The organism is Paenimyroides baculatum, from assembly GCF_008629655.1.
GTDB classification, from domain to species: Bacteria; Bacteroidota; Bacteroidia; order Flavobacteriales; family Flavobacteriaceae; genus Flavobacterium; species Flavobacterium baculatum.
This window is the reverse complement of sequence record NZ_VWSG01000001.1, coordinates 57,672-173,014: the sequence shown is the minus strand read 5'-3', so window position 1 is coordinate 173,014 and position 115,343 is coordinate 57,672. Positions and strand designations below refer to the sequence as shown.

The 115,343-nt window shown below is 34.9% G+C and carries 115 protein-coding genes and 3 tRNA genes (2 of these 118 cut by a window edge); 77 read left to right on the top strand and 41 right to left on the bottom strand.

What is annotated here, in order from left to right:
- From F0460_RS00870 to F0460_RS00840, 7 genes are all read left to right on the top strand, one after another.
- A protein-coding gene (locus tag F0460_RS00870) for a fumarate hydratase (RefSeq protein ID WP_150009914.1) crosses the window boundary here: on the top strand, positions 1 to 1,547 show its 3' portion. Its footprint begins 55 nt before the window's first position; 1,547 of the gene's 1,602 nt are visible here — the last part of the coding sequence; the start codon falls outside the window, past its left edge; its stop codon occupies positions 1,545 to 1,547.
- A gap of 266 nt (positions 1,548 to 1,813) precedes the next feature.
- Positions 1,814 to 2,302, top strand: a complete 489-nt coding sequence (locus F0460_RS00865) for a hypothetical protein (protein WP_150009427.1) — start codon at positions 1,814 to 1,816, stop codon at positions 2,300 to 2,302.
- Complete coding sequence (locus tag F0460_RS00860; RefSeq protein ID WP_091517635.1) at positions 2,286 to 2,483, top strand: helix-turn-helix transcriptional regulator; 198 nt, start codon at positions 2,286 to 2,288, stop codon at positions 2,481 to 2,483. Before F0460_RS00865 ends, F0460_RS00860 begins: the two co-directional genes overlap by 17 nt.
- A 35-nt stretch (positions 2,484 to 2,518) precedes the next feature.
- Positions 2,519 to 3,676 (top strand): serine hydrolase domain-containing protein, encoded by a 1,158-nt coding sequence (locus F0460_RS00855; protein ID WP_150009426.1) that lies wholly within the window; start codon positions 2,519 to 2,521, stop codon positions 3,674 to 3,676.
- Complete coding sequence (locus tag F0460_RS00850; RefSeq protein ID WP_150009425.1) at positions 3,673 to 4,386, top strand: 3'-5' exonuclease; 714 nt, start codon at positions 3,673 to 3,675, stop codon at positions 4,384 to 4,386. The genes F0460_RS00855 and F0460_RS00850 overlap by 4 nt, the downstream gene beginning before the upstream one ends.
- Positions 4,387 to 4,654: 268 nt before the next feature.
- Positions 4,655 to 5,101, top strand: coding sequence for an OsmC family protein (locus tag F0460_RS00845; RefSeq protein ID WP_150009424.1), 447 nt, complete (start codon positions 4,655 to 4,657; stop codon positions 5,099 to 5,101).
- Between the two features lie 96 nt (positions 5,102 to 5,197).
- Positions 5,198 to 6,886 carry an ABC transporter ATP-binding protein gene (locus F0460_RS00840; protein ID WP_150009423.1) on the top strand — a complete coding sequence of 563 codons (1,689 nt, stop codon included), beginning with the start codon at positions 5,198 to 5,200 and terminating at the stop codon, positions 6,884 to 6,886.
- 448 nt (positions 6,887 to 7,334) lie between these two features.
- Here the strand turns inward: F0460_RS00840 and F0460_RS00835 are convergent, their stop codons facing one another.
- Complete coding sequence (locus tag F0460_RS00835) at positions 7,335 to 8,693, bottom strand: saccharopine dehydrogenase family protein (protein ID WP_150009422.1); 1,359 nt, start codon at positions 8,691 to 8,693, stop codon at positions 7,335 to 7,337.
- A gap of 102 nt (positions 8,694 to 8,795) precedes the next feature.
- On the opposite strand from F0460_RS00835, the gene F0460_RS00830 reads away from it, so the two are divergent.
- The 12 genes from F0460_RS00830 (at position 8,796) to F0460_RS00775 (ending at position 19,696) form a co-directional block, all read left to right on the top strand.
- A complete protein-coding gene (locus F0460_RS00830; RefSeq protein WP_150009421.1) occupies positions 8,796 to 9,185 on the top strand; it encodes a DUF423 domain-containing protein in 390 nt (129 codons plus the stop codon).
- 63 nt (positions 9,186 to 9,248) lie between these two features.
- Positions 9,249 to 10,862 (top strand): phosphoenolpyruvate carboxykinase (ATP), encoded by a 1,614-nt coding sequence (gene pckA, locus F0460_RS00825; RefSeq protein ID WP_150009420.1) that lies wholly within the window; start codon positions 9,249 to 9,251, stop codon positions 10,860 to 10,862.
- A 93-nt stretch (positions 10,863 to 10,955) separates the two neighbouring features.
- Positions 10,956 to 11,327, top strand: a complete 372-nt coding sequence (locus tag F0460_RS00820) for an S-adenosylmethionine decarboxylase family protein (RefSeq protein WP_150009419.1) — start codon at positions 10,956 to 10,958, stop codon at positions 11,325 to 11,327.
- Positions 11,327 to 12,730: a DUF4178 domain-containing protein gene (locus F0460_RS00815; RefSeq protein ID WP_150009418.1), complete on the top strand. Its 1,404-nt coding sequence runs from the start codon at positions 11,327 to 11,329 to the stop codon at positions 12,728 to 12,730. The genes F0460_RS00820 and F0460_RS00815 overlap by 1 nt, the downstream gene beginning before the upstream one ends.
- Positions 12,731 to 12,736: 6 nt before the next feature.
- Positions 12,737 to 12,949, top strand: a complete 213-nt coding sequence (locus F0460_RS00810; protein ID WP_129756691.1) for a DUF350 domain-containing protein — start codon at positions 12,737 to 12,739, stop codon at positions 12,947 to 12,949.
- On the top strand, positions 12,942 to 14,456 hold the full coding sequence (locus F0460_RS00805; RefSeq protein WP_150009417.1) for a polyamine aminopropyltransferase: 1,515 nt from the start codon (positions 12,942 to 12,944) through the stop codon (positions 14,454 to 14,456). The genes F0460_RS00810 and F0460_RS00805 overlap by 8 nt, the downstream gene beginning before the upstream one ends.
- Entirely contained in the window at positions 14,434 to 16,047 is a 1,614-nt protein-coding gene (locus tag F0460_RS00800; RefSeq protein ID WP_150009416.1) for an NAD(P)-binding protein, read from the top strand. Before F0460_RS00805 ends, F0460_RS00800 begins: the two co-directional genes overlap by 23 nt.
- On the top strand, positions 16,025 to 17,044 hold the full coding sequence (locus F0460_RS00795) for a hypothetical protein (protein ID WP_150009415.1): 1,020 nt from the start codon (positions 16,025 to 16,027) through the stop codon (positions 17,042 to 17,044). Before F0460_RS00800 ends, F0460_RS00795 begins: the two co-directional genes overlap by 23 nt.
- A 74-nt stretch (positions 17,045 to 17,118) precedes the next feature.
- On the top strand, positions 17,119 to 17,691 hold the full coding sequence (locus F0460_RS00790; protein WP_150009414.1) for a YceI family protein: 573 nt from the start codon (positions 17,119 to 17,121) through the stop codon (positions 17,689 to 17,691).
- 134 nt (positions 17,692 to 17,825) lie between these two features.
- Entirely contained in the window at positions 17,826 to 18,446 is a 621-nt protein-coding gene (locus F0460_RS00785; protein ID WP_150009413.1) for a bacteriocin fulvocin C-related protein, read from the top strand.
- Between the two features lie 21 nt (positions 18,447 to 18,467).
- Positions 18,468 to 18,845 carry a DUF1573 domain-containing protein gene (locus F0460_RS00780; RefSeq protein WP_150009412.1) on the top strand — a complete coding sequence of 126 codons (378 nt, stop codon included), beginning with the start codon at positions 18,468 to 18,470 and terminating at the stop codon, positions 18,843 to 18,845.
- Positions 18,842 to 19,696, top strand: a complete 855-nt coding sequence (locus F0460_RS00775; protein ID WP_150009411.1) for a TlpA family protein disulfide reductase — start codon at positions 18,842 to 18,844, stop codon at positions 19,694 to 19,696. The genes F0460_RS00780 and F0460_RS00775 overlap by 4 nt, the downstream gene beginning before the upstream one ends.
- A 56-nt stretch (positions 19,697 to 19,752) precedes the next feature.
- On the opposite strand, the gene lepA is transcribed toward F0460_RS00775, so the two are convergent.
- The 3 genes from lepA to F0460_RS00760 all read right to left on the bottom strand — a co-directional run bounded on the left by lepA (position 19,753) and on the right by F0460_RS00760 (position 23,031).
- Positions 19,753 to 21,549, bottom strand: a complete 1,797-nt coding sequence (lepA, locus tag F0460_RS00770; protein ID WP_150009410.1) for a translation elongation factor 4 — start codon at positions 21,547 to 21,549, stop codon at positions 19,753 to 19,755.
- A gap of 208 nt (positions 21,550 to 21,757) precedes the next feature.
- Positions 21,758 to 22,141 (bottom strand): OsmC family protein, encoded by a 384-nt coding sequence (locus tag F0460_RS00765; RefSeq protein WP_150009409.1) that lies wholly within the window; start codon positions 22,139 to 22,141, stop codon positions 21,758 to 21,760.
- A 2-nt stretch (positions 22,142 to 22,143) separates the two neighbouring features.
- Positions 22,144 to 23,031: a pirin family protein gene (locus tag F0460_RS00760; protein WP_150009408.1), complete on the bottom strand. Its 888-nt coding sequence runs from the start codon at positions 23,029 to 23,031 to the stop codon at positions 22,144 to 22,146.
- A gap of 83 nt (positions 23,032 to 23,114) precedes the next feature.
- Here F0460_RS00760 and F0460_RS00755 point away from each other — a divergent pair, with 83 nt between their 5' ends.
- From F0460_RS00755 to F0460_RS00745, 3 genes are all read left to right on the top strand, one after another.
- The gene (locus F0460_RS00755) at positions 23,115 to 23,624 is read left to right on the top strand and encodes a DinB family protein (RefSeq protein ID WP_150009407.1); all 510 of its coding nucleotides are present in this window, start codon (positions 23,115 to 23,117) and stop codon (positions 23,622 to 23,624) included.
- A gap of 65 nt (positions 23,625 to 23,689) precedes the next feature.
- Positions 23,690 to 24,688, top strand: coding sequence for a tRNA dihydrouridine synthase DusB (dusB, locus tag F0460_RS00750; RefSeq protein ID WP_150009406.1), 999 nt, complete (start codon positions 23,690 to 23,692; stop codon positions 24,686 to 24,688).
- Positions 24,689 to 24,749: 61 nt separating this feature from the next.
- Positions 24,750 to 26,096 (top strand): DEAD/DEAH box helicase, encoded by a 1,347-nt coding sequence (locus F0460_RS00745; RefSeq protein WP_150009405.1) that lies wholly within the window; start codon positions 24,750 to 24,752, stop codon positions 26,094 to 26,096.
- 29 nt (positions 26,097 to 26,125) lie between these two features.
- Here the strand turns inward: F0460_RS00745 and F0460_RS00740 are convergent, their stop codons facing one another.
- From F0460_RS00740 to hemA, 10 genes are all read right to left on the bottom strand, one after another.
- Positions 26,126 to 26,530, bottom strand: coding sequence for a c-type cytochrome (locus F0460_RS00740; protein ID WP_150009404.1), 405 nt, complete (start codon positions 26,528 to 26,530; stop codon positions 26,126 to 26,128).
- Positions 26,531 to 26,607: 77 nt separating this feature from the next.
- Positions 26,608 to 27,627 (bottom strand): porphobilinogen synthase, encoded by a 1,020-nt coding sequence (hemB, locus tag F0460_RS00735; protein WP_150009403.1) that lies wholly within the window; start codon positions 27,625 to 27,627, stop codon positions 26,608 to 26,610.
- A gap of 12 nt (positions 27,628 to 27,639) precedes the next feature.
- Complete coding sequence (locus tag F0460_RS00730) at positions 27,640 to 28,497, bottom strand: DUF4421 family protein (RefSeq protein WP_190304055.1); 858 nt, start codon at positions 28,495 to 28,497, stop codon at positions 27,640 to 27,642.
- Positions 28,498 to 28,565: 68 nt separating this feature from the next.
- On the bottom strand, positions 28,566 to 29,492 hold the full coding sequence (gene hemF, locus F0460_RS00725) for an oxygen-dependent coproporphyrinogen oxidase (RefSeq protein ID WP_150009401.1): 927 nt from the start codon (positions 29,490 to 29,492) through the stop codon (positions 28,566 to 28,568).
- Positions 29,493 to 29,856: 364 nt separating this feature from the next.
- Positions 29,857 to 30,216 (bottom strand): DUF2226 domain-containing protein, encoded by a 360-nt coding sequence (locus tag F0460_RS00720; protein ID WP_150009400.1) that lies wholly within the window; start codon positions 30,214 to 30,216, stop codon positions 29,857 to 29,859.
- Positions 30,217 to 30,241: 25 nt separating this feature from the next.
- Complete coding sequence (locus tag F0460_RS00715; RefSeq protein WP_317132122.1) at positions 30,242 to 30,583, bottom strand: four helix bundle protein; 342 nt, start codon at positions 30,581 to 30,583, stop codon at positions 30,242 to 30,244.
- A 51-nt stretch (positions 30,584 to 30,634) separates the two neighbouring features.
- A complete protein-coding gene (gene hemE, locus F0460_RS00710; RefSeq protein WP_150009398.1) occupies positions 30,635 to 31,660 on the bottom strand; it encodes a uroporphyrinogen decarboxylase in 1,026 nt (341 codons plus the stop codon).
- Positions 31,661 to 31,696: 36 nt separating this feature from the next.
- Entirely contained in the window at positions 31,697 to 32,365 is a 669-nt protein-coding gene (locus F0460_RS00705) for a uroporphyrinogen-III synthase (protein ID WP_150009397.1), read from the bottom strand.
- 249 nt (positions 32,366 to 32,614) lie between these two features.
- On the bottom strand, positions 32,615 to 33,538 hold the full coding sequence (hemC, locus tag F0460_RS00700; RefSeq protein WP_150009396.1) for a hydroxymethylbilane synthase: 924 nt from the start codon (positions 33,536 to 33,538) through the stop codon (positions 32,615 to 32,617).
- Positions 33,531 to 34,790 carry a glutamyl-tRNA reductase gene (gene hemA / locus F0460_RS00695; protein WP_150009395.1) on the bottom strand — a complete coding sequence of 420 codons (1,260 nt, stop codon included), beginning with the start codon at positions 34,788 to 34,790 and terminating at the stop codon, positions 33,531 to 33,533. Before hemA ends, hemC begins: the two co-directional genes overlap by 8 nt.
- Positions 34,791 to 35,022: 232 nt before the next feature.
- On the opposite strand from hemA, the gene F0460_RS00690 reads away from it, so the two are divergent.
- The 5 genes from F0460_RS00690 to F0460_RS00670 are packed head-to-tail and all read left to right on the top strand — an operon-like array spanning position 35,023 to position 39,733.
- Positions 35,023 to 35,892, top strand: coding sequence for a helix-turn-helix domain-containing protein (locus F0460_RS00690; RefSeq protein WP_150009394.1), 870 nt, complete (start codon positions 35,023 to 35,025; stop codon positions 35,890 to 35,892).
- A 14-nt stretch (positions 35,893 to 35,906) separates the two neighbouring features.
- On the top strand, positions 35,907 to 36,923 hold the full coding sequence (hemH, locus tag F0460_RS00685; RefSeq protein ID WP_150009393.1) for a ferrochelatase: 1,017 nt from the start codon (positions 35,907 to 35,909) through the stop codon (positions 36,921 to 36,923).
- A 3-nt stretch (positions 36,924 to 36,926) separates the two neighbouring features.
- Positions 36,927 to 37,460: a CopD family protein gene (locus tag F0460_RS00680; RefSeq protein ID WP_150009392.1), complete on the top strand. Its 534-nt coding sequence runs from the start codon at positions 36,927 to 36,929 to the stop codon at positions 37,458 to 37,460.
- A 6-nt stretch (positions 37,461 to 37,466) separates the two neighbouring features.
- Positions 37,467 to 38,939 carry an ATP-binding protein gene (locus F0460_RS00675; protein ID WP_223810739.1) on the top strand — a complete coding sequence of 491 codons (1,473 nt, stop codon included), beginning with the start codon at positions 37,467 to 37,469 and terminating at the stop codon, positions 38,937 to 38,939.
- Between the two features lie 11 nt (positions 38,940 to 38,950).
- The gene (locus F0460_RS00670; RefSeq protein ID WP_150009391.1) at positions 38,951 to 39,733 is read left to right on the top strand and encodes an enoyl-CoA hydratase/isomerase family protein; all 783 of its coding nucleotides are present in this window, start codon (positions 38,951 to 38,953) and stop codon (positions 39,731 to 39,733) included.
- Positions 39,734 to 39,937: 204 nt separating this feature from the next.
- Here the strand turns inward: F0460_RS00670 and F0460_RS00665 are convergent, their stop codons facing one another.
- Genes F0460_RS00665 through F0460_RS00655 form a run of 3 tightly spaced genes read right to left on the bottom strand, consistent with a single transcriptional unit; the run spans position 39,938 to position 41,871 of the window.
- Positions 39,938 to 40,405: a hypothetical protein gene (locus tag F0460_RS00665; RefSeq protein WP_150009390.1), complete on the bottom strand. Its 468-nt coding sequence runs from the start codon at positions 40,403 to 40,405 to the stop codon at positions 39,938 to 39,940.
- A gap of 60 nt (positions 40,406 to 40,465) precedes the next feature.
- Complete coding sequence (gene mtgA, locus F0460_RS00660; protein WP_150009389.1) at positions 40,466 to 41,152, bottom strand: monofunctional biosynthetic peptidoglycan transglycosylase; 687 nt, start codon at positions 41,150 to 41,152, stop codon at positions 40,466 to 40,468.
- A gap of 32 nt (positions 41,153 to 41,184) precedes the next feature.
- On the bottom strand, positions 41,185 to 41,871 hold the full coding sequence (locus F0460_RS00655; protein WP_150009388.1) for a DedA family protein: 687 nt from the start codon (positions 41,869 to 41,871) through the stop codon (positions 41,185 to 41,187).
- Between the two features lie 150 nt (positions 41,872 to 42,021).
- Here F0460_RS00655 and F0460_RS00650 point away from each other — a divergent pair, with 150 nt between their 5' ends.
- On the top strand, positions 42,022 to 43,926 hold the full coding sequence (locus tag F0460_RS00650; RefSeq protein WP_150009387.1) for a S9 family peptidase: 1,905 nt from the start codon (positions 42,022 to 42,024) through the stop codon (positions 43,924 to 43,926).
- Between the two features lie 45 nt (positions 43,927 to 43,971).
- On the opposite strand, the gene F0460_RS00645 is transcribed toward F0460_RS00650, so the two are convergent.
- Positions 43,972 to 45,186 (bottom strand): MFS transporter, encoded by a 1,215-nt coding sequence (locus F0460_RS00645; RefSeq protein WP_150009386.1) that lies wholly within the window; start codon positions 45,184 to 45,186, stop codon positions 43,972 to 43,974.
- Positions 45,187 to 45,321: 135 nt separating this feature from the next.
- Here F0460_RS00645 and F0460_RS00640 point away from each other — a divergent pair, with 135 nt between their 5' ends.
- Both F0460_RS00640 and F0460_RS00635 read left to right on the top strand, forming a co-directional pair.
- Positions 45,322 to 46,515 carry a C1 family peptidase gene (locus F0460_RS00640; protein WP_150009385.1) on the top strand — a complete coding sequence of 398 codons (1,194 nt, stop codon included), beginning with the start codon at positions 45,322 to 45,324 and terminating at the stop codon, positions 46,513 to 46,515.
- A 71-nt stretch (positions 46,516 to 46,586) separates the two neighbouring features.
- The gene (locus F0460_RS00635) at positions 46,587 to 47,537 is read left to right on the top strand and encodes a mechanosensitive ion channel family protein (RefSeq protein WP_150009384.1); all 951 of its coding nucleotides are present in this window, start codon (positions 46,587 to 46,589) and stop codon (positions 47,535 to 47,537) included.
- A 281-nt stretch (positions 47,538 to 47,818) separates the two neighbouring features.
- On the opposite strand, the gene F0460_RS00630 is transcribed toward F0460_RS00635, so the two are convergent.
- Both F0460_RS00630 and F0460_RS00625 read right to left on the bottom strand, forming a co-directional pair.
- Positions 47,819 to 48,916 carry an IS200/IS605 family element transposase accessory protein TnpB gene (locus F0460_RS00630; RefSeq protein WP_150009383.1) on the bottom strand — a complete coding sequence of 366 codons (1,098 nt, stop codon included), beginning with the start codon at positions 48,914 to 48,916 and terminating at the stop codon, positions 47,819 to 47,821.
- A gap of 28 nt (positions 48,917 to 48,944) precedes the next feature.
- Positions 48,945 to 49,706, bottom strand: a complete 762-nt coding sequence (locus F0460_RS00625) for an RNA polymerase sigma factor (protein ID WP_150009382.1) — start codon at positions 49,704 to 49,706, stop codon at positions 48,945 to 48,947.
- Between the two features lie 1,594 nt (positions 49,707 to 51,300).
- On the opposite strand from F0460_RS00625, the gene F0460_RS00620 reads away from it, so the two are divergent.
- From F0460_RS00620 to F0460_RS00600, 5 genes are all read left to right on the top strand, one after another.
- Entirely contained in the window at positions 51,301 to 51,810 is a 510-nt protein-coding gene (locus tag F0460_RS00620) for a helix-turn-helix domain-containing protein (RefSeq protein ID WP_150009381.1), read from the top strand.
- Positions 51,811 to 51,917: 107 nt separating this feature from the next.
- Positions 51,918 to 52,811, top strand: coding sequence for a hypothetical protein (locus F0460_RS00615; RefSeq protein ID WP_150009380.1), 894 nt, complete (start codon positions 51,918 to 51,920; stop codon positions 52,809 to 52,811).
- Positions 52,812 to 52,975: 164 nt separating this feature from the next.
- Positions 52,976 to 53,827, top strand: a complete 852-nt coding sequence (locus F0460_RS00610) for a hypothetical protein (protein ID WP_150009379.1) — start codon at positions 52,976 to 52,978, stop codon at positions 53,825 to 53,827.
- 123 nt (positions 53,828 to 53,950) lie between these two features.
- Entirely contained in the window at positions 53,951 to 54,256 is a 306-nt protein-coding gene (locus tag F0460_RS00605; RefSeq protein ID WP_150009378.1) for a hypothetical protein, read from the top strand.
- A 76-nt stretch (positions 54,257 to 54,332) separates the two neighbouring features.
- Positions 54,333 to 54,752 (top strand): hypothetical protein, encoded by a 420-nt coding sequence (locus tag F0460_RS00600; protein WP_150009377.1) that lies wholly within the window; start codon positions 54,333 to 54,335, stop codon positions 54,750 to 54,752.
- 206 nt (positions 54,753 to 54,958) lie between these two features.
- On the opposite strand, the gene F0460_RS00595 is transcribed toward F0460_RS00600, so the two are convergent.
- The 5 genes from F0460_RS00595 to F0460_RS00575 form a co-directional block, all read right to left on the bottom strand.
- The gene (locus F0460_RS00595) at positions 54,959 to 55,675 is read right to left on the bottom strand and encodes a hypothetical protein (protein ID WP_150009376.1); all 717 of its coding nucleotides are present in this window, start codon (positions 55,673 to 55,675) and stop codon (positions 54,959 to 54,961) included.
- Positions 55,676 to 56,359: 684 nt separating this feature from the next.
- On the bottom strand, positions 56,360 to 57,004 hold the full coding sequence (locus F0460_RS00590; protein ID WP_150009375.1) for an HD domain-containing protein: 645 nt from the start codon (positions 57,002 to 57,004) through the stop codon (positions 56,360 to 56,362).
- 131 nt (positions 57,005 to 57,135) lie between these two features.
- On the bottom strand, positions 57,136 to 58,140 hold the full coding sequence (locus F0460_RS00585; RefSeq protein ID WP_150009374.1) for an acyl-ACP desaturase: 1,005 nt from the start codon (positions 58,138 to 58,140) through the stop codon (positions 57,136 to 57,138).
- A gap of 30 nt (positions 58,141 to 58,170) precedes the next feature.
- On the bottom strand, positions 58,171 to 58,902 hold the full coding sequence (locus F0460_RS00580; RefSeq protein WP_150009373.1) for a lysophospholipid acyltransferase family protein: 732 nt from the start codon (positions 58,900 to 58,902) through the stop codon (positions 58,171 to 58,173).
- Positions 58,903 to 58,988: 86 nt separating this feature from the next.
- A complete protein-coding gene (locus F0460_RS00575) occupies positions 58,989 to 59,399 on the bottom strand; it encodes a BrxA/BrxB family bacilliredoxin (protein ID WP_150009372.1) in 411 nt (136 codons plus the stop codon).
- Between the two features lie 160 nt (positions 59,400 to 59,559).
- On the opposite strand from F0460_RS00575, the gene F0460_RS00570 reads away from it, so the two are divergent.
- From F0460_RS00570 to aspA, 3 genes are all read left to right on the top strand, one after another.
- Positions 59,560 to 60,456, top strand: a complete 897-nt coding sequence (locus F0460_RS00570) for a S66 peptidase family protein (RefSeq protein ID WP_150009371.1) — start codon at positions 59,560 to 59,562, stop codon at positions 60,454 to 60,456.
- A gap of 1 nt (position 60,457) precedes the next feature.
- Complete coding sequence (locus F0460_RS00565; protein ID WP_150009370.1) at positions 60,458 to 60,814, top strand: YraN family protein; 357 nt, start codon at positions 60,458 to 60,460, stop codon at positions 60,812 to 60,814.
- A gap of 80 nt (positions 60,815 to 60,894) precedes the next feature.
- On the top strand, positions 60,895 to 62,289 hold the full coding sequence (aspA, locus tag F0460_RS00560) for an aspartate ammonia-lyase (protein ID WP_150009369.1): 1,395 nt from the start codon (positions 60,895 to 60,897) through the stop codon (positions 62,287 to 62,289).
- A 38-nt stretch (positions 62,290 to 62,327) separates the two neighbouring features.
- Here the strand turns inward: aspA and F0460_RS00555 are convergent, their stop codons facing one another.
- The 3 genes from F0460_RS00555 to F0460_RS00545 are packed head-to-tail and all read right to left on the bottom strand — an operon-like array spanning position 62,328 to position 67,935.
- A complete protein-coding gene (locus tag F0460_RS00555) occupies positions 62,328 to 63,488 on the bottom strand; it encodes a hypothetical protein (RefSeq protein ID WP_150009368.1) in 1,161 nt (386 codons plus the stop codon).
- Positions 63,489 to 63,504: 16 nt separating this feature from the next.
- A complete protein-coding gene (gene thiL, locus F0460_RS00550) occupies positions 63,505 to 64,557 on the bottom strand; it encodes a thiamine-phosphate kinase (RefSeq protein WP_150009367.1) in 1,053 nt (350 codons plus the stop codon).
- A gap of 54 nt (positions 64,558 to 64,611) precedes the next feature.
- Complete coding sequence (locus F0460_RS00545) at positions 64,612 to 67,935, bottom strand: DUF2723 domain-containing protein (RefSeq protein WP_150009366.1); 3,324 nt, start codon at positions 67,933 to 67,935, stop codon at positions 64,612 to 64,614.
- Between the two features lie 178 nt (positions 67,936 to 68,113).
- Here F0460_RS00545 and F0460_RS00540 point away from each other — a divergent pair.
- From F0460_RS00540 to F0460_RS00510, 7 genes are all read left to right on the top strand, one after another.
- Positions 68,114 to 68,184: transfer RNA gene (locus tag F0460_RS00540), tRNA-Gln, on the top strand.
- 30 nt (positions 68,185 to 68,214) lie between these two features.
- Positions 68,215 to 68,285: transfer RNA gene (locus tag F0460_RS00535), tRNA-Gln, on the top strand.
- A 28-nt stretch (positions 68,286 to 68,313) separates the two neighbouring features.
- A tRNA-Gln gene (locus F0460_RS00530) sits at positions 68,314 to 68,384 on the top strand.
- 116 nt (positions 68,385 to 68,500) lie between these two features.
- Complete coding sequence (locus tag F0460_RS00525) at positions 68,501 to 68,833, top strand: hypothetical protein (RefSeq protein WP_150009365.1); 333 nt, start codon at positions 68,501 to 68,503, stop codon at positions 68,831 to 68,833.
- A 68-nt stretch (positions 68,834 to 68,901) separates the two neighbouring features.
- Complete coding sequence (locus tag F0460_RS00520; protein ID WP_150009364.1) at positions 68,902 to 70,491, top strand: SulP family inorganic anion transporter; 1,590 nt, start codon at positions 68,902 to 68,904, stop codon at positions 70,489 to 70,491.
- 32 nt (positions 70,492 to 70,523) lie between these two features.
- The gene (locus F0460_RS00515) at positions 70,524 to 71,159 is read left to right on the top strand and encodes a carbonic anhydrase family protein (protein ID WP_150009363.1); all 636 of its coding nucleotides are present in this window, start codon (positions 70,524 to 70,526) and stop codon (positions 71,157 to 71,159) included.
- A 134-nt stretch (positions 71,160 to 71,293) separates the two neighbouring features.
- Complete coding sequence (locus F0460_RS00510; RefSeq protein WP_150009362.1) at positions 71,294 to 71,938, top strand: carbonic anhydrase; 645 nt, start codon at positions 71,294 to 71,296, stop codon at positions 71,936 to 71,938.
- A 24-nt stretch (positions 71,939 to 71,962) separates the two neighbouring features.
- Here F0460_RS00510 and F0460_RS00505 read toward each other — a convergent pair whose 3' ends face one another.
- On the bottom strand, positions 71,963 to 72,556 hold the full coding sequence (locus F0460_RS00505) for a riboflavin synthase (protein ID WP_150009361.1): 594 nt from the start codon (positions 72,554 to 72,556) through the stop codon (positions 71,963 to 71,965).
- Positions 72,557 to 72,611: 55 nt separating this feature from the next.
- Between F0460_RS00505 and pdxA the strand changes: the two genes are divergently transcribed.
- From pdxA to F0460_RS00375, 26 genes are all read left to right on the top strand, one after another.
- Positions 72,612 to 73,655, top strand: coding sequence for a 4-hydroxythreonine-4-phosphate dehydrogenase PdxA (gene pdxA, locus F0460_RS00500; protein WP_150009360.1), 1,044 nt, complete (start codon positions 72,612 to 72,614; stop codon positions 73,653 to 73,655).
- Between the two features lie 71 nt (positions 73,656 to 73,726).
- On the top strand, positions 73,727 to 74,320 hold the full coding sequence (locus F0460_RS00495; protein ID WP_150009359.1) for a YceD family protein: 594 nt from the start codon (positions 73,727 to 73,729) through the stop codon (positions 74,318 to 74,320).
- A gap of 9 nt (positions 74,321 to 74,329) precedes the next feature.
- A complete protein-coding gene (gene rpmF, locus F0460_RS00490) occupies positions 74,330 to 74,524 on the top strand; it encodes a 50S ribosomal protein L32 (protein ID WP_150009358.1) in 195 nt (64 codons plus the stop codon).
- Between the two features lie 166 nt (positions 74,525 to 74,690).
- Positions 74,691 to 75,689, top strand: coding sequence for a beta-ketoacyl-ACP synthase III (locus tag F0460_RS00485; protein ID WP_150009357.1), 999 nt, complete (start codon positions 74,691 to 74,693; stop codon positions 75,687 to 75,689).
- A gap of 36 nt (positions 75,690 to 75,725) precedes the next feature.
- The gene (gene accB, locus F0460_RS00480) at positions 75,726 to 76,211 is read left to right on the top strand and encodes an acetyl-CoA carboxylase biotin carboxyl carrier protein (protein WP_150009356.1); all 486 of its coding nucleotides are present in this window, start codon (positions 75,726 to 75,728) and stop codon (positions 76,209 to 76,211) included.
- 92 nt (positions 76,212 to 76,303) lie between these two features.
- Positions 76,304 to 77,656 carry an acetyl-CoA carboxylase biotin carboxylase subunit gene (gene accC / locus F0460_RS00475; RefSeq protein WP_150009355.1) on the top strand — a complete coding sequence of 451 codons (1,353 nt, stop codon included), beginning with the start codon at positions 76,304 to 76,306 and terminating at the stop codon, positions 77,654 to 77,656.
- A 120-nt stretch (positions 77,657 to 77,776) separates the two neighbouring features.
- Positions 77,777 to 77,971 (top strand): cold-shock protein, encoded by a 195-nt coding sequence (locus F0460_RS00470; RefSeq protein ID WP_091517786.1) that lies wholly within the window; start codon positions 77,777 to 77,779, stop codon positions 77,969 to 77,971.
- 135 nt (positions 77,972 to 78,106) lie between these two features.
- Positions 78,107 to 79,396: a porin gene (locus F0460_RS00465; RefSeq protein ID WP_150009354.1), complete on the top strand. Its 1,290-nt coding sequence runs from the start codon at positions 78,107 to 78,109 to the stop codon at positions 79,394 to 79,396.
- A gap of 24 nt (positions 79,397 to 79,420) precedes the next feature.
- The gene (locus tag F0460_RS00460; RefSeq protein WP_150009353.1) at positions 79,421 to 80,503 is read left to right on the top strand and encodes an imelysin family protein; all 1,083 of its coding nucleotides are present in this window, start codon (positions 79,421 to 79,423) and stop codon (positions 80,501 to 80,503) included.
- Positions 80,504 to 80,538: 35 nt separating this feature from the next.
- Positions 80,539 to 81,930, top strand: a complete 1,392-nt coding sequence (locus tag F0460_RS00455) for a di-heme oxidoreductase family protein (RefSeq protein WP_150009352.1) — start codon at positions 80,539 to 80,541, stop codon at positions 81,928 to 81,930.
- A gap of 175 nt (positions 81,931 to 82,105) precedes the next feature.
- Positions 82,106 to 82,471, top strand: a complete 366-nt coding sequence (locus F0460_RS00450; RefSeq protein WP_150009351.1) for an NADH-quinone oxidoreductase subunit A — start codon at positions 82,106 to 82,108, stop codon at positions 82,469 to 82,471.
- 14 nt (positions 82,472 to 82,485) lie between these two features.
- Positions 82,486 to 83,037, top strand: coding sequence for an NADH-quinone oxidoreductase subunit B (locus tag F0460_RS00445; RefSeq protein ID WP_150009350.1), 552 nt, complete (start codon positions 82,486 to 82,488; stop codon positions 83,035 to 83,037).
- Position 83,038: 1 nt separating this feature from the next.
- The gene (locus tag F0460_RS00440; protein ID WP_150009349.1) at positions 83,039 to 83,560 is read left to right on the top strand and encodes an NADH-quinone oxidoreductase subunit C; all 522 of its coding nucleotides are present in this window, start codon (positions 83,039 to 83,041) and stop codon (positions 83,558 to 83,560) included.
- Positions 83,561 to 83,570: 10 nt separating this feature from the next.
- Positions 83,571 to 84,809, top strand: a complete 1,239-nt coding sequence (locus F0460_RS00435; RefSeq protein ID WP_150009348.1) for an NADH-quinone oxidoreductase subunit D — start codon at positions 83,571 to 83,573, stop codon at positions 84,807 to 84,809.
- Positions 84,810 to 84,812: 3 nt separating this feature from the next.
- On the top strand, positions 84,813 to 85,346 hold the full coding sequence (locus tag F0460_RS00430; protein ID WP_150009347.1) for an NADH-quinone oxidoreductase subunit NuoE family protein: 534 nt from the start codon (positions 84,813 to 84,815) through the stop codon (positions 85,344 to 85,346).
- Positions 85,347 to 85,367: 21 nt separating this feature from the next.
- The gene (locus tag F0460_RS00425) at positions 85,368 to 85,715 is read left to right on the top strand and encodes a VOC family protein (RefSeq protein WP_150009346.1); all 348 of its coding nucleotides are present in this window, start codon (positions 85,368 to 85,370) and stop codon (positions 85,713 to 85,715) included.
- Between the two features lie 18 nt (positions 85,716 to 85,733).
- Positions 85,734 to 87,098: an NADH-quinone oxidoreductase subunit NuoF gene (gene nuoF, locus F0460_RS00420; RefSeq protein ID WP_150009345.1), complete on the top strand. Its 1,365-nt coding sequence runs from the start codon at positions 85,734 to 85,736 to the stop codon at positions 87,096 to 87,098.
- 10 nt (positions 87,099 to 87,108) lie between these two features.
- Positions 87,109 to 88,131 (top strand): 2Fe-2S iron-sulfur cluster-binding protein, encoded by a 1,023-nt coding sequence (locus tag F0460_RS00415; RefSeq protein WP_150009344.1) that lies wholly within the window; start codon positions 87,109 to 87,111, stop codon positions 88,129 to 88,131.
- A gap of 2 nt (positions 88,132 to 88,133) precedes the next feature.
- Positions 88,134 to 89,165: an NADH-quinone oxidoreductase subunit NuoH gene (nuoH, locus tag F0460_RS00410; RefSeq protein WP_150009343.1), complete on the top strand. Its 1,032-nt coding sequence runs from the start codon at positions 88,134 to 88,136 to the stop codon at positions 89,163 to 89,165.
- Between the two features lie 12 nt (positions 89,166 to 89,177).
- Complete coding sequence (locus F0460_RS00405) at positions 89,178 to 89,717, top strand: NuoI/complex I 23 kDa subunit family protein (RefSeq protein ID WP_150009342.1); 540 nt, start codon at positions 89,178 to 89,180, stop codon at positions 89,715 to 89,717.
- 2 nt (positions 89,718 to 89,719) lie between these two features.
- A complete protein-coding gene (locus tag F0460_RS00400) occupies positions 89,720 to 90,226 on the top strand; it encodes an NADH-quinone oxidoreductase subunit J family protein (RefSeq protein WP_150009341.1) in 507 nt (168 codons plus the stop codon).
- Position 90,227: 1 nt separating this feature from the next.
- A complete protein-coding gene (nuoK, locus tag F0460_RS00395; RefSeq protein ID WP_150009340.1) occupies positions 90,228 to 90,548 on the top strand; it encodes an NADH-quinone oxidoreductase subunit NuoK in 321 nt (106 codons plus the stop codon).
- A gap of 1 nt (position 90,549) precedes the next feature.
- Entirely contained in the window at positions 90,550 to 92,421 is a 1,872-nt protein-coding gene (nuoL, locus tag F0460_RS00390; RefSeq protein WP_150009339.1) for an NADH-quinone oxidoreductase subunit L, read from the top strand.
- Between the two features lie 10 nt (positions 92,422 to 92,431).
- Positions 92,432 to 93,835: a complex I subunit 4 family protein gene (locus F0460_RS00385; RefSeq protein ID WP_150009338.1), complete on the top strand. Its 1,404-nt coding sequence runs from the start codon at positions 92,432 to 92,434 to the stop codon at positions 93,833 to 93,835.
- Positions 93,836 to 93,854: 19 nt separating this feature from the next.
- Entirely contained in the window at positions 93,855 to 95,228 is a 1,374-nt protein-coding gene (locus F0460_RS00380; protein WP_150009337.1) for an NADH-quinone oxidoreductase subunit N, read from the top strand.
- 72 nt (positions 95,229 to 95,300) lie between these two features.
- Positions 95,301 to 96,488, top strand: a complete 1,188-nt coding sequence (locus F0460_RS00375) for an oxygenase MpaB family protein (RefSeq protein ID WP_150009336.1) — start codon at positions 95,301 to 95,303, stop codon at positions 96,486 to 96,488.
- Positions 96,489 to 96,507: 19 nt separating this feature from the next.
- Here the strand turns inward: F0460_RS00375 and F0460_RS00370 are convergent, their stop codons facing one another.
- Both F0460_RS00370 and F0460_RS00365 read right to left on the bottom strand, forming a co-directional pair.
- On the bottom strand, positions 96,508 to 97,089 hold the full coding sequence (locus F0460_RS00370) for a porin family protein (protein WP_150009335.1): 582 nt from the start codon (positions 97,087 to 97,089) through the stop codon (positions 96,508 to 96,510).
- Between the two features lie 6 nt (positions 97,090 to 97,095).
- Entirely contained in the window at positions 97,096 to 97,728 is a 633-nt protein-coding gene (locus F0460_RS00365) for an outer membrane beta-barrel protein (RefSeq protein WP_150009334.1), read from the bottom strand.
- A gap of 142 nt (positions 97,729 to 97,870) precedes the next feature.
- Here F0460_RS00365 and F0460_RS00360 point away from each other — a divergent pair, with 142 nt between their 5' ends.
- The gene (locus F0460_RS00360; RefSeq protein WP_150009333.1) at positions 97,871 to 98,905 is read left to right on the top strand and encodes an LLM class flavin-dependent oxidoreductase; all 1,035 of its coding nucleotides are present in this window, start codon (positions 97,871 to 97,873) and stop codon (positions 98,903 to 98,905) included.
- A gap of 115 nt (positions 98,906 to 99,020) precedes the next feature.
- On the opposite strand, the gene F0460_RS00355 is transcribed toward F0460_RS00360, so the two are convergent.
- The 9 genes from F0460_RS00355 to F0460_RS00315 form a co-directional block, all read right to left on the bottom strand.
- Positions 99,021 to 99,371 carry a hypothetical protein gene (locus tag F0460_RS00355; protein WP_150009332.1) on the bottom strand — a complete coding sequence of 117 codons (351 nt, stop codon included), beginning with the start codon at positions 99,369 to 99,371 and terminating at the stop codon, positions 99,021 to 99,023.
- A 3-nt stretch (positions 99,372 to 99,374) separates the two neighbouring features.
- Positions 99,375 to 99,743, bottom strand: a complete 369-nt coding sequence (locus tag F0460_RS00350) for a hypothetical protein (RefSeq protein WP_150009331.1) — start codon at positions 99,741 to 99,743, stop codon at positions 99,375 to 99,377.
- Between the two features lie 4 nt (positions 99,744 to 99,747).
- Entirely contained in the window at positions 99,748 to 100,308 is a 561-nt protein-coding gene (locus F0460_RS00345; RefSeq protein WP_150009330.1) for a LemA family protein, read from the bottom strand.
- Positions 100,309 to 100,320: 12 nt separating this feature from the next.
- Complete coding sequence (locus tag F0460_RS00340) at positions 100,321 to 101,532, bottom strand: hypothetical protein (RefSeq protein WP_150009329.1); 1,212 nt, start codon at positions 101,530 to 101,532, stop codon at positions 100,321 to 100,323.
- A gap of 5 nt (positions 101,533 to 101,537) precedes the next feature.
- On the bottom strand, positions 101,538 to 102,263 hold the full coding sequence (locus F0460_RS00335; RefSeq protein ID WP_150009328.1) for a YqjF family protein: 726 nt from the start codon (positions 102,261 to 102,263) through the stop codon (positions 101,538 to 101,540).
- 1 nt (position 102,264) lies between these two features.
- Positions 102,265 to 102,840, bottom strand: coding sequence for a DUF1572 family protein (locus F0460_RS00330; protein ID WP_150009327.1), 576 nt, complete (start codon positions 102,838 to 102,840; stop codon positions 102,265 to 102,267).
- An 11-nt stretch (positions 102,841 to 102,851) separates the two neighbouring features.
- Positions 102,852 to 103,733, bottom strand: a complete 882-nt coding sequence (locus tag F0460_RS00325) for a DUF72 domain-containing protein (protein ID WP_150009326.1) — start codon at positions 103,731 to 103,733, stop codon at positions 102,852 to 102,854.
- An 80-nt stretch (positions 103,734 to 103,813) separates the two neighbouring features.
- Positions 103,814 to 104,500 carry a response regulator transcription factor gene (locus tag F0460_RS00320; protein ID WP_150009325.1) on the bottom strand — a complete coding sequence of 229 codons (687 nt, stop codon included), beginning with the start codon at positions 104,498 to 104,500 and terminating at the stop codon, positions 103,814 to 103,816.
- A complete protein-coding gene (locus F0460_RS00315; protein ID WP_150009324.1) occupies positions 104,497 to 105,861 on the bottom strand; it encodes a sensor histidine kinase in 1,365 nt (454 codons plus the stop codon). The genes F0460_RS00320 and F0460_RS00315 overlap by 4 nt, the downstream gene beginning before the upstream one ends.
- Before the next feature lie 111 nt (positions 105,862 to 105,972).
- Between F0460_RS00315 and F0460_RS00310 the strand changes: the two genes are divergently transcribed.
- Positions 105,973 to 108,330: an outer membrane beta-barrel family protein gene (locus F0460_RS00310; RefSeq protein WP_150009323.1), complete on the top strand. Its 2,358-nt coding sequence runs from the start codon at positions 105,973 to 105,975 to the stop codon at positions 108,328 to 108,330.
- Positions 108,331 to 108,386: 56 nt separating this feature from the next.
- Here F0460_RS00310 and F0460_RS00305 read toward each other — a convergent pair whose 3' ends face one another.
- Positions 108,387 to 109,040 (bottom strand): DUF6891 domain-containing protein, encoded by a 654-nt coding sequence (locus tag F0460_RS00305; RefSeq protein ID WP_223810738.1) that lies wholly within the window; start codon positions 109,038 to 109,040, stop codon positions 108,387 to 108,389.
- Between the two features lie 220 nt (positions 109,041 to 109,260).
- Here F0460_RS00305 and F0460_RS00300 point away from each other — a divergent pair, with 220 nt between their 5' ends.
- From F0460_RS00300 to F0460_RS00285, 4 genes are all read left to right on the top strand, one after another.
- Positions 109,261 to 110,409, top strand: coding sequence for an MFS transporter (locus tag F0460_RS00300; RefSeq protein ID WP_150009908.1), 1,149 nt, complete (start codon positions 109,261 to 109,263; stop codon positions 110,407 to 110,409).
- Between the two features lie 131 nt (positions 110,410 to 110,540).
- Positions 110,541 to 110,915, top strand: coding sequence for a hypothetical protein (locus F0460_RS00295; protein WP_150009322.1), 375 nt, complete (start codon positions 110,541 to 110,543; stop codon positions 110,913 to 110,915).
- Positions 110,916 to 111,023: 108 nt separating this feature from the next.
- Entirely contained in the window at positions 111,024 to 114,227 is a 3,204-nt protein-coding gene (locus tag F0460_RS00290) for a toxin-antitoxin system YwqK family antitoxin (RefSeq protein WP_150009321.1), read from the top strand.
- Positions 114,166 to 115,343: the 5' portion of a transglutaminase domain-containing protein gene (locus F0460_RS00285; protein WP_190304054.1), read on the top strand. 787 nt of this gene lie beyond the right edge of the window; 1,178 of the gene's 1,965 nt are visible here — the first part of the coding sequence; its start codon is at positions 114,166 to 114,168; its stop codon lies off the right edge, out of view. Before F0460_RS00290 ends, F0460_RS00285 begins: the two co-directional genes overlap by 62 nt.

Here is a 115,343-nt window from a genome sequence, read left to right as displayed (position 1 = left end):
GTAAAATTTCTTCAGATTACGTAAAAATTGAAAAATTAGGAGATCGCGAAATTTTAACGGTTGACCCGAAAGGATTGGAATTATTGGCAGAAACAGCAATGACCGATGTTTCGTTTATGCTGCGTACGTCGCATTTAGAAAAATTACGTGCAATTATCGATGATCCCGAAGCTACCGATAACGACCGTTTTGTTGCTTACAACTTATTGCAAAATGCTGCAGTGGCTGTTGGCGGCGAATTACCATCGTGCCAAGATACGGGAACAGCAATTGTAATGGCAAAAAAAGGCGAAAATGTTTATACCGGAATTGATGATGCAGAAGCGTTGTCAAAAGGTATTTTCAACACGTATATCAATAAAAATTTACGTTATTCTCAAATCGTTCCAATTTCAATGTTCGAAGAGAAAAACTCGGGATCTAACCTTCCGGCGCAAATAGATATCTATTCTAAAAAAGGAAATTCGTACGAATTCCTGTTCCTTGCAAAAGGCGGCGGATCGGCTAATAAAACCTTTTTATATCAACAGACAAAATCGTTATTAAACGATAAATCGTTAGAAGCTTTCATTAAAGCAAAAATTATGGATTTGGGAACGGCTGCATGTCCTCCTTATCATTTAGCTTTAGTTATTGGCGGAACTTCTGCCGAAGCAACACTGGCAACAGTTAAAAAAGCATCTGCAGGATATTACGACCATTTACCAACAACCGGAAACATGGCGGGACAAGCGTTTCGCGATTTGGAATGGGAAAAACGCATTCAGCAAATTTGTCAGGAATCTGGCGTAGGTGCACAATTTGGCGGTAAATATTTGGTGCACGACGTTCGCGTGATTCGTTTACCACGTCACGCAGCTTCTTGTCCGGTTGGTTTGGGCGTTTCGTGTTCTGCCGATAGAAATATCAAAGGAAAAATCACAACCGACGGTATTTTTGTGGAGCAGTTAGAAACAAATCCTGCAAGATTATTACCAGAAACTGCTCCGCATTTAGAAGCTCCGGTTTCTATTGATTTGGATCAGCCAATGGATCAGATTTTGGCAGAATTAAGCAAACACCCGATCAAAACCAGATTAATGTTGAACGGAACCGTTATTGTTGCCCGCGATATTGCCCACGCAAAAATCAAGGAAATGTTAGATAACGGCGAACCAATGCCGGAATATTTCAAGAATCACCCGGTTTATTACGCAGGACCTGCAAAAACTCCGGAAGGAATGGCTTCAGGATCTTTCGGACCAACAACTGCGGGACGTATGGACAGTTATGTTGATTTATTCCAGGAAAACCGCGGATCGATGATTATGTTAGCAAAAGGAAATCGCTCACAACAAGTTACCGATGCTTGTGCGAAACACGGAGGTTTTTATTTAGGATCGATCGGCGGACCGGCAGCTATTTTGGCTCAAGACAATATTTTAAAAGTTGAAGTAGTTGATTTCCCTGAATTGGGAATGGAAGCAGTTCGAAAAATTACCGTAAAAGATTTCCCTGCATTCATTATTACCGATGATAAAGGAAACGATTTCTTTCAGAATTTGTAAATAATTATTCGTCTTTAGTTGTTAGTTATAAGCTCAAAGCTCTATAAGGTGTGAAAACTTTATAGAGCTTTTTTTATTATAAGGTAGCAATGCGACTCTGAAAACAAGTTCAGGATGACCCAGTATTTGTCACTCTGAACTTGTTTTCAGAGTCGGATTAAACCTACCAAAAAGTATTTTTATTTTTACTATTTGTAAAATATTTTTTACATAATATAAAATTTTTATTACATTTGATTCAATCAATAATTTTAAAACTATCTATTATGAAAAGTATTTATTTATTCCCGAACAAATTAAAAATTCCTGCTTTAGTGGTTTTTATAATATCCTTTATTTTAATTCTCTTGCAGGCTACTCATACTTTCGACATAGAAATAAATACAAAAGTATTTGCGATCGCCAATGATTATATTTTGGAAGGAGAAAATTTAGACAAGTATTCAGTCATTATAACAGATAACATTTACAATGAAATTCTGGATATTACGTTCTTCCTTTCGGGTGTAATTCTCGCATTCTCTAAAGAAAAAACCGAAGACGAAATGATAGGATTAATTCGCTATAAATCTTTAACGTATTCTACAGACTTTACATTTTCTATGCTTATTTTAAGTGAAATTTTTATTTATGGTGCTTCATTTATACCAGTAATTATGTTTTTCTTTTATGGTTTTATCTTATTTTTAAACATCTTCTACTACACCAAATTATTCATCTATAAAAAACAGTTTAGTTATGAAAACGAAGATTAAAGTATTCCGTGCCATTCATAACATCACACAGGCAGAATTGGCAGAAAAACTAGGTGTTACAAGACAAACAATTAATGCAATCGAAGCCGGAAAATATGCCCCTTCGGTAGAATTGGCTTTGCGTATGTCTAAAATGTTCAATGTAACTGTAAACGAAATTTTTCAGTTAGACGATGAATAATTTTGTTATCTTTAATTTATCCAACAAATAAAATCATGAAAATTCTTATAAAAATCCTTAAATGGTTTGCTATTATTTTTATATCGATCATTGCTCTTATGTACATTTTCGATTACGGTTATCTGATTCGTGCGGTTCGCGTAACGTATTTAACCGGTCATAAAACGGCTTTTTTAGAAGATTACAGTTATTTTAATAATCGTGAAATTAAAAAAGGAACGGCACAACCTTGGAACATATCAAAAAATTACAATAAAATTCCTGCTACCGAAAAGCTGAATCAAACACATAAAGACCTTCAAACTACATCGTTCTTAATCATTAAAAACGACAGTATTTTTCATGAAAGTTATTTCGATGTTGGCAAAGAAGACAGTAAAACCAACTCGTTTTCTATGGCGAAAAGCATTGTAACATCGGCATTAGGAAAAGCGATCGATTTAGGAATGATTCAAAGTTTATACACTAAAGTAATTGATTTTTTACCCGAATTAACAGGCAAATTCGCGAAAGAAGTAACGGTTGGCGATTTGGCAAGTATGGCATCGGGACAAAAATGGGACGAAAATTATTACGGACCAACATCGATTACCACGCAGGCATATTTTAAAACCGATTTGCGATCACTGATGTTAAGTTTACCGATTGATAAAAAACCTGGTCAGGAATTTATCTATCAAAGTGGCGATACGCAATTACTAGCAATGGTTTTAGAAAAAGCTACAAAAATGAGTCTGGCTGATTTTGTTTCGAAATATTTCTGGCAACCTATGGGAATGGAACATGATGCACTTTGGCAGATCGACCATAAAGACAACGGAATTGAAAAAGCGTATTGTTGTGTTGCAAGCAATGCTCGTGATTTTGCCAGATTTGGAAAACTATATCTGCAAAACGGTATGTGGAATGGCGAACAAATTTTATCAACCGGATTTGTATTCAAATCAATCAATCCGCGTTTTAAAGAAAGTCCGCAATATGGTTACGGCTGGTGGTTATCAAACTACAAAAACAAGCATATCTACTACATGCGCGGTCATTTGGGGCAGTTTACCATTGTAATTCCCGAAGACAATTTAATCATTGTTCGTTTGGGCCATGTCAAAGGCTTGCAAACCACAACCGATGCGCACAGCAATGATTTATATGTTTATATCGACGAAACCTATAATATGTTAAGCAAACAGTTATGATTGATAAAATAGTTTTACCAAATATTCTGTTTTTGGATATTGAAACCGTGCCACAATCAGAATTTTTTAATGATTTACCTGAAGATGCACAGCAATTATTCGCCGATAAAACACAATATCAGCGAAAAGATGATTTAACGCCCGAAGAATTTTACGATCGTGCAGGAATTTGGGCTGAATTCGGAAAGATCATTTGTATTTCGGTTGGATATTTCACCATTAAAAATGCCGAGCGACAGTTTAGAACAAAATCAATCATTGGCGAAGAAAAGCAATTGTTAGAGGAATTTAACGACTTAGTAAAAACCCATTTTTCAAATCCGGCATTTGTATTTTGCGGACACAATATTAAAGAATTCGATATTCCGTACATGTGTCGCCGTATGCTGATTAATGGGATAAATATTCCTGAAAAACTGCAGCTTTTCGGCAGAAAACCTTGGGAAATTCCGCATCTCGACACCTTGGAATTATGGAAATTCGGCGATTATAAACATTATACGTCTTTAAAATTACTAACGTATGTCTTAAACATTCCGTCGCCAAAAGAAGATATTGATGGAAGTGAAGTCCGTAACGTATATTACAACGAGAAAAACATAGAACGAATTGCGAAATACTGCGAACGAGATGTGGTTGCCGTAGCACAGATTTTCTTAAGAATGCGCAACGAACCTATTTTAAGTGATTCTGAAATATTTTCTGTTTAAAACATTTAAATGTTAAATATTAAAAATAATTTTCTTTTTAAAAAATAAATTTAGACTTTTGTTCCGAAATAAAAATCAACAGAAAAATTAAAATGCAACAATTTATTAAACATACACGCAACTGTAGAATGTGGAAATTTTCCCGCAGAGGTTTTGTATGCACTAAATTGTAACCATTTTACAATATAATTTAAGTGAATCCTCTGCAAAACCGCAGGGGATTTTTTTATGCCCAATAATTTAATATTAATCCATAAAACCAGTAATCATGAGCCTAGAACAAATTTCATTATTAAGTTTTGCCAACCAAAGCCAGTTAAACATTAAAAGCAGCGAATTACAATTTTCAATCACTCAAAACGATATGAGAAAAAATTCAAATGCCCATTTAGAATATCTTTTAGCAGGATTTGCAGCATGTATTAATATGGTTGGACATCAGGTTGCAGATGATCTGGATATGGATTTAAAATCGATACAGATTGAAATTAAAGGAACCATAAATACTGCCAAAACACAAGGCTTAAACGTAAAAGACCGGAGCGGCTTTGAACGAATTGAACTGGTTGTAAAACCCGTTACCAATGCCGATTTAAGTACCCTGAAGTTTTGGATGGATGAAATTAAAGAACGTTGCCCTATTTACGATAATCTTTTAAACAGCACCCCGATTAATTTGGTTGTTACAAAAGATTATACACAGAATGTAGCTTGATCTAATTACTAAAAGCTAAAAACTAATAGCTTAAAAAAATTGTTTAGTTTGTTTTTACTACCTTTAATTTTTATAATTATTGGTAGTATTTTTTTTATGAAAGAACCGATTTTAAGGGTAGAAAATTTAAGCATTTCTTTTTTACAGGAAAAAAAATGGAACGAAGTAATCCATTCTATTTCGTTTGAAGTTTATCCTAACGAAATTGTTGGTATTGTAGGTGAATCGGGTTCAGGAAAATCGGTTTCAAGTCTGGCTGTAATGGGTTTGCTCCCTAAAAATGTATCCGATTTAAACACAGGTTCTATTCACTTTAAAAACGAAGATATCACCAATTATTCCGAGAAAGCTTTTCAGAAAATACGAGGCAAAAAAGTATCGATGATCTTTCAGGAACCAATGAGTTCTTTAAACCCGTCGATAAATTGTGGCGAACAAGTTGCAGAGATTTTAGAAACACATACCAATTTATCTGAAAAAGAAATTAAAGCAGAAGTGTTGCGATTGTTCGATCAGGTAAAACTACCCGACCCAATTACATTCTATAACAAATACCCACATCAAATTTCGGGCGGACAAAAACAACGCGTGATGATTGCCATGGCAATTGCCTGCAAACCTGAAATTCTGATTGCCGATGAACCAACTACTGCTTTAGATGTTACGGTTCAACAGGAAATTATTTTGTTGTTAAAAAATCTGCAACAAGAAACCGGCATGAGCATTTTGTTTATTTCGCACGATTTATCATTAATATCAGAAATTTGCGATCGTATTTTGGTGATGTACAAAGGCGAAATTGTAGAACAAAATTCGGCTTTAAAGATCTTTAAACATCCCGAACACATTTATACAAAAGCATTGATTGCTTCTCGCCCAGCGTTAAATGTCCGTTTAAAACGTTTGCCAACCATTCAAGATTATTTAAGCGGAACAGAAAATGCGGCGGCAATTTCACAAGAAGAACGCAAAGAACATTTAGATAAATTGTATGATAAAAAACCTTTGTTACGCGTTGAAAACGTTGAGAAAGAATACCTTTTAAAAACGCAATTATTTAAACCGAATGATTATTTTAAGGCAGTAGACAATGTAAGTTTTAAAATGTACGAAGGCGAAACGTTGGGTTTGGTTGGCGAAAGTGGTTGTGGAAAATCGACATTAGGAAATGCTATTTTACAGTTAGATCCTGCTACAAAAGGTCAGATTTTTTACAGAGATAAAGATATTACCAAATTATCGAAAAACGAATTAAAAGAACTGCGTAAAGAAATTCAGATTATTTTTCAGGATCCGTTTGCATCGTTAAATCCAAAAATAACCGTTGGCGAAGCTATTTTAGAACCAATGAAAGTTCATAAACTGTACGCAAACGATAAAGAACGTAAAGAAAAAGTATTGGATTTGTTGAACAAAGTAGGATTATTACCTGAACATTACGATCGATATCCGCATGAATTTTCTGGAGGTCAACGTCAACGTATAGGCATTGCTCGAACCATTGCGGTGAATCCTAAATTAATTATTTGCGATGAATCGGTTTCGGCATTGGATATTTCTGTCCAAGCCCAAGTGTTGAATTTACTGAATGATTTAAAAGATAATTTCGGATTTACCTATTTGTTTATATCACACGATTTGGCGGTTGTAAAATACATTTCGGATCAGATTATCGTAATGAATAAAGGAAAAATCGAAGAACAAAACGAAGCTGATGCTTTAATTGAACATCCGAAAAAACCATATACTCAAAAATTAATTAACGCAATTCCGAAAGGAATTTAAAAGCGTGCGTTATAATGATGATGTTTCAATAGTAATTTTTATAAATTACTAATATACAGATATTATATTAACATCATTACACTATCAACGTTTAAAACATAGATTAACAAAATAAAAAGATTCGCTTTTGTTAAATTTAATTACTATCTTTATAAAATATTTAAAGAAGAAGAATTATTTCTGATTCGAGAATGTTTGATGCGACAAGTAAATGAAGATTTTAAAAAAAATCGCAAACACAGCGAAAACAATATGAAAATTTTACTTGTAGTAAAAAAAAATGATTTATTTATGGGTATTAAAGTAAGTTAATATACTATCTCACAGAACAAACCATCTTATTAAATAAGGTGGTTATTTTTTTGATTTATTTGCCGCATACAATTACTACCAATATTAGCTAAAAAACTACAACCCCGATTCAATATTGAATCGGGGTTGTAGTTTTTTAAATTCCACCATCGTAAGGAACTTCTTTTTCTTGGAAGATAATTCCAAAAGTTTCCAGTTCTTTTAAAACAGGCTCGTAAACCTCTTTTGTAAGTGGCATTTGTATTCCAGGTGTAGTAATTTCACCATTTAATATTTTAAGGGTAATGATACCAACTGGCAAACCAACTGTTTTTGCCATTCCGGTTAATACAGCATCTTCTCCCAAACAAACCATTGTAGAATCTATCTGAAAAGTTTCAGTACTTCCCTGCATGGTGTACCCAAATTTATGATACATTACAATCATGTCTTTATCATTTGGTTGCAACGTCCATTTTTCAGAAAGAATTTTTTCCATTACCTGAGCTGGCGTTGCATTTTTCAAGCCGACTTTTTTATCGTTATTGAAAAGATCCAAAGCTAAAAACTTGTCCCAAACAGTATCGTCTTGTTCCACATTTAAAGTCAAACGGAATTTTACCTCTACAGAATCGGTTGGGTGATAATATAAAAACGAATTGATAAATTCGCGATACGTCATGTTTTCAGAATCTTCAATCGTGTACGTATCATCAGTCACACCCAATTGCACCAACATATTCCAAGCACGCGAATAACCCACTCTACGCATGGTTCCACGGTAAATAGTATGGGCATTTTGCAAACCATACGCTTCGCGATATCCTAACGAATCTCGGTTTGCATACGCTTCAAATCTTCCAAAACCTTCAATTTCTAAAAATTCGGTACGTTTAAAGATACGCTGATACGGAATATATTTATAAGTTCCTTGCTGCAAAAACTTCGCAGCACCGCCTTGCCCGGCAACAACCACGTTACGAGGATTCCATGAGAATTTATATTTCCAGATGTTATCATCAGATTCGGGAGCAACCAAACCACCACAGAAACTTTCAAAATGAACCGGATTTCCGCCTTTTTCTCTAATCTCGTCTAAAACTTTCATGGCACTCATGTGATCAATCCCCGGATCTAATCCACATTCGTTCATAAAAATCAAACCTTTAGCTTTCACTTCGCCATCCATTTCTTTTAATTCGTTCGAAATGTACGATGCGGTCACTAAATGCTTACTAAATTTAAGACAATCGGCAGCAATAATCGGGTGTAAAAAAGCAGGCATCATAGAAATTACTACATCGGCTTTTTCTATTAATTTGGTTCGTTCTGCATCGTTATGAATATCTAAAGCAATGGCAAATGCGTTGGGGTTATCGGCGATTTTTTCTTGGATTGATGTGATCGACTGATCGACAATATGAAGTTTGAACTGATGTGTTTCTGTACGTTCCAACAAATATTTGATTAAAGAAGAAGTTGATCTTCCTGAACCAAACAACAATATATTTTTCATTAATTTCTGGTTTTGAATGTGCTAAAAGTACTAAAAAAATAGCGCATGAAAAAAAACACTTATCGAAAAATAAAAAAGTGTACATTTGACAAAAATTTTCCCATGACTAGAAAGTTAGTAACATTGGCAGCTTTTTTTGGATTTGTTGCAATAATTTTAGGTGCTTTTGGCGCACATGCACTAAAAGAAGTTTTAACAGCAGAGCAGCTTGTAAGCTTTGAAACCGGCGTAAGATACCAAATATATCACGCATTGTTTTTACTGCTTGTTTCGCAATTAAATGTACTAACAGAAAAAAACAAGCGAACCATTGGTATTTTAACTACCATAGGCGTTTTTTTATTTTCGGGGTCTATTTTTTTACTGGCAACCCAAGGTTTATCGGGCATAAACTTTAAATTTTTAGGACCAGTAACACCCGTTGGCGGATTATTTTTAATAGTAAGCTGGTTTTTAACGGCTTTTTATTCAATGAAACAAAAAAACAATTAATAAAAAAAATACTAAATTTATTAGTAAGTTTGTATGCAAATTAACACAACACAAGATTTAAAAATGAAGGTTTCAAAATCAATATCTTTAGATAAGTACGGAATTAACAATGTAACAGAAATTATTTACAATCCGTCGTACGATGAGTTATTTAAAGCTGAAACAGATGATAACTTGCAAGGTTTTGAGCGCGGACAAGTATCGGAACTTGGAGCAGTAAACGTTATGACGGGTGATTTCACCGGACGTTCTCCTAAAGATAAATACATTGTAAAAGATGCAGTTACAGAAAACACTATCTGGTGGACTTCTGAAAACGCTAAAAACGATAACAAACCTATTTCTCAAGATACTTGGGAAGCTTTAAAGCAAAACGCAACTTCTGAATTATCAGGTAAAAAATTATATGTTGTTGATGCTTTTTGCGGTGCTAACGAAGATACTCGTTTGAAAGTACGTTTTATAATGGAAGTTGCTTGGCAGGCACATTTTGTAAAAAATATGTTTATCCGCCCAACAGACGCTGAATTAGAAAACTTTGGCGAGCCAGATTTCGTGGTAATCAACGCATCTAAAACTTCATTTAAAGATTACAAATCACACAACTTAAATTCTGAAGTTTACATTGCATTCAACTTAACAGAAAAAATGCAGTTAATTGGCGGTACTTGGTACGGTGGCGAAATGAAAAAAGGTATGTTCTCTATGATGAACTACTACTTGCCATTACAAGGAATTGCTTCAATGCACTGTTCTGCAAACAAAGGTAAAGAAGGCGATGTTGCTGTTTTCTTTGGTTTATCGGGAACAGGAAAAACAACTTTATCAACAGATCCAAAACGTGAATTGATTGGCGATGATGAGCACGGATGGGATAAAGATGGTGTTTTCAATTTTGAAGGCGGATGTTATGCTAAAACAATTGATTTAAGTAAAGAACACGAACCAGAAATTTTTGCAGCTATTAAACGTGATGCATTGTTAGAAAATGTAACACTTGATGCTGAAGGAAAAATTGATTTTAAAGATGGATCTGTAACACAAAACACTCGTGTTTCGTATCCTATTGAACATATTGAGAATATTGTAAAACCGGTTTCTAAAGCAGGTCACGCTAAAAAAGTAATCTTCTTAACTGCAGATGCTTTTGGTGTTATGCCTCCGGTTTCTAAATTAACTCCAGAACAAACAAAATACTATTTCTTATCAGGATTTACAGCAAAATTAGCAGGAACAGAGCGTGGTGTTACACAACCAGAACCTACTTTTTCGGCTTGTTTTGGTAAAGCATTCTTAAGCTTGCACCCAACTAAATACGGTGAAGAATTAGTTAAGAAAATGGAAGAGCACAATGCTACCGCTTACATGGTTAACACTGGTTGGAATGGTACCGGAAAACGTATTTCTATTAAAGATACCCGTGCAATTATCGACCGTATTTTAGATGGATCTATCGAAAATGCTGAAACTACAATTGTTCCAATTTTCAATTTAGCAGTTCCTACAGGTTTAGAAGGTGTTGATACCAACATTTTAGATCCTAGAAACACGTATGCAACTGCAAGTGAATGGGAAACAAAAGCTACAGATTTAGCGAAGTTATTCGTAACAAATTTCGAAAACTACACAGATAACGAAGAAGGAAAATCATTAGTTGCGGCGGGTCCACAATTATAATCTTCTTGAAATATTAAATTAAAGTCCAACAGTTGTTGGGCTTTTGTTTTTTATGGTTCTTTTTATATATTTGTTAACACTTTTGAAAGAAAAATGAATCAATCAGAAAAAAGCTTATACAATCCCGGATTACACAAACTGCTTACTCTACAGGTTAAAGACGAAATGCTTTTAACTTCGCTTGAAAACTTTCAGGAATTTTCTAAAAATCTTATTAACGATTTTAATTTGGAAATTGTAGGTATATCGCATCACTCATTTGATTCAAGCGGATACACAATGGCTTTTTGCTTAAAAGAATCGCACATCTGCATACATACCTGGCCGGAATTTGAGCAATTAACGCTTGACATCTATCTATGCAATTACTTAAAAGACAATACACAAAAAGTAGAAGCTTTAAGTACTGCCTACAAACAATTTTTTAATGCCGAAGTGTTAAATGAAACAAATGTGTACCGCTAATGAATGCAAAATATCAATGTGCAAACTGCCACAGTGTTACCGAAATTGCTTACACTAAATTAAAGCCGCAAACTTTTGCGTGCCCAGTTTGTTCGTCCATATCTAAAATCAACGAAACCTCAACGGAATATGCTGGTAAAATAACGGGCTCTTTTAAAGATGTATACGCGTCGTTAAATGAAACGGTTACTTATAACGGACGAACGTATTACATTGTAGGTATATCGACCAAACAAGAAAAAGGAAGTTATGTTTCGTGGAACGAATATATTTTAGCCGACAAAAACGGTGATCTAATATTTTTATCGCACGGAAGCGATTTTAATTCGTTCTTAACAGAGATTCCTATTACCACAGAACTGACAGAGCAAGCAAAATTAGGCGGAACCATAAAGTATAAAGGATCTGGATATGATTTTGAATTTGCACAGTACGCATTACCTGTTGCGGCACACGGTGTTTTCTTTAATAACATTTTAGAAGAATCGTACAACAGAACGTTTCAGCACAATTATAATCAAAGTCAGTTTTTATCGGTTGAAAAATATGGCGATGTTACCGAAGTTTTTTTTGGCGAATATTTAAACAAAACAAGTTTTAGAAAACTATTTATAAAAGAACGCGAAAGCATCTACAAAAACAACAATGTATTAAAAAATCTGGTGTTGTTTTTTGCTTTGATTTCTTTAGTGATCGGTGGTTTGCATTATGCTTTAAATTACAACAATGTAGATATGGTTACTTATACCAACAGTATTATTAAGGCAAATTCTACAAGTAATCAGTTTATAAGTCCGCCTTTTGATGTTAAGGGTCATGATAAAAAGATTAAACTTTCATTTGTATCAGAAGTTACAGATCCGGACATTGCTTTAAATGTATCATTGGTTAACGAAAAAACAAACGCTACGCATTTAACCGAAACTTTTAAACATTTCAATAATTCACAAAATTACGCATCGGGTAACGAAGTAACTTTTTGCGGTGTAGATAAAGGCTCGTATCATTTGGCTTTTCATTATACTGCAAACATTAATAAGCCAGAAAATTCGTATGATGTTGATTACAAAATAACTGTTGGTGGCGTTAGTCAGGTTTGGCTGTATATTTCTATTATAATTACTTTAACCGCTGCCTTTTTTTACTATTACACGATTATTAACAGAAACCATACAAACGAATTACAAGATTTTAAAAACGTTTACAAATACAAAAATTACGAACCTTTAAAATATGCAGGAATAATTTTAGGATTATACATTTTTGGAAATTATATGTTTATATCGAACTTAACCTGCAATTCATCAAAAGTTAATACCGAATTAGAAAATGCCAACTACACGGGCAACAGAGTACATTATATAGCCAGAACCTATTCATCATCGGGAGCTTCCCATAAATAAACTATTATGCAACAAATTTTAAACGGAATAACAAATTCGGCAATCTATTCAATATTGGGAATAATAATTTTACTGATTGCTTATTTAATTGTTGAAAAACTAACTCCGGAAAATTCTTGGAAAGAAATAGTAGAAAATAAAAACATTGCACTTGCCATTGTTTTTGCAGGATTTATCATTGGAATATCTATGATAATTAGCGCTGCGCTACATGGATAAAAACAAACGTTTTCAACTTTTTCTACTGGTCGCAGTTTTTATAGTATCAACCTGCGGTTTGGTTTATGAATTGGTTGCGGGTGCTTTAGCCAGTTATTTACTGGGCGATTCGGTAAAACAGTTTTCTTTTATTATTGGCACCTATTTGTTTTCAATGGGTGTAGGATCTTTTTTGGCAAAATACATCAAAAGAAATTTAATTGATCGTTTTATAGAAATTGAACTTTTAATAGGTATAATCGGCGGATTAAGTTCTGTTGTATTGTTTGTGCTTTTCCAAAGAATATCGCATTTTCAGTTTATACTTTACTTCAGTGTGTTTTTAACCGGATGTTTATCGGGAATGGAAATTCCTATTTTAATGAATATATTAAAAAACCGCGTAACCTTTCGCGAACTGGTTTCAGACGTTTTTACGTTTGATTATATCGGTGCGCTGATTGCTTCGGTTTTATTTCCAACTTTATTGATTCCTTATCTAGGTGTTATGGGAACATCATTAGTCTTCGGAATTATCAATATTTTGGTGGGAATATCGCTCTGTATCTTTTTAAGAAAAGAAATTTTCAACTTGCGAAGCCTGCAAATAAAGGCTTTTTTAAGTTTGGCTTTACTGGTTACTGCTTTTGTATATTCAAACGATTTGCTGAAATATACCGAAAACAACCTGTATCAAAACAATATTATCTACAAACAAAGTACACCTTACCAACGAATTATTTTAACCGAAAGTGCGGGCGAATATCAGTTGTTTTTGAACAACAATTTACAGTTTAATACCAAAGACGAGTATCGTTACCACGAAGTGTTGGTGCATCCGGCAATGGCTGCGGCACCAGCAATATCAAACGTTTTGGTATTAGGCGGTGGCGATGGTTTGGCTGTTCGCGAAATTTTAAAGTATAAAGACGTTAAAAAAATAACGCTAGTTGATTTAGATGAAGGAATGACCAATCTATTCAAAACAAACGAAATACTGCGCAAGCACAACCACAATTCGTTAAACAGCCCAAAAGTTACCATTCATAATACCGATGCGTTTATCTGGTTACAGCAAAACAAAGAGAAGTACGATGTTGTGATTATCGATTTTCCAGATCCGTCTAATTACAGTTTAGGTAAATTATACACCACCTATTTTTATAAAACGCTGTATGAAAGTATGCAGCCCAACGCGGTAGTTACCGTTCAAACCACTTCGCCTTATTATGCGCCAAAATCGTATTGGTGTGTACATGAAACAATAGGTTCGGTGTATCCGAATATTAACGGATATCACACCTATGTACCGTCTTTTGGTGAATGGGGCTTTGCTATTTTTTCTCCGAATAATCTGGTTCGATTGAATAAAGTGTACCGCAAGCTGAACAATTTAAAGTTTTACAATTATAATTTAGACGAGTTTAGTAAGTTTTCTGAAGATATGAAAGCAGAAAATATTGAAATTAATCGTTTAGATAACCAATCTTTAGTTCGATATTTTGATGAAGAGTGGAGCAAAATTTAATTGGACACGTCGTAATTTTTTAAAAACAGGATTACTGGCATTGGTTGCAATTCCTTTAGTGCAATCGTGCAAAAAAACGGTCGAGAAACTGATTTTCAAGATCACGGGAACCAATCACATTCTGGGGCATCGTTTGCGTACCGGTGATTTTCCAAAACCTTCAAAAACAATCAATGAAAATATCGTGATTATTGGCGGTGGAATCTCCGGATTATCTGCTGCACGCTGGCTTTCTAAAAACAATATTACCGATTTTAAACTTATTGAAATGGAAACCGAATTAGGCGGAAATTCATTAGGTAAACAAAATCAATACAGCAAATATCCTGTTGCGGCACATTATCTGCCACTGCCCAATCATTCAAACAAAAATTTGATTGATTTTTTACATGAAAGCGACATCATTACCAATTTTTCAGAAGATGGAATTCCTGTTTATGATGAATCGCAATTATGTTTTACTCCGCATGATCGCTTGTTCATTCATAATTATTGGCAGGAAGGAATCATTCAGAATTACGGACTTTCGGAAGAAGATCACCAATCTTTTAAAATGTTCGATGAAAAAATGCAGTTTTATAAAGATACTAAAGGAAAAGACGGCGCATTTGCGTTTGATATTCCGTTGAATTTATCATCAAAAGATGAAGAATTCACAAAATTGGATCAGTTAACATTTAAAGATTGGCTACTTGCGAACAATTTGAACAATGCTGAACTTTTTACTTATCTGAATTATTGCTGTAAAGACGATTACGGAATTGGCATTGATAAAGTTTCGGCTTGGGCAGGTATTCATTATTTTTGTTCAAGAAAAAACACGCAAAACGAAGTGTTAACCTGGCCAGAAGGAAACTATTTCATTGCAAAGAAATTTCTTCCCTACACAGAAAATAAAACACATAAAAACGTGTTGGTATATTCTGTAAAGACTACTGAAAACAAAGTCGAATTATTTGTTTATGACGATCGATTAAAAACATCAACCAAAATAATTGCCAATAAAGTTATTTTGGCAACACCGCAGTTTGTAAACAAATATATTTTAGAAAACAGAAACGAAATTTCTAAAAAGTTTGAATACGCGCCGTGGATTACTGCAACACTAGCCTTAAACAAGTTTCCTATTGGCGAAGGAGCTCCGCTTTCTTGGGACAACGTTATACACAACGGTTTTGGCTTGGGTTATATTTACAACCAGCACCAAATGCTTAACCAATATCAAACGCCTTTTTCAATAACATATTATGCTGCTTTGTGTACCGATGATTTAAAATCAGAACGAAAAAGATTACTTTCTAATACCGATGATTATTGGAAAAAAGTTGTTTTAAGCGATTTAGAAAAAGCACATTACAATATATCAACCGAAGTAATTTCGTTGGAACTCCACAAAAAAGGACACGGAATGATTAGTCCGTTTCCAAATTTTATTTTTTCAGAAGAAATAAAAAAGGCAGCACATCCAATTGAAAACAAAATCTACTTTGCTCATTCAGATTTAAGCGGAATATCTATTTTTGAAGAAGCTTTTTACCAAGGCATTAAAGCCGCTAAAGAACTAATGCATGATACAGCCCTGGATTCATAAAAAACAAACCGATATTGTTTTTATTTTACTGCCTCCGTTTTTCATTGCATTAATTGTATTGCTTTTTAATGAGAAATTAGCAGTAATTCAAGACAATTATTCGTTCTTAACATGGCTTGTATTCATTGTTTTTATTGATGTTGCACACGTTTACGCATCGTTTTTTAAAACGTATCTTAACAAAACCGAAGTATCCAAACACATGAAACTTTTTACAATTACGCCTTGTATTTGCCTTTTGTTAAGCATGGCTGCTTTTATTGTTAGTAAAGAATTTTTCTGGAGTGTTCTGGCTTATATTGCCGTGTTTCATTTTATACGACAACAGTATGGTTTTATGAGATTGTACAGTAAAAATGAACCTAAAAACAAATTTAAACTGCTGTTTGATAAAATTGTTATTTATAATGCAACCGTTTTCCCCATGTTGTTTTGGTTTTTAAATCCCGATCGAAATTTTAACTGGTTTGTAAGCAATGAATTTTTGCAGAGCAATCAACCGCAGATAATCAACATATTGTTCATTTGTTTTGTAATTATTTTTATTGCTTATTTGGTTTCGTTGATATATGATTTCGTTAAAACAAAACAACTTAACATTCCCAAAAACCTACTTATTTTAGGCACTTACATTTCTTGGTATTTAGGAATTGTGCATTACAACAACGAACTTATTTTTACTGCTTTTAATGTGGTTTCACACGGCATTCCTTATATGGCTTTGGTTTATTTTAAAGAAATCAAACCCAATAAAAAGGGAAGTTTCTACCTGCCTCTTTTTCAAACAAAATATTTAGTGGTTATATTTCTGCTGATTTTATTAGGGTTGGCATTTTTAGAAGAATTAATTTGGGAACTAACTGTTTGGGAAGAACATTTTCACTTTCCGAAATTCTACATATCGGATAACTTGCATTTTATATGGATTCCTCTTTTAACACTACCTCAATTAACCCATTATGTTTTAGACGGATTCATCTGGAAATCCAAAAAATAATTTCTTAATCTAGGTTAACGGTTATCTGTATTTACTACTCTAAATTTGTATTATCAAACTTAAAAAAGTAAATAATGAAAAAGATAGCCCTATTTTTTGTTGCAACGTTATTCTCTGTAGCATCATTTGCACAGACAAAATATAATGTAGATTCGTACCATTCGTTCTTAAACTTTTCGGTTGGTCACATGGGAATCTCGTTTGTAGATGGTAAAATGGACAAGTACCAAGGTTCGTTAGAATTAACGAATGAAGATATTACTTCTGCAAAATTTAACTTTACTATTGATGCAAATTCAATAAATACAGGAATCGATGCGCGTGACAACCATTTACGCTCAGCTGATTTTTTTGACACTGCAAAGTATAACGACATTAAATTTGTTTCTACATCTATTAAAAAAGATGGTAAAAACTACAAGTTAAACGGAAACTTAACGATTAAAGATGTTACCAAACCGGTTACTTTTACATTGGTTTACGGAGGTTTATTGAAAGACGACGGACAAGGTAATCAAAAAGTAGGTTTTCAGGCTACTACAACAATCGACAGAACAGCATTTAACATAAACTATGACCCAACTGGTATGGGTATTGCAAAAGACGTAAAATTCATTGTTAATTTAGAATTTACAAAAGCAAAATAATTTTTTCATAATAAGTAAGTTAACAACAAACAACCGAAAAACGCATCAATTTCTTGATGCGTTTTTTATTTGGATATTATATTATATTATATTATATTATACTTGTTAAATATTAACTTAAATATTTAACAAGTATGAAAAAATCATTTTTAATTATGTGCAGTTTATTACTGTCTAACTTCTTTATTTCTTGTTCAAATGAAGACAACGCTTCAAATATTGATGAAGAAAAAGTTCAATTTGTATTACAATCAAAAAGTACAGAGGTTACAAAAGCTGCTTATCAATTATTAACCCCTGAAGAAAAATATTTTATGTGGGATGAGAGAATAGATTATATTTTAGCACATGAAGATTTAACCGTTCAACAAGTAAATTTCATAAATGAACTTAAATCAGATTTAAACAGCTCTTCTTTTCAAGAAAACTCTTCCGAAAATCAAGTTTTGAAAACTAAGTATGATAATACTAAAATTTCTGTTTTTGAGCCAATTCAAGCATATTATTATTTTGGAACATTAACCAACATGGCTGCAAAAGGAACTTGGTCGTCTATAGCAGATGGGGGACAACAAGGTAAATTAGATTTTTATTATAGTTCTATAGGTTTGGTATCTGGCTCTTTGAAAAGTTGTAATTGTAACGGTGACTCTATGTTTGATGTTGATTGTTCAGTAACATGTTCGTCAAGTACTAGTACAAATAGTGGTTGCGGTTTTTTATGGTGGTGGCCTTGTGAATACAGAGAAAAATAGTAAATAAATTAAATAATTCACATGACTTTTTTTAAAATCATTTTAATATCGTTTGCAATTATTAGTATTTTTAGTTGTACTAAAAACAAAGAAAGTGTTTTATTGCTAAAAGAAGTTGATTTAGGAACTGTATCATCAAATGATACAGTTCATTCTAATATAGAAATTACAAATTTGATGAAAGAAAACTTAATTATAAAAAAAGCTTCATCAAGTTGTGGATGTACTTCAATTACTATTAAGGACAGTATTGTTAAACCAAATAGTAAAACACGTTTAGATTTTGATTTTATTGCAGACTTTAATGGAGATAAAGGACATACATCAAAAGCAATTGTTTTAGAAACAAATAGTCCACAACGTTTTCATGAGATTATTATTAATGCTAAAGTTGAATGAAGAAATTCTCAAAAATCCAATTTATACTATTAAATATCATTGTATTAACTATGATGATTGTTTCTGGAGCATTTTTAATTAAAATAATACAGTTATTTTTAACAAATTTGTTTCTCTTATTTTCATCACTTTATTTATTAAGTAAATCACCATTTTCAAAACAAATAACTCTATTAATTATCTTCGTACCCATATTATTGTTATATGGTGGAGGATATATTTACGACCTAATTTACGATGAAGGATTTACTGGAGAGCCATTTTTTTGGGGTTATCTATTAATTGCGATATTAATTTATTTAATTTCAATTAACCGCATTTCCAAAAAGAACGCAATTTATTTCTTTATACCTTTTTGTTTCGTCTTAACGGCATATGTATGGTATAATTCAGTTGAAAATGAAAAAGAGAAAATCGAATTAACTCAAATGGTAAATGCTAGATTCATTGATAAAATAGGAAATAAATATTCTTTAAACTCATTTAAAGGGAAATTAATTTTATTTGAATTTTGGACAACCTCTTGTGCTAATTGTCCTGAAAGCATTGCTAAATTCCATGAGCTAGCAGAGCAGTATAGATCAGATAAAAATGTTGATTTTAGAGTGGTTAATATTAATTTAGGTAAGCGACACAATGAAAATATATTTGAGCAGATAGAATCAGAAATTAAGTTGAAAAGATTATATACGAATGAAGAAATTTTCAAACAACTAAACTTTAATGCAGCACCTACAATTTTAGTTTTAGATCAGCAAGGTAAAATTGTCTACTTTGGTTATCCAAATTTTAACAGACTAACTCAAAATTACTTACCAAATATTATTGAAAAAGAGTTAGCTAAAATGTAATAAAAAACGCTTTCGAATTGAAAGCGTTTTTTTATTAGCTAAAAATCAAAATCTTTTTAATCATTCAATTTTAAAACAGCCATAAATGCTTCTTGAGGAATCTCAACATTACCTACCTGACGCATGCGTTTTTTACCTTTTTTCTGTTTCTCTAATAACTTACGTTTACGAGAAATATCTCCACCGTAACATTTTGCAGTAACGTCTTTACGCAACGCTTTAATGGTTTCACGCGCAATTACCTTTGCACCAATTGCTGCCTGAATAGGAATATCGAACTGTTGTCTTGGTATTAATTCTTTTAACTTTTCGCACATTTTTTTACCAATGTGGTACGCACTGCTTTCGTGAATTAACGCCGAAAGCGCATCAACCGGTTGTGCGTTCAATAAAACATCTAAACGAACCAATTTTGACGCTCGTAAACCAATTGGATGGTAATCAAAAGAAGCATATCCTTTAGAAACGGTTTTTAAACGATCGTAAAAATCAAAAACGATTTCTGCCAAAGGCATATCAAAATTTAATTCAACACGACTTTCAGTTAAATATGTTTGATTGGTAATAACTCCACGTTTCTCAATACAAAGACTCATTACGTTTCCAACAAAATCTGATTTTGTAATAATGGTTGCTTTAATATAAGGTTCTTCTACACGGTCTAATTTCGATGGTTCCGGTAAATCAGAAGGGTTATTAACAACTAAAGGCGTATCAGGTTCTTTTTTAGTATAAGCCAAGTACGAAACGTTGGGAACCGTTGTAATTACGGTCATATTAAACTCCCGTTCTAAACGTTCCTGGATAATTTCCATGTGCAGCATTCCCAAGAATCCACAACGGAAACCAAAACCTAAAGCCGCCGAACTTTCTGCCTGAAAAACCAACGAAGCATCGTTCAACTGTAATTTTTCCATCGATGCACGTAGATCTTCATAATCTTCCGTGTCAACTGGATAAATTCCGGCAAAAACCATTGGTTTTACATCTTCGAAACCAGAAATCATGTTGGTTGTAGGAACAGCAGCATCGGTAATTGTATCACCTACTTTTACTTCTTTTGCTTCTTTAATTCCCGAAATCAAATAACCAACATCACCTGCCGAAATCACGTTTTTAGGCACTTGATTTAATTTCAAAGTACCAACCTCATCCGCATAATATTCATTCCCGGTAGCCATAAATTTGATCTTCTGACCTTTTTTAATTTGTCCGTTCAATACACGGAAAATAACTTCAATTCCACGGAAAGGATTGTAGTGCGAATCAAAAATCAAGGCCTGTAAAGGCTCTTCTACATTACCTTTTGGTGCAGGAATTTTATCTATAATGGCAGCCAAAATATTTTCGACACCAAAGCCAGTTTTACCAGATGCGTGAATAATGTCTTCTAACTTGCAACCCAATAAATCAATGATGTCATCGCTTACTTCTTCAGGATTTGCAGAAGGTAAATCAACTTTATTCAACACCGGAATAATCTCTAAATCATTCTCTAACGCCAAATAAAGGTTCGAAATTGTCTGTGCCTGAATACTTTGTGCCGCATCAACAATCAACAAAGCACCTTCACAGGCAGCGATTGATCGAGAAACTTCGTACGAAAAATCTACGTGTCCCGGAGTATCAATCAAATTCAAGATATAATCTTCGCCTTTGTATTTATATTCCATTTGAATGGCGTGACTTTTAATTGTGATACCACGTTCTCTTTCAAGATCCATATTATCAAGCAATTGCGCTTTTTCTTCGCGAGCTGTCACAGTTTGTGTGGCACCCAATAATCGATCCGCCAAGGTACTTTTACCGTGGTCAATATGGGCTATAATACAGAAGTTTCTAATATTTTTCATTGATGTAAATTGTAAAAAATAAATTGTTCTTTGGGCGTGCCTCTCGTCGTTCCTCCTTCGTCGGGCTATGCGCTTCAAGTCCTCATTCTTGCGGGCTTTTCGCTTCTATCCCTCACGCAGTTTCCAAAGGCTACAAAGTGCAAATATAGTTTATTTTTTTGGTAGATTTTTAAAAATAAAAACGCCCCGAAAAATCGGAGCGTTTTTGTTATGATTTCACCACTATGGGATTCTGGAGTATCTTATTTATCGGACATTTCTGCGCAATTACGTGTAATCGTTGCGTTAGTTCTTCGGTTAAATTACCTGTAAACGAAACCTTCTTTGTAAAAATGGTGGTTCCCGGAGTTGTTTCGGTATCAATTTCTACATCTACAAAAACATCTTCTAACGACCATTTGCTTCGGTTAGCGTACATTTTCACGGTCATTGCAACACAACCTGCCAAAGCTGCGGCAAGTAATTCTTTTGGTTTCGGACCCAGATTTTGACCACCTTCGTCGATTGGCATATCGGTTATAAATTCTGAAGTTGCTGAAGTAACAACCGTTTTATAATTTTCTGCGCCAATCTTTGCTGTAACTTTTTCCATTGTTAACTTTTCTTAAACGAATCTACAGGTAACGGAACAAAATCGGTTTCGCCAGGAACTTTCGGAAATTCATGTGCCTGCCATTTTAGTTTGGCTTCTTCAATTGTTTCACGAGACGATGATACAAAATTCCAATAAATAAAGCGTTCTTCAGGAAAAGGTTCTCCCCCGAACAAATAAACGGTTGAACCTGCCGATATTTCAAATTCGCACAAATGGGCATCTTTTGTAATTAAAATCTGCTTTTCTCCAAATTCTGTATCTTGGTGCTTAATGCTTCCTTCTAAAATATACAATCCACTTTCGCCATACAGTCGGTCTTTCAAATGAACAGTTTGGGTTTCGTTAGCTTTAATTTCAATCATATACAGCCTACTGTACACAGGAACTCCCGATTTTTTATCTTCAAACTCGCCCGCAATCAGTTTAAAATCTAAATTATCTTCTTGCCAAACCGGTAAATCCTTTGCTTCAATATGTACAAAATTCGGTTCCATATTTTCCAAATGCTTAGGCAAAGCAATCCAAATTTGTAAACCATGCATGGTTTTATCAACCGTTCTTAAATAATCGGGCGTTCTTTCAGAATGAACCACACCTTTTCCGGCAGTCATCCAATTTACAGCTCCAGGTTTAATAACAATATCGTTACCCAAACTGTCTTTATGTGCTACGGCACCTTCAAACAAAAAAGTCAAAGTTGATAAACCAATGTGCGGATGCGGGCTCACATCTAAATTTTCGTCTGCTGTCATGTGTGCCGGTCCCATGTGATCGATAAAAACAAACGGGCCGATATTGCGTTTCTGTCTAAAAGGCAACAACCTACCTACCAAAAAATTACCGATATCGGCAGCTTTTTCCTCAAAAATAAAATCTATATTCGACATAAGTTTCACTAATTAATGTTTCTAAAGATATAAAAAACATCAGGAAACATCGTTAATTTACATTAAGTTTAAAATTACGAAATATGACTGAATTTGAAAAATATATACAGCGATACTTAAATTTGATTCCTTCTGAAAACTGGTTAGAAGAAATGAAAATCGTGTGTAACCAAACATTAGAAATTTATCAATCATTAACCGAAGAACAAAGCAATTTTGCTTATGCGGAAGGAAAATGGACATTGAAAACTTTATTGGAGCATTTAACCGATGTAGAGAAAATATTTCATTACAGAGCATTACGTTTTGCAAGGAAAGATCAAACTGAACTCGTTGGTTTTGATGAAGAAAATTATGCTGAAAACGGGACAGCAAATCAACAAGAATTATCTACACTTATTGAGGAATTTCATTTAAACAGATTGCTTTCTCTTGTCTTTTTTAGTAAGCTGACTTCAGAACAATTAGCACAAAAAGGAAAAGCAAATAGCAATGAATTATCGGTAGAAACCATTGGAAAGCTCATTGTAGGTCACAATATTCATCATTTAAACATTATTAAAGAACGCTATTTGCCCCATTTAAAGTTTTAGTTTGGAAGAAAATCGAATTTCTCTCTTTAAAAATAATAGATTAATTTTGCATAAAATTTCATTGAATGATTAAAATAGGAAAAATAGAATTACCCGAACATCCGCTTTTACTGGCACCTATGGAAGATGTGAGTGATCCGCCATTTCGCCGTTTGTGCAAAATGCACGGTGCCGATATGATGTATTCTGAATTTATTTCGTCGGAAGGGTTGATTCGCGATGCAATGAAAAGCAAAATGAAATTGGATATTTTTGATTACGAACGTCCGGTTGGTATTCAGATTTTTGGTGGCGATGAGGAAGCCATGCAGCTTTCGGCAAAAATTGTGGAAACTGTTCAGCCCGATTTGGTTGATATTAATTTTGGATGTCCCGTTAAAAAAGTGGTCTGTAAAGGTGCCGGTGCCGGAGTTTTAAAAGATGTTGATTTAATGATTCGTTTGACAAAAGCGGTTATCAGCGGAACAAGTTTACCCGTGACGGTAAAAACGCGTTTGGGTTGGGACGATGAATCGATTAATATTGATGAAGTTGCCGAACGTTTACAGGATGTCGGTGTACAGGCACTGACCATTCATGCACGTACGCGTGCACAGATGTACAAAGGGCACAGCGATTGGACGCACATAGAACGTATTCATAACAATCCGCGTATTAAAATTCCAATTTTCGGAAATGGAGATATCGATTCACCTCAAAAAGCAAAAGAATACAAGGAACGTTTTGGTTTAGACGGAATGATGATTGGGCGCGCTGCGATTGGTTACCCTTGGATTTTTAATGAAATTAAACATTACCTAAATACGGGTGAAATTTTGGCTCCGCCTACAATGAAAGATCGATTGGAAGCTGCAAAAAATCATTTGATCTGGTCTATGGAATGGAAAGGCGAACGTTTGGGAATTGTAGAAATGCGCAGACATTATACCAATTATTTCAAAGGAATTCACGGTTTTAAGGCACATCGTCAGCGATTGGTTACAGAAGATGATCCCAACCAACTTTTACGTATCTTTGATGAAATCGAAGATTTTTATAAAGATTACGTGATTGAACAATTATAAAAGGAACTTGAACCTTAAAGGTTCAAGTTTTTATTTTCCCACATTTTAATATTATTTCCACATGAATTATCATTCAAAATCAACCAATATATTACTGAATTTAGGCATAGATGAGTTAAACGAAATGCAGCTTGCAGCGAACGAAACGATCTTAAATAAAAACGAAACTTTATTATTATCGCCTACAGGTTCGGGAAAAACACTGGCGTTTTTGTACCCGCTTTATCAGTTGATCGATCCGGATGCTAAAGGAATTCAAGCATTGATTTTAGTTCCATCAAGAGAATTAGGCTTGCAGATTGAACAGGTTTGGAAAAAAATGGGCACTAATTATAAAGTCAACATTTGTTATGGCGGACATAATATTGATACCGAAATAAAAAATCTGTCATCGCCACCTAGTGTTTTAATTGGAACTCCCGGAAGAATCATGGATCACATGGAAAGAGAGTCAATTGATCCTGAAACTATTAAAACATTGATTTTAGATGAATTCGACAAATCGCTACAATTGGGCTTTCACGAACAAATGTCGTTCATTATTTCTCGTTTAAAGAATGTTGACAAACGCGTTTTGGTATCGGCAACCAATGCCATCGAAATTCCAAAATACACCAAAATATCAAAACCAACTACTTTAAATTTCATTTCTAAAACCGAAGAAAATTTCTCTTTATTAGAAGTTAAAAAAGTAATTTCCGAAGAAAAAGATAAGTTAAACACACTCTTTCACCTGATTTGTAATTTAAATTCCGCAGCTGGAATTATTTTCTGTAATCACAGAGATGCCGTTGAACGTATATCGAACACTTTAAACGACCGAGGAATTGTTGCAACGTATTACCACGGAGGAATGGATCAGGACGAACGTGAGCGTGGATTGATTCAGTTTAGAAACGGTAGTGTACCTTATTTAATCACGACCGATTTGGCTGCACGCGGATTGGATATTCCGGATATTAAACACGTAATTCACTATCATTTACCGTTTAAAGAAGAAGAATTTACCCACAGAAACGGTAGAACTGCTCGTATGAAAAGCGAAGGAACGGCGTATTTGATCATCCATGAGGACGAAAAAAAGATGGATTATATTGATTATGGAATGCCTGTTTTTAAATTGGATAAATCAGCTCCTACTCCAAAACAACCGATGTTTGAAACTTTATATATCAGTGGTGGCAAGAAAAACAAACTGAATAAAATTGATATTGTCGGATTTCTATCTCAAAAAGGAAATTTAGAAAAAGGTGATTTAGGATTGATTGAAGTAAAAGATTTTATATCATTCGCAGCTGTAAAACGATCTAAAATCCAACAATTATTAAAAGATATACAAGATCAGAAAATGAAGGGTAAAAAATATAAAATTGCCATAGCAAGATCTGTTCAAAGTAAAGAAGAATAAAAAAAGCATCTCAATTGAGATGCTTTTTGTTATTTAATAGTGCTCATCATGTAAGCTTCCAATGATTTTATTTCTTCATCGCTCATGGTTTTAAGAATGGCAAAATTGGTTTCCATAACGTTGTATTGTGAAGGATCTACAATAGGATCGGCTTTTTTACGTAAAAATGCCACCATGTCGCCGTTTTGTTCTTTGTAAATTTTGGCAATATCTTTTACACTTGGACCAATTACTTTTTTATCTACTTTATGACATGAAAAACAAGCTGCCTTGTTACTTTCAAACAACTCTTTTCCATCTGCAACCAACTGATCTTCGGGACTTAATTTTTCTGCAACATTTTCAGGATACAGTGCTTCTTTTTTATCTTCTTTCTTTCCGCAGGAAACAAACGTAGCAACAGATAACACCCCAATAAATAAAAGATTTTTCATGATTGAAATTTTATGCAAAAATACGGCATCGCCAAAAAGTGTGAACATTTTATTTGTTACAATTTTGTGAAAAGATGCTATTTAGAACTGTTCAATAAAATAGCAGCTTCTTTAGCAAAATACGTCGATATTAAACTTGCTCCGGCACGTTTAATACACATTAATTGTTCCATCATAATTTTATCGTGATCCAGCCAACCTTTTTCGGCAGCGGCTTTAATCATGGCATATTCGCCGGAAACATGAAAAACAGTTACGGGAATATTTACAGCATTTTTAACTTCGCGAACAATATCCAAGTAAGCAATTCCGGGTTTAACCATAACCATATCGGCACCTTCTTCGGCATCCCAAACAGCTTCCTTAATAGCTTCAATTCGGTTTGCGTAATCCATTTGATATGTTTTTTTATCTTTTGGTACTTCGACTGGCTCAGCAACCACTCTTTCATTTTCTTTTGGAGCTGAATCTAAAGCATCTCGAAACGGTCCGTAAAATGCCGATGCATATTTAGCCGAATAGCTCATAATTCCCACATTTGTAAATCCGGCAGCGTCTAATCCTTGACGCAAACGCAACACACGACCATCCATCATATCGCTTGGTGCAACAAAATCGGCTCCGGCTTCTGCATGCGAAACCGCCATTTTTACTAAAGCTTCAACAGTTGAATCGTTTTCTATATCGCCGTTTTTTATAATCCCATCGTGACCATAAATTGAATACGGATCTAAAGCTACATCTGGCATTACAATCATTTCTGGACACGCATTTTTAATAGCTTTAATTGCCTGCTGCATTAATCCGTTTGGGTTCCATGCTTCTTTGCCGGTATTGTCTTTCAAAGATTCATCGACCTTTACATAAATATTCACGGCACGAATTCCCAATGTAAAAAGTTCTTTTACTTCTTCTACCGTTAAATCGATTGATCTGCGGAAAATTCCAGGCATCGACGGTATTTCAACATTTACATTTTCGCCTTCGGCAATGAACATCGGAAACATAAAATCGCTCGGACTTAATGTTGTTTCGCTTACTAAACTTCTTATAGATTGGTTTTTTCTTAATCGTCTACCTCTGTGTAATGGAAACATAATTTATTCTTTTTAAAACCCAATTCTGCGGGTTACTTCATTATATAATTTTTTAAACTTTTTTGGCGGATCAAACCTGTAACCTACTGCCAGTTTAACATCGGCAAACGAATCGTAGAACTCATTTTTTCCTTCCTCTTGAAAAAAGCTGTTGCTGTTAACGCCCAAATAGGTAAAAAACGAATCGGCATTGTATCCCAACTTAATGTTTGTAGAAACTTCGTACAAGGGCGTTACGTCTTTATCTGCAATGTTTATCCCCGCACCCACCAGCAAACCTGCCGAAACCAAAAACTTTTGACTGATGACCCAATTGTAATGATACGACGGAGCTAACGAAAAAGTGTACATGTCGACATGCACATGATCTGGTGTGTCTTTAGACGTTAAATTGGTGTAGTAAACCGAAAAATTGGGTACAAAACTACCGGCACTTTTTAGCTGCCACTGATTTTGGTTGAATATGGTTTTGTACGAAAATTTATCGTTGAATACATACGATGTGGTTCCGCCCAGTTTTGTGGATCGAAATCTTGGAAGATAAAATCGTTGCAAATGATCAAAATCGATAAAAAAACCTTTTTGATTGATAAATGTTACCGATTGATACCATTTTTTGTAATTGAACCTAAAACCTAGATTAAAATTATTCGATTCTAATTTTGATCCATCGTTTTTTAGGAAATTCGGCGTAAATCCGACCGAAACATCGATCATTTTATAACTTAAACCGGCAACCAGCCGTTGTTGTGTGTTGGGAATAAATTCGGCTTTGTATGAATCTGCACCGTCTTCATAAGTCATAAAAAAAGTGTTGGAACTGTTTTGATAGGTAATGCTTCCAACCATTTTTTCATTGTACGAAACCATGTAAGGTTGCAAAGTGTCTTGTTGAGCACAAACACGATTACAACAAAGGCAGATGACACAAAACAGAATTAGTTTACCCATTGGCGCGGTTTGGTTAACACGTTGATTAATTTTTCTTCTTCTGAACCAACTTCGGGCTTATGATCGTAAACCCATTGAACATGTGGTGGCAAACTCATTAAAATACTTTCTATTCTGCCGTTGGTTTTTAGTCCGAACAATGTTCCTTTATCGTGCACCAAATTAAATTCCACGTAACGTCCTCGACGAATTTCCTGCCAAGTTCTGTTCTCATCGGTGTAAGGTAATTCTTTTCTTTTATTTACAATTGGCACATACGCCTGCGTAAAACTGTTGCCGACTTCGGTTACGAAATTATACCAATCTTCCATTGATTGATTTTCGGTTGCCTTGCAATAATCAAAAAACAACCCACCAATTCCGCGTGCTTCATTTCGGTGCGAATTCCAAAAATAATCATCACACTGTTGTTTGTATTTAGTATAAAATTCGGGATTATGCTTATCACAAGCCGTTTTACAGGTTTGATGAAAATGTTCGGCATCTTCCTCAAACAAGTAATAGGGCGTTAAATCTTGTCCGCCACCAAACCAACTGTTAATTACTTTCCGTGAACCTGTACTGAGCTCTGTCGAAGTATCGTACATTTCAAAATAGCGCCAGTTTGCATGAACCGTAGGAACCATAGGACTTTTAGGATGAATGACCATACTTAATCCGCAGGCAAAAAAATCGGCTTCGCCTACATTGAACATTTTTTGCATACTTTCTGGCAATTTGCCGTGAACCGCCGAAATATTTACACCGCCTTTTTCAAAAACAGTTCCGTTTTCTATTACTCTGGTTCTTCCGCCACCGCCTTCAGGTCGTTCCCAAAGGTCTTCACGAAATTTTGCAATACCATCGGCATCCTCTAAAGCTTTACAAATTTGATCTTGCAGATTTTGAATGTAGGTATAAAATTTATCTTTCATGGTTTGTAGTGTTTAGTTTTTTGTTGTTGGTTTTTAGCTAAAGTTTCCAATCTTATTCATAATTTCATTTAGGGAAATAATAAAAAAACCAAGTAAACAAGCATTAAAAGACCTATTATTAAACATGGTATAGTTATAAAATCTGTATCGGTATCATATTTCACTTTACAAACTTTATTAGTTATGACCATTATTAAAAAAGAAATTGGTAATAATAATACTGTGATAAGTATTACTCCCATGTAAACAATCATTGAACCGCAATTGTCAGGGTTAATATTAAACCAATAGTATATTGCAAAACAAATCCATAACAACAAAATTGTTAAAATAGGGTAATTATATTTATTACGAACTTTAAGCATTATAACTTTCCAATCTTATTCATAATTTCAAACGAGAACATTTTACTTTCGTTTTGTATGAATTGATACAAATGTTTTGCACGTTCTTTTATCAGTTGATTCGGCTGTTTTGTATCTAAACCAACTAAAATATCAGCCAATTTTTCCATGTGTTCCCAAGGAAACTGCAAATCGATCAATTGCTGAAAAAACAAGTTTTCTTCTTTTTCTAAAATATCACTTTTAGAAAATCCTGTTTCTTCTAAAGTAGTCCAAAATACGGCTTCGTTCCAATTTTCTGGCACAAACGTAATACCCGAAAGCTTTTGCAGTATGGAATTTAAACGTTGTTCAGTTTCGTCTTTTTTACTTGTAAGCATTATTATAGTTTTTAGATTTGAGTTTTTAGTTTAAAGTTGACGCTATTTTCTGAATTAAAGCAAATAACATCTTTCTAATTTCCGTTAGTTCTTCATTTAAATTCAAATAATCTTCCTCTGAAATAAAATTTAAGTCTTTAGATAATAAAAAAAGATAATCTAGCTCTGTAGCAGATCCAGAAGAAATATTTAAGAACCTAATAAATTCTTTCTGTCCGTTTCTGCCGCACCCTTCTGCAATATTTGTAGGAATTGATAAGGCTGCACGATTGATTTGAGAAGTTAAATTATATTGTTCGTTATTTGGAAAATTATTTGTAAAAGCATACGTTTTTAAAACCAACTTATGTGATTTTTGCCAAACCATATATTTTTTATAATCATACATAACTAAAAACTTACAACTATTAACTAAAAACTATTTGTTATATTCCTTAACCGCATCAATAAATGCTTTAGCGTGATCTACCGGAATATTTGGCAAAATACCGTGACCTAAATTTACAATGTATTTGTCTTTACCGAATTCATCAATCATTTCATGAACCATTTTTTTGATAGTCGGAATTGGAGAAAGCAATCTTGACGGATCAAAATTTCCTTGCAACGTAATGTTTCCGCCTGATAAATAACGTGCATTTGTAGCTGAACACGTCCAATCTACACCTAAAGCAGATGCTTTACTTTTCCCCATTTGATTCAAAGCAAACCAACATCCTTTTCCAAAAACAATTACTTTCGCCATTTCTGCTAAAGCTTCAACAATCTGGTTGATGTATTGCCAAGAAAATTCGTTATAATCTGTCGGAGAAAGCATTCCGCCCCACGAATCAAAAATTTGGATAGCGTTACAACCTGCTTTCACTTTTTCCTTTAAATAAAGAATGGTTGTATCGGTAATTTTTTGTAGTAAAGTGTGTGCTGCAACCGGATTTGAGAAGCAGAAACCTTTTGCGGTATCAAAACTTTTAGATCCTTTTCCTTCCACCACATAACAGAAAATCGTCCACGGAGAGCCCGCAAAACCAATCAAAGGAACCTCATCGTTCAACATTTCTTTGGTCAGTTTAATGGCGTTCATCACGTAGCCCAATGTTTCTTCGATGTTTGGAACGATCACCTGATTTACCTGTTCCATTGTTCGGATTGGATTTGGAATCTGCGGACCTAAATTGTCTTTTAATTCCACATGAATTCCCATTGCGCGCGGAATCACCAAAATATCCGAAAATAAAATGGCTGCATCGGGTTTTACAATTCTAATTGGTTGAACTGTAATTTCGGCTGCTAGTTCTGGAGTTTCACAACGGGTAAAAAAGTCGTATTTGTCGCGTAATGCTCTAAATTCCGGCAAATATCTTCCTGCCTGACGCATCATCCAAACTGGTGGACGTTCAACTGATTCTCCGTTTAATGCTTTTAAAAATAAATCGTTTTTTATCATTTTATTAGTTTTTAGTTTGTGCTGAAATCGCAAAACTTATTTTTTATAATAGTTGATGCACTGAATAATTACATTTTCTACCGTTTGCTTATTTGCAATTACAATATTATTCGTAATTCCTTTTAAAGCCGCAGCAGTCGTAGTACCAATACAGAAACAGGTTTGATTTTCTATTGAATTTTGTTGCAGATAACTTTGAATTCCCGATGGACTAAAAAACAACAATGCATCGGTTTCTGTTTTAATTTCTATTGAATTTGATGCGTTTTGATACACCGTGTATTCTTCAAAAGAAATATTTGCTTTCTTTATAGCATCGGGCAAAACATTTCGTCTTAAATTTCCAGCGAAAAAAGTTATTTGTTCCGATTGATATTTCTGTTGAATTATCGGAGCTAAATCGTCTGCATATTCTTGAACTTCTAGGACCTTAAAACCATTTTCCTGCAACAATTGTTTGGTTTTTGATCCTACACAAACTGCGGGAATTTGTTTTAAAGTTTCGATATTCTCATTCAGCATCAGGCTTTTCACAGCATTTTGAGATGTAAACAGTAATAAAGTCGGAATATTTTTTAACTGAAAAGGAACGAATGTAATTTTGATAAAATCTGCTTCAATAACCGAAAAACCTGCATTTAGCAAAAATTGTTTTTGATTGCTATTAAGTTTTTTCGTTGATAAAACACAGATTCTGGTTTTCATTTTTTGTTTGTTATTTGATATCATTCCGAGGAACGAGGAATCTTTAACAGAGATTCTTCACTACATTTCATTTCGTTCAGAATGACAAACTTTTAAGTACAAATATACTTTATAGTCAAAATCGCGACATTCAAAATTTATCACCACAGATTTAATTATTTTTAGGATTAAGAAAATCGGTGTGAATTCTTTAATCCGTGGTTTCTTTATATTAAATTTCTCCTTCGTCGGAATGACAAACGCTATACATTACTTTTTTAATTGCGAACGAAGTTCTTTCATCAATTGCTCTCCCCCGTTTTCTAAAATTTCTTTTGCTGCGAAAAACCCTAGTTTTTTCCATTCGTTAATTGGAACATTCTTTTCAATTTCAAACTTCTGTTTTCCGTCTATAGAAAGTAAATTCCCTTTAAAAACAATGGTATCTTCTTCTTCATTATAAATTGCCAAAGCACCAATTGGCGCTGTACAACCACCTTCTAAGGTACGTAAAAACTGTCGTTCAATATGCGTACAAATTTCTGTTTCAATATCGTTCAACTGTGCAACGGCATCTAACACATAATTATCGTTTTCCATTGCAACAATCATCATCGCACCTTGTGCAGGAGCGGGAATCATCCAATCTAAATTAATAAATTCGGTTGGTTTTAAATTAATTCGCTCTAAACCAGCAGCGGCAAAAATGGCTGCATTCCAAGAATTATCTTTTAGTTTTTGCAGGCGTGTATTCACGTTTCCACGTAAATCTTCCACTTTATGATTCGGATATTTATTTAACCACTGCGCTTTTCTGCGTAACGATCCGCTGGCAATGGTTCCGTTGGTTTCCAAAAAATCGGTCGATCCTTTGTGAACCAAAATATCATGCACATTTCCGCGTTTTAAAACAGCTGCCTGCACAATACTTTGCGGCAACGCAGTAGGTACGTCTTTCATGGAATGCACGGCAATATCAACTTTGCCCGCAATCATAGCAACATCGAGCGTTTTTGTAAATATTCCGGTAATTCCTAACTCGTATAAAGGTTTGTCTAAAATAATATCCCCATCAGCCTTTACAGCTATAATTTCTGTTTTATAACCTAATTTATTCAGTTGTTTTGATACGGTATTGGCTTGCCACAACGCTAATTCGCTGTCGCGCGTGCCAATTCTGATTATTTTATTCATTTGTAAGTGTTTCTATTTGGAAAACTTTTTCGATCCATTCAATACTTTCGTCAACTTCGGTATTTTCATTTTTTAGATGATTGGCAAAATGCGACGTGATTTTCTGAATAAGGCGCGTTGTGATTAAATTCGCATGATCTTCGTCAAAGTTCTCTATTTTCTTTTTGTGGTATTTTAATTCGGTTTCTTTAATTTCTTCCAACTTCGCTTTTAGTGCATGGATCGTCGGTGCAAACTTTCTGGCTTGTGTCCAAGTAATGAATTCATACTTTACCTCATCGATAATCGCCATTGCCTGCGGTACATATTCTTTGCGTTTTGCCAAGGTATCATCGGTCATTTGCGACAATTGATCTAAATGCACCAACGTAACATCGGTAACATCCAACACATTTTCGTTTACGTTTTTAGGGATCGATAAATCTAAAATCAACAACGGCTTTTTAAGATTCAGCAGTTCTTTGTCAATTGTAGGATTTTGCGCACCGGTTGCTACAATCAGCACATCGGCATTTTGAAGTTCAGCTTGTAAATCGGCATAATCTTTTACGATTAAATTGAATTTACCTGCAATTTTACGCGCTTTGTCTTTTGTACGATTTATTAAAGTAATGTGATTGTTTTTTGTATGTTTTACAAGATTTTCACAGGTATTTCTACCGATTTTCCCTGTACCGAAAAGCAGAATATTCTTCTCTTTAATATCTTTTACATTATGAAGGATGTAATGAACCGAAGCAAACGATACCGAAGTAGCACCGGTGCTGATCTCGGTTTCGTTTTTGATGCGCTTGCTTGCCTGAATAACCGAATTTACCAATCGTTCAAAATAACTGTTGGTCAATCCTTTTTCACGAGCCGCAATAAATCCGGTTTTAACCTGACTTATAATTTCGAAATCGCCCAAAATTTGGCTATCCATTCCTGTTCCTACTTTAAAAAGGTGCGAAATAGCTTCGTTATTTTTATGAATGTAAGCTACCCGCTGAAAATCTTCTACAGTTCCGTTACTGTGCTTACAAAGTAAGGAAATCAATTGAAAAGGATGTTCTGCAAAACCATACAATTCGGTTCTGTTACAGGTAGAAATAGCAATTAAAGAAGAAATTCCTTCCAAACGTGCCTCGTCCAATAAATTCGATTTTGCCTGATCGCTCAAACTGAATTTACCACGGGTTTCCGCATCGGCTTTCTTGTAATTTAATCCCACTACATAAAAATGCGATGGTTTTGTATTGTTGTTGTTCTTCATTATTTAGTTTTACTAATAAAGCTTCACAAATTTAAAAGCAATAGTTTAATTAAAATAACGCTGTAAGGACTAATTATATCGCCAAGTTACATTTTACATTTTCTTTGCGTTGTTTTTTCAAAAAATCCTTATATTTGCTGACGTTAATGATTTTTATTGAATTGATATTTAGAACAATTCTAAATAGATTGATTGTTAAATTTTGATTCATTCAAAAAATAAAAACAACGCTATGAGAACTCAAGAAGATGTAATTTTAGAAGATGATTTTATTTGTATTCGCTTAAAAAACGAATCTGATATGGCGCAGGTTATCACTAAAGATTTAAGTAACGATGTTATGCAGTTTCACTTTGTTTTAAAGGGAAAAGGCAATTTTGTTTTTAACGGTGGCGCATATTCTATACCGGTTAACGAAGAAAGCAGTTTAACGCTTTACAATCCGCAGCGTGGCTTACCTATTCATTTGGAAGTTCAACCGACTTCATGGATTATTTCTGTGATTATATCTATTAAAAAGTTTCATAATTTATTTTCTACCGAAGCCGAGTTTATTCCTTTTTTAAACAAAGATGCAATTGACAGGAAACATTACGCGCAAACAAACATCACACCTTCCATGTCGGTTGTTTTATATCAGATAATGAATTTCAATCTGCATTCATCGGTTAAAAAACTATATTACAAAGCTAAAGTTTACGAATTATTAAGTCTGCTTTTTAATAAACCCGAAGGAACCGACGATGAAAGTTGTCCGTTTAAGACTGATGAAGAGGAAACCATGAAAATTAAACATGCCAAAGATATTTTGTTGAAAAATATGGCAGAACCTCCTACCCTACAAGAACTGGCAGATGAAATTGGTTTGAACATTAAAAAACTTAAACAAGGCTTTAAACAGGTTTATGGGGATACGGTTTACGGATTTTTGTTCGATTATAAAATGGAATATGCCCGTAAATTGTTAGACAGCGGAACTTATAATGTAAACGAAGTGGGCAACCGCATTGGTTACAGCACTGCAAGCCACTTTATTGCAGCATTTAAAAAGAAATTCGGCACAACGCCTAAAAAATATTTAATGTCGTTAGCGGCAAATTAATACCACACAAAAACATGAAAGGAGTTTTATTAGTTAATTTAGGATCGCCCGAAAGTCCAACACCAAAAGATGTAAAGCCGTATTTAGATGAATTTTTAATGGATAAATATGTGATAGATGTTCCGTATCTTTTACGTGCTTTATTAGTTCGCGGAATCATTTTAAGAAAACGTCCTGAACAATCGGCTCACGCTTATGCACAAATTTGGACAGACGAAGGTTCGCCTTTAATTGTTTTCTCGAAAAGAATGCACAAAAAAGTAAAAAACCAAGTGGATATTCCTGTTGCTTTGGCAATGCGTTATGGAACAATGACTATTGAAAAAGGTTTGCAGGAATTAAAAGATCAAGGCGTTACAGATGTGATGCTTTTAGCTTTGTATCCACAGTATGCTATGGCATCAACCACTACAATCTGGGCATTGGCAGACGAATTGGTTGCTAGTAAATTTCCTGAAATGAAATTAACCAAAGTTCCTGCATTTTACAATAAACCCGATTTTATTCAGGCATTGGCAAATTCCATAAAGAAACATTTGGAAGGATTTGATTACGATCATTTGCTATTTTCGTATCACGGAATTCCAAAACGCCATATTCGTAAAACCGATGTAACCAAATCGCATTGTAAAATCGATGGTTCGTGTTGTAATACACCATCGCCTGCGCACGAATTTTGTTACCGTCATCAATGTTTCGAAACTACAAAACAAGTAGTTAAATTATTGGAAATTCCCGAAGGAAAATACAGCCAAACCTTTCAATCAAGATTGGCTGGCGACAAATGGCTGACTCCTTATACCGACGTTGAAATTAACAAAATGCCCGCCAAAGGAATTAAGAAATTAGCCGTTGTAACGCCTGCTTTCGTTGCAGATTGTTTGGAAACTTTAGAAGAAATTGCTATGCGTGCCAATGACGATTTTAAATCGCATGGCGGTGAAGAGTTTTTTGCCGTTCCGTGTTTGAACGATGAAGACGAATGGTGCAACGTGGTAGCAAATTGGGTAAAAGATTGGTCTAAAAACTAATTTATGTATTTATACTTAAAGGCATTACATATTATTTTTGTTGTTTGCTGGTTTGCCGGACTTTTTTACATTGTGCGACTGTTTGTTTATTATGCCGAAGCACAGTTAAAATCGGATATTGAGAAAGAAATTCTTTCTAACCAATACCAGATAATGACCAGCAGATTGTGGTACATTATTACTTTTCCGGCTGCCGTACTGGCAACTATTTTTGGCGTGTGGATGTTGGTGGAAAATCCTGCATTGCTGCAAATGCCGTGGATGCACGTAAAACTGCTTTTTGTAGTACTTTTATGGCTGTATCATTTTAAATGTCAGCAGTTTGTAAAACAGATCAAACATAAAAACCTTACAAAAACCAGTTCTTTTTTCAGAATTTGGAACGAAGGTGCCACAATAATACTTTTCTCTGTAGTATTTTTAGTAATTTTAAAAAGTGCCATCAACTGGATTTTTGGCGTAGCCGGTATTTTTGTATTGGCACTATTGTTAACTTTAGGCTTTAAATTCTATAAAAAAATGCGCGAAAAAAATTAGGCATTTATGGCAAAACCATTCAACATACAAAGCACATCGTTACGTGTAAGAATTTTCATTGCCATGATTTTTCTTACCATAACATCATCGGTTTTAATTGCCATGGTTACCATTTATCAGTTTAAAAAAGAAGCGCGTAATTACCATCAGGATCGATTGATTAGAAAGGAAGATGCCGTTAACGAGCATTTAAACTTTGTTTTACAAACAACCGATATTCCTGTTACAACAGAAAATTTACCATTGATTTTTAAGGATAAAATTTTCGAACTTTCCAGCATTCACAACATACAGATCAATATTTACGATTTAAAGGGAAATCTTTTAATAACATCGAAAGGGAATTTTATTGTCGATAAAATAAACAACGAGGTTATATCGCCCAATATTCTGAAAATAATCGAAACCACAAGCACCAAACGTTTCATTGATTTACGAATTATCGACGGCATAACGTATCGATCTGCTTACAATTATATTAAAGACAACCAATTTAAACCGCTTGGAATCATTAGTATGCCGGTTGCCGAAGAAACATCGTATTACGATGCACAGGTAAACAGTTTTTTTATTCTTTTTGCACAGATTTATCTTTTTATCATTATTCTGGCAATCATTTTAGCGTTCATTTTATCGAGCTATATCACCAAAACATTACAGTTTATAAGTGAACGAATCCAAAAGACAAGCATCAACCGGAGAAATGAAAAAATTAAGGTTGAAAATGCTTCTTATGAAATTGAAACACTGATAAATTCGTATAACCAAATGGTTGACAAGCTGGAAGAATCGGCAGATAAACTGGCTCAAAGTCACCGGGAATTAGCTTGGCGTGAAATGGCAAAACAAGTGGCCCATGAGATTAAAAATCCGTTAACGCCAATGAAATTGACTGTTCAAAGTTTCCAACGAAAATTCAATCCCGAAGATCCAAAAGTAAACGAAAAAATAAAGGATTTCTGTGAAACCATGGTACAGCAAATTGACACTATGAGTGCAGTTGCATCAGCATTTTCAAACTTTGCATCGATGCCTGCCCAACAAAACACTACGTTGAACGTAGTTAAAGTGGTTCAGTTGGCTTTGGATATTTTTAACGAAGATTTCATAAATTTTGAATCAACCGAAGAAGAAATCATTGCTATATTTGATCAATCGCAAATTATTCGGATCATAAACAATCTGGTTAAAAATGCTATTGAAGGAATTCCGAATTATGAACCTTTTCCAAGAATTTCGGTTAAAGTAAAAAGAGAAAGTCAATCGGTATTAATCACTGTTTCCGACAATGGATCCGGGATTCCCGAAGATATTAAAGAGAAGATATTCGAACCAAAATTCACAACAAAAACAAGCGGAATGGGACTTGGTTTGGCAATGATTAAAAACATGATTGAAAGCTACGGCGGGAACATCCGTTTTGAATCGGTTTTAAATAAAGGAACAACGTTTTACGTAAAACTACCAATTAGTAACTAAAAAATAAAAATATGTCGTTTGAAAACATTTTAGTAGAAAAAAACAACGCAGTAGCTACTATTACAATTAACCGCCCAACAAAATTAAACGCTTTAAACAAAGCAACAATTGAGGAATTACACAATGCTTTTAAAGAATGTGAAACCGATAACGAAGTGCGTGCTATTATTATAACAGGATCGGGCGAAAAAGCGTTTGTTGCCGGTGCAGATATTTCGGAATTTGCAAGTTTTAGTGTATCAGAAGGATCTGAATTAGCAAGAAAAGGGCAAGAATTATTGTTTGATTTTGTAGAGAATTTACAAACACCGGTAATTGCTGCAGTAAACGGATTTGCTTTAGGCGGCGGATTGGAACTGGCAATGGCTGCACATATTAGAATTGCATCAGACAACGCTAAAATGGGCTTACCAGAAGTTACTTTGGGTGTTATTCCTGGTTATGGCGGCACACAGCGTTTACCTCAATTGATTGGAAAAGGAAGAGCAAACGAATTAATTATGACCGCACAAATGATTGATGCACCAACAGCATTATCTTTTGGTTTGATAAATCACATGGTGGCGCAACCTGAATTGTTAGACAAAGCAAACGAATTGGCATTGAAAATTGCTAAAAACTCTCCGGTTGCAATTACACAGGCTATTAAAGCGGTGAATGCTAATTTTAAAGATGGAATCAACGGATTTAATACAGAAATTGATCGTTTTGGATATTGCTTTGGAACTGCCGATTTTAAAGAAGGAACAACTGCATTTTTAGAAAAACGCAAAGCCGATTTTAAAGGGAATTAAATTTGATTATTGCATGAAACAACACGTCACTTCGAGTAGCGTAATGTAATGAAGCGTATCGAGAAGTCAATAATTTAGAAGTTCTCGACAAGCTCGAACTGACGAGAATTTAAAATATTATCAAACTGATCAATTTTAAAAGATCACATTAAAACAAAAATCCTGTATTTTGCAATACAGGATTTTTTTATCAAACTAAACTAATTAGTTATTGGTTTTCATTTTATCCAAGGTTTTGTTGTAACCTTCTTCAACCTCTTTACCTACTTTTTTAGCTTTTTCGCCAACTTTATCAGCACCTTCTTCAACTTTTTCTGCGGCATTGTTAATACCGTCTTTAACATCGGTAGCTGCGTTGTTAACTCCAGTTTTTAACTTCTCCCAAGAAGTTTTAGCTTCGTCACGAACTTTTACAGCAGCTGCTTCGGCTTTCTTGTCGCCTTTTTCTACTGCAGCTTTCACATCAGCTTCGGCTTTTTCGTATTTCACTTTCGCTTCGTCGATATTCGCTTGAACAGCAGGATCAACAGTAGTTTCTTCTGTAGTAACCGTTGTAGATTCTGTGGTTAATGTATCAACCGTAGTTTCTGTTGTTGTGGTTGTTTCTTTTTTACAAGCTGTTACCGATAATAATCCGGCAGCAACAGCCATTAATAACATGTTCTTTTTCATAGTTCTAAATTTTAATTTATTAGTAAAGTTACAAAAAATATTGAAAACACTTATTATGTCTTATTTTTCGTAATCGGGATTTGCATAGAAATTCATCTGACGTTTAATAGCATTCTTTCTTCTTTCGATATAACGTGAACTGTTCTTTGCCTTGTAAACTCTCGGATTTGGAAGAATTGCCGCAATTGCAGCTGCTTCTGCCTTTGTCAGGTTTTTTGCCGATTTATTAAACCAATGTTGCGATGCAGCTTCTATACCGTAAATTCCGTTACCCATTTCAATCGAGTTCAAATAAACTTCCATAATACGTTCTTTTCCCCAGACAACTTCAATCAAAACCGTAAAATAAGCTTCCAATCCTTTTCGTAAGTAACTTCTGCCCGGCCAAAGAAAAACATTCTTGGCAGTTTGCTGGCTAATGGTACTTCCGCCCTTAACCTTTCTTCCTTTTTGATTATTTTTATAGGCTTTTTCGATCGCTTTCACATCAAAACCATTATGTGTTGTAAACTTTCCGTCTTCGCTGGCAATAACCGCTTTTTGTATCGACGTTCCCATTTCATCAATTGAAACCCAGTCGCGCTTCCACACAACTTTATCGTTACTGCCGATCTGTTCAAACGTGCGGATAAACATCAACGGCGTAAACGGCACGGGTATAAACTTAAAAAGGATAACCAAACCAATGCTTATCCCCAAAAAATAGAGGATTACTTTACCTATGAATTTTAAAATTTTCTTCACCATAATGCATAAAAAAAGGGATGTAAATATACTCCCTATTTTTTATTTTTTGCTCTTTTATTATTTATCAGTTTAACAACAAATGGTACCGTTGTTATGATGATGATTACCAGAATGATGTATTCAATGTAATGGGTAAGATCAAATCCGTAGCTGTCCAGTAAAAATCGATACAGATAATGCCCTGAGAAGATCAACGAAAACGCCCATGCAATAGAACTTATAATGTTATAGAACAAAAACTTTTTGAATTCCATATTTGCCACTCCTGCGATAATCGGCGTAAACGTACGAACAACTGGTAAAAAACGGGCAAAGATTATGGCACGACCACCGTGTTTTTCAAAAAAAGCTTTCGATTCTAACAGATATTTCTTTTTAAACAAAAATCCGTCTTCTTTCTGATATAAGTAATTTCCACTTTTAGATCCAAACCAGTATCCGAACAAATTACCTATGATTCCTGCCACAGCAACTAATGATGCCACGCCTAAAACGTTTAAAAAATCGCTTTCAATTACAACAATTTCGCTCATTAAAGCCTTGCTGTAAATTCCCGATAAAAACAATAAACTATCGCCCGGTAAAAAGAAGCCTGCCAATAAGCCTGTTTCGGCAAATACGATGAACAAAACAACGTATAATCCAATTTTATGTCCGGCAATTTCTAAATTTATGTAGAATTCAGGATTGATTAAGTCGCCCCAGTTAAAATCTTCCATTCTAAATTAATTGTGTAGTATTTTTTCGTTCGTGAAATTAGTCATAATTTTTCATTTTTCGATCCTTCAAAAAACATAAAACAAAACTTTAAGGAATTTTTATCATTTAATATTTCGTAATTTTAACCGCAACTAAAAATAGGTGTAAAAATGAAACGTATTTTATTAGCTACTTTATCGGTAATTGCGCTACAGGCAAGTGCACAAGATAAGGTAATGACAAAAGAATTACTTTGGCAGTTAGGGCGTGTAAACCCGGTTGGCATAACAGAAAAAGGCGATTTTTTAATTTATAAGGTTGGAATTCCGAATGTGGATAAAAACACGGTGGAATATAAGACATATCAGGTAACTGTTGACGGAAAACGCATCAAAGAACTTGAAAATACCGATGGTTTGATTAAAGACCGAAACCTTTCGCCCGACGGAAAATTTAAATTATCTGCCGAAGAAGTTAAGGTAAATATGGTTTTAGGAAAAGACAGATATCCTGAATTGAAAGAATCTAATGTGTATGTGTACGATGGTCTGGATTACCGCCATTGGGATAAAGATAACGACGGATCTTTCAGCCATGTTTTTGTTACGAATCTAGAAAACAAAGAAAAAACCGATTTGTTGAAAGATGAACCTTACTACAGTCCGCAGGCTCCGTTTGGTGGTGAAGAAGACTATACTTGGCATCCCAATGGAAAATCGGTTATTTATGTATCAAAAAAGAAAGCAGGAACAGCTTATGCTACAAGCACAAATACCGATTTGTACGAGTATAATTTAGATACAAAACAGACCGTTAATTTAACCGAAAAAAATTTAGGTTACGATACACACCCTACTTTTTCACCAAACGGCGATTTAACGTGGCTGCAAATGAAAAACGATGGTTATGAAGCCGATAAAAACGATATTATTGTGCATCATAAAGGTATCGATATCAACTTAACCGGTGGTTGGGACGGCACTGTCAATAGTTATGTTTGGAGTAACGACGGTAAAAAAGTCTATTTTATTGCTCCGATCGATGGAACTACGCAGTTGTTTGAAGTGAACTTTCCGGGTGTAACCAGAATTGCTGTGCAGGTAAAACAATTAACCAATGGTGTTTTTGATGTGGCTGATATTGTAGGCTTTGTAAAAGACAAGGTTTTGGTTACCCGTACCGATTTTAACACGGCTTCTGAAGTTTATTCGTACGATTTAAAGAAGAAAACGTGGAACCAGATTACGCATGTAAACGATGCTGCGTATAGTAGAATTGCAAAAAGCAAGGTTGAAAAACGTTATGTAACTACAACCGATGGTAAAAAAATGTTGGTTTGGGTAATTCTTCCGCCAAATTTTGATCCTAATAAAAAATATCCAACGTTGTTGTATTGCCAAGGCGGACCACAGTCTATTGTATCGCCTTTTTATTCTTTCCGTTGGAATTTTCAGTTAATGGCAGCAGAAGGTTATGTAATTGTAGCGCCAAACCGTAGAGGTTTACCAGGTTTTGGAGTGGAATGGAACGAAGCTATTTCTAAAGACTGGGGCGGACAGGCAATGAACGATTACCTTTCGGCTATCGATGATGTTTCTAAAGAAAAATATGTAGATACCGCTCGTCGTGGTGCTGTTGGTGCTAGTTATGGCGGATATTCGGTTTATTACTTGGCAGGAATTCATCAAAACCGTTTTAAAAGTTTTATTGCACATTGCGGTGTTTTTAACCTACACAGCATGTACGGAACTACCGAAGAAACCTTTTTCCCAAATTGGGATGCAGGTGGTGCATATTGGGATGCCGAAACAAATAAAGATGTTGCAAAAACCTACTACCAGCACAACCCAATTTTATTGGTTAAAAATTGGAACACGCCTATTTTGATTTTCCACGGTGGTAAAGATTACCGTGTACCGATTGGTCAAGGTCAGGAAGCATTTGCAGCAGCGCAGTTGCAAGGTATTAAAAGTAGATTTGTTTATTTACCCGATGAAAACCACTGGGTACTTAAACCACAAAACGCACTAGTTTGGCAAACCGAATTTTTTAAATGGTTAAAAGAAACTTTGTAAGTTTAAACAAAAACTTTGACAAAGTTGCTTACTAATACAAATCCTTCAGGTTAAACTTGAAGGTTTTTTTTGTTCAAACTTCCTTTCAAATTTTTTAGACAACAAAATATGAGCCAACAATGCCAAGAAAGTGAATAAAACACCTATACTGCATACACCTGTCCATCCGTAATATTGCCAAGCTATAGAGCCTAAAAGTGTCCCTAATGATCCACCTACAAAATATGATACCATATAAACTGTATTTAGGCGGTTTGTTGCTTTAATATTTATTGCAAAAAATACACTTTGGTTCATAATGTGAGTTGATTGTAATCCAAAATCAATTAATATAAAACCTACTACCAATCCCCAATAAGTATAGCCTGCAAAATACGTAAACGTCCAACTTAGCAATATAATCAATAGAGACAGACTTATAATTGTGTTTTTAGAAACAAAACGCGTAAACCTACCCACTAAAGCTGCTGCAACAGCTCCTACTGCACCAATCAAACCAAACATTCCCGCAACACTTGCATCTGCTAAAAAAGGAGCTTCTTCTAAATGAAAAACCAAAGTGGTAAAAAGTGCTGATAAAGCTCCAAAACCCAGTGCTCCACGAAGAGATGCCAGCTGAAGTAAAGGTTCTGTTTTAGCAAAATGAGCGACCGATTTCAATAGTGAAACATAACTTCCTTTAAAGTGAGGATATGTTTGTGGTAACAATAAATAAATAAGAACCGTAGTAAGTATCATTAAACCAAACGCAATGTAAAACATAAACCTCCAACCAAAATAATCGCCAACTATACCACTAATCATTCTTGAAGCTAAAATACCTATTAGCAAACCAGACATAACCATACCTATATTTTGTGTACGGCTATTTTCGGCGGAAAGCTCAGCAACCATAGGGATAAAAAGTTGCGGAACAACTGAAACTATTCCTAAAGCAAAACTAACCGCATATAATAGCATCAAGTTAGTAACTGTAGCTATAGTTATCAAAAAGAGAATTGTAAGAAACATGCTGAATAAAATCAACTTTTTACGTGCTATTTTATCCCCCAAAGGAATTATTAAAAACAACCCTATAGCATAGCCCATCTGTGTAAGCATAGCAATTTTACTTGCTTTACTTTCTGTAATATTAAAATCTTTTGCAATTAAACCCAACAATGGCTGGTTGTAATAAATATTTGCAACAATTAAACCTGTACTAATCGTTAAAAACCACAATATGGGTTTTGTTAATATACTTTGTTCTTTAGTTTCCATAAAAAATCCAAAAAGTAAAGTTAGTGCAAAACGAAAACTACTACTGCGTTTTTTAAAATTATATTAAAGATTTGATTAGTTATGTAACAAATTCCATAAATTCGTACTTACTATTAAAAATATTCAAATAACAATATGTTTCGTTTAAAATTAAAACCATTATTTGCGGCGGTATTAATTGCTTTAGCTGCAACTTCAAATGTATCGGCACAAGACGATTTAATGAATAAGGTAAAGGCAAATCAAAGTGCCAACAGTAAAGATCATTTTACGTTTACCGATGTAATTAATCTAGAAAACACTTCTATTAAAGATCAAGGTTCGTCTGGAACTTGCTGGAGTTATTCAGGAAATTCGTTCATTGAATCTGAAATGATCCGTATGGGTAAAAAACCTGTCGAACTGGCTCAAATCTTTACCGCGCGTAACGCGTATGTAGAAAAAGGTAAAATGTATGTAAAAATGCATGGTGCCGTTACGTTGGGCGAAGGCGGTGCTTTCCACGATGTTATGAATATGTACAAAAAATACGGTACGGTTCCAAGATCTGCTTACACAGGTTTACAGGAAGGACAAACACGCAACAATTTTTCTGAAATGAGTAAAATGAGCGAATCTGTTTTGGCATCGGTTATCAAAAACGATAAATTATCAGAAAACTGGGTAAAAGCTTATACTTCGGTTATTGATACGTATTTAGGTGAAGCTCCGACAGAATTCACGTACGAAGGTAAAAAATACACGCCTAAAACGTTTGCTGACCAAGTTGTTGGTGTGAAAGCTGAAGATTATGTTGAAATTTCTTCTTTAAAAGAATATCCTTATTACACTAAATTCACTTTATTGGTACCGGATAACTGGTCGTTTGATCAGGTTTACAACGTAAAAATGGACGAATTAGTTGAAACGGTTGACAATGCGTTGAAAAACGGATACACGGTTGCTTGGGCTGGAGATGTTTCTGAAAAAGGATTCAGCTGGAAAAACGGTGTAGCTTTTGTTCCTGAAATTGATTTCGCTCAAATGACAACTGAACAAAAAGCGGAAATGTTCAACGGACCAAAAGCAGAGAAAAAAGTTACAGAAGACGAGCGTCAAAAAGCGTTTGACAATTACGAAACTACCGATGATCACGGAATGCACATTACTGGTGTTGCGAAAGATCAAAACGGAAAAGAGTATTATATCGTGAAAAATTCTTGGGGATTGTCTAACGATTACAAAGGATACATGTACATGACCAAAGAATTCATGAAATACAAAGCAACAGGAATTATGCTACATAAAAACGCGGTTCCAAAAGCAATTGCTAAAAAATTAGCAATCTAAAAAACCATAAATATTTTATAAAGAGAGATGTGATAAGCATCTCTTTTTTATTTTTGTAAAAAATTTAGAACATGAAAAAAGATTCTCTAGTCACCGTTACAAAAGAAGTACCATCTTTAGCTAAAGAAAAAGAAGAGCTGATAAATGCCGTTAACCCAGAAAATATGAAGGAAGGGATTTCTTCTGTTGTAACAGATGTTTCCACGCACATGGAACGATTCATTGCAATGCTTATAGATGCAATTCCGGCTGTTGTAAAAGCTATCCTTTTTCTTATAGTAGGTTTATTTATTATAAGAACCGTTTTAAGAATAGTTAAAAATCGATTCGAAAAACGAAACGTAGATATGTCGTTAAGAGGTTTCTTAATGTCTATTATCAAATTTGTTTTGTATGCTTTATTGATTTTATCGGTAGCAGGAAATCTTGGTTTTCAAACAACAGCGATTTTAGGAGCATTATCAGGTTTGGTATTAGCAGCTGGTTTGGCATTACAAGGATCATTATCAAACTTTGCAGGCGGCGTGTTGATTTTATTATTCCGTCCGTTTGAAGTAGGCGATTATATAGAAAATTCTGCAGGAACCGATGGAACAGTTGAAAAAATCGATTTATTGTACACCACTTTAAACAACGCACAAGGAATAAAAGTATTTAGTCCGAATGGTGCTTTAGCAAATTCTGTGATCAGAAATTTCTCGAAAATATCAAAACGTAGAATAGAATTTGCTTTAACCGTAAGCTATGCAGATAACATACAAAAAGTACAGCAGGCAATAGAAAGTAAATTAGTTGCTGACAGCCGAGTTTTACAAGATCCCAAACCAGAGATTTTTGTAAAAGAATTAGCTGCAAGTGGTGTTGTTTTAACCGTTCGTGCATGGGCAACTAAAACAGATTTTGGTTCGTTAAACTTTGAAATACAAGACGAAATTAAAAAAACCATTTACGAAGGCGGATTCAGTAATCCCTTTGCTGCATCACCTATCCGTGTTATTAACGAAACACCTGAAAAGAAATAGAAATAAACAAAACCGCTTTCATTTCAGAGCGGTTTTGTTTATTTTGCAATCATTCAGTGAGTGTTTCCAACTGATCTCACCTTTAACAGATAAACCACCATTCTATCTTATTCATCCAATTACAGTCCGTTTGCTCTGTTATAAGTTGTAACGATGTACAGGTTTCAAAACATTCGTTAATAAAAACGGACTTTTGTCATGATTGTATATGCTTTTCGCATTCAGTGAGTGTATGCAACCTCACCTTACGGGTGTACAGGCACCCTCTAAATATTATTTTACTATGTAGTAATAAGTTCAATACCTGCCTTTTCTGCTTTGTATTTAATTTTTGTTATTAGTTCGTAGTAACTCCAGTTACGCAGTAAGAACTGCTCCTCTTTTGCAATATCAATATTTTCCTGCATATCCAGCAGCACAAGTGTAGCAGCCTGATTACTTACACAGAAATCAATAAGCCTTCTGCTGTACTCGTGCAGGCGGTTCGTTACATAATTACTTTCCATATTTTTGAATCTGTTCAAAGCCTTTAATTTTCTATCCCTGCCATTCCCACCTCTGCAATAAGCTACCGCTTTTCTGGTTCGGGTATATGCAGCCTGAATCGCCAGCCTGCGGTGCAAAAACTCTTCTTTATTGCCAATCTGTAACCTGTTTTTTCCTATTTTAACAGAGATCGGATACTCAAGTGAAAGTGAAGCTTCTGCAACGATTTCGGGTTTCAGAGAGTGCTTTTCCATAGCAATCTCAAAAACCGGCAGCCAGAAAATTTTTCCGTTATCCATTTTAATCCTCGAAGTACAAAGTTTTACCTCACCAGACAGTACCTGCTGTAAAAGTAGGTATTTATCGGTAAAATCTTTACCCAGATAAACTCTGAAAGGAATTTTAAACAGAACAAATCCGAAGTACTTTTTCTCCTCGTTGTATTGCAGTTGCCTTACGCCTTCCTTTCCAAAAATAAATCCCTTATTTGTTTTAAAATTATCTATAGAACGGGTACCGTTCAAATATTCCTTATAGTTTTTTCTAAACTTTCCTATCAGCTCATGGTTAAGATATGCGAGCATATTGGTTGGAATCTCCTCTTTAAAACGGTCGCTTAGCATGCGGTAGGTGCAGTTTATGTGCGAGCGCTGCAGTATACCGTCAATGTCTTTCTTTTCATCGGTCAGTTTGTATTTTACTCCTTCAGACAGGTAAAAAAAATCTGTGATCATCAGCTGCACGTACAAATGGCTCACGATAAGGTTTGCTGCACGGCAGCATATATCCTGCCACTTGTACATTTTACTCCATACCTTTTTTCGTTGCTCTCCGGCTGGCAGATCAATTGTTATCTGCATTCTTCGGGTTAATGTCATTGTTGCTTTTTTCATAATAACCGTTTTTAGATTGATTACTTAGCTATCGCTGGGTGAATCTGTAGGCTGTCATAAAGTCCTTATGTATTTCTTTTGTGGGAAGGTTCAATTCTTTTGCGATGGATTCAAAGGACAGGTTCATTTCACATCGCATTCTCAGTATTTTTAACTGTAGGTCGCTAAGTTCCTTATCTACATACTCAGGTCTGATCTTGTTTTTTCTAGATTCAGCACTGCTTCCAACATTTACAATTTTCTTTATATCGTCAATTGCCCGTTGTACCTCGTTAACGGTTTCCATAGTACCTTTTCCCATAGCACGTGCAATAGCTTTATATCGAAAACCGTATTTCAGACACAGATTTAGAAGATGCCTTCTCTCCGGATTGATCAGAGGTAGTGCATTGTTCATAAGATCGAAAAGCATTTGTTGTGATTCCTGATCCTTCAGATTTTGTAACTCATCCGCAGGATCATAACCTGTTACAGAGTTCTCATAATTTTCATAACTCTCAAACGAGCTCACGTTGGTTTTAAAAAACTTGTTTCGGGGTTTTGCATGGTGCGAATAACAACTTCTTTTCATGACAACCTTCAAAAAAAAAAGTATATGCAAAGGGTTTTCGATCTTTTCACGATAATCCCATAATTTTAAAAAAGTATCCTGTACCAAATTTTCCACCACAAAATCATCGTCAAGATACTGTCTGCCCACCCAAAAAATAAGTCTTTTGTATTGGGCATGAATCTTTTCTAAAGCAGCAGGGTCGCTGTTTTTTAATAATTCAAAATTTCTTTCTGGCATAATGGGGTGATTATTAATTATACTTTTCTGTGATGGTGTAGTCTATAGTTTGTTACCTCGAACTTAGTGAGATGAAAGACCTCTTTCGATTTTCAATCAAAAATCCAATGCTACTATATACTACAATCCAAAACTGAGCATTCACAACGCAGTGAGCGTCGATTCGATGAAAATAGTGCAAAATCAAATGCTGTTTGAGCTTTGAAAAAGCGAGTTTGATTTGATTTAACTATTAAATCGTTAATCGACCACGAGTAGTGACGCTCAGGAGTTTTGTTTCTTTTGCGACCAAAAGAAAAATCTTATCAATCTTCACTTGAATATACATTCGGTCATGCTGCACTCCGATGCAGCATCGCATCTAGTTTTCCGCAAAGTTTGTCATCTTGAACAAAGTGAAAGATCTCTTTCGATTCTCAAACATTCTGCTTAATTGATTCCTTGCGGTTTTTTCTCTTCTTTGATGCACCAAAGAAGCAAAGTGCTTTTTTTCTTTGTCTTGCCTCAGTCCAAAACGGTTGAACTTTTCCTCGTTCACTATCTGATCGAAACGTCGCTCCGCTTCTCGATCATCTTACACTCTCTTCGTCGGTTCAACTATCGTTTTATGAACTAATGGCGCTTTAATACTCCTAAGTACTCTATTTCATTTTCAATCAAAATCCTATTGTTGAATAAATCCGGATTTAATAGCGACATTATTTTTTCAGCGAGTGTCAAATAGGCAAAATTTCCGTGAAAAGAAATGCTGTTTGAGCGTAGCGAGTTTATTTCTTTTAGGAAATAAGACTTCATTTGACCGTTGAAAAAATAAAGTCTTGATCTTTTGTAACTTTTACATCAAGGTAAAAGTTAAAGAAAAATTACAAAGCTCTATGTTCTCTCATCTTTCAATGAGCATTAAAAAAACTCAAAGCTTATAAACAACCCTTTTCAAAGCCCCTAAACCTTACCCCAATTATTTTAACCTCCAATTTGGAAAATACAAATAAAGGCAATACTTTTAAAGTGCGAGTTTATAAGTTAAAATGCCCTAATTATATAGTGCCAAAGTAATAAGGTACGTTATATGCGGTGCTGACATTTGTGTATAGCAGATTATCACACTGCTACCGCACCGTATGCCTGTTGCTATTATATAACTTTTGGTGCAGGGGCAGCAAAAAAGGAAAAGCTTCGGCACTGTATTAAGGCGGATGCGTTATGGCGGTATGTACAAATTTCGTTCTCATAAATAAGATTTTAGGTGGTTATGGAACGATGTTTCCTGAGTGTAAAGAATTCTTTGCAGAAAAAGCAAGGAGCGGTTTCACACTTTAGAGTCATGGGCGACCAAACCCTCTTTAATAACTGGAAGTCTTAAAGTTTCCCACTAAAGCATATGTGAAAACCGCCCATGCCGTATACGAAAGTACAAAACTTTTTAGACATGGAGCGATTTCACGATACACTCGAGGGAAATTTGGTCGTTCTGACTCGAGATAACATCGTTTTAATTTGTCTTTGCAGACTCATTATCAATTCGCTAAAACAAATATAAGCATTTTTTTAATAAATGCAAATTAGTTTTAAAATAAAAACTAAAAAACATTAAATGAGCACTAAATCTGACATCACAGATCCGTCCTTTTATAGAGAAAATATTGGATCTAAACTAAAATATTATCGTTTAAAAAAACTCTTTTCAATTGATGACATAGCTTATATGACAGGTGTTTCAAGAAGCTCTGTAATAAAAGTTGAAGCAGGAACTGCTAAAGATATTGATTCTTATATTAACTATGGAAAAGCGGTTGAATATCCTTTAGAAACCTTAAACGATTTTAATATTCCGCTTAAACCTATAAACAATTTACCAGAGGATCGATTAAAATCATTAAATCTTACTGCAAAGATTAGAAAACATATAGTTAATACTAACTTTTTATCTAAAGGTAAAGTAGTTTCAGAGATAAAGGAAGAATTATTAAGATTAAATTTAATTCCAGAAGAATTAAGATCTGTAGATATTGGTGGAGTTATGCGAAATCTTAAAGATGACGGAATAGTAACAACTGGAGAGAAGCTTGCAAGGAAATTAGTCTATTTTAAATCAAAAAAATAAATAAGATATAAAACTCAAATTTTAAAATGGATTTGATGATATATTTAAAATATTAATCATTCAAGAACTTTAATATATTTGGATACAACCTTAAAGACAGAAAGTAAATGGCAACAGATGGTGTTAAAATAATTGATGGTGATACGGCTCACGACACCTATTGGGGTATAATGGACTTATATGACAGCGGAGCGGACTTCGACACAGTGAACAAACAATATCCTCTAATTCAAATTGACTATTTTGACGATTTCGACAATGAAATTTATGTTACTTCTTGCGCTCTGGCTCTTTGGGAAATGGGACTAATGACAGATGAAAAGTTAACTTATGTAAAATCAGTTATTGAAAAAGGAGCTTGCGTAAAAGTATGGATGGAGGAACATGACCAGAAAGCAGGAAAAGCAAGACAAAAGGAACTTGACAAGTTTTGGAAGAAAATAAGCCAGACAAATACAAAAATAAGAGCAAGAAAAAAATTTAGAAAAATAACTACCTTCTATTTCCAGCCTGACGACTTGTTATCTTTTCAACTGAAAGACGGCAATTACAGAGCCGTTATCTGTGCATCAATAGACCAATATAGAGGACAATGCAATTATATTTTAGTTCCGACAACTTACAATTCAAATAAAAAACCGACAGTTGAAGACTTGAAAGACAAGGAAATATTAGGAAGACAAATTGGAAGTGGTTATGACCAAAAAATAACCAAGGAACGTCAACCAGGAATTGAAAAGATTTGGGCTTTGAGTGGCGGAAATTGTAATTTCTTTTTTGGTGTCATCAAATTAGCCGTTGACCACAAAGACTTTATCAATTTCAAAGATAAATTTGAAAAAGTTGGAACTTTGAAAATAATCGAAGGATTTAAAGAAACTGGTTCGCTTGGCTACGAAGGGAGTTTTGAAAGGTTCGAGAAAATTTTTGGCGACTTAGAAAATCATATTAAAATATTTCAGCAAAAAAAGTATCCCATAGCAACACTATGTGATTTATGATGAAGAAGGTCTACCAGCAACACGATTTTTACTTAAGTAAGCGCGAAAATGTGAGCAGAAACATTCAGCAATATGAACTTTTGTGTTAGCAGACAGTTTACGGTTTCGCAAGCACAACAACGTAAAGCTATAAACCACTATTTGTAATTTTAAGACTAGTGAAGATGAATACATTCAAAGAGTTTAAGTTCGAAAGAAGAAAAGGTATTGTTTGGGTTTGCGATGTAATAAAATCATCAAGCTATTTAAATTCAAATGATACTGTTGAAGATATTGAAGAATATCTACCACGTCTTTATTGGACAGCCAATAACCTAGTAAACTCATTTGGAGGAAAATTTATTAAATGGACAGGAGATGTTTTTTTAGCTTGGTTTGACATAGATTTAGACAGAAATAAAAAGAGAATTGCCGAAAAAGTATTTAAAGCAGCTTGGCATTTAACCTTCTTAAATAATGTTACTCAATTAGGTGTAAAACCTCAAACTAAGTTTGGAGTAAGGCACGGAATAACTTACGAAAAAGACGGATTGTTATTTGAAATCCAAGAACAAGGAGGTCATCATTCTCTCGATCTTATTGGAAGAGCTGTTGTATTAGCATTTAGGCTTTCCGGAATACAAGCAAAATTCCCAAGTATCGTAACTGAAAAAGAAATCGTTTCGGAAAATTCTACTTATTCTAAGTTTGATAAGTGGAATCCGAATGAAAGCGACATTTTAAAATTCTTCAAGGGTGAAACATTTGGTATAGAGGGAATAATGATTTCAACTGAAAAAGCGCCAGAAAATTATTCCGAAAAAATAGAAGATTCAAAAAAGAAATTAAATAAGTTAATTCACGAAGTAGATAATAATATTTCAATTGATGAAGAAATAGAAGAATGTCTTTTTAAATTTTTAGAGCTAATGAAAAGCGGACCTCACTGGTGTAATGATGTTGTAAAGTTAGAATTAGAGTTTAATAGAAAGATGTTAGAGGCATTAAAGGAAACAAAAAGAATTTTAAAAGATTAAAAAGTCCCATAACACAGATTGGCGAATTAAGCGAGAATTCAAAATCTCCTTTATATTATCCAAACACAACCCTCTTTTTCTAAACAATATAAATAACTTATTAAGCAATAATACTATCAAGATTTGGAACAAAAAACTCAACAAATAAAGAAACTTATAAGCTATCTAATAAAGAAATATGGTTCAGCAAATATTATAGTTACAGATTATTGGGATGCAGATAATACGGCAATTGGAATTGCTGACAAAACAAAAGAATATACCGTTTATATTTCTGACAATGGAAGAACTGAAAACAGGTTTTATGTTTCGCTAGAAAATCCTCCAACAACGAATAACTTTCCATACACACCCGCTGGAGATTTTGATAATTTATCTGCAGAAGAAGTTGAAAAAATTGTCATAGAACATTTAAAAATTATAAAATAAAAGCTCCCTTGTCGTCGCTAAACTGAAACATTCGGCATACACTTACAACAACATTGCATTAATAATTTCTATATAAATGATCCAACTAAAAGCACTTATAAAGTATTTATCGTCTTTCTTTAAAAGTACCTGGAATTTCGAAGATTATCCTTTAGAAACGTGGATTAATTCAGAGGCTTCTCAAAATGATATTAAATTCGGAGCAAAATTTACAAATTGGCACACTCTAATTGCGCATGGAAATTCAAATTATGAAGCTATAGAAAATCTTAGAACAACTTTTAAAGAATATTCCAAAGAAAACAAACTCCCAAGACCTGGTAGTAAAGTATCATTTCAATTTGCTGAAAGTTCAAAAATAGAACTGTATGAAGAAATTGCTATTGATTTTTTTGATAAAATTATTGGGATAAGTTATTATGAATGTTTCGTTTCAGATTATAGCACTTTATTCGATTTTGGTTTAGACGACAATGACACAATTAAAAAAAATTGAAACTATGTATGGGATCAAACCAGATTCTGATTTAGTTCTTGCTGATATCTTGGAACTTATTAATAAAGCTAGAAACTAACGACGGTAAATGTTCCGCTATTGCGGGCAATTGAACAACTCTAACCTTCGTAGTATAAATATAAATTTTGTGAAAGGCAAACCTTGTAAAACTATACTTTTTTAAGGAGGTTTCCTTTTTTGCTATACTAAATATTTCGCATCTTAACAAAACAAGCCATAACCGTATGCACTAAGTGTGGTGACTCACTACCTTTATCATCGGTATAAACCACGGCTAATGCTACAAAAGGTAATTGTGTCTGGCTTTCTTCCGCAGGGGTAATATCCACAATAACATCTTCATTTTTGGTTTGCTTATCAAGCTTTATGTACTGTATATTGGGTTTCGATAGTAAAATATCCTCTCCATCTACACCATACCATCCGGTCGCTACCTCCAGATACATGTCTTTGTATTTTACTGCCAGCTCGTATGGGATTATGCCTAAATTGAGTTTGTTAGTTTTGGCATCATACAACAAAGTGCTTGGGTCGATTTTTGAATTCTTATTAAGTGATTTGTTGCTGAGGCTGCTGTAGCTGTCCAATTCGTGTATAAGCTCGTTAAAAGTTTTTTCCGTTTCGTTTTTGGCAATTTGCAGAAAAAGAGCCATCAGCTGGTTGTGGAAAGTACCGTCTTTCTGCCGCCACAAATAGGGTTGTAATTGTTGTTTTAGGCTTTTAACATATCGGGATACTTGCGCAAACCGCTCCTGACCCACTTTGATATTCGGGTGGTTCTGTGTGGCTGCCTTGGTAAACCCGCCCGAATAACGCTTTACGTATGTTTTACCGTTACGCTGACAGAAAATAAAATCTCCCAAACGTCCCCGTATGTTAAAAATATTGTCTGCCTTAGCCATACTCTTGTGTTTTAAACATATTTTGTAGTAGTTACCTAAAATACGAAAAAATTTACTACCTTTCAGTTCCTCCCTAATTCCCTGCTTCCCTATTCACCATTCAATACCGCCTTAGTGCCGCATCAGTGCCGTGGTTACTTCGTAATAAAGGCATACTTAATTCACATCATCGCCCTTTTAAGTGCTACTTGCACAAAACTCCTTAACTGAAAAGTTACCAACAACTGGTTTTGTATAGCGTGAAGAATGTCGTTAAAATATTCGGTTCCTTTTGATTTTTGATTTTCTAAATACAAATAATTACCTACCGTTTTGGTTTTTGTAAAACCGCTACAGTATCAAAGGCTTCCATAATACGGTCGAAATAAAGATCGTTTTCGTCATTAACAATTTCGTAGTGATTTTCACGTTTGTTAAAAGCTATTTTAACACCTCACAATTTGAGCATGTCATTACAATCTCTTTGAAAAGTACGCTGACTTATTATCAAATCGTAATCAATTTCATTTTTTTTCTTTAGTAAGAAATCATTTATTTGACGAAAAGTTGCAGGTTTTTCCGTAGGAATTCTACAATTAAAAATTGTCTTTTTATTGAATGTTGTTTTGCCATATTGCCTTAATTTATTCAAAAATAAACAGAGCGGTGGACAAAACGTGTCGTAAAATAAAAAAGCATAATTTCTTACGCTTTTCCTTCCCATTCGTTATAAAACTGTTCTAAAAAACCTTCCATATATTGGTGGCGGTTTTCTGCGATTTTTTTACCGGTTTCGGTGTTCATTAAATCTTTAAGCAGCAATAATTTTTCATAAAAATGATTAATGGTTGTGCCTTTATGATTTTTGTACTCTTCTTTCGTCATTTTTAATTTTGGCTGAATTTCCGGATCATATAACCCATTGTTTTTGTATCCGCCGTAATTAAAAGTTCGGGCGATACCAATGGCTCCAATCGCATCTAAACGATCGGCATCTTGAACAATTTCTAATTCTTTAGAATGAAACGTTTTGTTGAAATTGCCGCCTTTAAACGAAATATTTTCAATAATTTTTACAACATGTTCTTTAACATGATCGTTTATATCAATAGATGTCATAAAATCCATCGCTTTTTTAGGACCAATTGTTTCATCGCCGTTATGGAATTTACTATCGGCAATATCATGCAGTAAAGCTCCTAAAATAACGACCTGTTCATTTGCTTGTTCGTTTTTTAAAAGATTCAGCGCATTTTTGTACACTCTCTGAATGTGAAACCAGTCGTGACCAGCTTCGGTTCCTTCTAATTCTTTCTTAACAAAAGTTATGGTTTGATCTATGTAATTCATTTATGGATTTAATTGTATTATGGATTTTGCTTAAGAGTTCTCGACTTCGCTCGAACTGACGAATTGTGCTTTAACAAGTGACACACAATTTACTAAAGATTAAAAAAGCCGATATTTCTATCGGCTTTATATTATTTTATAATTGCTGGTGTTACCCATTTAAAAATGTGCGACTCATCTGAAATCTTCATACGGTCGGCTAATTTTGCCATACGGTCTGGTAATTTCATCAGGTAATCTCTCGCTTTTTCAGCTTCATCCGTCAGGTTGTTAATCTTGTCGATTTCCCAGCGTTTAATCAGCTTATTTAAAATATCAACATAATCCATAGCAGTATAAACGCCGATACGCTGTGCCGATTCTGAAAAATTGTGAAACGCATCGCCAATTGCTCCACCTGATTCACGAATTAGATTCGCCGGCATGGTAATCTTTTTCTTCATCATATAATGAAAAGCTTTCATCATTTCCGAAGGATCTACCTGAAAAATACGCTCAACAAACTCTGAATATGCATGGTGGTGACGCATTTCATCGCCTGCAATTAACTTACATATTTTTGATAATTTATGATCGCCGTGTTTTTTAGCCAATTGTGCCACGCGGTTGTGCGATACATAAGTTGCTAATTCCTGAAAACTTGTAAAAACAAAGTTTTTGTACGGATCGCGGTCTGTTCCCGGATCAAAACCATCGTTAATTAAATATTGTGTGGTAATTTCAACCTCGCGCATATTTACACGTCCAGATAAGTACAAGTATTTGTTTAATAAATCGCCGTGACGGTTTTCTTCACCTGTCCAGTGACGTAACCATTTTGCCCATCCGTTTCCACCGCCATCTTCGCCACCTTTTTGATCAACACCTTCTACATCCATTAACCAAGACTCATAAGTTGGTAATGCTTCTTCGGTAATGGTATCGCCTACTAAAACCACCCAGAAATCGTAAGGTAATTCTTTGGCATAAGCTTGTAGTTCACGAACTTCTTCAAAAAAGTTTTCGTTTCGCGAATCGGGTAACATATCTGAAGGCTGCCAGATCTTTTCTACAGGAATCAAGTAATTCTCTACAAAAGTATCTATGTTCTTCTCCAAGAACTGCATCACTTCTAATCGAACATTTTGAATTGACATTTTTTATCTTTTTTTACAACTTGCGTTGTGTTATTTTATAGAAGAAGTAATGGCTTCTTCTGTTTTTTCGAACAAAGTTTTAAAATCGTAATCAGAAACTTTCATGGCATCATGAACTTCTAATGTTACCGCACTTCCCAAACCCATTGGAAACATTCCGAAACGAAACATTTTCCATGAATTATTTATTGTTAAAGGCACTAAATAGGCATCGGGTGCAAATTTGCAAAGCATTTTTACGCCGTTTTCTGAAAAACGTTTTGGTGATCCGTTTTTAGATCGAGTTCCTTCTGGGAAAATCACTGCAGAACGGTTGTGTTTCTGTATGTATTCGCCCAAACCTTTAATAGCTGGCAGTGCTTGTTTTGGATCGTTACGGTCTATTAAAACCGATCCGCCGTGTTTTAAATTGTACGATACGCTTGGTATGCCTTTGCCTAATTCTTTTTTACTGACAAATTTTGGATGTGTTTTTCGTAAAAACCAAATCATTGAAATAATATCAAACATTGACTGGTGGTTAGACACATATATAATTGGCTGGTTTACAGGCAATTTTTCACTACCGTTTACCGTAAAGGTTGTTCCTAAAACATTTGCACTGCGCATTAAAAACCATTGCAAAACAACTACACTGTTTGTATGTGCCTGATATCCAAACAAATTAAAACAAACCCACTGTATCGGATGAAAAATTAATAAACTTAAGCTTAATAAAAAATAATATACAATACTTAACGGATACGATAATATTTTGTGCACTTTTAATAATTTATGTTCAAATATACGACAAATAAAAAAATCTACCGAAATTCAGTAGATTTTTATGTATTTTTTACGTTAAAGAATTAACAATGTTCGTTGTAAGCTTCTTTAAGATTTTCAGCAATGATTTCAGCCGGATTTCCTTCAATGTGATGACGTTCTAACATATGCACCAATTCCCCGTTTTTAAACAATGCCATAGATGGCGATGATGGTGGAAATGGAAACATTTTCTCACGCGCTGTATCAACCGCTTCTTTGTTTACACCTGCAAAAACCGTTACAATATTTTCTGGTTTTTTTCCGTTTATTAAGCTCATAACTGCTCCTGGACGTGCATTTCTTGCTGCACAACCACAAACCGAATTTACTACAACTAATGTTGTTCCTTGTTTAGATAAAGCGCTTTCAACTTCTTCTGATGTATATAATGCTTCAAAACCTGCCGAAGTTAATTCAGCCTGCATTGGTTTTACTATTTCTTCTGGATACATGATCTCTTAAATTAAAATTGTTTACAAATTTAATCATTTTTTGAATACGTTTAAATACATCAAAACTTAAAGAAATGTTATTTAATTCAATCATCAGAAAAAGTATCCCAAACGTTTTCTAGATATCAATTAAAAACTATTTTTGTTTAAAATTATCATCATGAAGATTCCCACATATTTACAAAAAGGCGATACCGTTGCAATGGTTTGTACCGCAAGAAGTTTTACAAGAGATGAAGCTCAAGAAGCTGTTTCGCTTTTTGAATCGTGGGGATTGAACATTGCTTTTGGATCAACAATCGACATTAACGCGAATCAGTTAGGCGGAACCGACGAACAACGCACAGATGATTTACAGCGCATGATGGACGATGACACTATTAAAGCCATTTGGATTGCACGTGGTGGTTACGGAACGGTTCGAATTATTGATAAACTCGATTTTTCTAAATTCATACAAAATCCAAAATGGGTGATTGGGTTTAGCGACATTACCGTTTTACACAGCCATATTCACAATTTAGGTATTGCCACTTTGCACGCCATTATGCCGTATTCTGTTCCAAAAGCGTTGACCGAAGCTAAAGAAACATTGCGCCAGGCTTTGTTTAATGAAGATTACACGATAGAAATTCCATCGAACTCAAGTAATAAAACAGGTTCTACAGAAGGTTTAATTGTTGGCGGAAATTTATCAATTATTTATAGTTTGTTAGGATCGAAATCATCTGTCAACACCAAAAATAAAATATTGTATTTGGAAGATTTAGACGAATATCTGTATCATATCGACCGAATGTTTTATAACCTAAAACGCAACGGATATTTTGATGATTTAAACGGATTGATCATTGGTGGAATGACCGATATGCACGACAATCAGATTCCATTTGGATACGATGTTAAACAGATTATTCTGGATCTCTGCAAAGAATACGATTTTCCAATTTGTTTTAATTTTCCTGCGGGTCACATTCCTGATAATCGCACATTAAAACTAGGAACAAAAGTTTCTTTGAACATCAATAACGAATCAACCTCTTTAAAATATATTTAAAATGGCAACGCATAACGATATTGGTAAACGAGGCGAACAATTGGCTAAAGAATTTTTAGAAACCAACAATTATGTTATTCTTGAAACGAATTATCGTTACAAAAAAGCCGAAATTGATATTATTGCTACCAAAGAAAATATATTGGCAATTGTTGAAGTCAAAACCAGAACATCAACCCATTTTGGCGAGCCCGAAAGTTTTGTGAACAATAAAAAAATCAAACTTATTTTAGAAGCCACCAATGCGTACATCATGGAAAAAGATTTGGATTTAGAAGTAAGTCTTGATATTATTTCGGTTGTTATAGGCAAAGAAAACGAGATAAATCACATTCCAAACGCTTATTATTTCTTTTAGCTTCTAAATTATTTATTTGTTAATATTCCGTTTAAATTAAAAGTCCATTGAAAGATTTTTTGTAATTTTAAACAAAAAGCATGAACTCTTTTCGGACAGAAACTGATTTATTAGGCGATTTACAGATACCCGAAAATGCCTACTACGGCGTGCAAACTCAACGCGCTATTAACAACTTTAAAATATCGAACCATAAATTATATCAGTATCCCATTTTTATAAAATCGTTAGCGGTTGTGAAATTAGCAGCTGTTGAAACGAATTTTGAATTAGGATTAATCAACGAAACACTGAAAGATGCTATTTCGCAGGCTTGTTTAGATCTTTTAAAAGACCAGTATTTTGAACAATTTCCTATTGATATGATTCAGGGAGGTGCGGGAACTTCGGTAAACATGAATGCCAACGAAGTGATTGCAAATATAGCTTTGGAAAAATTAGGACATAAAAAAGGTGATTATCAACATTGTTCCCCGAACGATCATGTTAATTTATCGCAATCTACCAACGATGCATATCCTTCGGCTTTAAAACTGGCATTATTTCAATCATCGAAACAAGTTACCAATGCGTTAGAAAAATTGTTTTTTGCTTTGGACAGAAAAGCGAAAGAGTTTGAAAACGTCATTAAAATGGGACGAACCCAATTGCAAGATGCCGTTCCAATGACTTTAGGCCAAGAATTTGAAGCATTTGCTTTTACCTTGAAGAAAGAAATCCCGTATTTGCAAGATCAGGCTTTTCAGTTTTTAGAAGTGAATATGGGCGCAACCGCAATTGGCACAGGACTGAACGCTCCAAAAGGTTACGCGCAACTATGTGCAGATAAATTAGCCACACTTTTAAACGAACCGGTTAAACTGGCTGAAAATTTGGTGGAAGCAACATCAGATACCAGCAGTTTTGTAGCTTACGCAGGCGCTTTGAAAAAATTAGCTATAAAATTGTCTAAAATTTGTAACGATTTGCGATTATTGGCATCGGGTCCGCGTACTGGTTTATATGAGATCAACTTGCCCCCAAAACAACCGGGATCGTCAATTATGCCGGGTAAAGTAAATCCGGTAATTCCCGAAGTTGTAAATCAGGTTTGTTTTAAAATAATCGGAAATGAATTGACCGTGAGCTTGGCTGCCGAAGCCGGACAATTGCAATTAAACGTTATGGAACCAATTATTGCGTTGACTTTATTTGATTCTATTGAAATACTAACAAACGCTATTGACACCTTACGTGTTGAATGTGTAGAAGGAATTACCGCAAACACTGATCATTTAAGAAACGAAGTTTACAACAGCATAGGAATTGTTACCGCATTAAACCCGATAATCGGCTATAAAAACAGCACCAAAATTGCCAAACAGGCTTTGGAAGAAAACCGAAGTGTCTACGACCTAATTTTAGAACACAATATTTTAACAAAAGAACAATTGGATACTTATTTAGATCCAAAAAACATGTTGAGTTCACATTAAATAAATAAACCCCGGAATAAAAATTCCGGGGTTTATTTTTAGAAACTATAACCTGCTTTAAAGTTTATAGAAGTGTTTTTTCTCATGAAAAGAGTATTAAAGATATAATCATAATCAATCTCGACTAAAAAAGAATCGTATAATTTGATTCCCAATCCTGTATTAATTCCTCCTTTAATATGATCAAGAAAGATAGGATTTAATCTCCAAGATTCACTCGGAGAAAGAATTTCTGACTTAAGCGGCATATCCACTCCAAAACCAAGTTTTCCATAAAACTTAACATTGTTGGATGATAGGAAATATTTCTTTGCTCCTAATGAAAACAACAACGATTGGTAATCTACCTGATGTTGCCAGTTTTCTCTTACATAAACCTCTTCATAATCGGCTTTTACCGAACGATATTTTAAATTGAAATAAAAACTTGTCGGGTTCATAATATTATTATTAAGAACATATTCTATTTCTGGCATAACTGTAATATGTGAGTAACTTTTAGCAGGCAAATCCTGTAAAAAATTAATATCCATAGAACTGATAGAATATCCCGCGAAAACATTGAAAAACACCTTTGATTTTTTATCAACTTTTATGCTTTTTCCGTTAAGTTTTGTGAAATAATCAACTAAATCTGCGTCATTATATTTAACAGCATTGTAATACCCTTCGTTACCACTAACTTTTTCGTTTTTAACTTCTTGCAACTGACTTAAAAATTCTTTATTTTCATTGATATCAGTTCCATTTTCCAAATACTTTTTATATTTTAAAGTAGTAAGTTGGTTATTCACTGTTTCATAGAAAAATGTAGGAACTCCGCTTTCTGTGTATTTATAAAGTTTTATATCTCCATTAACCATTAACTGAACAAAAGCAGTTTTATTTACTAACCGAAACTCTTTTTGTTTAGACATATTGGCAATATCCATTCGCGTGGATGGATCGTACTGAAACGATTTCTTTTCAAAAACAATAGATCCATACTTAATCAAAGTAGCAGTGCTTGTTTCTACTGTTTCCTCTTTTCCTTTTTTACGAATTATGAAATTAGAAGGAAAACTATTCAGTGTGATTTCCGAAATTTCACCTTCAATTTTATTTCCAGATTGATCAATGTAATAGCCTAATTCAAATTTATTTTGGGCAAATAAATTAGTACATAAAAAGATCAGTAAAAATGTAAAAAATTTATTCATATATTGTTTATTAAGTTTATTCTTCATCATTTAAAGCATTCCAACCACGAGCTTTTAGAGGAAGTTTCGTGTTTTCGCGGGTTATTAAATGAATACCCTCTTTTTCGATAGTCATGTGACCAATGATTGATAAATTCGGATTCCCTTTAATTTTTTCGAAATCGTTCATTGATACAGTAAACAATAATTCATAGTCTTCACCGCCGTTAATAGCAATGGTTGTGCTATCTAAATTAAATTCTTCGCAAACATTTATCAACTGTGGATCTAAAGGCAATTTGTCTTCATACAAATTACAACCTACGTTTGATGCTTTACAGATGTGCATAATTTCAGAAGAAATTCCATCTGAAACGTCGATCATCGAAGTTGGTTTTACATCTAATTTCTGTAAAAGATCTTTTATATCGTTACGAGCTTCCGGCTTTAACTGTCGTTCAATAATGTAAGAATAATCTTCTAAATTGGGTTGATTCTGTGGATTTACCAAAAACACCTGTTTTTCGCGTTCTAAAACCTGCAAGCCCATATAAGCTGAACCAATATCGCCACTCACAACCAGTAAATCGTTTTCTTGCGCACCCGAACGGTACGTGATTTCTTCTTCTGTGGCTTCGCCCAATGCAGTAACACTAATCAGTAATCCGGTGGTGCTTGATGTGGTGTCGCCTCCAATTAAATCAACCTTATAAAAATCACATGCCAAACGAATACCTTCGTACAATTCTTCGATTGCTTCTAAAGGAAATCTGTTGGAAACCGCAATAGAAACCGTGACCTGTGTTGGTGTTGCGTTCATCGCACAAATGTCGGACACATTAACTACAACCGCTTTGTACCCCAAATGTTTCAACGGCATATAACTTAAGTCGAAATGAACACCTTCAACCAATAAATCGGTAGAAACAATGGCTTTTTTCGACTTAAAATCTAAAACAGCTGCATCGTCTCCTATTGCTTTTATAGTTGATTCCTGCTGAATTGAAAAGTTTTTTGTGATATGGTTGATTAAACCGAATTCGCCTAATTGTGCCAATGAGGTTTTGCTTTGATCTTTATCTTCTAACATACTTATTGTTTTATTTAATAGGCAAAGACGGCAAAAATACCGTCTTTACTAAATTTATTGGTTTACAGAATCTTTTGTTTGCGAAGTAGAATCTTGTAACATTTGTTCTTCCTTCTGCATCATTTCTGCTTGTTCTTCTTGTTGTTGTTTATAAGCATTCAAGTAACGTTGGAAATACTTTTCAAACGGTGCTATTCGTTTGTTTAAAGCCGCTACGGTAGCTGCGTCTTTATGCATTTTAGAATTATCAATAATGCGGTAAGCGGTATTAAAATTATCTATAATATCATAAACAAACTCGCGCTGTTCTGTAACCTTCATTCCTTTATAAAAATTCAGATTCTCTTCTGCTTTTATAAATAATTTGGTTGCAAGTTCTGCTGCTTTTTTGTTATCGCCAACCATATAGTACAAATCTGCATAAGGCTCAAAAAACTCGTACTTTAAATGATTATCATGCGGAATATAATAATCTATCGGAAAATTTTTCATAGTTAAATCAAGTACGCTCTTGGCTTTTTCCTTGTTTCCGTCTGTAATAAACTGTTCTGCCAAACGTGCAAAGTTTATCAGGTACATTCTTGATTCTTTTCTTGTTTGTTGGTCGTGATAAATGTTCGGACTTCCAAAATTACCCCAATACCAGCTGTTCACTGTTTTATACATTTTATCAGCATCGATCGAACCAATATAATAAGGATGATTGGCGTTAACTCTATCAACTTTCGCTTTTACGGGAACCAACTTGTACACTAAACCATTCAACTGTAAATAGTCTTTTAGCCACAACAATGCTTCGTCTGAAATATCGCCGGCTGTAAAATATATTGGTCGATCCCAATTATTGTTCGCAATAATATCGAACATAATAATTCGCATACGGTATAAGGCATTCGCTTTAACATCAATAGGAATTTCAGAAACAATATCATTTGCAAATTTCTGTGATACCGTTCCGTTTTTCAACACTTTTTCTTTGTTAACCGGTATACTGAATTTATTGGTTGGAATACGAGTTAAAGACATTCCGCTTTCGGTTTCCATTTTAGATTCCGGACGATCTGATGCTATGAATTCCAAAATGGTGTTTATATCGAAACGTTCGTCAACTGTTGGAGCCATTGCAGCATAATACAGATTTTCGCCAGAATATTGCTTATGATTAAAACGTATTTTTAATGGATCTGATTCATACGATTTCACTTTCATTTGGTCGATATACCATTCTGCCTGCAATAATGTGGTACAAACCACACGGACATCGGTACGGTAACCTTCAACTTCTTGCAAATACCAAAGCGGGAAGGTATCATTATCGCCAATTGTGAAAATAATCGCATTTGGTTCTAACGAATCCAAATAGGCTCTGCCTAATGCCAAAGCCGTATATTTTTCTGAACGGTCGTGATCGTCCCAGTTTTCTTTTGCTAATAACACCGGCGATGCTAAAAACGTAACACCCAACACCAATGGCAAGGCTATTTTCGCATTTACTTTGCTCGATAAAAATTCGTAGATCGCATACACACCATAACCAACCCACATGGCAAAAACCATGAACGAACCAACTACTGCATAATCACGCTCGCGAGGTTCAAACGGACGTTCGTTTAAGAAGATTTTTAATGCGAAACTTGTAAATAAGAACAACGCCAACAGCACATAGAATGTTTTTGGATCTTTGCGGTAATGAAAGATAAATCCAACCAAGCCCAAAATAAACGGAAGCATAAAATATACATTTCGCCCTTTATTGTTCAGCATATCACTGGTTAGATTTTCTTGCGATCCCAAACGAATTTCGTCTAAAAATTTGATACCCGAAATCCAGTTTCCGTTCATACGATCGTTTTCACCTTGAATATCGCTTTGTCTTCCAGCGAAATTCCATAGTAAATAACGCGTATACATGTAACCAAACTGGTAGTTGAACATAAACCCGATATTGTCTGAAAAACTTGGTTTTTCTACTTCGATATACTCGCCCATTTGTCGTAAAACACCATCATATTCGCGCATAGACATTCTACCCGACTGCACCTGCGCTTTTAATTGCGTAGCCATTTCAATAGCTTCAGGCTCTGATGCGTAATCAGGTTTTAGTTTAAAATCGACAGGTTTTGTAAAACTCATGTAATTTGCAGCCATATCAGGCTCCCACAAACGCGGTAAAAATCCTTTAAAGCGATTTGCATAATTAGGTTCAGAATTTTTTCCGTCGTTAATAATGCTGTATTTTCCAGTAGCATAATCTCTTTCGTAATCAACTTTACCATCTTTATAAGGCTGTGACGGATCTAAAGCACTACCATACTTAACCGTAAAAAATGTATCATAAAATAACGAGCGCGAACCATACTGTTTACGGTTGTAATAATCTAATAATTCGGCAGCATCAGACGGTTTGTTTTCATTGATCGGAATCTGCGTATTTGAACGAATTGGCAACATTAACCAACAAGAAAATCCAATAAAAATGAATAATACCGAAAGAATCAGGGTATTAGCAAACTGTTTTTTCTTTTCGCGCGTAAATTTTAATCCAAATACAAAGAACGAAACCAACAATGCAAAAGCGATGATGGTTCCTGAATTAAACGGCAAACCAATTGAATTGACAAAGAAAATTTCAGACTTTCCGAAGAAAATCATGGTATATGGAAGTAAAAATCCGAAAACAACCAATAAAACCGCTACTACTGCAACATTTGCAATAATGAAGTTTTTAACGGTAACTTTTGGATATTTTTTAAAGAAATACAAATAACCAATTGACGGAATTGCCAGTAATGCCATGAAATGTACTCCGAAAGACATTCCGACAACTAATGAAATCAGCAATAACCATTTGTTTCCTCGTGGTTCGTCGATAGCATCAATCCATCGTAAACCAAGCCACAACAGTAATGCCAACATAAAAGTTGCCATTGCATAAACCTCGGTTTCTACTGCACTGAACCAAAAAGTATCAGAAAAAGTAAAGGTTAACGCACCAATTAAACAGCTTCCTAAAACAGCAATTACAGTATGGTTTGATAATTTTTCGGTTCCTATTTTAACAACTTTCATTAAAATATTGGTTGCCGACCAAAACATGAACAACACGGCGAATGCGCTTGAAAGTGCCGAAACCCAGTTTACCATTGCCGCAATTTTATCGGGCGATGTAGCAAACATGGCAGCAAATGCACCTAACATTTGGAAAAGCGGTGCGCCTGGTGGGTGACCAACTTCTAACTTTGCCGATGTAGCAATGTATTCACCTGCGTCCCAAAAACTAACGGTAGGTTCTAAAGTTAAAGTATAAACTGTAAGAGAAATTAAAAATGCAAGCCACCCGGTGATGGTATTCCATTTTTTAAAATTGATTGTCAACATAATAGCTATTTTTGATCTTTTTACGAAAGAACTACAAAGAAAGCGTTTTTTTTTTACTGATAAAATCTTTTAGATTTTTTTTAAAAATTTTAGCTGAATTTCTTGCGATATTATTTTTTTGTTCTACATTTGCACTCGCAATATTTAAGCAAACACGTTTTATTATTGCAGGTTTTATTGGTCCATGGTGTAATGGTAACACTACTGTTTTTGGTGCAGTCATTCAAGGTTCGAGTCCTTGTGGACCAACAAATAAAACTAAACAAAATAAGCTAATAATGGTCCATGGTGTAATGGTAACACTACTGTTTTTGGTGCAGTCATTCAAGGTTCGAGTCCTTGTGGACCAACAAAAAGCTTATTAAAAATCAAACCAATTGGTCCATGGTGTAATGGTAACACTACTGTTTTTGGTGCAGTCATTCAAGGTTCGAGTCCTTGTGGACCAACAAACATTCCTTATTCAGGAATGTTTTTTTTTGCACTGAATTCAAATTCTTTAACATTTATTTGACAAGCTTTAGTGCGCATTTAAAAAAGTTTCGATTAAATTTGCGGTTATACGATGCTAAAGATTTTTAACATAACTACGCTTTTATTGTTTGTGTGCTTTTTATTTGCGCCAACAATAACGTATGCATTAAATAAAGACGTCGTTAATTCTTCATTAATAATAAACGAAGAAGAGGAAGTTCCTACCAAAACAAAATCGAAAGCAAGCAATAACAACATTAACGAAGAAGAAGAAAAAGAAGTGCAATATCATTTCTTTATCAACTGTCATAAAATCGTATCTAATACTGCTATTGCTAATTCAAACCGTATTTTTTTAAATCACAGCATTAAAGACGATCTCGTTTTTAAAATCCCTTTACCACCTCCCGAACAAAACCTATAATAACAAACTATTGTAGCATTTATTTATAAACTGCTATAAACTTACATGTTTATTAATTATAGATTTTTATGAAAAAAAATATTAAAGCAGAGTTGTCTCAGAACTTTGCATCTGGTTTGGTGGTGTTTTTAGTAGCATTACCGCTATGTTTGGGTATCGCATTAGCATCGGGTGCACCGCCCTTATCGGGAGTTATCGCAGGAATCATCGGAGGAATTGTTGTTGGTACATTAAGTAACTCCAATATTTCTGTATCGGGTCCGGCAGCAGGATTAACCGCAATTGTTTTAACCGCAATTACCGATTTAGGTGCTTTTGAACTATTTCTATGTGCCGGATTAATTGCCGGAATTTTACAGTTGGTTTTAGGATTCATCCGCGCAGGTAGTATCTCAAATTACTTCCCCAACAACGTAATCGAAGGAATGCTTGCTGGTATCGGTATCATCATTATATTAAAACAGATTCCGCACGCATTAGGTTTTGACAGTGACAATATGAGCAGTGAAACTTTGTTTGAAAACGGCATCAACTTTAATTATTTTAATGAAGTTTTTGGTGCGATTCATCCGGGAGCCATTATTGTAACTATTGTTTCAGTAGTTATTTTATTAACATGGGAAAATGTTCCGGCATTACGAAAAATAAAAATGTTACCGGGTGCATTAGTTGCGGTAATTGCAGGTATTTTACTAAATCAACTGTTTGTTTCAAGCGGTAGCTCGTTAGCTATTACTACTGACCATTTGGTTACACTACCTGTTCCACAAAGCGCCGAAGATTTTAAAAACCTAATCACCATGCCAAATTTCGAAGGCTTTTTAAACACAAAAGTCTGGATTGTTGGTGCAACCATTGCAATTGTAGCATCTATTGAAACATTATTATGTATAGAAGCATCGGATCGTTTGGATACTAAACGTCGTATTACCGACACCAATTTAGAGCTTAAAGCACAAGGAATTGGTAATTTATTCAGTTCGCTAATTGGAGGATTACCAATGACATCGGTAGTTGTTCGTAGTTCTGCAAACGCAAATGCAGGCGCAACATCAAAATCATCGGCAATTATTCACGGAGTTTTATTGTTGGTTTGCGTATTGTCAATTCCGTTCATTTTAAATTTAATTCCGTTGGCAACATTGGCTGCCGTTTTAATTTTAGTTGGATACAAACTGGCAAAACCTGCAACATTCAAGCATTTCTGGCATAACGGAAAATATCAGTTTATACCATTCGTAGCAACCGTTTTAGCAGTTGTTTTTACCGATCTATTAAAAGGTGTAGGTATTGGTTTGGCAATTTCTATTTTCTATATTTTACAAGGAAACATGAAAAGAGCCTACTATTTAAGTCGTGAAAAATTGAACGATGCCGACGAGCTTACGATTAAACTAGCAGAAGAAGTTTCGTTTTTAAACAAAGCTGCCATTAAAAAAACACTTAAAAACATTCAACCGGGATCAAAAGTAATTATCGATGCCCGCACAACATCTTACATCACAACCGACGTTTTGGAAATGATCCAAGATTTCGCCAATGTAAGAGCCAAAGAAGAAAACATCGACGTAGAATTAATCGGATTCAAAACATCGTACCGCGATTACGAAAACGATCAGGATTCTCACGTATCAATCACCCACAAAAGGGCAATGTAATAATATCAACAATTAAATAAACAAAGACTATCATGAAAGCACATACATCAGAAACACAGGCGACCATTTCACCGGAAAGAGCATTAGAAATTCTAAAAGAAGGAAACCAACGTTTTGTAAACAACTTAAAAGCAAACCGCGATTTATTGGCACAAGTTAACGATACACGTGCAGGTCAGTGGCCGTTTGCCGTAATTTTAAGCTGTATAGACAGCCGTACATCTGCAGAATTAATTTTTGATCAAGGTTTGGGCGATGTATTCAGCGTTAGAATTGCAGGAAATTTCGTAAATCAGGATATTTTAGGATCTATGGAATTTGGCTGTAACGTTGCAGGTTCAAAATTGGTTGTTGTATTAGGACACACAAAATGCGGCGCTTTAAAAGGTGGATTAGATTCAGCGTCAATTGAGCCGCTTGGAATGGATAACCTGAACCATTTGGTTGGTCATTTTGATCCGATCATTAAAAACATTATTAAAGAAGGCGAAGAAAGATCTTCTAACAACACTGATCTTTTAGAGCGTTTAAATCATCACAACGTTTTAGATTCAATAGAAAACATTCGCAAAGAAAGTTCTACTTTAAGAAAAATGGAAGAAGAAGGAAAAATCAAAATCGTTGGTGCAAACTACGATGTTGAAACCGGAGTTGTTGATTTTTTATAGAAATTAATATTATCAGATTACATTTAAATAGTTGGAAAGGAAAATCGGCAAAGTTATTTTGTCGATTTTTTTTGATCTGAATTTAATTCCAAAAACAAGAAAATTGTAATTTAGCTTAAATAAAACAGATTAAAATGTGTAACGATTTAAAGAAAAGTTTCGATAAAATTATAGACGGCAACAAAGAATGGATGGATTTTGTTAAAAACGATACTTCAGGTCGATTTCAACAACTTTCAAAAGGTCAAAATCCTGAAATATTATGGATTGGCTGTGCCGACAGTCGCGTACCTGCAAACGAACTAACCGGAACAAAACCTGGCGAAGTTTTTGTCCACAGAAACATTGCCAACGTTTGTGTGCATTCAGACATGAACATGCTTTCGGTTTTAGATTATGCCGTAAACGTTTTAAAAGTAAAACACATTATTGTTGCCGGACATTACGGTTGTGGTGGTGTAGCAGCATCGTTAAGCAGTTCACAGTTCGGAATTATTGACAACTGGCTACAACATATTAAAGATGTTTACCGCCTAAACGCTGCAGAAATCGATGCTATTACAGACAAAAATCAGAAAGAAGACCGTTTGGTTGAACTTAATGTGCAAGAGCAGGTTTCTAATTTAAGCAGAACATCTATCGTGCAAAACGCATGGAAAAATGGTCAGCAATTAGCAGTACACGGTATGGTTATTAATATTGGTTCGGGCGAATTAATCAACCAAAACTGTACATACACAAACAACGACAATTTAAGCGATGTTTTTTCTTACAAATAAAAAATCAGGTTAAAACCTGATTTTTTATTTTAAATGCACCTGCATTAGTTTGGTTACGTATTTTCCAATAACATCAAATTCCAGATTCACTTTAGTACCAACTTTATAGGTTTTAAAAAGCGTGTGTTCCAACGTATAAGGAATAATAGCTACGCTAAAAGTATTAATTCCCGAATTTACAACAGTTAAACTTGTTCCATCAACCGTAATCGATCCTTTATCAATGGTAACATGTTTCGATTTTTCGCTGTATTCAAAACTAAAATACGTGCTTCCTCCAACTTCATCAACTTTTGTAATAACAGCCGTTTCATCAACATGTCCCTGAACAATATGTCCGTCCAAACGATCGTTCAAAGGCATTCCGCGTTCCAAATTCACAATATCGCCCACGTTCCACAAACCAATCGTAGTAACATCAATCGTTTCTTTTATGGCAGTAACCTTGTAAAAACCGTCGTTAATTTCAACCACAGTTAAACATACACCATTATGCGCCACACTTTGATCGATCTTTAATAAAGAGGCGAACGAACTTTCTATAAACAGGTGTACGTTTGTTTGATCGTGCGCTATTTTTCGTATAACTCCAAGAGTTTCAACAATACCAGTAAACATAAGTAGAATAATTTTACTAAATTTGTAACAAAATTAGCAATAATTAGCGCAACGCATGTTTAAAAAAGGTGAAAATATTATATTAGGTATTTCAATAGGTGACATGAACGGCGTTGGTCCGGAGGTTATTTTAAAGACCTTTGAGGATCAGCGAATGATGGAATTATGCACACCGGTGGTTTTTGGAAATGCCAAGTTGTTATCGTTTATTAAAAAGATTATCAACTGTACAACCAATATACACGGAATTGATTCGTTAGATCAAATCCAGAAAGGTAAATTCAATGTTTTAAATCTTTGGAAAGAAGGTGTTAATGTAGATTTTGGCACTTTGAACGATGCTGTTGGGCAATACGCCATAAAATCGTTCGTAGCTGCAACACAGGCTTTAAAAAACAACGAGATTGATGCTTTGGTAACTGCACCAATAAACAAATACAATATCCAGTCCGAAGAATTTCAATTTCCGGGTCATACCGATTATTTGGATAAAGAACTAGACGGAAATGCATTGATGTTCATGATTAGCGAAGATCTTAAAATTGGTTTGGTTACCGATCACGTTCCGTTGCAACAAGTATCACAAAGTTTAACGCCCGAATTAATCAAACAAAAAGTACGCACAATAAACAAATCGCTTGTACAAGATTTTAACGTAGTAAAACCTCGTATTGCCTTGTTAGGATTAAATCCGCACAGTGGCGATAACGGAATTATCGGCAACGAAGAACAAACTTTTATTAATAACACGGTAAAAGAATTGTTTGATGAGAACATTATTATTTACGGACCTTATTCTGCCGATGCTTTTTTTGGTTCGGAACAATACAAAAATTTCGATGCCGTTGTAGCATGTTACCACGATCAGGGATTAATTCCGTTTAAAACCTTAAGTTTTGGCAATGGCGTGAACTATACCGCAGGGTTAGACAAAATCCGCACATCGCCCGATCACGGTACCGCGTACGATATTGCAGGTAAAGGCATTGCCGATTTTACCTCATTTAAAAATGCAGTTTACGCAGCTTTAGATATTTATAAAAATAAAAACGAGTATTTGCAAAGCACAGCAGACCCTTTAAAGGTTTCAAATGTTTAACAACAAAAAAATAGTGATAACTATTTGTAATTAAATAATTTTTATATCTTTGCACGCTCAAATAGATGGTTATGGTAAGTGAAAAAGATTTTTTAATCCAGTTCACCGGATTAAAGTTAGGCGAACATCAATTTGAATATCATATCGAAAATGATTTTTTTGATATATTTGATTACAGTGAATTTAACAGTGCTAACATACAGGTAAGTATTTCAATGCTAAAAAAAACCACCATGTTAGAATTGCAACTTTCACACAAAGGCACAATTAATGTACCCTGCGATGTAACTAATGATGATTTTGATTTACCTATAGAAGGAAATTTAAATTTGTTAGTAAAATTCGGTGATGAATTTAATAATGACAGTGATGAATTATTAATTTTGCCGCACGGAGAATTTCAGTTGAATGTAATTCAGTACATTTACGAAATGATTGCCTTATCGGTTCCTTACAAAAGGATTCATCCCGATATAGCAGCAGATTATGAAGAGGAAGAATCAGACGGTGAGTTGGATTTTCTAGACAGTGATGACTTGGAAATGATTAACGAAGAAGATGACGACGACGAATTAAATGACAATGAAACCGACGAAAATTCGGACGAAAATAATGATACAGACCCACGTTGGGACAAATTAAAACAACTATTAACGGATAAATAATATTTTAAGATGGCACATCCTAAAAGAAAAATCTCGAAAACAAGAAGAGATAAAAGAAGAACACATTATAAAGCTGTAGCTCCAACAATCGGAACTTGCGCAATAACTGGTGAAGCACACTTAATGCACAGAGCTTATTGGCATGAAGGTAAATTATATTACAGAGGACAAGTTTTAGTAGACAAAACAGAAGCTGTAGCTTAATTCTTAAAGAATAAAAAAAGCTCTCGCATTGCGAGAGTTTTTTAGTTTAGCGTAAATTCAAACAAACGGCAAAACTGCTTTTTTTAAATAAAAATAGCTGCTATTTGCTATTTTTTTTGTAATTTTCACCACTTTTTCAACTTTTTTGAACATAAAGTAGTCCCTTATGACAAAAATTACAGCAGCCATAACAGCGGTTGGTAAATACGTACCCGATTTTGTGTTATCTAATCAAGTATTAGAAACAATGGTTGATACAAACGATGAATGGATTACCTCGCGTACAGGTATCAAAGAACGCCGAATTTTAAAAGACAAAGATAAAGGCACTTCTTTTATGGCAATTAAAGCCGCGCAAGATCTTATTTCTAAAACAGGTTTAGACCCTAAAGAAATAGATTTGGTTTTAATGGCAACTACCACACCAGACATGCCCGTTGCGGCAACAGGTGTATTTGTAGCTACGCAAATTGGTGCAACAAATGCTTTTGCTTACGATTTGCAGGCAGCCTGTTCAAGCTTTTTATACGGCTTGTCTACAGCAACTTCTTATGTAGAATCGGGCAGATACAAAAAAGTACTTTTAATAGGTGCAGACAAAATGTCTTCGATTATTGATTACACCGATCGTGCTACCTGTATTATTTTTGGCGATGGTGCCGGTGCGGTACTTGTAGAAGCTAATACAGAAGGTTTAGGTTTTCAAGACGAAATTTTAAAAAGCGACGGTATTGGTCGTGAATTTTTAAAGATTGAAGCAGGCGGATCTTTACTTCCTCCATCTGAAGAAACCGTTAAAAACAAACAACACTACGTGCATCAAGACGGAAAAACGGTTTTTAAATACGCCGTTTCTGGTATGGCAGACGTTAGCGAACAAATTATGAAACGCAATAATTTAACGCACGACGATATTAACTGGCTGGTTCCTCATCAGGCAAACAAACGAATTATCGATGCTACCGCAAACCGTATGGATCTTAACGAAGAAAAAGTTATGGTAAACATACACAGATACGGTAACACTACATCGGCAACCCTACCTTTACTTTTAGCCGATTTTGAAGATCAATTAAAAAAAGGCGACAATTTAATTCTGGCTTCTTTTGGAGGCGGATTTACATGGGGTGCCATTTACCTTAAATGGGCTTACACAAAAAAATAAAAAATTAACATAAACGAACAATAAATTTAGCTTGATATGGATATCAGAGAAATTCAAAATTTAATCAAATTTGTAGCAAAATCTGGAGCTACCGAAGTAAAATTAGAAATGGACGATATTAAAATCACCATTAAAACAACTTCAGAAAACGCTACGGTAGAAAACGGAACTTTTGTTCAGCATATTCCTGCTACAATGCCTCAAATGCAGGCTGCTGCTCCTGTTGCACAAGCTGTAGAAACTGCTGTTGCACCAGCCGCTGCTGCAAATGACGATGCTAAATACATCACGGTAAAATCTCCGATCATTGGAACATTCTACCGCAAACCATCACCAGACAAGCCAATGTTTGTAGAAGTTGGTACAACTATAAAAACAGGCGATGTTTTATGTGTGATCGAAGCAATGAAATTATTCAACGAAATTGAATCTGAAGTATCAGGAAAAATCGTTAAGGTTTTAGTAGACGATTCTTCTCCGGTAGAATTTGATCAACCATTATTTTTAGTAGATCCATCTTAATTTGATTATTTGAAGAGGTGTTGATTTGAAAAAGATTGGCACACTTTAAAAATTTTCAGATTTTCAAATTGTTTAATTTTCAAATTAAAAAGATGTTTAAAAAAATATTAATTGCAAATCGTGGTGAAATTGCTTTACGAGTTATAAGAACTTGTAGAGAAATGGGTATTAAAACCGTTGCCGTATATTCTACTGCCGATGCAGACAGTTTACACGTTCGCTTTGCAGACGAAGCAGTTTGTATTGGTCCGGCTCCAAGTGCACAATCATACTTAAAAATGCAGAATATTATTGCTGCTGCCGAAATTACAAATGCCGATGCTATTCACCCTGGGTATGGTTTCTTGTCAGAAAATTCAAAGTTTTCAGAATTATGTCAGAAACACGGTATTAAATTTATTGGCGCATCTCCGGATATGATCGATAAAATGGGAGATAAAGCTACTGCTAAAGAAACCATGAAAGCTGCGGGTGTACCTTGTGTACCGGGTTCAGACGGATTATTGGAATCTTTAGAACACGCACGTAAAGTTGCCAAAGAAATCGGTTATCCGGTTATGATGAAAGCAACTGCAGGTGGTGGTGGTAAAGGTATGCGCGAAATCTTTAAAGAAGACGAACTAGAAAAAGCTTGGGAAAGCGCACGTCAAGAAGCTGCTGCATCATTTGGAAACGACGGTATGTACATGGAAAAACTGATTGTTGATCCACGCCATATCGAAATCCAAGTTGTAGGTGATTCTTACGGAAAAGCATGCCACTTATCAGAACGCGATTGTTCTATTCAACGTCGTCACCAAAAACTGACAGAGGAAACTCCGTCACCGTTTATGACTGATGAATTGCGTTTAAAAATGGGTGAAGCTGCTGTTAAAGCTGCCGAGTATATTAAATACGAAGGTGCGGGAACTATTGAATTTTTAGTTGATAAAGACCGTAATTTCTATTTTATGGAAATGAACACCCGTATTCAGGTAGAGCACCCGATTACAGAACAAGTAATTGATTACGATTTAATCCGCGAGCAGATATTAGTAGCTGCAGGTGTGCCAATTTCAGGTAAAAACTATTTACCGCAATTACACTCTATTGAATGCCGTATCAATGCCGAAGATCCATTTAACGATTTTCGTCCGTCGCCAGGTAAAATCACAACCTTGCACGCACCAGGTGGTCACGGTGTTCGTTTAGACACGCACGTTTATTCGGGTTACACCATTCCACCAAACTACGATTCAATGATTGCCAAGTTAATAACAACGGCTCAAACCCGCGAAGAAGCAATCAGTAAAATGAAACGCGCTTTAGACGAGTTTGTTATTGAAGGTATTAAAACTACAATTCCTTTCCACCGCCAGTTAATGGACAATCCGGATTATGTTGCCGGAAACTACACAACAGCGTTTATGGAAACATTTAAAATACAAAAACCTGTAGAGGAATAATTGATAAAGTCGAGTTTTTAGCTCGACTTTATTTTTTTATAAAATTAAACCTCAAAAACTTTGAAAACAGAATAAAAAGTTTATCTTTGACCATTATTAATTTATTTTATTATTATTACAATGAGAACAGGTACAGTAAAGTTCTTCAATGAATCAAAAGGATTTGGATTTATTACAGACGAAACAACAGGTCAAGACATTTTCGTTCACATCTCTGGACTTAAATCAAGAGAGTTAAAAGATGGAGATGTAGTAAACTACGTTGAATCTGATGGAAAAAAAGGGAAAATCGCAACTGACGTTGTTGTTTTATAATATACGTTAGTTAACAACATATATTTAATTCCAAGTAAAAACACCTGCATAATGTAGGTGTTTTTTTGTTAAAATATTTTATCTATTTTTAACCAATCTAAATAAATATTATTTACATTTGCTGAAAATTTTAAGATGAAATTAAGATTATGGCATTTAATCTTTTTCTGTATTCCGCTGTTAGGGACAGCACAGGAAAAAACACCGGAACAACAAAAAACCGAGCAGTCACTTTTAAGCTGGTCTCGTTTTTCACTTTCTGGTTACGGTGTAATCAACTACTACAGTTTCCCAAAATACGATACCGATTTAAACATAAAAGACAAGTTTGACGCGGAACGTTTGAATTTATATTTAGGGTACGAATTTACAGACAAAATTAAACTGAAAACCGAAATTGAGTTCGAACACGGCGGTACGGGATCAACCATAGATCTTGACACGCAGGAAGAATTTGGTGAATACGAACAGGAAATAGAATCGGGCGGCGAGGTAAAATTGGAACAGGTCTATATTGATTTCAGTATAAAATCGTACTTTAATGTTCGTGCCGGAAGAATGAAGATTCATTTTGGATTGGCGCAGAATTTAGACCGACCAACCAGTTATTTTACTACCCACAGACAAGAAATGGAAAATGAAATTTTACCTTTAGGCTGGTACGAAAACGGTGTGCAGTTTTATGGTAAATTTTTAAAAGAACGTTTCTTATACGAAGTTTCTGTAACAAACGGATTAGACGCTACCGGTTTCAGCTCGCGCGGTTGGATCAGAGACGGACACCAAACTCGTTTTGATATGACTGTAGGTGAATCTTTTGCCTATACTTTAAGACTTGACTACAAATTCGGATCCCATAAAAACACTTTTGCGGGTGCTGCATTATATGTGAACGATGCAGCTGCGAACCGTCCTAAAAACGACATGCAGACATCGTCTTACGTAAAAATCGTGGAGGGTCATGTTACTTATAACGAAAACCACTTACGTTTTAACTCCATTGGTTTGTATGGCGATTTAGAAAACTCTGATATCGTTACACGTAAAAATGCTACATTATCTAACAATTTGGGCGTTAAACGTACACCTGTCGGCAAAAAAGCTCTTGGTGCATCAGCAGAAATAGGTTACGAAATTCTACATCTTCTAAAACCAGAATCAAAACAAAAAATCTATCCTTTTGTACGCTACGACTACTACGACACCATGTTTAAAACCGAAGGTGCTGTTGTAAGAAAACCTCGTTGGGAACGTAAATCTGTTACCGGCGGTTTCAACTATTTCGTCAGTGAAAATGTAGTAGCAAAAATTCAATATCAGAGCAGAACATTGGGATCAGACCATATCGATCCTGTTACCTTAATAAATTCGGGCAAAAAACAAAAAGAAAATACCTTTTCTATGGGTATTGCTTTTTCATTCTAAAATTAAAATCTTACAGTAAAAATTATGAAAAATTATCTAGTAAAATCGGTTGCTTTGGCAATGACGGCATTCACAATTGCATCTTGTAGTGATAACGACGAACCTACGGTTGATCCAGTAGAAACAGCAACGCTGAAAGAAGCTGTTACCAACACATCCAACAACATTATTATTAATACGTACAGCAACTTAAACCAGAAAGCTGCTGCTTTACACACTGCGGTTACTCAATTATCAACATCGTTGACTGCCGAAAATTTAACCAAAGCTAAAAATGCATGGATGGAAACCCGTGTTTATTGGGAACAATCGGAAGGTTTTTTATACGGACCTGTTGATACCGAAGGAATTGATCCTGCAATGGATACTTGGCCGGTTGATGTTACTGCAATGAACGACATTTTAAACAGTTCATCGCCAATTACAGTCGCAACTTTGGAAAATAACAACGAAGCTCGCGGATTTCACCTTATCGAATTTTTACTTTGGGGCGAAAATGGTACAAAAAAAGTAGATCAGTTAACACCAAGACAGCTTGAACTATTAAAGGCTGCTACACAAGATTTACACAACAATACCCAGAAATTACACAACGGTTGGATTGCATCTGCAGGAAACTTTGTAGATAATTTTATAAATCCATCGCCAAACGCCTACCCTTCTTACACAGTGGTTTTAGAAGAAATAACCGAAGGTTTGATTATTATTGCTGATGAAGTTGCAAACGGAAAAATAGAAGATCCCTTGAATTCAGAAGGATCTACTCCAAATGCAGAATTAGAAGAATCTCGTTTCAGCAACAATTCAAAAACAGATTTTATTGATAACATGCGAAGCATTCAGAATATCTATTTAGGTACTGCAAACGGTGTTGGTAACGGTAAAGGTTTAAGTACTTTGGTTAATGCTAAAGACCCGGCGTTAGATGCTAAAATTAAAAATGCTATTAATGAAGCAATTATGGGGTTAGATGCTATTCCGGGTACATTCTCAAATGCGATCTTCAATAACAGAAATCAGGTTAAGGCAGCACAGGTAAAAGTAAACGCTTTACACACTGTTTTACAGGCAGATTTGAAACCGTTCGTGGTTAATAATTTAAAGTAATTTAACCTTTAAAGTTTAAAAGGTTGTTGTTGAATATGTTTAAAAAAGTAGTTTTTTCGTTTTTATTGATTTTTCTGTTTCAAAGTTGTGGCGACGATAACGAATATGTTGACGTTACAGGTAAGGATTTTCCGGATTTGACAGAAAGATTATATGCAGGCGGAAAAACTACTATTTTTTCAAATACAAGTAACGGGTACAGTACGCCTGCACCCAATTTATCGGGCAGTGAATTAAGTAGGCATTTAGAAGGCGACATTGATTTTGAATCGGTTTTTGTTACCGCACCGGCAAACATTAATTCGGGTTTAGGACCAATTTTCAACAATTCGTCTTGTATCAGTTGTCATCCAAGAGATGGTCGTGCAGCACATCCGCAAAATATTCAAGCTCGTAGCGGTTTACTTTTGCGTACCAGTTTACCCGGAAGTGGTTCAAACGGAAATCCTATTGCTGTAAATGGTTTCGGACTTCAAATTCAAAATCAGGCAATCTTTAATTTTCAACCCGAAGCAGAATACACGGTTCAGTACGAAGAAATTGCAGAAAAACTGGCAGACGGAACCATTTTTTACTTAAGAAAACCTATTTTTAACGTAACTAATCCCTATATATCATTTCCTGACAATGCGCTTTTATCACCCCGAATTGCACCGCCGGTTTTTGGGTTGGGTTTGTTAGAATTGATTTCTGATAACGATTTGATCAACTCACAAGATATTAACGACAGCAATGGCGATGGTATTTCAGGAAGATTGAATTACGTGTGGAATCCGCTGACACAACAAACCGAAATTGGTAAATTTGGATGGAAGGCAAACGCACCCAATTTATTGATACAATGTGCAGCGGCTTATGTAGAAGACATGGGCATTACCAATTATGTTTTTCCGCAAGAAACCGGTCACGACCAATCAAACGGAAACGATCATTTAAACGATGATGCCGAATTGTCTGATAAAATTTTGCACAACGCGGTTTTCTACACAAGAACATTGGCCGTTCCCGCTCCAAGAAATATTGCAGATTTAGATGTTAGAAAAGGCGCAAAACTTTTCGCCGATTTGCAATGTGCAACCTGTCACACGCCAAAACAGCAAACAGGTTTCAGTGAAATTTCAGCTTTGTCTTTTCAAACTTTTTACCCCTACACCGACCAGCTGTTACATGATATGGGCGAAGGTTTGGCAGATAACAGACCCGATTTTCTGGCAAACGGACGCGAATGGAAAACAAGACCTTTATGGGGAATTGGTTTAACTTTCGTTGTAAATAATCATACACATTTTTTACACGATGGTCGCGCCAGAAACATTACCGAAGCGATACTTTGGCACGGAGGCGAAGCAGAAAACGCAAAACAGAATTTCAAGAAACTTTCTAAAGAAGATCGCGAAGCACTGCTTAAATTTATCAATTCTTTATAAAAAAGCACAGATTACCTAAAAAAGAGAAAAACAAAAGTTTTTCTCTTTTTTTATTTAAAACCATTATAAATTAACCTTAAACCGTGAAAATGCCTAACAATTAAAAACAATTGGGTTTTTTATACGAGCCGAAAAAATTATATTTGAGGTTTGAAAATTTAATGCACCAAACAACATGCAATCAAATCAGTTAGATTTAATTCCGATCCTTATGCAGCTTGGTCTGGCAGCGGGTTTTGTTTTTGTTACCATTATTGTTTCAGGTTTTTTAGGCCCTAAAAAAGCATCTAAAAATAAAGATATAAACTTTGAATGTGGTATAGAATCGTTCGGTAATGCCCGCGTTCCTTTCAACGTTCGCTACTTTTTAGTGGCAATTCTCTTTGTTTTGTTCGATGTGGAAGTGATTTTCATGTATCCTTGGGCAGTAAATTTCATGGAACTAGGTTGGGAAGGCTTATACAAAATGGGCATTTTTATGTTCCTTTTAATTGTAGGCTTACTTTATGAGTTTAAGAAAAAGGGATTAGAGTTTGAATAAATGCAGAATTAATTATGAGTAATCCATCAAATATAAAACAAGTTGCTCCGCCCGATGGTTTTTCTGGCGAAGGTTTTTTTGCAACAAAATTAAGTGAAGTTGTAGGTTTGGCTCGTGCCAATTCTATGTGGCCGTTACCTTTTGCAACATCTTGCTGCGGTATCGAATACATGGCAACAATGGCTGCTACTTACGATATAGGCAGGTTCGGATCAGAACGTATGAGTTTCTCACCTCGCCAGGCAGATATGCTTTTAGTAATGGGAACCATCGCTAAAAAAATGGCTCCGATCTTACGTCAGGTGTACGAACAAATGGCAGAACCTAAATGGGTTATCGCCGTTGGTGCTTGCGCAAGTACAGGTGGTGTTTTTGATACGTATTCGGTTTTACAGGGTATTGATAAAGTAATTCCTGTTGATGTTTACGTACCTGGTTGTCCACCACGTCCGGAGCAGATTTTAGACGGAATCATTGAACTGCAAAACATCGTTAAAAACGAATCGGTTCGCCGTAGAAGCAGCGATGAATACAAAGATTTATTAAACTCATATAACATTAAATAACATGAGCTTAACAAACGAAATCATTCAGCAAACCTTAAGCCAGCAGTTTACTCCAAAAGTAGAAAACTTTCATATTTTACACGATATGTTGGCGTTTGAAGTTAAAAAAGAAGCATCGTTCGAAGTGATTAAATTCTTAAAAGAAGATCCTTCTATGAACTTTAACTTTTTAACCGATGTTTGCGGAGTTCATTACCCAGATTACGAAGAAGACCGTCAGTTTTGTGTAGTGTATCATTTACACAATTGGTTCGATAATATACGTGTTCGTGTAAAAGTATTTTTACCGGCAAACAATCCCGAAGTAGAAAGTATTGTTCCATTGTATCCTGCTGCAAACTGGCAAGAACGTGAAACATACGATTTTTACGGAATTATATTTAAAAATCATCCGCAGTTAAAACGTATTTTAAATATGGATGAAATGGAATCTTTCCCACTTAGAAAAGAATTTCCTTTAGAAGATCAAGGTAGAACCGATAAAGACGACCGTTTCTTTGGTAGAACTGGTCCTAATTGTTAATACGAAAACTATGTCAGATTTATTATTAGTTCCGGAAAAGCGATTTGAGAAACAAATCCTGGAAACAAAAGAAAAAGATGGTGTAGAATTATCTATTTTAAATTTAGGTCCTACACACCCGGCAACCCACGGAATTTTTCAGAACATCCTTTTAATGGATGGTGAAAAAATCATCGATGGCGAAGGAACCGTTGGATACATTCATCGCGCCTTTGAAAAAATTGCAGAAAACCGTCCGTTTTATCAAATCAACGTTTTAACCGATCGTCTAAACTACTGTTCATCGCCAATTAACAATACAGGTTGGTGGATGACGGTTGAAAAAATGTTGGGTATCGAAATTCCAAAACGCGTACAATACATGCGTGTTATTATCATGGAATTAGCCCGTATTGCCGATCATATCATTTGTAGTTCTGTAATGGGTGTTGATACCGGTGCATTAACTGGTTTCTTATACGTAATGCAGTACCGTGAAAAAATCTACGAAATCTACGAAGAAATCTGTGGTGCACGTTTAACGACAAACATGGGAAGAATCGGTGGTTTTGAACGTGATTGGAGCGAAACTGCATGGAGAAAAATCGATGAATTTTTAGCTGAATTCCCAGCCGTTTGGACAGAGTTTGAAAACATGCTTTCGCGTAACCGTATCTTTATGGATCGTACCATTGGTGCAGGTGCAATAGATGCAGACAAAGCAGTTGCTTACGGATTTACTGGTCCTAATTTACGCGCTGCCGGAGTTGATTACGATATTCGTGTGGCAAGTCCTTACTGTTCTTACGAAGATTTTGAATTTGATATTCCTGTAGGACAAAATGGCGATTGTTACGATCGTTTTTGTGTTCGTAATGCAGAAATCTGGGAAAGTATGAAAATTATCCGTCAGGCTTTGGATAAAATGCCGGCAGAAGGAGGTTTCCATGCCGATGTTCCTGATTATTACCTTCCACCAAAAGAAGATGTTTACAACAATATGGAAGCCTTAATTTACCATTTCAAAATTGTTATGGGCGAAATTCCGGTTCCAAACACAGAAGTTTATCATTCTGTAGAAGGCGGAAACGGAGAATTAGGTTTTTACCTGATTACCAACGGTAGCCGCGTGCCTTACCGTTTACACTTCCGCAGACCTTGTTTTATATATTACCAGGCATATAACGAAATTGTTAAAGGGCGCAGCTTGTCTGATGCTATTATTACCCTTTCAAGTATGAACGTTATTGCAGGCGAATTAGATTGTTAACCTATGGAAACATTACAAAGATACCATCAAGATATTAATATAACTCCGGCGTTAACAGAACGTATCAACGAGTTAATTAGTCATTATCCCGAAGGAAGACAAAAATCGGCATTACTTCCGGTATTGCACGAATTGCAAGATGCACACGACAATTGGTTAAGTGTAGAATTGCAAAACAAAGCTGCCGAATTTTTAAACATTACGCCTATCGAAGTTTACGAAGTGGTTACATTTTATACCATGTTCAACCAAAAACCGGTAGGAAAGTACATGTTAGAATTCTGTGTAACATCATGTTGTGCTATTAATAAAGCCGAAGATGTTATGGATTATGCCTGCGAAAAATTAGGCGTAAAACCAGGTCAGGTAACAGCAGACGGATTATTTTCTGTTGTTGGTGTACAATGTTTAGGTGCTTGTGGTTATGCTCCAATGTTACAGTTGGGCGATTTTTACCACGAACATTTAACCACACAAAAAGTAGATCAGCTAATTGCCGATTGTAAAGAAGGAAAAATAACTTTACACGATAAATAACATTTTAAAAGTAAAGTTAGTATGGATACAAAGCTAAAACACGAGCAAATACAATACATTGAATTCCTTTCAAAGGATATTGTTAAAGCCAAGAATTTTTACACAGAATGTTTTGGCTGGAAATTCACAGATTATGGAGAACATTATACAGCCTTTGAAGGAGATTATGTCGATGGTGGATTTACCACAGGCAAACCGGTAAAAGGAACTGTTTTAATCGTTCTTTATTCAAAAGATATTGAAGCAAGTAAAAATAAAGTGATAAGTGCCGGCGGTACTATCGTAAAAGATATTTTCAGTTTTCCGGGAGGTAAACGTTTTCAATTTACAGATTTAGACGGCTATGAAATTGCCGTTTGGACGGAATAACTGACAGACTGAAAAACTATGGGACAAAAAATATTATTTGAAAAAATCCATATTCCGGGTATTAAAACTTACGATGTTTATCGTGAAAATGGCGGATATGCTTCTGTAGAAAAAGCATTAAAAATGAACCCCGACGATATTACCGAAGAAGTAAAAACTTCTGGTCTGCGTGGTCGTGGTGGTGCAGGTTTCCCTGTTGGTTTAAAGTGGAGCTTTATCGACAAAAAATCAGGAAATCCACGCCATTTGGTTTGTAATGCCGATGAATCTGAACCAGGTACATTTAAAGATCGATATTTAATGGAATACATTCCGCATTTATTGATCGAAGGAATGATTACCTCGTCATTTGCTTTAGGTGCAAACCTTTCATATATCTACATTCGTGGCGAATACATGTGGGTTTACAAAACCTTGGAACGCGCAATAAAAGAAGCTTACGCAGCCGGTTGGTTGGGTAAAAATATAAAAGGATCAGGTTTCGATTTGGATCTTCACGTTCATTGTGGAGGAGGTGCCTATATCTGCGGAGAAGAAACCGCTTTAATAGAATCGTTAGAAGGCAAGCGTGGAAACCCGCGTATTAAACCGCCTTTCCCTGCTGTTAAAGGTTTATGGCAAAACCCAACGGTTGTAAACAATGTGGAATCGATCGCGTCGGTGCCTTGGATTTTATTGAATTCGGGCGAAGACTATTCTAAAATTGGTTTAGGTAGATCTACTGGAACAAAATTATTTTCTGTTTCTGGTCACGTTAAAAAACCGGGAGTTTATGAAATCGAAATGGGTATGACCGTTGATGAATTCATGAATTCTGATGAATATTGTGGTGGAATGATTGATGATCGTCCGTTAAAAGGATTAATTCCTGGCGGATCGTCGGTTCCTATTCTTCCTAATCACCTAATTTTTAAAACAGCTAACGGCGAAGATCGTTTAATGACCTACGAATCGTTAGCAGATGGTGGTTTTGCAACAGGATCATCTTTAGGTTCTGGCGGATTTATCGTTTATAACGATACCGCTTGTATCGTTCGAAACACTTGGAATTTCTCAAGATTCTATCACCATGAAAGTTGCGGACAATGTTCACCTTGTCGTGAAGGAACCGGTTGGATGGAAAAAATCTTGTGGAGAATAGAAAACGGTCAGGGTACAGAAGAAGATATCGATGTATTGTGGAGCATTCAGGCTAAAATTGAAGGAAACACGATTTGTCCGTTAGGTGACGCTGCTGCTTGGCCGGTTGCTGCCGCTATTCGTCATTTCAGAGACGAGTTTGAATATCATATTCGTTTCCCTGAAAAAATTAAAAACAGAGATCATTTTGTAAATGAGCCTTTCGAAAAAGTGAAACATTTAATGCAAAATACCACCGTTTAATAGAAAGATTATGAAAGTTACAATAGACGGAATAGAAATAGAAGTAGAACCAGGTACAACCGTACTACAGGCTGCCCGTATGATTGGTGGCGATGTGGTACCGCCTGCAATGTGCTACTATTCAAAATTAAAAGACACCGGTGGTAACTGCCGTGCCTGTTTGGTAGAAGTATCAAAAGGTAGCGAAGCAGATCCGCGTCCAATGCCTAAAATGATGCCATCGTGTAAAACGGGCGTTATGGACGGAATGGAGATTAAAGTGAAAACTTCAGACAGAGCATTAGATGCCCGTAAAGCGGTTACAGAATTTTTATTGATCAACCACCCGTTAGATTGCCCTGTTTGTGATCAGGCTGGTGAGTGTGATCTACAAAACTTATCTTTTAAACACGGTTTGGGTAAAACACGTTTTAAAGAAGAAAAAAGAACATTCGAACCTGAAAATATCGGCGATAAAATACAGCTTCACATGAACCGTTGTATCTTGTGTTATCGTTGTGTACATACGGCAGAGCAAGTTTGTGGCAGTAGAAATCATGGGGTTATGAATCGTGGTGATCACGCACAGATTTCAACTTACATTTCGGCTTCTATTGATCATGAAATGTCTGGAAACATGATTGATGTTTGTCCGGTTGGTGCGTTAACAGATAAAACTTTCCGTTTTAAATCGCGTGTTTGGTTTAACAAACCATTTAATGCACACAGAAACTGCGATAAATGTTGCGGAAAAACTACCGTTTGGATGTTCGGTAACGAAATTCAACGTGTTACGGCTCGTAAAGATGAGTATCATGAAGTAGAAGAATTCATTTGCAACGAATGTCGTTTCGATCATAAAGAAGTATCAGACTGGGTTATTGAAGGTCCAAGAAAATTCGAAAAATTCTCGGTTATCAATCAAAACAACTATACCCGTAAAATGGATAATGTTACCATCCATACCGAAAAGCAAATTTTAGAAGGTCGAGATCAAGATCGTAAGAAAATTAGTATGACAGAAGTTCCATATAAAAACGCAGAAAACAGTTAATTATGGAAGAAGCAATTATTATAGAAAAAGGTGTAATCATTGTAGCCGTTTTCGCAATTACTATGCTTTTTGCCATGTACTGTACACTAGCAGAGCGTAAAATTGCAGCTTGGATTCAAGACCGTAGAGGTCCAAACCGTGCAGGTCCGGGTGGAATTTTACAACCTTTGGCAGACGGTTTAAAACTTTTTGCGAAAGAAGAATTCATGCCGAACACCCCTAATACGTTCTTATTCGTATTTGGTCCGTTCATATCTATGACTATGGCATTAATGACGTCGGCGGTAATTCCGTGGGGAGATACATTAGAAATTGGCGGTAGAAAAGTAGTATTACAGGCAGCTGATATCAACGTAGCAATGCTTTATGTATTTGCGGTATTATCAGTAAGTGTGTACGGAGTTATGATTGGTGGTTGGGCATCTAACAACAAATATTCGCTGATCAGTGCTATGCGTGTGGCATCTCAAATGATTTCGTATGAAATCGCCATGGGATTGTCTATCGTTGCTATTTTAATGATGCACAGCTCTATGAGTTTGCGCGATATTGCAGCAGGTCAACACGAAATGCATTGGAATATCTTTTATCAACCATTAGGCTTTTTCATATTTTTGATTTGTTCGTTTGCAGAAACAAACAGAACACCTTTTGATTTGGCTGAATGTGAACAAGAGTTAATTGGTGGATACCACACAGAATATTCGTCTATGAGAATGGGATTCTTCCTGTTTGCAGAGTATGCGGCAATGTTTATCTCTTCTACCCTATTGGCGGTTCTTTATTTAGGAGCTTACAATTATCCGGGTATGACGTGGGCAGCCGAAAACTGGGGCGAAAACATCGCCAACATTATTGGTATTGCTGTACTGTTTGGTAAAATCTGTTTCTTTATATTCTTGTACATGTGGGTACGTTGGACCATTCCACGTTTCCGTTACGACCAGTTAATGAATTTAGGTTGGAAAACGTTAATTCCGTTAGCAATATTAAACATTGTGGTTACTGCGGTTGTATTATTATTAAATCGCTAAAAAACAGAAATTATGTCAATTCAAAATACATCCTTATCGGGAAGAAAAAAGCAAGTTTCTAATAAAGAAATGACACTTGGCGAACGTTTGTATATTGGTGCAATTGCAGGCGGTATGGCAACTACTTTTAAGCACTTGTTTAAAAAGAAAGTTACCATTAGTTACCCGGAAGAAACACGTCCGTTCAGTCCGGTTTATCGCGGTCAGCACATGCTAATGCGCGATGAAGAAGGTAGAGAACGTTGTACAGCTTGTGGTTTGTGTGCGCTATCGTGCCCTGCCGAAGCTATTACCATGAAAGCTGGTGAACGTACTGCTGACGAACTGCACTTATACCGCGAAGAAAAATACGCCGAGATATACGAGATTAATATGTTGCGTTGTATTTACTGTGGTTTGTGCGAAGAAGCTTGCCCTAAACAGGCGATTTACCTTACAACCTCTAAAAAAATTGTAAAGGCTGATACTAATCGCGAGCATTTTATTTTTGGTAAAGAACAATTGGTTATGCCTTTAGATCAAGCTATTAACAACACAGCAAAATCAGAATAAAAATGATAGAGATTTTATTTTACATTCTTTCGGCTGTTACTTTAGGAAGCGCGTTTTTAACCATTCTTTCTAAAAACCCTATACACAGTGCCATTTGGTTGGTTATCTGTTTTTTCAGTATTGCAGGTCATTATGCCTTATTAAACTCACAGTTTTTGGCAATGGTTCATATCATTGTATATTCTGGAGCCATTATGATTTTAATGTTGTTCACCATTATGTTAATGAATTTGAACATAAGCGATGAAATTGCAAAACCTATCGTAACAAAAATCGTTGCTACGGTTTGTTTCTGTTTGATCGGTTTCTTTTTGGTAAGTTCATTAGCACAAACGGCTCCGGCATTAGAAACATACACAAATACAGGTGTAGATTTCCAAACCATTCAGGTTTTAGGAAAAGTGTTATTGAACGAATTTGTAGTGCCGTTTGAAATGGCTGCAATTTTATTGTTAATGGCGATGATTGGTGCCGTATTAATTTCTAAAAAAGAGAAAAAAACAGCATAATATGGAACAAGTTTTACAACAAATTGGGATAGACCAATACATTTACCTAGCCATATTACTGTTTTGTATTGGTGCATTTGGTATTTTATATCGCAGAAATGCAATTGTTATGTTCATGTCGATCGAAATTATGCTGAACGCCGCAAACCTGCTTTTAGTTGCTTTTTCTACTTATCACGAAGATGCAAACGGACAGGTATTCGTATTCTTTACAATGGCTGTTGCTGCTGCCGAAGTAGCGATTGGATTGGCAATTTTGGTTGCGATTTATAGAAATATAGGATCGATTGATATTGATAAACTTAAAAAATTAAAAGGATAGCATGAGTACAACTATATTACTACTTACATTGATTTTCCCTTTGGTTGGTACATTAATCAACGGATTTTGGGGCAAACATTTAAGCAAAAAAGTATCGGGTACTATTGCAACAATGGCTATTGCAGCTTCATTTGTAACTTCATGCTTATTTTTCGCTTACATTCAAGGATCGCAAGAACCTGTAAAGATTGTTTTGTTCGAATGGATGAAATTCAATTATTTTTCAATTGATTTCGGATTTTATTTTGATCAGTTAGCCGCTTTATGGCTGCTATTTATTACAGGTATCGGAACATTGATCCATCTGTATTCAACAAGCTATATGAGCCATGACGAGAATTTTTCTAAATTCTTTACTTACCTAAACTTTTTTGTTTTCTTCATGTTGATTTTAGTGACAGGAAGTAACTTGGCAATGATGTTCATTGGTTGGGAAGGTGTTGGTTTATGCTCGTACCTATTGATTGGTTTCTGGTATAAAAACCAAGATTACAACAACGCTGCTAAAAAAGCATTCATAATGAACCGTATTGGTGATTTAGGCTTTTTAGTCGGAATTTTCGTAACAGGCTATTTATTTCACACATTAGACTTTATCGAATTAAAAGAACAAAGTTTCCTTGCACCTACTTTAGGCATTGCAACTATGGCATTCTTTATTGCAGCAACAGGTAAAAGTGCTCAGTTACCGCTTTACACTTGGTTACCAGATGCAATGGCGGGTCCAACACCTGTATCGGCTTTAATCCACGCGGCAACCATGGTAACGGCAGGTATCTTTATGATTACGCGTTTAAACTTTTTGTTCGATTTAACTCCGGATGTTCAACACATCATTGCAATAATCGGGGCAGCAACTGCTTTAATGGCGGCTACGATTGCGTTAGTTCAGAACGATATTAAAAAAGTATTGGCATATTCTACCGTATCGCAATTAGGTTTAATGTTTTTGGCATTAGGTTTGGGTGCTTACGAAGTTGCCGTTTTCCACGTAATTACACACGCATTCTTTAAAGCATGTTTGTTCTTGGGATCGGGATCGGTTATTCACGCAATTGGCGGCGAACAAGATATGCGCCACATGGGCGGATTAAAGAAACACATGAAAATCACGTATGCTACGTTTTTTATAGCAACCATTGCAATTTCAGGATTTCCTCCGTTATCAGGTTTCTTCTCTAAAGACGAAATTTTATTAACTGCATTCCACCATAACATCGTATTATGGGTTGTTGCGAGTTTAGCATCGATATTAACTGCATTCTATATGTTCCGTTTGTTGTTCTTAACCTTCTCTAACAAATTCAGAGGAACCGAAGAGCAGGAGCACCACTTACACGAAAGTCCGTCTGCAATGACAATGCCTTTAATTATTTTAGCAGTATTGGCAGCAGTTGGCGGATTAATCAGTATTCCGGGGAACAGTTGGTTGAACGAATTTTTAAAACCAGTAATTAAAAACAACGCCGCATCGCATCCGCATGTATTAGGCACAACCGAATATATGTTAATGGGCTTGGCTGTTGTTGGTGCATTGGTTGGTTTAATGGTTGCTTACTTTAAGTACATTAAAAACAAACAAGTACCTGTGAACGACAACAATGTTTCGGGCTTGCAGAAATTGTTTGCAAACAAATATTATTTAGACGATATCTATCAGTCTTTAATAGTTCATCCGTTGAATTTCTTTGGATCTTTCTTTAAAAATCAAATCGACGGATTAATCAACGGTATTGTTTTAAGTTTTGGACGCGTTCCGTCTGAACTTTCATATCAGGGTAAAAAAGCACAAAACGGAAACATTGGTCTGTATTTATTTGCCTTTGTAATTGGTGTTTGTGGCTTGTTGTATTATTTATTTATGTGTTACTAAAATTATGGCAATGAATTGTATTATTATTTTACTTATTTATGTTTTGGGAGCTGTTGCTACATTGGCATCAAATTCTAAAAATGCAGCTAAAACAGCTTTAGTAACCAGTTTAATTAACGCCGTAATTGCTTTAATTTTAACAGGCGAATATTTAAACGGTAACGATGTTTCGTTTACCCAACAATGGATTTCGAACCCGAACATCTCTTTATCGTTCGTGGTTGACGGATTAAGCTTAACTATGTTATTGCTTACAACGTTGTTATTGCCGATTATTATTTTGGCATCTTTCAATACGTTATATTCAAAAGCAAACCAGTTGTATTCATTGGTTTTGTTCATGGCATTTGCTATGGCAGGAACGTTTTTGGCGCAAGACGGTTTGGTTTACTATATTTTCTGGGAATTAGCGTTGTTACCTATTTTCTTTATAGGATTATTATGGGGAAGCGACGAATGGAAAATACGCAAACGCGTAATGGTAACGTTTTTCATGTACACTTTCGCAGGATCGTTGTTTATGTTGGCGGCTTTTGCTTACCTATACACATTAACCGGAAGTTTTGCTTGGAGCGATCTTTCAAAAGTAGTGTTATCAACCAAAGAAGCAAACTATATTTTTCTGGCATTTTTTTTGGCATACGGAATTAAAATTCCAGTTTTCCCGTTACACACATGGCAGGCAAACACCTATGAAAAATCTCCAACAATTGGAACGATGTTACTTTCAGGTATCATGCTAAAAATGGGTATCTATTCAATTTTACGCTGGCAAATGCCGATTGCAGGAAATGTGTCTGAAAACATATTAAAAACGGTAATCGTTCTTTGTATTGTCGGAATTATCTATGCTTCGTTAATCGCATTACGATCTAACAACTTAAAACGTTTATTGGCATATTCGTCAATGGCGCACGTTGGTTTGGTTGCCGCAGGTGCTTATGTTGGAAACAGCACAGGTTATCAAGGTTCCATTATTCAAATGGTTGCTCACGGTTTTGTAGTGGTTGGTTTGTTTTATCTTGCCGATATCATTTACAAAAGATACGATACGTACGAAATTAAGGAAATGGGCGGTATTCGTTCACAAGCTCCTAAATTCACAACATTCTTTTTGATCATTATGTTTGCATCAATCGGTTTACCAGGAACTTTCGGATTCATCGGAGAATTTACCTTATTGTTCGCATTATCAGAAAAAGAATTACTGTATGCAGTTTTTGCAGGAACATCAATCATTCTTGGAGCGTATTACATGCTTAAAATGTTTCAGAATGCCGTTTTAGGAAGCACAGAAAACAAGGTTTTTGCCGAAGTAACTACAAAAGAATATTTTGTTTTAGCGGTTATTTGTGTGGTTTTAATTGGTTTGGGAATCTATCCGAAATTACTAACCGATTTATTTATTCAATAGAACATAGAAAAATTAAACTATGAGTACATTAATAGCTTTAGCATCTTTAGCGGTTCTTATATTAGTATTAGAAATTTTTAACCTGCGCAAAACTATTGTACCACTAACCTTGGTTGGTTTATTGGTGGCGTTGGGTTTAAATATATGCGATTTTAATTCGGTTGATTCTTTCTACAACAACATGATTGTGGTAAACAAATCAACGGTTTTATTCAACTCGTTATTTATTGTTTTAACGTTTTTCATTGTTGCTTTGGGGCAGTCGTTCTACAAAGAACAGTACGATAAAATATCTGACTACACTTCTTTAAAAATATTTTTATTGATTGGCGCTTACTGTATGGTTTCTTTCGGAAACTTAGTAATGTTCTTTTTAGGTTTGGAAATTTTATCGATCACCTTATATATTTTAGCAGGAAGCGACAGAACAAACATAAAAAGCAACGAAGCCGGAATGAAGTATTTCTTAATGGGATCTTTCGCTTCAGGATTTATTTTGTTCGGAATTGCCTTGATTTACGGAGCAACAGCTACGTTTGATATGCATCAGATTGTTTTGGCAAGTACACAATTGGCAATGCCTAAATGGTTCACCGTAGGTTTTACGTTGATGTTGGTTGGTTTATTGTTTAAAATAGCAGCATTCCCATTTCATTTCTGGGCTCCCGATGTTTACCAAGGATCGCCATTACTTACAACAACTACTATGAGTACCTTGGCAAAAGTTGCTGCGGTTGCTGCGTTTTACAAATTAAGCGAGGTATTTTTCCCTGCAATGCCAACAAACTTTGTAAACTTAATTGCCTTTTTAATTGTTGCCACATTAATAATTGGTAACGTAATGGCATTAAAACAAAACAACATTAAACGCCTTATGGCATATTCGGGTATTTCTCATGCCGGTTTTATGTTAATGGCAATTTTATTAGGTAAAACAGCAGAACCTTATTTGTTTTATTACATGGCAGCTTACGCAATTTCAGGTATTGCAGCGTTCAGCGTTATTTTATATGTATGTCAGGATAAAAAAGAAGAATTGGTTATTCATTTCCGCGGATTTGCAAAACACAAACCGGTCTTGGCAATTACATTGTCGTTAGCTTTATTGTCAATGGCAGGAATACCAATTTTAGCAGGATTCTTTGGAAAACTATTCTTGTTTACCGAAGCTTTAAAACAAGGTTTCTACATTACGGTTATTACCGCAGTAATTACATCAATCATCAGTATTTACTATTACATAAAAGTAATTATTGTAATGTTCACTTATAAAAATGCCGATACACATACGGTTTATCAAAAGAACTTTATGTATTCGGCGGTTGCAGTTGCAGCCATCATCATTAATCTAATTATCGGATTTTGCCCGTCAATAATAATAGATTTATTTTAATTTTAGTTAATTGATTACTTTACTAAAGGTTGATTTGAAGTCCAAATCAACCTTTTTTTATATCTTTAAACTATGAAATTTCCCGAAAGATATATTACCGAAAACAACAATTCTTTTTCAAGTTATTGGAAACCTACCAACCATAATTTACTACCAAAATTACTTCCGAAAGTTTCTTTAGAAGAAAGCGAGCAACTGATTCCGTTGTATTTTCAGGTTGATGAATTGGGCGATACCGTAGCAAAAGAATATTTTACCAACAAACGGTTTGGCGAAGCTATTGGAATGTTGCATCGCGATTTTTCTATGCATCCTTCAAACAAACAAAATCTTTCTGAAGCTACACAAGAACTTTTCAAACAACTGACCGATATTCCAACTTGGGTAAATTTCGATTTGATTAATCTGGCGGCGACATACTGTAATCGTTGCGGTACATCGGCATTGTCGGTTTTGCGAAACTATTGTTTAATGGGCGGATACGAATCATCGGCAATTAACAAACCGCTAATTTTTACACAAGCATTGCATAAAGGTGCTGTAAAACGTTTGGCTGATACGGTTGATTTCTGGATGAATGTTACAATCGTTAATGGATTAAAACCTCAACAAAAAGGTATTTATTCGATATTAACTACAAGATTAATTCACTCTTATTCGCGCTTACACATTGAAAAATCGACTGCCTGGAAACCGCAACTTTGGGGCAGACCGATTAATTTGTGGGATATGCTGGCAACTAATTTAGGTTTTTCGATCGCTTTTATGGACGGATTATCGAAATTAAAACTTCCGCCGACAAATGAAGAATTTTTAGCCGTTTTACACCTTTGGAAATACGTAGGCTATCTTTTAGGTATTCCGCTGGAATTATTACCCGATACAGGCGAAGAAGCCGCAAAACAGCTTTACTTGTGGAGCAAAACCCAAAAAGGCATTGATCAGGATTCTAAAGATTTGGCTTACGCGTTGTACGAAGAACCCAAAATGGTTTCGTTTACCAATAATTCGTTTATGAAATGGTTTGTGCAAAAAACAAACATTGGTTATAACGAAGTTTTGTTGGGAGCCGAAAGTCGTTCTGCATTGGGACTTCCCTACTCTAAAGGTAAATATTGGATTTTATTGTTGAATAACATTAACCAATACTTCGATAAAAGAGCGAAAAGCAATCCAAAATCATACATAAAAATTGCTTTAAGAGGAAGAAAACAACAGGAAGACGTTTGGGATTTGTATCGAAAAGAGAAAAAACAATAAAAGATGCTTAAAGCATCTTTTATTTATTAAACTTATACGTTAAACCAACTTGGAAAACACTGTTGTAATTTATATCACCAAAATAAAAAAGCCAATAGACATCATCCTCTATTACATCGGCAACACCCACTTTGTATCTTCCTTCAACCGATAAATTTTCGGTAATATCGTATCCTAAACCAAGATTAAGTGATAAATCGGCTCTGTTATTATTGTACCTGCTTTCTGTTAACAGCAAATCTAACGACGGACCTACCTGTAAAAAGAACGATTTTAAGTTAAACTTGTTCATAACGGTTAAACCTAAATAATTCAAAGGAACATCGGCTTTTCCTCCATTTGTTTCAGGAAAATATCGATCGCTTAAAAGAACATCGTTTGCACCTTGCATAGAAAAATTCAGTTCGGGCTGTAACGAATAAAACTTTGTAAATTTAATATTTCCAAATGCACCAACATAAAAACCAGTTTTAGGTGATGCTTCAATATCTTCAATCGTAGAAATATTTAAGCCGCCTCTTAAGCCTGCTTTGAATTCTTTCTGTGCATGGACTGTAGTAAAACCAAATACCATCAACCCTAAAAAAATAATTTTTCGCATGTGTTTTTATTTAAAAGTATATGTTAAACCAACCATAAACGAACGGTTTAAATTAGCTGAATAATCTGAATATATACTTGCGTTAGAATAAATAGGCTCAATAATTCCCTGACGCATGCGAGCTTCAATACCAAAATTTTCGGTAATGTTATATCCCAACCCGAAGTTAAAAGTTAAATCAACTCCGTTGTTATGTGAATACAAAGGCTCATAATAATTACCTCCTACAGTATTATAATTATTGGTTGCTGTATGTTCCGACACTAGAAAATCAATTCCCGGTCCCACATGCATGCTGAATTTATCAAAATTAAACTTGTTGATAAGGTTTAAAGATAAATAGTCTAACGGCACACTGCCCTGTCTTCCTTTAACATATTGGTAGGTATTATCATCATATCTATAAGACTGAATATTATCAACACCTTGGCGTAAATACATCATCTCAAATTGCATATTGTAAATACGCGTTAATTTTAAATTACCGTATAAACCTAAATAAAAATTGCTTCGGTATTCTCCACCCATTCCAGTAACGGTAGAGGCAGAATATCCTGCTTTAACTCCCGGTTTAAAAGAAACCTGCGCATTTGCCGAACCAAAAGCACAAACTGCCAACAGCATTATAACTTTTTTCATAAGTAGTAGTTTAAATGTATGTTAATAAATGTTTATGAGCCGAATATACTATTTTCTTTTGATATTACCATAAAGAAACTTCTTGCACTACATTAAGCAGAATCCACAACTATTTTACGAACTTTACTAAAAATTAGAAAATATGGAACTAGGAATATCGATGTTTGGCGATTTAAGGTTAGATCCGCAAACGCAACAACTCAAGGCACCTCATCAACGATTTACCGAAATGCTGGAACAGGTTAAACTGGCAGACGAAGTTGGTTTAGATGTTTTTGAAATGGGCGAACACCACCGTGCAGACTACAGCGTAACCAATCCGCAATTGTTTTTAAGTGCAGCGGCGGCAGTTACAAAAAACATAAAATTAGGATCGGCAGTAACGGTTTTAAGTTCGAGTGATCCCGTGCGTTTGTTCGAAGATTTCAGTATGTTGGATCAAATATCAAAAGGTAGAGCGCACATTATGGCGGGTCGCGGCAGTTTTATAGAATCGTTTCCGCTTTTTGGTTTTAGTTTGGATAATTACGATGCGTTGTTTGAAGACAAGCTGATGCTTTTATTGGATTTGATTGATAAAAACGGCACAGATATTAACTGGAACGGGCGTTTGACTCAAAGCCTGCAGAATGTAAATCTGTATCCTAAACCATTTCAGGATAAATTACCTGTTTGGATAGCTGTTGGTGGTACACCGGCATCGGTTCTTCGTGCGGCACGATTGGGTTTGCCGATCATGTTTGCCATTATTGGCGGAATGCCGATTAACTTTAAACCTTTGGTTGATTATTATAAAGAGAATTATTTGGCTGCAGGTCATGATATAGCAAAAATACAGTTGGGAATTAATTCGCACACTTTTGTGGGAGCTACCAGCAGCATAAAAGACGAATATTTTCCGTTTTATGCGGCACAGATGGATCATATAGGGAAAGATCGCGGTTGGGCACCTTTTAGCAAAGAGGTATTTTTAAACACAACCCGACCGGAAGGCGCTTATTTTATGAACGAACCAAATGTGGTGGTCGATAAAATTCTGCAACAGCACGAATGGTTTGGTCATACCCGTTTTGTAGGACAGATGGATGTTGGCGACCCAGATCACAATATGCTTATGAAATCTATTGAATTGTTTGGAACTAAAGTAGCTCCGGAAGTTAGAAAGGCTTTGAGATAAAAAAATCGCTGCTAATGAAAAAACATTAGAAGCGATTTTTTTAATACAGCTATTTACTTTGTGGACTAACTACCACAGCAAAGAATTCGTTCGGTAGCGGTGAATTTTATTTATTTTAATCGAAAAACCAATTCAAATATCCATTTATATCTACTTTTATAGAACAAATATATATTAGTAGTAATACTATAAAATATATAAAGAAATTTTTAGAAAACAATAACTTTCTCATTACTATTAAATAGATTAAGCCAATTATTCCTAAGCTAAATAGAACTATTATTCCAAATGAGAAAAAATAATAAGTTATATTATAAAAAAATTTATTCATAGCTTGAGTTGAATCTATATAATAAATCTCTTTAGCTCCATATTTATAAATTGCTGTAGATATAAAAAAGGATATCAAAACAAAACCTATTGTAGGAATCATTATTAAGCTATTCCAGAGTTTTTTTTCTCCCATAAATCAGCTCTTCTTCTTTAATTTTTGTATGGAATTACTCTTTTCGCCAATAAACCCGCTTAATTCATTGAAATTTAATACAGAATAAATCAAACAGATAATAAACAATCCAATTAAAATAAACAATACTTTTAAACTGCTTACGCCCGATGCAAAAAACAGCATAGACAACACAAAACCCGCCAACCACGTAACACCAATTGGCAAGGCAAACAAAGTTCCCATTTTTTCGGCAAAAACGCGTAGTCCAATTGCTTTTAGAAATGTATCCACCAGATAAATAACAATTGCCAACGGAATTATTCCAAAGGCGACAATAAACACCAAAATGCCCGGTTCGGTTTCTAAATATCTTAAAAAATCAACAATCATTCTGTTAGAATTTAACGCCGTTATACACTTTTTCCTGTTCGGTAATCTGTAAAAAATTACGCTTGTTGTAACGCAGCATTCCTGCAAAAATCACATTGGGAAATTCCTGAATGCCGGTATTGTACAAAGCTACCGTTTCGTTAAACAGTTCGCGACGGTCGGCAATGGCATCTTCGATTCCTGAAACTCGGTTCTGCAAATTATTAAACGCTTGGCTTGACTGTAATTCGGGATAATTTTCGCTTACAGCAAAAACCGTTTTCAACGCACCCGCTGTTTCGTTTGCAATAGCAACTTTTTCATCGCTTTGTGTTGCATTCAGAAAATCGGTACGCAGTTTGGTAAGTTTTTCTAAAACCGATTGTTCAAAACCAGTGTGCTGTTTTACAACTTCGATAAGATTCGGTATTTCATCTGCACGCTGTTTCAAAAGCACATCGATATTCGCAAAAGCCTTGTCGGTATTATTGTTTAAAAAAACCAAGCGGTTGTAAATGGCAATTGCGCCGCCCACTAAAGCAACCACAAGAGCTACAACAATTAAAAGTGCCAATAAATTTTCCATAATTTGTTTTATTTAATTTTCAACAGGTTCCGCATAAATAGCTTCGTCGCTATTATCGTTAATTACCTGTTCTTCTTTTTCTGATTTATTATTTTTAAAAATACCAAAATTTTTGTTTAAATACCTGTGTGGACTAACCGAAACACCAGACGATGTTACACGAATATCCGACGAAAGTATAAATGCCGCCCACAATAAAAATGCGATGATGTAAGGACGTGCTTTCGATAAATAATACATTGCCTGATCGTGTTTTTCTACGGCAGTTGTTGGTGTTATCGATAAAATTCGTTTGTTTTCATCGTATACAAAAACGGGTTTGTTATTTTCTATCGAAGCCTTTCCGATCATTAAATACAGTTTATCATCTTCTTCCAAAACGTATTCGGTATATTTTTTACCATTGCTTCGGTACGAGTATTCGCTAAAGTGAAGCAACTGCAATTTATCGGGAATTACTTTTATTCTTCCGGTTTCATCTTCCAAAAAAAATGGATTGTACAAAAAATCGGTATGTATGGTTGATAATTGTTCTTTACCGTCATCGTCGTGACTAATTTCCTGTATCAAATAGTAATATCCGGCACAACGCTTACATTTAACTCGGCTTGTTAAGGCTTCATCAATTATAATTTTTCCCTGAATTTCTGCCAATCCCATTGCAACTGACCGTATTTTTGATGTTGGCAACGATTTTTGCAGCTTCATTAAACTGCTTCCCGATCTTTTTTTACCGATTATTGCTGTTAGAACAATTAATAAAATGGGTCCGAAAAACCCTAAAACGGCGAAAGATCCAAAAAAGCATGCGATAAAAAATAGACTTTTGAGTAATTCCCAAATCCAATTCTTCTTTTTTGCCGGTTTAAGATATTGTGCATTTTTATTGGTAATTCGAGCTAATTCCTGTTGTTTATTTTGATAATTTACGCGTTCCCGAATACCTAAAGCGGGCGCAATAATTATGATGCCCAACAATACCATTGGAAATGTCAACACAAACAAACCGCCGATCCCAATCAACATAAATTGCGGTTGAATAAAATAAAGAACCACCAACAGTAGCGGATACACGGCAAAAAAAAAGTTGCCCAGATTAATTTTGTACAATCCGGTAAATATCATGTAATGAAAAAATGCAACAATAAGTGAAACTACCAGCGCGCAAATCAGTAAGGCGGCATCAACTTCTTGCTGCATAATGCTGTTATACAAATCTTCCATAAAAACTAAACTTGTATTTTATTCCATGCAATAACCTGCACACCGCTTGAATACTGAACTTTTAAAGGAAGTTCGTTCAAATTTAAATCGCCCAAAACATAATCTGTCTGTAATTCGTATAGTGTTAGCTGCTGCAAAGGCCAAGGAATATGATGAATATCGTATCGATACAAATTTTCATTGGCATCAACATACAAGCAATATCGCTCGGTTAAAAAACAATCTAAATCGGTTTTATCAGTTATTTCTGTTCCGATTTCATACTTTGCAGCAAACGAGAAATTCTTCTTTTTAAAAACCGATTGAAAATAATCTTTATTGTTTCGATACATATCGGCATGTTCATAAGGTAAAACCGACAATAATTTTGAAACGGCTACCGAAATGATTTTACTTGCTTCGATGTTTAAAAAATACACGCCCGGAATATCGTCTTTTACAACATAAGTTCGCAGGTTGATCTCATCGAAATTAGAAATTGGTGCAAACGGAGGCAAAAATCGTGGTCGGATTTTTTCCATAGTAAAAGCCACCAACGACACGTAAGATTCGTTATTGAATAGGTCAATTGTTAAACCATCGGGAATTAATTCCTGCAAAATATCGGCATCAACTTTCCAATGAAAAAACAAGGCGCGGTTCCATTCCTGATAAAAACTATAAGGCTGTTTAGGATAATCCCAAGTTCGGTGATCGGTTTGTTTCAGTATTTTTTTGATTGATAATCCCATATCATTCCTGATTTTTATCGTTCAATAAATCATCGGTAAAATGTCTGCGTTGCTTTTCTGTAGAAAATTTTTCAGCATTGTATTGATTTGATTTATTTCGGGGAATTGATAACGATTGCCACTTTTCATTTTGAATCATTTTGCCGATAAATACAATCTGCCCCACGTGATACGGGTAATGCGCCAATTGTCGGTTAATGGCCTCCTGCACCGTATGCCCTTCGTTACGGATATAGATGATTTTGTTCAAATCACTTTCAGACAAACTGTTCAAGGTGTTAAACAAGCAATTCCAACCGGCTTCCCATTTTTCTAAAACTTCGGTTGCAGATTTTAAATCGGCTTCAAACTCACTGTCGCGGTTACGCCATTCTTTTTCACCATCGGTTGTAAAAATATCGGTCCAACGCGAAAGCATGTTTCCCCACAAATGCTTCACAATAACGGTAATGCTGTTGCTTTCTGGGTTAAACTGCCAAAAGAAATCGGGTTCCTGTAACTGTTCAAACGTTTTATCGCCCAAATGTTTGTAATAGGCAAACTGTTTTTTTACACTTTCTATAAATGTTGATTCCATTTGTTTCTGTTTTAAAATAATGACAATTCGTTTTTTCCGGGATATGGAAGCTCTAATTTAAAAGCATCATTCAATTGCTTTATGAAATGTGTTGCCAGCAAAGGCGATTCTAATTCGGTATTTTGATGAATAAAGAAATATAGTTTTTGCAAACCACTTTCGCGCCAATCTTTAAGAACTGTAAGCCAATCGTTTAATCGATCATAATCATCGGCGGTATTTGCACCAACGTATCGCACAAAAGCCGTGTTGCCCGTTAAACGCATGTGCAGCATGTCACGGCGACCGGCAGTATCAACAATAATATTTGCCACATTATGCTTTTGCAACAAATTACAATATTGATTAAAAATAGTTTTATCTGCAAACCATTCTTCGTTACGAACCTCAACAGCTAATGGAAAACCTTTTGGGAATTCTTCGATAAATTTATGTAAACGATCAAAATCTTTTGGTTTGAAGTTTTCGTGCATTTGTAGGAAAATCATTCCTAACTTATCATCGAAAAACGCTAAAGCATCGGTAAATGCCAATACTTTTTCATTGGTGTTCAACAACCTGCTGTAATGACTTATTGATTGCGGAATTTTAGGAAAAAACTTAAAGCTTTCGGGTGTTTTATCATTCCAAATCTGCACCTGATCTTTAGACGGTGAACTGTAATAGGTAGCATTCAGCTCGATACTGTTGAACTGTTGCGAATAATAAGTCAGTTCGTCTTTTGTGCCTTTTGGATAGAAGTTTTTTAAATCGGATTTGTTCCATTTGGCGCAACCTACAAAAACTTCGAAATTACCTTTAGGATTTTTTCCTAAAACGGCATAAGTTTCGGACGCAATTGGCGGTAAGGTAAAATCGACCAAAGATGGATCGGCAACTTTTCCAAATTTCATTTTTTATTTAAAGATAGTTTTTTTCTTAAAAACTGTCGATAATAATTGTTGATAATTATAACGTTCTGAATTGATTCTATCTAATCTACCGGAAAGACCACATGAAAACCTACACCGCGAATTGACTGAATTTTAATACGATCGTCGTTTTGAAAGTATTTACGTAAGCGGCTTATAAAAACATCCATGCTTCTGCCTGTAAAATAATCGGTATTTTTCCAAACGTGCTGTAAAATAATTTCGCGAGTCACTACCTGATTGTTGTATTGCGTAAGGAGTAAAAGCAGTGAAACTTCACGTTCGGTCAACTGATAATCTGTGTCTGAATGCTGTAATATCAACTGTTTTGGTTTGAAAATATAATTGCCAATTAGGATTTCATCATTTACAGATTTATACCCTTTGCGGTTTAGAATATTTTTTATCCGTAAGATTAATTCTTCGGGATCGCAAGGTTTTGAGATGTAATCATCTGCACCGAGTTTTAATCCTAAAATACGATCGATCTGTTGATTTTTTGCTGTAAGGAACAAAAACGGAAAATCAGTTTTTTTTTGTAGTTTTTTTGCCAATGTAAATCCGTCCATTTCGGGCAGCATTACGTCTAAAATAGCAATATCACATTGGTTTACAGCCGTAAAGTCATCTAATGCCTGCATAGGATTTTGATACCAGTGCACATTAAACTCATACATTTCAAGGTATTGTTTCAATATAAAACCAAAATCATATTCATCTTCAACCAATAAAACTGCTACTTTTTTCATAGTTCGATACTTAAATGACACCCCTTGCCCAAATTGCTTTTAACCTGAATAATCCCCTGATATTTCTGCACAATTTTGCTTACCAGATACAAACCTACGCCCAAACCTTTTACGCTGTGAATATTGTTTATGGGAACCCGGTAATACTTATCGAAAATATATTTTTGTTCGTTTGCAGCCATGCCGATTCCGTCATCAACAACATCAATTTTTAAAGAGTTCTCTTTTTGCAGAATCTTAATTTGTATGCTTTTTCCGCCGTACTTAATGCTGTTATCCATCAGATTTCCTAAAATGGTCTCGATATCGGCAGCATTTACCGTTAATTCGTCATTACTACTTTCAATAGAAATACCCCAGTTAATATGTGGGTACAGCGTTTTATAATCATCTGTAAATGCTACAATCTGCGTTTTTGTTGCGTGATTATTTTGTAAATCTTCCGTATTTAAAGGTTTTAAAAGATGTTCCAACCGATTAATTTGTCGATCCATCAATGTCAGTGTTTCTGTACTGTACGCTTTTTGAATTTGTTTTGAAGCAATTTTCAACGTTGCCAAAGGCGTTTTAAATTCGTGCGAAATATTATCAATGGTATCATGCAGCAATAAAACCTGTTTGCGTTGTTCGTTATACTTTTTGTACGATTGAAAATACAACACAAGCACCATAATCATTATAAATATCGAAACCGCGAACAACCCCCAAAGTTCTTTAAACAGAATCATATTCATATTTAAAATATCGTAATACATTGCCTGTTGAATCACATAACTTCGTTCATCCGTTTTAGAAACAGATTTTTCATAAGTGCGGGCAATATCAATTCTATCGTCAAAACTTTTTGTATTCAGTGTATCTCTTTGTGTTTCGGTTGTTGAATTTGATTGGGTAGATTCCCATTTTGATTCACTCAACAAATAATTTTCAACCGGTTTAGGATTGGTTGCATAAATAACAATAGGTTTTGAAACTATTTGCTGATTATTTGTTTTATCGTACACACCCAGCAATTCTTTTTTAAACGCTAATTCTAAACCGCTTTCTTTATATTGTTGTTTCACATACGCACGCAAAGCTCTAGCAAAGCTATCGTTTTTCAATTTCATTTCTGTTTCAAAATGCTGTTGGGCAGCTACTTTACTATCGAATTCTTGCCACAGATGTAAACTTTCATCCCAACGGGTATCTTCCAAAAACGAATAATCAACCGTTGACTTTTCAAATATTTCTTTGGCTTTACTTTTAATTTCGTTTTTTTTCAGCAAAACGGTATTGTACAAAAAGTACGACTGTATTGCAGCGAGTACCACAAACAGCAGCGAAAAATAAATGATAGGATGTTTTCTTACGTTTTTCATCAGTAACAAATATAAAAAAACTATTATGTGTAAAAACACGTTAACCGCCCATTAACCGTTCGTTAACCCACGCACTGCAAAAATAGCCACACATTTGTAAAAAATAATCACATGAAAAAAATTACACTTGTTTGGATGCTTTTATGCTGCATGCAAATTTGGGCACAGCAACAAAATATTAGCGGCACGGTTTATACAAAAGACGATATTCCTGTTTCGTATTTAGAAATTAGAATTCTTGATGTTTCAAAAAACTATCAGCAATCGGTGGCGACAGATTCATTGGGAAACTTTGAAATAATCACAGATCAACCGGAAATTATTTTGGATATTAATGATGATTTTCATCAACCGTTGCAACAGCAAATTTCAATCGAATATCAAAAAAACGCATTAAAATTATATCTGATTCCATTAGAAGAACAACTGACCGAATTAACCATAAGCGTTAAACGCCCAAAAGTGAAACAGAAAATAGACCGTATGGTGTTTGATGTTGAAAACAGTTCGTTAAGTAATTTAAATACGTGGGAAATTTTAAAGCGCACACCGAACATCACCGTTAAAAACAGCAGTTTGCAGGTACGCAACAACAGCAGTATTTTGGTTACTATTAACGATAAAAGATGGATGATGTCGTCGCAAGAGCTGCAAACGTTGTTAGAAAACACTCCGGGTAACGAACTGCAGGCTATAGAAGTTATTACAAATCCGCCGGCACAGTACGAAGCATCGGGCGCTGCCATTGTAAACATCAAACTAAAACAGAACAAATTGTTGGGGTACAAAGGAACGCTTTTCAGTAAATACGAGCAAAGTATGTATGCCAAAGGTGTAGCCGGAATAAGCAATTTTTACAATATTGGCAAATGGAATTTTGCCGCGAGTTACTATCATGGTGGCGGAAATTACGTTCGCAAAAGCAAAGATTATGTTTTTTACGAAGAAGATACTACAGCCTGGAGAACCATTACCAACCGCAAAGACACCAGCAAATCGCAGAACACTTGGAACGCTATGATTGGTTATGAAAAAGATTCTTTAACCAGTTTTAATGTAGGAATCAACGGTTTTTATCAGCCAAATTTGCACGGTTTATACAACATTCCAACGGTAATCACGAATAGCGCAAACGATGTTATTTCGCAGTTTAACACGATAAACGATCATAACGAAAACAACAATCAGATCAATACGTACGCTCAATTTCAGAAGAAATTGAAAGTTCATACTTTTTCATCGACCGCTCAATTTACCAACAATTCAAAAACCAAGTTTCAGGATATTATCACTCAATATCCAACTTTAAGAAATCAATTTACGAATGATGAAGAAAGTAACACGCAGGTTTTTGCCGTTCAGGTTGATGATTCTTACAAAAAAGACAAATTTATGTGGGACAACGGATTAAAGTTCAGCACCATTTCGTCTGATTTCACCATGCTTTTTTCTGATGATGACAGTGGAAATTTACAGTTGAATCCCGATAAAAGCAACGATTTTAATTATACTGAAAAAAATTACGCAGCGTATAGCAGTTTTAGTTACGATTTAGAAAAATGGTCTTTTAAAGCCGGCTTACGAGCTGAATACACACAGTTGGAAGGAGTAGTAAAACAACCTGCAGATGTGAACAAACAATCGTATTTACAGTGGTTTCCTACATTATATGCGCAGTATAATTTTCAGAATTCGCAACAATTGGGCATCTCGTACGGAAAAAGAATTACGCGACCTTATTATTCGTGGTTAAATCCGGCAAAATCATATTACAACGAATTCTCGTATTTTCAAGGTGATCCGCGTTTGCGACCAACCATTACGCATAATATCGAATTAAATTACAGTTTTAAAAACACAATCATTACACCTTATTACCGTTACGAGAAATTTCCTGCCATGGAAATAAACTTTCAAATTCCCGAAACCAAAAATTTAATGTACCGATACACCAATATAAAATCTGAAAACGCTGCAGGTTTGCAACTTTACAAAAACTTTGAAATTTCTGAAAAATTATCTGTCGATTTTAGTACAAATACCGAATACCGCCAACAATATTTCTGGGATTTAAAAAACCAATTGTACGAGAATAAAAAACTGACTTTTAACGGAAGAACCAACGTACAGATTCAGTTAAACCAAGCAGCTGACTGGGTTTTAAACACGAGTTTCTTTTATACATCGCCAACCATTCAGGGAACGTTTAACATATCAAGCTTTTCAAGCACATCTTTACAAATGACACGTAAGTTTTTTAATAAAAAGTTAGATGCATCGATTGCTTTTAACGATATTTTTTACAGCGAAAAAATGAAGATCAGTACAAAATACGCCAACCAGAACAATTACTTTTTAGATGCTGCCGATACCCGAAATTTTATGATTACACTTCGATATCAGTTTGGAAACCAATCGTTAAAAACGGCTCAAAGAATAGAAAAAACAGACGAACAAAACCGCTTATGATTACATTTTTTTAGAATTAGTTAATTAAAAAAGCCACTCGTTTGAGTGGCTTTTTATTATTTATTCAGTAAAATCGCGTCGATTACGTAGTTGTAATTCAATAAATCGCGATCGTCTTCGTTATAAATTCGTTCCCATTTAAAATCGGGCAGAAAAATACGAGTTGCAGCTTTGCCGTTCCAATCAACCTTTAAATTGTGTTTTTGTAAAACTTCCACAATTTTTTGGGCAACTTCTCTGCTAACAACATCGCTTACGTTGTTTATCTTTTGAAAACTGATGTACAAACCTTCGCCACGAACTGCGCGTTCCATATCCTGACCGTGGTAAAAACAATATCCTTCCGATTTTTCGTCGTTATCAATCAAAGTACGCTCTACTTCAGTAACTTCATATTCCCCGTCGTCATTTGTAAATCCTGTATAATGAAGTGCAATGATTTTAGATTCTGCCAACTCATCAAAAGCAGCAATTAAACGTGTGGTTTGCGTGTTTTCGCCCCAAGATTCACTTTCCTTTAAAAGTTCTTCGTTCACACGATCAATCTGTTCGTATGCCCAATCTTCGGAAATCTCGTCTTCAAAACCATTGTCTTCAATTTCTTCGATAATATTGTTCTGAACATCCTCTAAACTGTAAAATCCTGAACGTACCTGCGTGTAAATAGAATCAAAAATAAACTGTTGATCTTCAGACATACTCTGTTTCATATTAAATGTGCTTTTTAGCCTTTTAACTATTTTAAATTTTTAATAGTACGAATATATTAATTCCATTTAAATTTTATACACCAGCTATTAATTTTTTATATTTTTTTTCTAATTAATACAAATGATAACGTTAAAACAACGCTGCCTTTAAAAGAAGTTTATTTGGGCACAGCGGTTTTGTCAAGTAAGCGTTACCTTTGCAAATTGATATTTTAAGATGATGAATAAAGGATTAATTGCTTTGGCATTTGGCGGATTAGCTATTGGTATGACGGAATTTACCATGATGGGAATTTTGCAGGATATTGCTAAAGACCAGCAGATTGAAATTACGCAGGCAGCCCATTTTATTGCTTTATATGCATTAGGTGTTGTAGTTGGCGCACCTATTTTAACCATTTTTACGGGAAAGATCGCTCCTAAAAAAGTGTTGCTGCTGTTAATGTTGCTTTTTATAGTTTTTAACGGATTATTTGCCATTGCACCCGATTACAATACATTGGCAATAAGCAGGTTTATGTCGGGCTTGCCACACGGTGCCTTTTTTGGTGTAGGATCGGTAGTTGCAGCACAGTTGGTTCAAAAAGGAAAAGAAGCGCAGGCAATTGCCTTTATGTTCACGGGTATGACCATTGCAAATTTAGCAGGAGTTCCGCTTGGTACGTACATTGGGCATCATTATTCGTGGCGAATTACTTATGGAATCATTGCAGCTTTGGGATTAATCACCATTGCAAGCATTTACTTTTGGCTGCCAAATATGAACAACAAAACAAATGGCGATTTAAGACAGCAGCTTTCGTACTTTAAACAGGCGAAAGCTTGGATAATTGTCGCTGTTATTTCTATTGGAACAGGTGGTTTGTTTTCATGGATCACCTACATTTCGCCAATGGTTACAAAAGTGGGCGGTTTACAAGAAGACCGCGTTCCTTATATTATGGTTTTAGTCGGTTTGGGAATGTTCATTGGAAATATTTTAGGTGGAAAACTTGCAGATACTATTTCCCCTACAAAAGCGGCTATTGCTTGTTTTACCACTATGGCACTTACACTTGTTACGGTTTATTTTACGGCACACATAACATCGTTAGCTTATGTAATGGCATTTGTTACAGGCTTGGTTGCTTTTACTATTGGATCACCACTACAAATGATGCTGATTACATCTGCAAAAGGATCTGAAAATATAGCTGCAGCAGCCGGACAAGCGAGTTTCAACATTGGCAATACTTTAGGAGCTTATTTAGGTGGAATCCCAATCACACTTGGTTATGCTTATAATTCGCCTGTATTGGTTGGTGTGGGTATGGCGGGCATTGGTGCAATGCTTGCAACTGTTTACTTAAAAAGGTTTTTACTACGATAAATTACACTTTTTGTAGAAAAAATAACCATAATTTATATTTCTGATAAATTACACCCCCTTTAATTAGCGATATCTATGTTGTGGCACAATGCTTGGTTTATACACATTGTAACATTAAATATTAAAAAGCTATGAAAAGTATTTTAAAGATTTTCGGAATTTTATGTTTATCAATCTTTGTTTTTACAGCATGTAGTGATGATGACGATCCAGCAAACAACGATTTTTTTATTGGTAGATACAACGGTAAAGTAACATTTGCCAACGGCGATGAAAGTAAATCGAATGATAACGGACACGTACAGGTTGTAAAAGTAGGCGATAAATACAACTTCTTATTTTCGGACAGTATTCCTGATATTACCGGAATCGAAATTGAGAAAAACGAAAATTCTGCAGTGATGATTGGTTCTACCGAAACACATTACATAAGAATTACAGCAAGTAAATTAACCATTCTGTATTTAAAAGATGGTTCAACTTGGACGGCTGATGCCAACAGATAAAATTAAACATTTTTTTTTAAGAGTCATATTTTTTAATATGGCTCTTTTTTTTATATTTACTTGAATTATTAAGTTATTTTTAACACAATTTCACATAACCTAACACTTATGAAAAACAAGTATTTAGCGCTACTAACGTTAATTTCAATCCCTTCATTTGGTCAAAAGTATTCGGCTGAAGAATTTATTTCTTCGGGTATAGAACAACATAACAACAAAGCTTACGACAAAGCAATAGCAGATTTTAGTAAAGTAAATATTAGCGATCCAAAATATATTTCTGCTCAATACGAAATTATTAATTCATTACTTGCAGATAGAAAGCTGGATGAAGCTTTAAAACTATCAACACAACTTTTCGAAGAAAAAAAACATTTAGAAGCACCTTATTTATTAGCACTTCATGGAATTGTTTTAAGTGAAAATAATAAGCTAGATGAAGCAATACAAATGTTTGATTTAGGCTTAAAGAATAATCCAGAATCTACACATTTGCTACTAAATAAAGCAGTAGTTCTTTACAAACAGAAAAAAAACCAAGAAGTTTTAGATCTTTATAAAAAAATCATATCAATAGATCCTTCGCACACAAGCGTGCTATTTCATTTAGGTAATTTGGCTTTAGAAGACGGTAAAATTGTAGAAGGCAGTTTGTCGTTGATGACCTTTTTAATGCTTGATCCACTTTCATCAAACGCTATAAGCTCATTAAGTACTTTAAACAAAAAATACCACCAAAACTACAACAATAAACCAACATTAAAATATTCAGAAACGGGCGATCAATTTAAAGAACTAGAAGAACTTTTAAACGCTCAAGTTCAGTATCATACAAATTATCAATTAAAAATTGGGATTGATGATATTGTTGTAAGAAACATGCAAGCCATTATTGATTATTTTGAAACGCACGATATTAAAAACGGCTACTTTGAAAATCAATTTGGTAAACATTTCAAAGAAATTGCGTTGGCAAAACATACAAAAAACTATTTATACCTTTCACTTGGATCTATAAGTTCCAATTTTGAAAAAGAATATTCTAAAAACGATAAAGAAATTAAAAATTACGTAGATAACTTTTTAATTCCAAAAATAACAGAGAACTACTTTATTGGTTACAGAGGAAATCAAAAATATAAAGTTTTTAGAGAAAACAATGAAAAAGTTTTTTTACCCCTTAATAAAGAAAATGAATTAGAAGGAACTGGAATTGTAGAAGATTTTTTAGGCACAAAAAAGGCAGACATTACTTATAAAAACAATAATTTAAACGGTGTAAAAAATTATTACCAAACTAATGGAAACTTAAACTACTCTGAAAATTATGTAAACGGAGAAATAACTGGCGCTATAAAAAATTACGACGTAAACAAACAATTAATTTTAGATTTAAATTCTAAAAACGGAAAGGCAGACGGTAAATACACCACTTACTATCCTACATCAGGTAAAAACTGTGAAGGCACTTATGTAGATGATTCTTATAACGGACTTTCGGAATGTTTCTACGCTGACGGTACAAAAAAAATAATTGCAAATTACAAAAATGGTTTATTTAACGGCGAATACAAACGTTATAACGAAACAGGTACTTTGGTATTAGACACCAACTACACAGATAATGAAATAGATGGTAATTTTTTAGAATATTACGACAACGGCACCTTAAAATTAGAATCTAAATACATTAAAGGAAAACCTGTAACTTATACAAGCTACCATTCTAACAAAAAAATAGAAAACCAAATTACTTATAAAGATCATAAAATTGTTTCTAGTGAGCTTTTTTCTGTTGATGGAAAATTGCTTGAAAAAGAAAATTATGACGCAAAAGAGAACTTAATTTCTGAAGAAAGCTTTGATGAAAACGGACATAAGTATCAAACACACTTTTTCAAAAATGGAAAATACAGCCATTCAGAGTTTCAATTTGCGAATGCACCTGCGTTAAAAAACAAAGATAAAACGCAATACCAAAATTACAATGCATTAGGAAATCTTATTGCAGAAGGATCGTTCGAAAAAAGTAAACCGGTTGGCGAATGGAGCTATTATAATGAGTTAGGATATTTAAAAAGCAAAACAACTTTTGATAACAATGGAGATTATTTAAAAATTGAAACATTTTTAAACAACGGTCAAAGAGATTATAAAGTTTCGTACAAAGAAAATCTATACAATGGTTTGTTTGAAGATTTTTGGAACAACAAAATAAAATACACACAGTATTATGATGAAAACGGTTTAAATGGTCCGGAAATTTTGTATTATGATAATGGTAAAATCTCTACAAATTCATTCTACACTAATAATAACTTAGAAAACGAAAAGTTTAGTTACACACAAAACCAAACACTTTATCGTAAAGATATACTAAGCTCTAATTTAACTTTAGCTTCTACATTTTACTTGTTAGATACACCTTTTACTTTTGATTTTGCAGAAAAAAACGGAAAATTTACTATTAAAGAAACTACCGCAATTACTAAAACTGTTGAACTAAAAAACGGACAATTACACGGAACATCTGTAAAACAAGCGGGTAGTTTAGTATTGAACAAAGAAAACTATGTAAATAACGTATTACACGGAAAACAAATTTACAATGCCCCAACCGGCAAACTTACATATGAAGCAGATTATTTTGCAGGTAAACGCCACGGTTTTTCTAAAAAATATGATCATTTAGGCAATCTTACCAATAGTTTGCAGTTTGAATGGGGTAAAGAAAATTTTGTAAGAACGATTTTTATTCCGGGAATAAATAAAAAATCTACCGAGGTAAATTATATTAACGACCAACGCCACGGAACCAACACTATTTTTGGAACAAACGGCGAAACACTTGCAATTATTCATTATTATTATGACACACCAACAAGCTATCAAACGGTAGATAAAAATGGCGAATTATCAAGCAAAACACCTTTTACTAAAGAAACTAATAAAATAGAGTCCTATTATAAAAACGGAAAAAAGGCATTAGAAATTAATTTTAAAAACTTTCTGTATAACGGCGATTATAAGTTAAATTTCGAAGACGGATCTTTAGCATACCATGTTCAATACAATTCTGGTTGGTTAAACGGCAGTCAACATATTAATTACGAAAACGGTCAGCGTTATATGCAAACGTCATTTATAAATGGCAAACAAGAAGGAAACACCATTTACTTTGATAAAAACGGCGACAAATTGATTGAAACCGAATATTCTGAAGATGAAATTCATGGAAACTATAAAATTTATGAAAACAATAAAATTAAACATAACTACACCTATGATTCAGATATTTTGGTGGCGATTTAGCTTAATAGTTTTACTGTTTTCAGGCGTTATTGGTAATGCACAACCTGTTTCAAACCCGCAACAAAAATATCCGGGACAATCAGAAATCGTAACAGATTATGTAGAACATTATCATATAGACGTCAACAAAAACAATCAATTGGTTATCTCACAAGATAACCACGAAGAGTCTATGATTATTAGTGATAAAGGTGGATTTAGCGCTGTAGAAAGCATTGTTTTTTCTGATCTTTCTCCTATAAAATCATACGAAGCTTACACGTTAAACACTATAAACGGTAGACAAAAAAAAACCGATGTTGCACATATTGCAGATAAAAAACTAGACCGCCAAAGTGTTTTTGATAGCGATGTAAAACTTAAAACCTTTAATTATGCCAACCTTACCAGCGGTAGCAAAAAAGTTTTAAAGTATAAAATTGAATTTGCCGATCCGTTTTTACTGCACAGATTTATGTTTGCAACAGGTTATGTAAACGAAAAAAGAACCTTAAAAATAAGTCACCCAGAAACAGTAAAAATAGATTATAGGTTGTTTAATATTGATAAAAACACGTTAGATATTAGTACCGAATCTAAAAAAGGAGTTACCACTACAACATTTAAAAAAGAAAACATACCCGCCATGAAAGGCGATGGAGGTTCTGCCGGAAATATGTACGAAACACCACACCTTCACTTTTGGATTTCAGAATACAAAACCAAAGATCAATTGGTACCTGTTTTAGGATCGGTTGATAAACTATATACGTATTATCACAACTTTATATCAAAAATAAACCAAAAAGAAAGTGCCGATTTAAAAGCTTTTACGGTAGATCTAACAAAAAATTGTACTACCAATGACGAGAAAATGAAAACCATTTTTAAGTGGGTTCAAAAAAACATTAAATATGTTGCGTTTGAAAGTGGCTACGAAGGTTTTATTCCTAGAGAAGCAGATAAAGTGTTTGAACGTAAATTTGGAGATTGTAAGGATATGACGAGTATAATTACCGAAATGGCTAAATATGTGAATGTACCAAACGTAAATTTCACTTGGATTGGCACACGCGAATTACCTTACACCTATCAGCAACTTCCCACGCCTGCGGTAGACAATCACATGATTGCGAC

Coding starts and splice junctions, on each gene's coding strand:
- F0460_RS00400 (WP_150009341.1), top strand. CDS start 89,720: ATGATAGAGATTTTATTTTACATTCTTTCGGCTGTTACTTTAGGAAGC.
- nuoL (WP_150009339.1), top strand. CDS start 90,550: ATGAGTACAACTATATTACTACTTACATTGATTTTCCCTTTGGTTGGT.
- F0460_RS00610 (WP_150009379.1), top strand. CDS start 52,976: ATGAATACATTCAAAGAGTTTAAGTTCGAAAGAAGAAAAGGTATTGTT.
- F0460_RS00305 (WP_223810738.1), bottom strand. CDS start 109,040: ATGAAACAGAGTATGTCTGAAGATCAACAGTTTATTTTTGATTCTATT.
- F0460_RS00840 (WP_150009423.1), top strand. CDS start 5,198: ATGAAAGAACCGATTTTAAGGGTAGAAAATTTAAGCATTTCTTTTTTA.
- F0460_RS00545 (WP_150009366.1), bottom strand. CDS start 67,935: ATGTTGACAATCAATTTTAAAAAATGGAATACCATCACCGGGTGGCTT.
- F0460_RS00380 (WP_150009337.1), top strand. CDS start 93,855: ATGAGTACATTAATAGCTTTAGCATCTTTAGCGGTTCTTATATTAGTA.
- F0460_RS00335 (WP_150009328.1), bottom strand. CDS start 102,263: ATGGGATTATCAATCAAAAAAATACTGAAACAAACCGATCACCGAACT.
- F0460_RS00510 (WP_150009362.1), top strand. CDS start 71,294: ATGTGTAACGATTTAAAGAAAAGTTTCGATAAAATTATAGACGGCAAC.
- dusB (WP_150009406.1), top strand. CDS start 23,690: ATGATTAAAATAGGAAAAATAGAATTACCCGAACATCCGCTTTTACTG.
- F0460_RS00340 (WP_150009329.1), bottom strand. CDS start 101,532: ATGGAAGATTTGTATAACAGCATTATGCAGCAAGAAGTTGATGCCGCC.
- F0460_RS00645 (WP_150009386.1), bottom strand. CDS start 45,186: ATGGAAACTAAAGAACAAAGTATATTAACAAAACCCATATTGTGGTTT.
- F0460_RS00320 (WP_150009325.1), bottom strand. CDS start 104,500: ATGAAAAAAGTAGCAGTTTTATTGGTTGAAGATGAATATGATTTTGGT.
- F0460_RS00675 (WP_223810739.1), top strand. CDS start 37,467: ATGGCAAAACCATTCAACATACAAAGCACATCGTTACGTGTAAGAATT.
- F0460_RS00570 (WP_150009371.1), top strand. CDS start 59,560: ATGAAGATTCCCACATATTTACAAAAAGGCGATACCGTTGCAATGGTT.
- F0460_RS00715 (WP_317132122.1), bottom strand. CDS start 30,583: ATGGTTTGGCAAAAATCACATAAGTTGGTTTTAAAAACGTATGCTTTT.
- F0460_RS00785 (WP_150009413.1), top strand. CDS start 17,826: ATGAAAAAATCATTTTTAATTATGTGCAGTTTATTACTGTCTAACTTC.
- F0460_RS00705 (WP_150009397.1), bottom strand. CDS start 32,365: ATGAAAACCAGAATCTGTGTTTTATCAACGAAAAAACTTAATAGCAAT.
- F0460_RS00295 (WP_150009322.1), top strand. CDS start 110,541: ATGAAAAGTATTTTAAAGATTTTCGGAATTTTATGTTTATCAATCTTT.
- lepA (WP_150009410.1), bottom strand. CDS start 21,549: ATGAAAAATATTAGAAACTTCTGTATTATAGCCCATATTGACCACGGT.
- F0460_RS00630 (WP_150009383.1), bottom strand. CDS start 48,916: ATGAAAAAAGCAACAATGACATTAACCCGAAGAATGCAGATAACAATT.
- nuoF (WP_150009345.1), top strand. CDS start 85,734: ATGGGACAAAAAATATTATTTGAAAAAATCCATATTCCGGGTATTAAA.
- F0460_RS00565 (WP_150009370.1), top strand. CDS start 60,458: ATGGCAACGCATAACGATATTGGTAAACGAGGCGAACAATTGGCTAAA.
- F0460_RS00445 (WP_150009350.1), top strand. CDS start 82,486: ATGAGTAATCCATCAAATATAAAACAAGTTGCTCCGCCCGATGGTTTT.
- F0460_RS00665 (WP_150009390.1), bottom strand. CDS start 40,405: ATGAAAAAGAACATGTTATTAATGGCTGTTGCTGCCGGATTATTATCG.
- F0460_RS00795 (WP_150009415.1), top strand. CDS start 16,025: ATGATACAGCCCTGGATTCATAAAAAACAAACCGATATTGTTTTTATT.
- mtgA (WP_150009389.1), bottom strand. CDS start 41,152: ATGGTGAAGAAAATTTTAAAATTCATAGGTAAAGTAATCCTCTATTTT.
- F0460_RS00755 (WP_150009407.1), top strand. CDS start 23,115: ATGACTGAATTTGAAAAATATATACAGCGATACTTAAATTTGATTCCT.
- F0460_RS00640 (WP_150009385.1), top strand. CDS start 45,322: ATGTTTCGTTTAAAATTAAAACCATTATTTGCGGCGGTATTAATTGCT.
- F0460_RS00575 (WP_150009372.1), bottom strand. CDS start 59,399: ATGTATCCAGAAGAAATAGTAAAACCAATGCAGGCTGAATTAACTTCG.
- F0460_RS00425 (WP_150009346.1), top strand. CDS start 85,368: ATGGATACAAAGCTAAAACACGAGCAAATACAATACATTGAATTCCTT.
- accC (WP_150009355.1), top strand. CDS start 76,304: ATGTTTAAAAAAATATTAATTGCAAATCGTGGTGAAATTGCTTTACGA.
- F0460_RS00790 (WP_150009414.1), top strand. CDS start 17,119: ATGAAAAAGATAGCCCTATTTTTTGTTGCAACGTTATTCTCTGTAGCA.
- F0460_RS00435 (WP_150009348.1), top strand. CDS start 83,571: ATGTCAGATTTATTATTAGTTCCGGAAAAGCGATTTGAGAAACAAATC.
- F0460_RS00555 (WP_150009368.1), bottom strand. CDS start 63,488: ATGAATAAATTTTTTACATTTTTACTGATCTTTTTATGTACTAATTTA.
- F0460_RS00365 (WP_150009334.1), bottom strand. CDS start 97,728: ATGAAAAAAGTTATAATGCTGTTGGCAGTTTGTGCTTTTGGTTCGGCA.
- F0460_RS00415 (WP_150009344.1), top strand. CDS start 87,109: ATGAAAGTTACAATAGACGGAATAGAAATAGAAGTAGAACCAGGTACA.
- F0460_RS00730 (WP_190304055.1), bottom strand. CDS start 28,497: ATGGTTTCGTACAATGAAAAAATGGTTGGAAGCATTACCTATCAAAAC.
- F0460_RS00820 (WP_150009419.1), top strand. CDS start 10,956: ATGAATCAATCAGAAAAAAGCTTATACAATCCCGGATTACACAAACTG.
- pdxA (WP_150009360.1), top strand. CDS start 72,612: ATGTTTAAAAAAGGTGAAAATATTATATTAGGTATTTCAATAGGTGAC.
- F0460_RS00290 (WP_150009321.1), top strand. CDS start 111,024: ATGAAAAACAAGTATTTAGCGCTACTAACGTTAATTTCAATCCCTTCA.
- F0460_RS00765 (WP_150009409.1), bottom strand. CDS start 22,141: ATGGAAAAAGTTACAGCAAAGATTGGCGCAGAAAATTATAAAACGGTT.
- F0460_RS00345 (WP_150009330.1), bottom strand. CDS start 100,308: ATGGAAAATTTATTGGCACTTTTAATTGTTGTAGCTCTTGTGGTTGCT.
- F0460_RS00835 (WP_150009422.1), bottom strand. CDS start 8,693: ATGAAAAATATATTGTTGTTTGGTTCAGGAAGATCAACTTCTTCTTTA.
- F0460_RS00450 (WP_150009351.1), top strand. CDS start 82,106: ATGCAATCAAATCAGTTAGATTTAATTCCGATCCTTATGCAGCTTGGT.
- F0460_RS00830 (WP_150009421.1), top strand. CDS start 8,796: ATGACTAGAAAGTTAGTAACATTGGCAGCTTTTTTTGGATTTGTTGCA.
- hemA (WP_150009395.1), bottom strand. CDS start 34,790: ATGAAGAACAACAACAATACAAAACCATCGCATTTTTATGTAGTGGGA.
- F0460_RS00455 (WP_150009352.1), top strand. CDS start 80,539: ATGTTTAAAAAAGTAGTTTTTTCGTTTTTATTGATTTTTCTGTTTCAA.
- F0460_RS00635 (WP_150009384.1), top strand. CDS start 46,587: ATGAAAAAAGATTCTCTAGTCACCGTTACAAAAGAAGTACCATCTTTA.
- F0460_RS00515 (WP_150009363.1), top strand. CDS start 70,524: ATGAAAGCACATACATCAGAAACACAGGCGACCATTTCACCGGAAAGA.
- F0460_RS00405 (WP_150009342.1), top strand. CDS start 89,178: ATGTCAATTCAAAATACATCCTTATCGGGAAGAAAAAAGCAAGTTTCT.
- F0460_RS00470 (WP_091517786.1), top strand. CDS start 77,777: ATGAGAACAGGTACAGTAAAGTTCTTCAATGAATCAAAAGGATTTGGA.
- F0460_RS00585 (WP_150009374.1), bottom strand. CDS start 58,140: ATGTCAATTCAAAATGTTCGATTAGAAGTGATGCAGTTCTTGGAGAAG.
- F0460_RS00430 (WP_150009347.1), top strand. CDS start 84,813: ATGGAAACATTACAAAGATACCATCAAGATATTAATATAACTCCGGCG.
- F0460_RS00460 (WP_150009353.1), top strand. CDS start 79,421: ATGAAAAATTATCTAGTAAAATCGGTTGCTTTGGCAATGACGGCATTC.
- F0460_RS00850 (WP_150009425.1), top strand. CDS start 3,673: ATGATTGATAAAATAGTTTTACCAAATATTCTGTTTTTGGATATTGAA.
- F0460_RS00350 (WP_150009331.1), bottom strand. CDS start 99,743: ATGATTGTTGATTTTTTAAGATATTTAGAAACCGAACCGGGCATTTTG.
- F0460_RS00330 (WP_150009327.1), bottom strand. CDS start 102,840: ATGGAATCAACATTTATAGAAAGTGTAAAAAAACAGTTTGCCTATTAC.
- F0460_RS00465 (WP_150009354.1), top strand. CDS start 78,107: ATGAAATTAAGATTATGGCATTTAATCTTTTTCTGTATTCCGCTGTTA.
- F0460_RS00300 (WP_150009908.1), top strand. CDS start 109,261: ATGAATAAAGGATTAATTGCTTTGGCATTTGGCGGATTAGCTATTGGT.
- F0460_RS00520 (WP_150009364.1), top strand. CDS start 68,902: ATGAAAAAAAATATTAAAGCAGAGTTGTCTCAGAACTTTGCATCTGGT.
- F0460_RS00670 (WP_150009391.1), top strand. CDS start 38,951: ATGTCGTTTGAAAACATTTTAGTAGAAAAAAACAACGCAGTAGCTACT.
- F0460_RS00525 (WP_150009365.1), top strand. CDS start 68,501: ATGCTAAAGATTTTTAACATAACTACGCTTTTATTGTTTGTGTGCTTT.
- F0460_RS00385 (WP_150009338.1), top strand. CDS start 92,432: ATGAATTGTATTATTATTTTACTTATTTATGTTTTGGGAGCTGTTGCT.
- F0460_RS00310 (WP_150009323.1), top strand. CDS start 105,973: ATGAAAAAAATTACACTTGTTTGGATGCTTTTATGCTGCATGCAAATT.
- F0460_RS00325 (WP_150009326.1), bottom strand. CDS start 103,733: ATGAAATTTGGAAAAGTTGCCGATCCATCTTTGGTCGATTTTACCTTA.
- F0460_RS00810 (WP_129756691.1), top strand. CDS start 12,737: ATGCAACAAATTTTAAACGGAATAACAAATTCGGCAATCTATTCAATA.
- F0460_RS00800 (WP_150009416.1), top strand. CDS start 14,434: ATGAAGAGTGGAGCAAAATTTAATTGGACACGTCGTAATTTTTTAAAA.
- hemB (WP_150009403.1), bottom strand. CDS start 27,627: ATGTTTCCATTACACAGAGGTAGACGATTAAGAAAAAACCAATCTATA.
- hemE (WP_150009398.1), bottom strand. CDS start 31,660: ATGATAAAAAACGATTTATTTTTAAAAGCATTAAACGGAGAATCAGTT.
- aspA (WP_150009369.1), top strand. CDS start 60,895: ATGAACTCTTTTCGGACAGAAACTGATTTATTAGGCGATTTACAGATA.
- F0460_RS00655 (WP_150009388.1), bottom strand. CDS start 41,871: ATGGAAGATTTTAACTGGGGCGACTTAATCAATCCTGAATTCTACATA.
- F0460_RS00355 (WP_150009332.1), bottom strand. CDS start 99,371: ATGGGAGAAAAAAAACTCTGGAATAGCTTAATAATGATTCCTACAATA.
- nuoK (WP_150009340.1), top strand. CDS start 90,228: ATGGAACAAGTTTTACAACAAATTGGGATAGACCAATACATTTACCTA.
- F0460_RS00815 (WP_150009418.1), top strand. CDS start 11,327: ATGAATGCAAAATATCAATGTGCAAACTGCCACAGTGTTACCGAAATT.
- F0460_RS00595 (WP_150009376.1), bottom strand. CDS start 55,675: ATGGCTAAGGCAGACAATATTTTTAACATACGGGGACGTTTGGGAGAT.
- F0460_RS00680 (WP_150009392.1), top strand. CDS start 36,927: ATGTATTTATACTTAAAGGCATTACATATTATTTTTGTTGTTTGCTGG.
- F0460_RS00315 (WP_150009324.1), bottom strand. CDS start 105,861: ATGAAAAACGTAAGAAAACATCCTATCATTTATTTTTCGCTGCTGTTT.
- accB (WP_150009356.1), top strand. CDS start 75,726: ATGGATATCAGAGAAATTCAAAATTTAATCAAATTTGTAGCAAAATCT.
- F0460_RS00855 (WP_150009426.1), top strand. CDS start 2,519: ATGAAAATTCTTATAAAAATCCTTAAATGGTTTGCTATTATTTTTATA.
- F0460_RS00860 (WP_091517635.1), top strand. CDS start 2,286: ATGAAAACGAAGATTAAAGTATTCCGTGCCATTCATAACATCACACAG.
- F0460_RS00370 (WP_150009335.1), bottom strand. CDS start 97,089: ATGCGAAAAATTATTTTTTTAGGGTTGATGGTATTTGGTTTTACTACA.
- F0460_RS00505 (WP_150009361.1), bottom strand. CDS start 72,556: ATGTTTACTGGTATTGTTGAAACTCTTGGAGTTATACGAAAAATAGCG.
- F0460_RS00780 (WP_150009412.1), top strand. CDS start 18,468: ATGACTTTTTTTAAAATCATTTTAATATCGTTTGCAATTATTAGTATT.
- thiL (WP_150009367.1), bottom strand. CDS start 64,557: ATGTTAGAAGATAAAGATCAAAGCAAAACCTCATTGGCACAATTAGGC.
- hemC (WP_150009396.1), bottom strand. CDS start 33,538: ATGAATAAAATAATCAGAATTGGCACGCGCGACAGCGAATTAGCGTTG.
- F0460_RS00650 (WP_150009387.1), top strand. CDS start 42,022: ATGAAACGTATTTTATTAGCTACTTTATCGGTAATTGCGCTACAGGCA.
- nuoH (WP_150009343.1), top strand. CDS start 88,134: ATGGAAGAAGCAATTATTATAGAAAAAGGTGTAATCATTGTAGCCGTT.
- F0460_RS00440 (WP_150009349.1), top strand. CDS start 83,039: ATGAGCTTAACAAACGAAATCATTCAGCAAACCTTAAGCCAGCAGTTT.
- F0460_RS00865 (WP_150009427.1), top strand. CDS start 1,814: ATGAAAAGTATTTATTTATTCCCGAACAAATTAAAAATTCCTGCTTTA.
- F0460_RS00690 (WP_150009394.1), top strand. CDS start 35,023: ATGAGAACTCAAGAAGATGTAATTTTAGAAGATGATTTTATTTGTATT.
- F0460_RS00590 (WP_150009375.1), bottom strand. CDS start 57,004: ATGAATTACATAGATCAAACCATAACTTTTGTTAAGAAAGAATTAGAA.
- F0460_RS00375 (WP_150009336.1), top strand. CDS start 95,301: ATGAAATTTCCCGAAAGATATATTACCGAAAACAACAATTCTTTTTCA.
- F0460_RS00495 (WP_150009359.1), top strand. CDS start 73,727: ATGGTAAGTGAAAAAGATTTTTTAATCCAGTTCACCGGATTAAAGTTA.
- hemF (WP_150009401.1), bottom strand. CDS start 29,492: ATGAAAGATAAATTTTATACCTACATTCAAAATCTGCAAGATCAAATT.
- rpmF (WP_150009358.1), top strand. CDS start 74,330: ATGGCACATCCTAAAAGAAAAATCTCGAAAACAAGAAGAGATAAAAGA.
- F0460_RS00845 (WP_150009424.1), top strand. CDS start 4,655: ATGAGCCTAGAACAAATTTCATTATTAAGTTTTGCCAACCAAAGCCAG.
- F0460_RS00615 (WP_150009380.1), top strand. CDS start 51,918: ATGGCAACAGATGGTGTTAAAATAATTGATGGTGATACGGCTCACGAC.
- hemH (WP_150009393.1), top strand. CDS start 35,907: ATGAAAGGAGTTTTATTAGTTAATTTAGGATCGCCCGAAAGTCCAACA.
- F0460_RS00745 (WP_150009405.1), top strand. CDS start 24,750: ATGAATTATCATTCAAAATCAACCAATATATTACTGAATTTAGGCATA.
- F0460_RS00760 (WP_150009408.1), bottom strand. CDS start 23,031: ATGTCGAATATAGATTTTATTTTTGAGGAAAAAGCTGCCGATATCGGT.
- F0460_RS00775 (WP_150009411.1), top strand. CDS start 18,842: ATGAAGAAATTCTCAAAAATCCAATTTATACTATTAAATATCATTGTA.
- F0460_RS00620 (WP_150009381.1), top strand. CDS start 51,301: ATGAGCACTAAATCTGACATCACAGATCCGTCCTTTTATAGAGAAAAT.
- F0460_RS00740 (WP_150009404.1), bottom strand. CDS start 26,530: ATGAAAAATCTTTTATTTATTGGGGTGTTATCTGTTGCTACGTTTGTT.
- F0460_RS00625 (WP_150009382.1), bottom strand. CDS start 49,706: ATGCCAGAAAGAAATTTTGAATTATTAAAAAACAGCGACCCTGCTGCT.
- pckA (WP_150009420.1), top strand. CDS start 9,249: ATGAAGGTTTCAAAATCAATATCTTTAGATAAGTACGGAATTAACAAT.
- F0460_RS00720 (WP_150009400.1), bottom strand. CDS start 30,216: ATGCTTACAAGTAAAAAAGACGAAACTGAACAACGTTTAAATTCCATA.
- F0460_RS00805 (WP_150009417.1), top strand. CDS start 12,942: ATGGATAAAAACAAACGTTTTCAACTTTTTCTACTGGTCGCAGTTTTT.
- F0460_RS00360 (WP_150009333.1), top strand. CDS start 97,871: ATGGAACTAGGAATATCGATGTTTGGCGATTTAAGGTTAGATCCGCAA.
- F0460_RS00600 (WP_150009377.1), top strand. CDS start 54,333: ATGATCCAACTAAAAGCACTTATAAAGTATTTATCGTCTTTCTTTAAA.
- F0460_RS00485 (WP_150009357.1), top strand. CDS start 74,691: ATGACAAAAATTACAGCAGCCATAACAGCGGTTGGTAAATACGTACCC.